The 115,343-nt window shown below is 41.6% G+C and carries 79 protein-coding genes (2 of these 79 cut by a window edge); 33 read left to right on the plus strand and 46 right to left on the minus strand.

Annotated elements, in window-relative coordinates:
• Together C2869_RS03825 and C2869_RS03830 are read right to left on the minus strand one after the other, a co-directional pair.
• Window positions 1-374 carry the 5' end (the start) of a cbb3-type cytochrome c oxidase subunit I gene (locus tag C2869_RS03825; protein WP_108601693.1) on the minus strand. Its footprint begins 1,045 nt before the window's first position, so the window shows 374 of its 1,419 coding nt (coding positions 1-374); its start codon is at window positions 372-374; its stop codon lies off the left edge, out of view.
• A gap of 12 nt (window positions 375-386) precedes the next feature.
• Window positions 387-833 (minus strand): c-type cytochrome, encoded by a 447-nt coding sequence (locus C2869_RS03830; protein WP_108601694.1) that lies wholly within the window; start codon window positions 831-833, stop codon window positions 387-389.
• A gap of 176 nt (window positions 834-1,009) precedes the next feature.
• On the opposite strand from C2869_RS03830, the gene norR reads away from it, so the two are divergent.
• On the plus strand, window positions 1,010-2,608 hold the full coding sequence (gene norR / locus C2869_RS03835) for a nitric oxide reductase transcriptional regulator NorR (RefSeq protein ID WP_108601695.1): 1,599 nt from the start codon (window positions 1,010-1,012) through the stop codon (window positions 2,606-2,608).
• A 68-nt stretch (window positions 2,609-2,676) separates the two neighbouring features.
• On the opposite strand, the gene C2869_RS22750 is transcribed toward norR, so the two are convergent.
• The 11 genes from C2869_RS22750 to kduD all read right to left on the minus strand — a co-directional run bounded on the left by C2869_RS22750 (window position 2,677) and on the right by kduD (window position 19,836).
• The gene (locus C2869_RS22750) at window positions 2,677-4,848 is read right to left on the minus strand and encodes a hypothetical protein (protein WP_228710757.1); all 2,172 of its coding nucleotides are present in this window, start codon (window positions 4,846-4,848) and stop codon (window positions 2,677-2,679) included.
• Window positions 4,849-5,189: 341 nt separating this feature from the next.
• Window positions 5,190-6,428 carry a glycoside hydrolase family 88/105 protein gene (locus C2869_RS03845; RefSeq protein WP_108601696.1) on the minus strand — a complete coding sequence of 413 codons (1,239 nt, stop codon included), beginning with the start codon at window positions 6,426-6,428 and terminating at the stop codon, window positions 5,190-5,192.
• A gap of 103 nt (window positions 6,429-6,531) precedes the next feature.
• Window positions 6,532-7,944 (minus strand): sulfatase-like hydrolase/transferase, encoded by a 1,413-nt coding sequence (locus C2869_RS03850; RefSeq protein ID WP_108601697.1) that lies wholly within the window; start codon window positions 7,942-7,944, stop codon window positions 6,532-6,534.
• A 1,091-nt stretch (window positions 7,945-9,035) separates the two neighbouring features.
• Window positions 9,036-10,112: a class II fructose-bisphosphate aldolase gene (fbaA, locus tag C2869_RS03855; RefSeq protein WP_108601698.1), complete on the minus strand. Its 1,077-nt coding sequence runs from the start codon at window positions 10,110-10,112 to the stop codon at window positions 9,036-9,038.
• 402 nt (window positions 10,113-10,514) lie between these two features.
• Window positions 10,515-11,807 carry an L-rhamnose catabolism isomerase gene (gene rhaI / locus C2869_RS03860; protein ID WP_108601699.1) on the minus strand — a complete coding sequence of 431 codons (1,293 nt, stop codon included), beginning with the start codon at window positions 11,805-11,807 and terminating at the stop codon, window positions 10,515-10,517.
• 129 nt (window positions 11,808-11,936) lie between these two features.
• Window positions 11,937-14,126, minus strand: a complete 2,190-nt coding sequence (locus tag C2869_RS03865) for a bifunctional rhamnulose-1-phosphate aldolase/short-chain dehydrogenase (protein ID WP_108601700.1) — start codon at window positions 14,124-14,126, stop codon at window positions 11,937-11,939.
• A gap of 697 nt (window positions 14,127-14,823) precedes the next feature.
• On the minus strand, window positions 14,824-16,194 hold the full coding sequence (locus tag C2869_RS03870) for an NAD(P)(+) transhydrogenase (Re/Si-specific) subunit beta (protein ID WP_108601701.1): 1,371 nt from the start codon (window positions 16,192-16,194) through the stop codon (window positions 14,824-14,826).
• A gap of 20 nt (window positions 16,195-16,214) precedes the next feature.
• Window positions 16,215-16,490 (minus strand): NAD(P) transhydrogenase subunit alpha, encoded by a 276-nt coding sequence (locus C2869_RS03875; protein WP_108601702.1) that lies wholly within the window; start codon window positions 16,488-16,490, stop codon window positions 16,215-16,217.
• Window positions 16,490-17,728, minus strand: coding sequence for an NAD(P) transhydrogenase subunit alpha (locus C2869_RS03880; protein WP_108601703.1), 1,239 nt, complete (start codon window positions 17,726-17,728; stop codon window positions 16,490-16,492). Before C2869_RS03880 ends, C2869_RS03875 begins: the two co-directional genes overlap by 1 nt.
• A 459-nt stretch (window positions 17,729-18,187) precedes the next feature.
• Window positions 18,188-19,018: a 5-dehydro-4-deoxy-D-glucuronate isomerase gene (gene kduI / locus C2869_RS03885; RefSeq protein ID WP_108601704.1), complete on the minus strand. Its 831-nt coding sequence runs from the start codon at window positions 19,016-19,018 to the stop codon at window positions 18,188-18,190.
• A gap of 44 nt (window positions 19,019-19,062) precedes the next feature.
• Complete coding sequence (kduD, locus tag C2869_RS03890) at window positions 19,063-19,836, minus strand: 2-dehydro-3-deoxy-D-gluconate 5-dehydrogenase KduD (protein WP_108601705.1); 774 nt, start codon at window positions 19,834-19,836, stop codon at window positions 19,063-19,065.
• Window positions 19,837-20,394: 558 nt separating this feature from the next.
• On the opposite strand from kduD, the gene C2869_RS03895 reads away from it, so the two are divergent.
• Window positions 20,395-21,198 (plus strand): DeoR/GlpR family DNA-binding transcription regulator, encoded by an 804-nt coding sequence (locus tag C2869_RS03895; RefSeq protein WP_108604955.1) that lies wholly within the window; start codon window positions 20,395-20,397, stop codon window positions 21,196-21,198.
• A gap of 158 nt (window positions 21,199-21,356) precedes the next feature.
• Here C2869_RS03895 and C2869_RS03900 read toward each other — a convergent pair whose 3' ends face one another.
• Complete coding sequence (locus C2869_RS03900; RefSeq protein WP_108601706.1) at window positions 21,357-22,178, minus strand: FkbM family methyltransferase; 822 nt, start codon at window positions 22,176-22,178, stop codon at window positions 21,357-21,359.
• Window positions 22,179-22,424: 246 nt separating this feature from the next.
• Here C2869_RS03900 and C2869_RS03905 point away from each other — a divergent pair, with 246 nt between their 5' ends.
• Genes C2869_RS03905 through C2869_RS03925 form a run of 5 tightly spaced genes read left to right on the plus strand, consistent with a single transcriptional unit; the run spans window position 22,425 to window position 25,804 of the window.
• Window positions 22,425-23,375, plus strand: coding sequence for a DUF2807 domain-containing protein (locus C2869_RS03905; protein WP_108601707.1), 951 nt, complete (start codon window positions 22,425-22,427; stop codon window positions 23,373-23,375).
• Entirely contained in the window at window positions 23,368-23,763 is a 396-nt protein-coding gene (locus C2869_RS03910) for a GntR family transcriptional regulator (protein ID WP_108601708.1), read from the plus strand. Before C2869_RS03905 ends, C2869_RS03910 begins: the two co-directional genes overlap by 8 nt.
• Window positions 23,756-24,628 (plus strand): ABC transporter ATP-binding protein, encoded by an 873-nt coding sequence (locus C2869_RS03915; protein WP_108601709.1) that lies wholly within the window; start codon window positions 23,756-23,758, stop codon window positions 24,626-24,628. Before C2869_RS03910 ends, C2869_RS03915 begins: the two co-directional genes overlap by 8 nt.
• Window positions 24,621-25,604: a hypothetical protein gene (locus C2869_RS03920; RefSeq protein WP_108601710.1), complete on the plus strand. Its 984-nt coding sequence runs from the start codon at window positions 24,621-24,623 to the stop codon at window positions 25,602-25,604. Before C2869_RS03915 ends, C2869_RS03920 begins: the two co-directional genes overlap by 8 nt.
• Window positions 25,605-25,612: 8 nt before the next feature.
• Window positions 25,613-25,804 (plus strand): hypothetical protein, encoded by a 192-nt coding sequence (locus C2869_RS03925; protein WP_108601711.1) that lies wholly within the window; start codon window positions 25,613-25,615, stop codon window positions 25,802-25,804.
• 193 nt (window positions 25,805-25,997) lie between these two features.
• On the opposite strand, the gene C2869_RS03930 is transcribed toward C2869_RS03925, so the two are convergent.
• Window positions 25,998-27,299, minus strand: coding sequence for a glycoside hydrolase family 117 protein (locus C2869_RS03930; protein ID WP_108604956.1), 1,302 nt, complete (start codon window positions 27,297-27,299; stop codon window positions 25,998-26,000).
• A gap of 853 nt (window positions 27,300-28,152) precedes the next feature.
• Here C2869_RS03930 and C2869_RS03935 point away from each other — a divergent pair.
• The 3 genes from C2869_RS03935 to C2869_RS03945 all read left to right on the plus strand — a co-directional run bounded on the left by C2869_RS03935 (window position 28,153) and on the right by C2869_RS03945 (window position 31,204).
• A complete protein-coding gene (locus tag C2869_RS03935; RefSeq protein ID WP_108601712.1) occupies window positions 28,153-29,310 on the plus strand; it encodes a cytochrome P450 in 1,158 nt (385 codons plus the stop codon).
• An 82-nt stretch (window positions 29,311-29,392) separates the two neighbouring features.
• Window positions 29,393-29,707, plus strand: coding sequence for a 2Fe-2S iron-sulfur cluster-binding protein (locus C2869_RS03940; protein ID WP_108601713.1), 315 nt, complete (start codon window positions 29,393-29,395; stop codon window positions 29,705-29,707).
• 240 nt (window positions 29,708-29,947) lie between these two features.
• The gene (locus C2869_RS03945) at window positions 29,948-31,204 is read left to right on the plus strand and encodes an NAD(P)/FAD-dependent oxidoreductase (RefSeq protein WP_108604957.1); all 1,257 of its coding nucleotides are present in this window, start codon (window positions 29,948-29,950) and stop codon (window positions 31,202-31,204) included.
• A 187-nt stretch (window positions 31,205-31,391) separates the two neighbouring features.
• Here C2869_RS03945 and C2869_RS03950 read toward each other — a convergent pair whose 3' ends face one another.
• The 6 genes from C2869_RS03950 to C2869_RS03970 all read right to left on the minus strand — a co-directional run bounded on the left by C2869_RS03950 (window position 31,392) and on the right by C2869_RS03970 (window position 38,389).
• The gene (locus C2869_RS03950; RefSeq protein ID WP_108601714.1) at window positions 31,392-31,958 is read right to left on the minus strand and encodes a YbhB/YbcL family Raf kinase inhibitor-like protein; all 567 of its coding nucleotides are present in this window, start codon (window positions 31,956-31,958) and stop codon (window positions 31,392-31,394) included.
• Window positions 31,959-32,058: 100 nt separating this feature from the next.
• Window positions 32,059-32,880: a helix-turn-helix transcriptional regulator gene (locus C2869_RS03955; RefSeq protein WP_108601715.1), complete on the minus strand. Its 822-nt coding sequence runs from the start codon at window positions 32,878-32,880 to the stop codon at window positions 32,059-32,061.
• A 124-nt stretch (window positions 32,881-33,004) separates the two neighbouring features.
• The gene (locus tag C2869_RS03960) at window positions 33,005-35,386 is read right to left on the minus strand and encodes a glycoside hydrolase family 2 protein (RefSeq protein ID WP_108601716.1); all 2,382 of its coding nucleotides are present in this window, start codon (window positions 35,384-35,386) and stop codon (window positions 33,005-33,007) included.
• A gap of 271 nt (window positions 35,387-35,657) precedes the next feature.
• On the minus strand, window positions 35,658-35,795 hold the full coding sequence (locus C2869_RS22440; RefSeq protein ID WP_159084020.1) for a hypothetical protein: 138 nt from the start codon (window positions 35,793-35,795) through the stop codon (window positions 35,658-35,660).
• 477 nt (window positions 35,796-36,272) lie between these two features.
• A complete protein-coding gene (locus C2869_RS03965) occupies window positions 36,273-37,199 on the minus strand; it encodes a sensor domain-containing diguanylate cyclase (protein WP_108601717.1) in 927 nt (308 codons plus the stop codon).
• Between the two features lie 182 nt (window positions 37,200-37,381).
• Window positions 37,382-38,389: a LacI family DNA-binding transcriptional regulator gene (locus tag C2869_RS03970; protein ID WP_108601718.1), complete on the minus strand. Its 1,008-nt coding sequence runs from the start codon at window positions 38,387-38,389 to the stop codon at window positions 37,382-37,384.
• Between the two features lie 399 nt (window positions 38,390-38,788).
• Between C2869_RS03970 and C2869_RS03975 the strand changes: the two genes are divergently transcribed.
• From C2869_RS03975 to C2869_RS04000, 6 genes are all read left to right on the plus strand, one after another.
• Window positions 38,789-41,107, plus strand: a complete 2,319-nt coding sequence (locus C2869_RS03975) for a beta-galactosidase (protein ID WP_108601719.1) — start codon at window positions 38,789-38,791, stop codon at window positions 41,105-41,107.
• A 15-nt stretch (window positions 41,108-41,122) separates the two neighbouring features.
• Window positions 41,123-42,193: an L-dopachrome tautomerase-related protein gene (locus C2869_RS03980; RefSeq protein ID WP_108601720.1), complete on the plus strand. Its 1,071-nt coding sequence runs from the start codon at window positions 41,123-41,125 to the stop codon at window positions 42,191-42,193.
• Window positions 42,194-42,480: 287 nt separating this feature from the next.
• On the plus strand, window positions 42,481-43,779 hold the full coding sequence (locus tag C2869_RS03985) for a glycoside hydrolase family 117 protein (RefSeq protein ID WP_228710758.1): 1,299 nt from the start codon (window positions 42,481-42,483) through the stop codon (window positions 43,777-43,779).
• 869 nt (window positions 43,780-44,648) lie between these two features.
• Entirely contained in the window at window positions 44,649-44,930 is a 282-nt protein-coding gene (locus C2869_RS03990; protein ID WP_108601722.1) for a hypothetical protein, read from the plus strand.
• 117 nt (window positions 44,931-45,047) lie between these two features.
• A complete protein-coding gene (locus tag C2869_RS03995; RefSeq protein ID WP_108601723.1) occupies window positions 45,048-45,581 on the plus strand; it encodes a hypothetical protein in 534 nt (177 codons plus the stop codon).
• Window positions 45,582-46,657: 1,076 nt separating this feature from the next.
• Window positions 46,658-48,031: a hypothetical protein gene (locus C2869_RS04000; RefSeq protein ID WP_108601724.1), complete on the plus strand. Its 1,374-nt coding sequence runs from the start codon at window positions 46,658-46,660 to the stop codon at window positions 48,029-48,031.
• Window positions 48,032-48,427: 396 nt separating this feature from the next.
• Here the strand turns inward: C2869_RS04000 and C2869_RS04005 are convergent, their stop codons facing one another.
• The 3 genes from C2869_RS04005 to C2869_RS04015 all read right to left on the minus strand — a co-directional run bounded on the left by C2869_RS04005 (window position 48,428) and on the right by C2869_RS04015 (window position 52,233).
• On the minus strand, window positions 48,428-48,940 hold the full coding sequence (locus tag C2869_RS04005) for a protease complex subunit PrcB family protein (protein WP_108601725.1): 513 nt from the start codon (window positions 48,938-48,940) through the stop codon (window positions 48,428-48,430).
• Between the two features lie 892 nt (window positions 48,941-49,832).
• Window positions 49,833-51,113 carry a M23 family metallopeptidase gene (locus C2869_RS04010; RefSeq protein WP_108601726.1) on the minus strand — a complete coding sequence of 427 codons (1,281 nt, stop codon included), beginning with the start codon at window positions 51,111-51,113 and terminating at the stop codon, window positions 49,833-49,835.
• A 361-nt stretch (window positions 51,114-51,474) separates the two neighbouring features.
• On the minus strand, window positions 51,475-52,233 hold the full coding sequence (locus C2869_RS04015) for a LysR family transcriptional regulator (protein ID WP_159084021.1): 759 nt from the start codon (window positions 52,231-52,233) through the stop codon (window positions 51,475-51,477).
• 166 nt (window positions 52,234-52,399) lie between these two features.
• Here C2869_RS04015 and C2869_RS04020 point away from each other — a divergent pair, with 166 nt between their 5' ends.
• Complete coding sequence (locus tag C2869_RS04020) at window positions 52,400-53,176, plus strand: DODA-type extradiol aromatic ring-opening family dioxygenase (RefSeq protein WP_159084022.1); 777 nt, start codon at window positions 52,400-52,402, stop codon at window positions 53,174-53,176.
• Between the two features lie 17 nt (window positions 53,177-53,193).
• On the plus strand, window positions 53,194-53,631 hold the full coding sequence (locus tag C2869_RS04025) for a GlcG/HbpS family heme-binding protein (protein ID WP_108601729.1): 438 nt from the start codon (window positions 53,194-53,196) through the stop codon (window positions 53,629-53,631).
• A 120-nt stretch (window positions 53,632-53,751) separates the two neighbouring features.
• Here C2869_RS04025 and C2869_RS04030 read toward each other — a convergent pair whose 3' ends face one another.
• Both C2869_RS04030 and C2869_RS04035 read right to left on the minus strand, forming a co-directional pair.
• A complete protein-coding gene (locus tag C2869_RS04030; RefSeq protein ID WP_108601730.1) occupies window positions 53,752-57,039 on the minus strand; it encodes a TonB-dependent receptor in 3,288 nt (1,095 codons plus the stop codon).
• A 364-nt stretch (window positions 57,040-57,403) separates the two neighbouring features.
• The gene (locus C2869_RS04035) at window positions 57,404-58,249 is read right to left on the minus strand and encodes an AraC family transcriptional regulator (RefSeq protein ID WP_108601731.1); all 846 of its coding nucleotides are present in this window, start codon (window positions 58,247-58,249) and stop codon (window positions 57,404-57,406) included.
• A gap of 664 nt (window positions 58,250-58,913) precedes the next feature.
• Between C2869_RS04035 and C2869_RS04040 the strand changes: the two genes are divergently transcribed.
• Window positions 58,914-60,524, plus strand: coding sequence for a right-handed parallel beta-helix repeat-containing protein (locus C2869_RS04040; protein WP_108601732.1), 1,611 nt, complete (start codon window positions 58,914-58,916; stop codon window positions 60,522-60,524).
• A gap of 466 nt (window positions 60,525-60,990) precedes the next feature.
• Here the strand turns inward: C2869_RS04040 and C2869_RS04045 are convergent, their stop codons facing one another.
• Complete coding sequence (locus C2869_RS04045) at window positions 60,991-62,256, minus strand: helix-turn-helix domain-containing protein (protein WP_108601733.1); 1,266 nt, start codon at window positions 62,254-62,256, stop codon at window positions 60,991-60,993.
• Window positions 62,257-62,448: 192 nt separating this feature from the next.
• Here C2869_RS04045 and C2869_RS04050 point away from each other — a divergent pair, with 192 nt between their 5' ends.
• Complete coding sequence (locus C2869_RS04050) at window positions 62,449-63,348, plus strand: hypothetical protein (protein ID WP_108601734.1); 900 nt, start codon at window positions 62,449-62,451, stop codon at window positions 63,346-63,348.
• Window positions 63,349-63,496: 148 nt separating this feature from the next.
• Complete coding sequence (locus C2869_RS04055; protein ID WP_108601735.1) at window positions 63,497-65,614, plus strand: thrombospondin type 3 repeat-containing protein; 2,118 nt, start codon at window positions 63,497-63,499, stop codon at window positions 65,612-65,614.
• A 66-nt stretch (window positions 65,615-65,680) separates the two neighbouring features.
• Here the strand turns inward: C2869_RS04055 and C2869_RS04060 are convergent, their stop codons facing one another.
• Window positions 65,681-66,919 (minus strand): helix-turn-helix domain-containing protein, encoded by a 1,239-nt coding sequence (locus tag C2869_RS04060; protein WP_108601736.1) that lies wholly within the window; start codon window positions 66,917-66,919, stop codon window positions 65,681-65,683.
• 185 nt (window positions 66,920-67,104) lie between these two features.
• Here C2869_RS04060 and C2869_RS22445 point away from each other — a divergent pair, with 185 nt between their 5' ends.
• Complete coding sequence (locus C2869_RS22445) at window positions 67,105-67,260, plus strand: hypothetical protein (RefSeq protein WP_159084023.1); 156 nt, start codon at window positions 67,105-67,107, stop codon at window positions 67,258-67,260.
• Window positions 67,261-67,273: 13 nt separating this feature from the next.
• Here the strand turns inward: C2869_RS22445 and C2869_RS04065 are convergent, their stop codons facing one another.
• Window positions 67,274-68,536, minus strand: a complete 1,263-nt coding sequence (locus C2869_RS04065; protein ID WP_108601737.1) for an IS4 family transposase — start codon at window positions 68,534-68,536, stop codon at window positions 67,274-67,276.
• A 340-nt stretch (window positions 68,537-68,876) separates the two neighbouring features.
• On the opposite strand from C2869_RS04065, the gene C2869_RS04070 reads away from it, so the two are divergent.
• The 3 genes from C2869_RS04070 (at window position 68,877) to C2869_RS04085 (ending at window position 74,417) form a co-directional block, all read left to right on the plus strand.
• The gene (locus tag C2869_RS04070) at window positions 68,877-69,506 is read left to right on the plus strand and encodes a hypothetical protein (RefSeq protein WP_108601738.1); all 630 of its coding nucleotides are present in this window, start codon (window positions 68,877-68,879) and stop codon (window positions 69,504-69,506) included.
• Window positions 69,507-69,695: 189 nt separating this feature from the next.
• On the plus strand, window positions 69,696-71,696 hold the full coding sequence (locus tag C2869_RS04080; RefSeq protein WP_159084024.1) for a malectin domain-containing carbohydrate-binding protein: 2,001 nt from the start codon (window positions 69,696-69,698) through the stop codon (window positions 71,694-71,696).
• Between the two features lie 330 nt (window positions 71,697-72,026).
• On the plus strand, window positions 72,027-74,417 hold the full coding sequence (locus C2869_RS04085) for a right-handed parallel beta-helix repeat-containing protein (RefSeq protein ID WP_108601740.1): 2,391 nt from the start codon (window positions 72,027-72,029) through the stop codon (window positions 74,415-74,417).
• 138 nt (window positions 74,418-74,555) lie between these two features.
• On the opposite strand, the gene C2869_RS04090 is transcribed toward C2869_RS04085, so the two are convergent.
• Window positions 74,556-74,747: a hypothetical protein gene (locus C2869_RS04090; protein ID WP_108601741.1), complete on the minus strand. Its 192-nt coding sequence runs from the start codon at window positions 74,745-74,747 to the stop codon at window positions 74,556-74,558.
• A gap of 178 nt (window positions 74,748-74,925) precedes the next feature.
• Here C2869_RS04090 and C2869_RS04095 point away from each other — a divergent pair, with 178 nt between their 5' ends.
• Entirely contained in the window at window positions 74,926-75,198 is a 273-nt protein-coding gene (locus C2869_RS04095) for a hypothetical protein (RefSeq protein WP_108601742.1), read from the plus strand.
• 3 nt (window positions 75,199-75,201) lie between these two features.
• Here C2869_RS04095 and C2869_RS04100 read toward each other — a convergent pair whose 3' ends face one another.
• From C2869_RS04100 to C2869_RS04125, 5 genes are all read right to left on the minus strand, one after another.
• Entirely contained in the window at window positions 75,202-76,002 is an 801-nt protein-coding gene (locus C2869_RS04100) for a sulfite exporter TauE/SafE family protein (protein ID WP_108601743.1), read from the minus strand.
• A 338-nt stretch (window positions 76,003-76,340) separates the two neighbouring features.
• The gene (locus tag C2869_RS04110; protein WP_228710759.1) at window positions 76,341-77,207 is read right to left on the minus strand and encodes a 3-keto-disaccharide hydrolase; all 867 of its coding nucleotides are present in this window, start codon (window positions 77,205-77,207) and stop codon (window positions 76,341-76,343) included.
• Window positions 77,208-77,401: 194 nt separating this feature from the next.
• On the minus strand, window positions 77,402-78,163 hold the full coding sequence (locus C2869_RS04115) for a 3-keto-disaccharide hydrolase (RefSeq protein WP_108601746.1): 762 nt from the start codon (window positions 78,161-78,163) through the stop codon (window positions 77,402-77,404).
• A 103-nt stretch (window positions 78,164-78,266) separates the two neighbouring features.
• Window positions 78,267-79,799 (minus strand): DUF7133 domain-containing protein, encoded by a 1,533-nt coding sequence (locus C2869_RS04120; protein ID WP_108601747.1) that lies wholly within the window; start codon window positions 79,797-79,799, stop codon window positions 78,267-78,269.
• Entirely contained in the window at window positions 79,799-80,734 is a 936-nt protein-coding gene (locus C2869_RS04125) for a c-type cytochrome (protein WP_108601748.1), read from the minus strand. The genes C2869_RS04120 and C2869_RS04125 overlap by 1 nt, the downstream gene beginning before the upstream one ends.
• A 139-nt stretch (window positions 80,735-80,873) precedes the next feature.
• Between C2869_RS04125 and C2869_RS04130 the strand changes: the two genes are divergently transcribed.
• Window positions 80,874-82,280 (plus strand): helix-turn-helix domain-containing protein, encoded by a 1,407-nt coding sequence (locus C2869_RS04130; protein WP_108601749.1) that lies wholly within the window; start codon window positions 80,874-80,876, stop codon window positions 82,278-82,280.
• Between the two features lie 80 nt (window positions 82,281-82,360).
• Here the strand turns inward: C2869_RS04130 and C2869_RS04135 are convergent, their stop codons facing one another.
• The 3 genes from C2869_RS04135 to C2869_RS04145 all read right to left on the minus strand — a co-directional run bounded on the left by C2869_RS04135 (window position 82,361) and on the right by C2869_RS04145 (window position 89,528).
• A complete protein-coding gene (locus C2869_RS04135; protein ID WP_159084025.1) occupies window positions 82,361-83,824 on the minus strand; it encodes a tryptophan halogenase family protein in 1,464 nt (487 codons plus the stop codon).
• Between the two features lie 107 nt (window positions 83,825-83,931).
• Window positions 83,932-85,773 (minus strand): Ig-like domain-containing protein, encoded by a 1,842-nt coding sequence (locus C2869_RS04140; RefSeq protein ID WP_108601751.1) that lies wholly within the window; start codon window positions 85,771-85,773, stop codon window positions 83,932-83,934.
• The gene (locus C2869_RS04145; RefSeq protein WP_108601752.1) at window positions 85,773-89,528 is read right to left on the minus strand and encodes a TonB-dependent receptor; all 3,756 of its coding nucleotides are present in this window, start codon (window positions 89,526-89,528) and stop codon (window positions 85,773-85,775) included. The genes C2869_RS04140 and C2869_RS04145 overlap by 1 nt, the downstream gene beginning before the upstream one ends.
• A 586-nt stretch (window positions 89,529-90,114) precedes the next feature.
• Between C2869_RS04145 and C2869_RS04150 the strand changes: the two genes are divergently transcribed.
• The 4 genes from C2869_RS04150 to C2869_RS04165 all read left to right on the plus strand — a co-directional run bounded on the left by C2869_RS04150 (window position 90,115) and on the right by C2869_RS04165 (window position 98,383).
• On the plus strand, window positions 90,115-90,720 hold the full coding sequence (locus C2869_RS04150; RefSeq protein WP_199915624.1) for a GntR family transcriptional regulator: 606 nt from the start codon (window positions 90,115-90,117) through the stop codon (window positions 90,718-90,720).
• Between the two features lie 338 nt (window positions 90,721-91,058).
• Entirely contained in the window at window positions 91,059-93,419 is a 2,361-nt protein-coding gene (locus C2869_RS04155) for an alkaline phosphatase D family protein (protein ID WP_108601754.1), read from the plus strand.
• 188 nt (window positions 93,420-93,607) lie between these two features.
• Window positions 93,608-96,040 carry an agarase gene (locus C2869_RS04160; protein ID WP_108601755.1) on the plus strand — a complete coding sequence of 811 codons (2,433 nt, stop codon included), beginning with the start codon at window positions 93,608-93,610 and terminating at the stop codon, window positions 96,038-96,040.
• 273 nt (window positions 96,041-96,313) lie between these two features.
• On the plus strand, window positions 96,314-98,383 hold the full coding sequence (locus C2869_RS04165) for a right-handed parallel beta-helix repeat-containing protein (protein WP_108601756.1): 2,070 nt from the start codon (window positions 96,314-96,316) through the stop codon (window positions 98,381-98,383).
• 57 nt (window positions 98,384-98,440) lie between these two features.
• On the opposite strand, the gene C2869_RS04170 is transcribed toward C2869_RS04165, so the two are convergent.
• Complete coding sequence (locus tag C2869_RS04170; protein WP_159084026.1) at window positions 98,441-98,695, minus strand: hypothetical protein; 255 nt, start codon at window positions 98,693-98,695, stop codon at window positions 98,441-98,443.
• A 172-nt stretch (window positions 98,696-98,867) separates the two neighbouring features.
• Complete coding sequence (locus tag C2869_RS04175; RefSeq protein ID WP_108601758.1) at window positions 98,868-100,730, minus strand: hypothetical protein; 1,863 nt, start codon at window positions 100,728-100,730, stop codon at window positions 98,868-98,870.
• Window positions 100,731-101,142: 412 nt separating this feature from the next.
• Here C2869_RS04175 and C2869_RS04180 point away from each other — a divergent pair, with 412 nt between their 5' ends.
• Together C2869_RS04180 and C2869_RS04185 are read left to right on the plus strand one after the other, a co-directional pair.
• On the plus strand, window positions 101,143-102,816 hold the full coding sequence (locus tag C2869_RS04180) for a sulfatase family protein (RefSeq protein ID WP_108601759.1): 1,674 nt from the start codon (window positions 101,143-101,145) through the stop codon (window positions 102,814-102,816).
• Between the two features lie 234 nt (window positions 102,817-103,050).
• Window positions 103,051-105,807, plus strand: a complete 2,757-nt coding sequence (locus C2869_RS04185) for a WD40/YVTN/BNR-like repeat-containing protein (protein WP_108604958.1) — start codon at window positions 103,051-103,053, stop codon at window positions 105,805-105,807.
• A 714-nt stretch (window positions 105,808-106,521) separates the two neighbouring features.
• Here the strand turns inward: C2869_RS04185 and C2869_RS04190 are convergent.
• From C2869_RS04190 to C2869_RS04215, 6 genes are all read right to left on the minus strand, one after another.
• On the minus strand, window positions 106,522-109,926 hold the full coding sequence (locus tag C2869_RS04190; RefSeq protein ID WP_108601760.1) for a right-handed parallel beta-helix repeat-containing protein: 3,405 nt from the start codon (window positions 109,924-109,926) through the stop codon (window positions 106,522-106,524).
• 159 nt (window positions 109,927-110,085) lie between these two features.
• The gene (locus tag C2869_RS04195) at window positions 110,086-110,436 is read right to left on the minus strand and encodes a hypothetical protein (protein ID WP_108601761.1); all 351 of its coding nucleotides are present in this window, start codon (window positions 110,434-110,436) and stop codon (window positions 110,086-110,088) included.
• Window positions 110,437-110,729: 293 nt separating this feature from the next.
• On the minus strand, window positions 110,730-112,346 hold the full coding sequence (locus C2869_RS04200) for an IS1634 family transposase (RefSeq protein ID WP_159083991.1): 1,617 nt from the start codon (window positions 112,344-112,346) through the stop codon (window positions 110,730-110,732).
• A gap of 346 nt (window positions 112,347-112,692) precedes the next feature.
• On the minus strand, window positions 112,693-113,046 hold the full coding sequence (locus tag C2869_RS04205) for a hypothetical protein (RefSeq protein WP_108601762.1): 354 nt from the start codon (window positions 113,044-113,046) through the stop codon (window positions 112,693-112,695).
• Window positions 113,047-113,154: 108 nt separating this feature from the next.
• Window positions 113,155-114,558 carry a DUF1302 family protein gene (locus C2869_RS04210; protein ID WP_108601763.1) on the minus strand — a complete coding sequence of 468 codons (1,404 nt, stop codon included), beginning with the start codon at window positions 114,556-114,558 and terminating at the stop codon, window positions 113,155-113,157.
• Window positions 114,552-115,343 carry the 3' portion of an ABC transporter permease gene (locus C2869_RS04215; RefSeq protein ID WP_108601764.1) on the minus strand. The gene runs 291 nt beyond the window's last position, so only the last 792 of its 1,083 coding nucleotides appear in the window; its start codon lies beyond the right edge, outside the window; it ends in the stop codon at window positions 114,552-114,554. Before C2869_RS04215 ends, C2869_RS04210 begins: the two co-directional genes overlap by 7 nt.

A 115,343-nucleotide genomic window follows, 5' to 3' on the forward strand; every position in this document is an offset into this window, starting at 1 on the left:
ATGGTGGGCAATAACTCGTTAAAGGTTAAATCGGCCAGCGCAGAATACGGAACCAATAGATAGCCAAGAATAGTAGCAACCCCGGCAGCAGCAAAAACCCAAAAGGTAATTTTGGCCAATAACGGGCTGTATAATTCGGTATCACATTCCTCTGGTACTAGATAAAACGATGCCCCCATAAAGCCAAACAGTAACCAAACAATGAGTAAGTTGGTGTGTACCATTCGCGCCACATTAAATGGAATATATTCTGTTAAAAAGTCACCCGCAACGTATTGCAAACCCATGATCAGACCAAAAACGATCTGACCGGCAAATAGAATAAGGGCGAAAATAAAATAAGGCATCGCCACTTTTTGAGATTCAAATTTCATTACGTACTCCTTTTAACCTTCAATATTTGGTGGCCAATCATTGTCATTAATACGAGATGTCCAAATTAAAAAGTTAGCAATATCATCAACCTCTTCAGGGGCTAAATTGAACTGCGGCATTTTACGTCGTCCCGGTGTTTGTATGGGTTGAATAGACATCCATGCACGTAGATAACTTTTGAATACTTGTTCATTACTGCCACCCCGTCGGTCAAATACATTGGCCAGCTCAGGTGCGTAATAAGCGCCTTCCCCCATTAAGCTGTGACAGCCAACACAGTTGTTCTTTTCCCATAAATGTTTGCCGTTAGCGACGGATGGCGTAATGTTCTCTCTATGATCCCGCTCAGGCAGCTCCAGCATGGTGTCAAACGTCAATCCCAACAGTAGTAAAAAGAAAAAGAAGCTACCGCCGTAATAGATGTTTCTGGCCATGCTTTTGGTAAAGCGCTCAGCCATGGTGTTCTCCGTTATTAGTTAAATGTCGAAATAGACATTTCAACTATCATGCCAATCGTAATCTACTGATTTAATGCGGTTTTCAATGAACTAGATGTCATTTTAACAACCTTAAACAGAAGTCTTTTTGACATCAAATATTGTCATTATGACAACATCAAGTTAAACTAATCATCATGACTACTTCTAATGATTTTTCTCTGGCATTAATAGCGATTGTTGCAGATCTGTCTCAAGATCTATCGGCACAGGTTCGTTACCAGCGTTTACTCAGTGTGATGAAACAGATCTTTCCCTGTGATGCCGCAGCATTGTTAAAGATCGAAGGCCGTGCCTTGCGGCCTATTGCCGTCAATGGTTTAAGCCGCGATACCTTAGGTCGGCGCTTTATGGTTGATGAGCATCCGCGCCTAGCCACTATATTATTATCACGAGAGCCAGTGCGCTTTCCCGCTGACTCGGATCTCGCCGATCCATATGACGGTTTACTCGACAACCATCAACAGAGTTTGCATGTGCATGATTGTATGGGGATCTCTCTTTATCAGGATGATCAACCTTGGGGAGTATTAACCTTAGATGCTGCGGTGCCCGGCACCTTTGATCAAATCGAACAACAGCAATTACGCACCTTTATCGGTTTAACAGAAGCTACCGTAAAAGCTGCGCATCGCATTGAAGCTTTGCAAGCTCGGGTAGACCGAGAGATTGAAGTCGCGCAATCACAATTAGTTGATGAAGGTAAAACTGAGATTATCGGCAACAGCCAGTCACTTAATTTGATGTTAAGCGAAATTGATATTGTCGCCCGCTCTCACCTCACCGTATTGATACTGGGCGAAACCGGGGTGGGTAAAGAATTAGTCGCCCGTAAAATCCATAGTCGTTCGGCGCGACACGACCAACCTCTTGTCTATGTGAATTGCGCGGCTCTGCCAGAAAACCTTGCAGAAAGCGAGTTATTCGGCCACAAAAAGGGCGCATTTACCGGAGCCGAGCATAATCGCTTAGGCAAATTTGAAATAGCCAATGGTGGTACGCTATTTTTAGACGAGATCGGGGAACTATCATTAGCCGTTCAAGCTAAAATTCTACGCGCTTTGCAAAGTGGAGAGATCCAACGTGTTGGCAGTGACCAACATATAGAAGTGGATGTCAGGATCATTGCTGCAACGAATCGCGATCTTAAACATGAAGTCCGTAAAGAGCGCTTTCGTGCCGATCTGTATCATCGTTTATCTGTATATCCGCTAATCGTACCGCCTTTGCGTGAGCGAGGTAATGATGTGTTATTGATTGCTGGCTATTTACTGGAAAAAAACCAACGTCGATTTGGCGTACAAGGTTTACGCCTAAGTGCAGGTGCGCGCCAAGTGATATGCCATTACGCGTGGCCAGGAAATGTGCGAGAGCTAGAACATCTATTAAGCCGAGCTGCTCTAAAAGCAATCAATAGTCATGGTAAAGAAAGCCGAGTCGTTAATATTATGCCGAATCACTTAGATATTAGTGAACAAGACATCTTAGATAACACGCTTGCAGAGCAGTCTCAGTTACCACTAACATCAGGATTAAACCAGTCTAGCATAGCCAATATTGCGCCCGGCGTTACTCTTAAACAAGCTACTGAACAATATCAAAAGCAATTGATCCAGCAGCGTCTACAAGTCCATCAAAACAATCAAGCCGCAGTCGCGCGCGAACTCGGTATTAACCGCAGTAACTTTTACCGATTGTTGAAACGCTTAGCTATTGGCTCAATTGAGGAAAATTAGCTTTATGCCCGGTTTTATTTCCGGGCTTTATATGTCTAATTTTATGGCTTTATATCAGTAGTTAGGAGCTATAGAGTTAACATATCTTTCATGTCTTCGGCTGTTGCATGATTATTACCACCGTTATTAGCGCCGGTTATCCACCAATACACCATGCCGGCATCTGAGCAATCGAATTTGTTAGTTTGAAAATCAACCATACCATCACGCTCGGCATAATCTAGCCAATGCCAAATATAAGTGATGCCAGCTGCAGGGTGATGCTTGGCCCAGTCCCAATGGCTGATAGGTGTTTGTAACCCAACGTTTTGATCGCCAATTTGATGCTCTGTTACACCAAAATCTAAGATTTGCTGCCAAGTGAAAAAGTCACCTGTATTATCGTTGGCTGGGTGATGAGAGATCACGTTTACGTGTTTTCTAACCGCAGGGTTAGCCGCTTGTAATGCATAGCCAATTAAATCCGGTTCACCGGCTTCAATTATCCATAACGGATCGGACGCTGAAGACGCATTGATCGCATCGACTAAATCTTGGGTAGCGGCTTGCTGATCAGTGCGGCAATTATAATAGTTGCGTAAGTTTTTAAATGGCCCAAATAGTTCAATACCTTGACCACTTAACTCATGTAATACCGCCTGACGCCGTAATTCACCTGGCGTGTCTATTTGCTGGCGGCCTTTGTTTTTAAACGGGTCGAGATCACACGAATGCGATAAGTGAACCAGTCGTTCATTTAAACCTGCTTTGCTAAGCAAGCCAAACATAACGGGCGTTGCGCCAATATCGTCAGGATCCGGCGAATTACCATCAATTACCACGGCCAAACGGCCTTTTGGTGGCGCTATTTTATCAACCTCAACATCGGTAACATAACGTTGCCAAAACGCGTGGGCAGAATTGGCTTTGTTCTCCAGTTGCAAGATCCACCACACTTCAACCATGTCAGAAAAATCGATACCACCTTGTGGAATAACTGAGTTAGCGGCATTAAAACCCGACTCAGCTACAAGCTGTTGCGCATGCTGCCATAACTGGCGCGAAAGCTTTTTGTTATTGCTTGCGCTAGTTGCCGCTTTAAGCCATTTAACCCCTTCGGCAACATATTTGGGCGTAACGTCACCGCGGCGATCTTTACGAATGTATTTTCGTTTTAGCTTGTTACCATCACCAATGGCGCGATAATCAGCTTTCGCTTTGACATAAGCCAATGCCGCTGGGCTGGTTTTTTGTTCGTTCCAACCACTGTGCTGCACAATGACAACTTGTTGTTTGATTACTGACTCGGCAACACCAGCCTTGATTAACGCTTTTATCCAGTCTTGACTGAAATCAGACTGCCCTGCTTCTTGAACCCAAACAACACCGCCACGCTCAAGCACTTTTGCAACGCGCTTTTCGACTAACTCCACCGCTGCTTGCCAATCTTTTTTAGCATCAAGCCAATTAACGTTTTCTTCGCCAAAAGCTAGGTTCATCAAGCTATTGGGGGTTCTATACTTGCCACCTTGAATGCCAACTGTTCCTGCTACGGCCAATACATTTAGATTGCGCATGCTAGGATCATCTAATAATGAACCAAGAGCCGCCACCGCATGAAGATCATCGGCATCGGGTTGAAAATCAAACTGCGACAACAGAAGATCGTGTTCAAAATTAAACACTGGGCGCGCATTTGACGCTTGCGCTGATGGGGTTAATTTTAATTGTTGCCAACGACCGCGAGCCCAAGCCGTGCCGCCATGTTCTGGTATTTCGCCATTGGTATTGGGAATTGACTCAATGCCAAGTATGTCGCCTTTGCGTAGCGATACATGCTGCCAAGTAAAGGTCTCAGGTTTAAGATCCTGAGCATGCCCCTTGCCGATATAAGTCGCACGGTAGGTACTCACAACTTTATTGTTAATCAATAGTCGGTAGGTTGGCTCGCCATCTTCTTCGGTCATTGCGGTAATTTCAATGTTGTAATGACCTGAGACGCCGTCGAAGGTACGCGTCGCTCGTGCATATAATCGGCGATATTCATGTACCCGCGCATCAATACCCAACGCTTGGTTATTGGTATCTTTGTAGTAAGGTGCACCGCCGGAGGTTAAGTCGGGAAAATCTTCCAGTGCGTTATACACAATGGCTGTATTTTGACTTGCTGTGTTTTGACTGGCTAGGTCTTTACCGACTTGAGTTTGTTTACATGCCGTTAAAGCCAGGGCTATTAATAATGAGGAGAATAACTTGCTCATAGGTGGATTATTTTCCTTAGACTTTGGATAAAATAAAACCGCGTTTAAATAAACGCGGTTTTATATGATTTTTAGGCTAATGCTGTTTCCAAAAAGAAATGACCAGTTGAATCATTAGTAGAATTTACTATTACTCGTGATTTCTTAACCATATTTAGATTAAAGAAACAACTTCAGGCTGAGCTCGCTTAAGGCGCCTACTTTTGGTGTCGAAGTCTTATTACCTTCTGACTTACCGACACTTCGACTGCTTCGCGCTCAGTGTGAAAGAACCTGTTAACTCAATCCATGGATTTCGTTCAGCAACATTTTCAACTAATCAAAATTAAATTGAAAAGGTATTAGTTAGACCACTTACTCATTTCAGAGGCGGCTAACAATACTGCACCTGTACCGTATAGCTGAGAATCAGTTTCTTTAACAGGATCAGGTGATTTACCGACATGCTGTACCCAGTTAACGCGACCATCTTTAGCAACGGCTTTTTCAAGTGCTGCCCAGCCTTTTTCAACAATTTCTTTTGATTTTGCGTCAGTCAGAATACCGTTGTTAACGCCCCAAGCTAAGCCGAACGTAATAAAGCCAGTACCACTCACTTCAGGTGTTTTGACTTTATCTGGATCCATTAATGACGCAGGCCAGTAACCGTTATCACGTTGTAGCTTCATTAGGCCAGCGGCATTCTTTTTATATAACTCGATATAACGTGGCTTAGATGGATGATCGTCTGGTAACTCGTCAATAATTAACGGAATAGCAGCGAATACCCAGCCATTACCTCGGCCCCAGAAAACCGGCTTACCATTGTCACTTTTCATATCAAAGTAACGGCTATCTCGGAAAAATAATCCGTATTCATCTGAGAACAAATAGTCCGCAGCAGCCCAAAATTCCTTATCAGCATAATCAAAGTATTTTGGATCTCCGGTTACGTTAGACAACTGCAACCAAGCACGAGGTGCCATGTATAAAGCATCTGCCCAACACCAACGTAATTGGCAATTACCTTCGTGATGCACTTCTCCATGTCCTGACGCTGTCGAATCCAGCATTTCTAAGCCGACATTAGGTTTGTTATCTAATATCCAATCGAAATGTTTTTGAGTCGGCGCATAAGCTTCCTTGTTACCCGTTTGTTCTGTTAACCAAATGTAAGTTTGGGCAATAGTATGGTCATCAGCATGGTATGGTCGCTCAGTTAACAAACCGTACTCTTCTTGCTTGGCAACTTTCTCTAAGTGCGCCATAAATGCTTTATCGCCTGAAACTTCGGTCCAACGCGTTAAACCAATGTAAAAAGAGGCTTGGATCCAAAATTTAGCATTTTCTGATTTAGCGCGATGCGATTCAGGAATGTAATGTAAATTACCTAACTGAGATAACTGCCACTCACCTGCGCGTTTGGCAACATCGAATGCCGATTTTTGAATATCTAAGGCGCTGCGTTCAACTGACTCAACTGCAGATTTAGTTTCGGTTTTAGCCGTTTGTACAGGCTCACTAGCATCCTTGCCACAGCCACTTAGCACTAAGCTTAAAGCAAGAGGAAGTGCGGCTAATTTTGTGGTCATTTTATTCATAAAGATTCCTATTATTGATGCTTAATAGTTCAACTGAAAATCAATTTTAAACACTCACAGCAGGCTACTTTTACCTACTGTGAATAGTGCCAAGAAACTTTGCTTACTTGTATTGCTCGAACATAGCTAAGAACTCTTTAGCTAACGCTTTTTCACGTGTCACTAAGTTACGAGTCTCGCCTGGATCTTTTTCAATGTTGTACAGCTCTAGGTCAGCGTCAAAGCCGTAGCGAACCGCTTTCCATTGACCACGACGAGCCGCTTGGTAAGTGTCACCAATAATGCCTGAGTTTGGATCACCTACTTGCTTAGAGAACTCCCAATACAAGGTACGTTCAGCCATAGGCACTGGTGAATCTTGTAGTAAGCCATCAATCGACACACCGTTAGTGCGAACACGTGGGATAATATTTAAGTTAACGCCAGCAATTTCAGCAAACGTCGGCATAACATCAGCGAATGCCCAAGGCGTATTATCGACACGACCCTTTTTAATTTTAGCTGGCCATTGCACTAACATAGGTACGTGAATACCGCCGTCATACAAATCACGCTTTTGGCCTTTATATGGAGCAGAGGCTTTGAAGAACTCAGGATCCGCACCACCTTCATCATGTGGACCATTGTCAGATGTAAAGAAAATAAGGGTGTTATCTAACTGACCTTTTTTCTCAAGTTCAGCCATGATTTGACCAACATAGTCATCAAGCGCAGTAACCATACCAGCTAAAACCGCATTGGGTTTTTCAACAGGTTCAGGGTAGTAAGCGGCGTATTTATCACTTGGGTTACCGGTCGACATACCTGAATATGGGATCTCAGGTAAGTCATATTGCTTGCTGTATTTTTCGGGTACAGCTAACTCAGCATGAGGAGAAGAGAAAGTCAGCATAATAAAGAACGGGTTTTCACGCTCTTGCTTGATATAGTTAATCGCTTCTTCAGTAAATAGCTCTTGGGCGTAAGCGCCTTTGCGGCCACCTTCGTTTTCAGTGATGCGGATTTTCTTGTTATCGCGCCACATAATTTGTGGGTATTGTCTGTGACCCTCTAAAATAGAGTAAAAGCCATACCAAGTATCAAAACCCATAGCATGCGGGTCAGTTACCCCCATTTGTGAACCAATCGAATACTTACCAAATAATGCCGTATCATAGTCAGCGTATTTTAATACGTGCGCTAAAGTAATGTCGGCTTCATGTAATTGCACTGTATTAGCATTGTTGCGCATGTAACGGCCATCGCGACCGGTAAATAAAGAAACGCGCGAAGGAGAGCAAACCGTATTACCAGAATATGCTTGGTCAAAGCGAATACCATTGCTAGCCATCTTGTCTAAATTAGGTGTTTTGATAGGGGTATTGCCATAAGCGCCAATCTGATTAAAACCCAAGTCATCCGTTAAGATGAAAATAATATTCGGTTTTTCTGATGCCATTGCAAAATATGAACTTGCACACAAAGCCACTCCAGCCATTGCTTTGCTCAATGTACGCCCTAAACGACTTATCTTCATTGTTTAACCTCAAACCTCGTTCAACACTCTCTAACCGACTCTTTAAATGAAGTTGTTTAATCAGTTAGAACTTTAAAAATTTGTTAACGCAATATACATGAATAAAACAGAACTAAAAAGAGTTTTAGTGACTTATTTTGATTATTCATGATAAGTATTATCACTACATGAGCGAATTTTTATTCAATAAAAATATAAGCTAATGATTTATTTACTTAAATTTTAAATTTGCTTTTGCACAGTTTAAATCACCCAACATTGACTGATTAAGTCTAGTCTATTCGCAGCATAATCGCGTATATAAATACAATTCAGATAATTTATGTTTTACATAGCGAATAAGAATAATCATTTTCACTCACAACTGTTCACAAACAAACTTTACTCATGCATAATGCGTTTCGTTGTTAAGTACTGTCTCGTGCTAACAACTGTTGTTACGTGTGCTTCAAGAGTACAAATTGTGTGGTTGTACTTCTTGATAGACTTCTAGTGTGTGTGTGGGCACAAGGATGTGCTACTTTTTTCTCCTCTGCTACTTCTACTCTTTCATTTAAAATCGTTGAACAAGGTACATACTTTGTATGGGTGGATTTTATATCCACTAACCCTAACTTATTTTAGATACACTGGGTTTGCCGGTGTAAAACCGGCCCCACAAGGTACGTGTTTTGTAGGTTGAAATTTATTTCAACGAATTTTGTTAGATACGCAAGGTTGGTCGATGCAAAATCCCCCCTACAATTTAGTAAGTAACCTCAATTCTGGATAATAAATCCGTTTCTGGAGGCTCTTTGAACCAATAACTGCGTTAAGTTTACTTGCAATAGGCTAGCTATTGACGCGTAAACTTGCCTTGTTCTTGGCTCAAATTTCTCTCCAGAAATAGGAAGGAAGTTCTGTTGGTTATCGAAACTTGTTAACTAACTGAAATTAATAATAAAAATAATATATTGTCGCAATTCTTAACCAGAGTTGAGGTTACGTAGTGATAAATTCAACCGTTCAAAACTTTTGAGTTAATAGCATTGGGGGGGTAAAGCCACCCGTTTCTGACAGGTGGCTTGAGGATGGATATATAAAATTTATTCTTACTTGTAACGCTCAATACAATTTAACTCTGCAAAAGCCAAATTAAGGCGTTCACTCATCGACATTTCCAGCTTACGTAACCAAACTCGTGGGTCGTAATACTTTTTATTAGGCGCTTCTGGATCGTCTGGATTACCAATTTGTGTTTGCAAATAGCCTTTGTTTTCAAGGTAATATTGATGAACACCTTGCCACGATGCCCATTGCGTATCAGTATCGATATTCATTTTGATCACCCCATAGCCTATCGCTTCTGTGATCTCTTCTGGGCTTGAACCTGATCCACCATGAAAAACAAAATTCAGAGGCTCAGCCGTTAAATTATGTTTTTGTTTAACGTAAGCTTGCGAGTTTTTCAGGATCTCTGGGGTTAATTTCACATTACCTGGTTTATAAACGCCATGCACGTTACCAAACGACGCGGCTATCGTAAAAGCTGGGCTGATTTTCGACAATTGTTCATAAGCAAAGGCAACATCTTCTGGCTGGGTATATAAAAGCGCATTGTCAATGTCAGTGTTATCAACACCATCTTCTTCGCCACCAGTACAGCCGAGTTCGATCTCAATCGACATATCCAATTTAGCCATTCGCGCCAAATATTGCTGACAAGTTTCGATATTCTCTTCTAAACTTTCTTCAGATAAATCCAACATATGCGAGCTAAACAACGGCTTACCCATTTGTTGATAATAAGCTTCACCGGCATCCAACAAACCATCAATCCATGGCAATAGTTTTTTTGCTGCATGGTCGGTATGTAAAATAACCGGAATGCCATAATGCTTAGCCATGGCATGTACATAGTGCGCCGCCGCAATTGCACCCGCTATCGACGGATCGTGCCCGTCAAGGTTGACCCCCTTACCAGCAAAAAAAGCGGCACCACTATAAGATAACTGAATGATAACCGGTGATTGGCATTGACTCGCAGACTCTAACGCCGCATTGACCGAATGGGTACCAACAACATTCACTGCTGGGTAAGCAAACTGGCCTTCGCGTGCCGCTTTATACAAAATATCTAACGACTCACCACTGACTACGCCAGCCGGCACTAATTCAGACAAATTCATTAATAAATACTCCCGAAAATTGACAATACCTCTATTCACATTGTCTTTTGTATTTGTGTGTTAAGAGGTAAAAAAAGAAGCAACGACCAAGGTAGATGCTTCTCTATTAATCTATACCCAATTGCTTTTTAGTGATGACAAGCAAAAACTAAGTTAGGTCAAAGTAACGATCTACAGTGTCAGCGATGTACGGTGTCACAAGGCGGTTGTTATCTAAACTTAGTTGGCTCATCAAGCTTTTAGGTATCATGATGTGTTGCATAGTTGGTTAATATGGCAAATTTAATCTTGTCTGACTTTCATTTAACCCACTTATATAAAACTCGATTGAATTGCGCCGCACTAAAGTCTCAGTCAATAAGGCTTTATGTACGGCGCACAAGATCCTTTTCCCGCTAAATCCTAAACAATACCTGAACCATTACCGCCACTGTTTGGACGTTTTTCAGCAACCGCTTGACGATAACCCGATGCACGGTAAGTCGCGATAGGATCAATCGCCCCACCTTTACGTAAGCGCGCCATGGCTAAAATAGGTGAGACATCGGTAGTGAACGCCTTCTTCAAGGTGTTGCTGGCCATTAGCGCATCGTTATTGGTTTGGTATTCAGTTAACGCGGGACGATCCACTAATAATGCCGCTACATATGAGCGTTGCACACTGGCCGCTGAGTTCATTAAGCTCTCGATCGGATCGGTCACATTGTGTGATTGATCAAGCATGTAATTTGGACCAAATCCTTCTTGATTGCGGTACTCGGCATCAACTAATTCATTAAAAATTAAGAACTGTTGATAAGGATGTAAGCTACCGCTGTCTAAGTCATCATCACCATACTTAGAATCATTAAAATGGAAGCCACCCAATTTCTTAAATTGAATTAAGCGAGACACGATCATTTCAATATTTACGTTAGGCGCATGGTGACCCAAATCGACTAATGACTTAGCTTGTGGGCCAAGTTCCATCGCCGCTAAGATGTTTGAACCCCAGTCTTGAATAATGGTTGAGTAGAATGCTGGCTCAAACATTTTGTGTTCGATATGCAGTTCCCAGTCTTTTGGTAAACCCGCATAGATTTTTTTCATGCTGTCTAAGTAACGCTCAAACGCATGTTGAAAGTGTTGTTGACCTGGATGGTTGGAACCGTCGCCAACCCAAACGGTTAAGGTTTTAGAACCTAACGCTTGCCCCCATTCAATACACTCAAGGTTATGCGCAATAGCTAAATCACGGCTTTCTTGGCTGGTGTTGCTTAAGCTGCCGTATTTAAAACTATGCTCTTGACCCGCTTGGTCTTGGAAGGTATTCGAGTTAATTGAATCCCATTTTAGGCTTAGCTCGTCAGAAAACCCTTTAAGCTCAGTAAAGTCATCCACTTTATCCCAAGGAAAATGCGGAGAAACACGCTCGGTACATTGTGATAAATCATTAATTACGGCACTGTCTTCTAGCTTTTCCCAAATATTACGTGGCTCGCCAATACCTGGAAAACGCGCAAAACGAGTCCCCCCAGTACCTGTACCCCATGATGGCACAGCTATTTGGAACAACTCAGCTTTAGCCGTTATGTCATCTATGTTAATACCTTGACGCGCTAATTGATTACCTAACGCTTCATAGTCTTGTTTCACATAACCTTCAAGCTTGGCGTTTTGCTCGGCAATTAAGGCTTTATCAATACGTTGAGTCATATTCTTTCCTGCTTGGTTTTCTCGGCCTGATTGGTTTTATAGACATAGTGCCAACCTCATCAAGCGATGAGATTGGCTTAACCTAATATTAGTCGCTATTCGCTAACGCGGATAACGACCTAGCGTTTTTTATCGTAAAAACGCTTCGTGTAAACCGCCATCAACACTAATGATTTGGCCAGTGGTTTTGCTTAACTGACCAGACACCATTAAGTATGCCGCTTCTGCTTGGTCAGCCGGCGTAATTGGTGCTTTAGTTAACGTACGTTGTGCGTAGAAGTTAGCTAGCTTGTCACGTAATTCATCATCTGAATCACTCTGTGCAAACGCAACATCGTACTTAGTTAATGACGCAATCACACGGTCACGTGGGAACATGGTGCTACCTTTAACTACTGTCGCTGGCGCTAAACCGTTTACGTTAACTAATGGTGATAATTCTACCGCCAATTCACGAACCAAGTGGTTAGCTGCCGCTTTTGATGTGTCATACGCCAATGAACCTTTTTTCGATACGGCTGCATTAACACTGGTAGTTAATACTAATGCACCTTTTAAGCCTTGTGCTTGCCAGATTTCATTCGCTTCTGTACCCACAATGTAGCCACCTTTAACGTTGACCGCGAAGCTAACATCAAATTGCTGGTCGTTTGACATACCCGCTTGACCTGGTGCTAGGAAGACACCCGCTGTCACGATAACTTTGTCGATACCGCCGTAAGCCAAAATCACTTTGTCGAACATGGCTTTAACGCTGTCACGGTCAGTGATGTTCACTTCAGCCGCAATCGCTGGACCACAACCTGAAATACCCGTACCGGCTACACCAATACCTTGACCATAGATAGCGGTTAGTTCATCAGCCGTCGCTTGTGCCGCTTCTGCACGTAAATCAGCACACACGACATGCGCACCTTCTTTTGCACAGCGGAATGCAGTCTCTTTACCAATACCGTCACCCGCACCAATCACAACCACGATGTCACGCGCTAGTGGCGCTTCTTTTGGCATACGTTGTAGTTTGGCTTCTTCGAGTAACCAGTATTCAATATCAAACGCTTCTTGTTGTGGTAATGCTGCGTATTCATCAATCGCTTCTGCGCCACGCATCACTTCTACTGCACAGTTGTAGAATTCTGCTGTTACACGTGATTCAGATTTGTTTTTACCCCAAGCAACCATACCGACACCTGGAATTAAACATACAGATGGTGATGAAGCACGTTGCGCTGGTGAGTTATCGTGCTTACATTTTTCGTAGTATTCGCTGTAGTCAGCTTTGTACTGTTCTACACCTTCAGCTAATAAAGTTTTAAGCTGGTCGATAGAATCCGTTTCTGGGTTCCAAGCAACGTACAATGGCTTGATTTTGGTACGTAAGAAGTGGTCAGGACATGAAGTACCTAAGTCCGCTAAACGTGGTGCATCAACACTGTTAACAAAACGTAAGATGGTATCGTCGTCTTGTACGGTACCAATCATTTTCTTCTCACCTGAGACTAAACCACGTAGGTAAGGTAACACTTCGGCTAATACGGCGTTACGCTTGTCTTGGTCTAGTTTGGCGTACTTTTGACCACCAAAGGTCATTTCACCTTTGTCGTGCTCTTCAATGTAACGTGCGGCTTTTTCAATAATCTCTAAGCTTAGGTCGTAACATTCTTTGTTGTCATTGGCCCAGTTAATCACACCGTGACCGGCTAAGATAGCACCTTTGGCTTCTGGGTAATCTTTACAGATTGATTGTAGTTTTAAACCTAGGTCAAAACCTGGACGTTGCCATTCAGTCCAAATTAATTCGTCACCGAAGATTTTTTTGGTGAGTTCTTTGCAGTTTTTACTCGCAGCCACGGCAATCACTGAGTTAGGGTGCATATGGTCTACGTGTTTGTATGGCACAAATGCGTGTAATGGTGTATCGATGGATGATGGACGCGGGTTTAGGTTAAACGTCGCATGTGGGTACATGCCAACCATGTCATCTTCGATTTGGGTTTTAACACCGACTTCGTCAGCGCTATAGTAGATATCTTGTAGTGCAACAAGTTTATCCATGTATAACGATGAAAAGTTTTCTGGCTTAGAGGTACGTAAATCACCACCTGAGCCTTTTACCCATAATACTTCTACTTCTTTACCGGTTAATGGGTCAATTTCAATCGCTTTAGCAGAGGTGTTACCTCCACCAGTATTGGTAATGCGTTGGTCATCACCTAAAATATTTGAGCGATAAATAAGCGCTTCAATTGGTGACATACCTTCAACGGCGGCATCATCCCAGCTGTAATCAACATGGATAAAATCTTTCTTACTTGGCATCGGCCTTCTTCTCCAACTCGTGATGTCTAATAACAATCTGTGTTTAAAAAATGTTGAATAGTCAAAGCGGTCGGGTTTTAGACTAAGCCGTCGTGTTTTAAGACCCCACGAGCATATGCTCCATTATGTGATTGAGGCGAAAAACGCTGACAATGCAGTTCTAAAGTCTGAGCGAAAAGACTATTACGATGAATTAATGGGATAATAGTAACGCCCAAACAAACACAGTCAAGCATTTATAATCATATTCAATCACAAGTTATCACAAATTGAGCTATATGATATTGTGTTAATTTTATGACGATTAATTAACTAATTTTTAACATGTTGAATTTAAAAGAAATTTAGTTCGTAAGTTGAGTTGCAATTAATAACGAAAAAGAAGGTTTATAAAAGAAGAGTAAACAAAAAAATTTAAGAAATGATTGAAATTAAGCGCCGAGAATGGAACTCGACGCTTGGATATAGTGAATGGGTAAATAACTAAAAATGATCTGTTCGCTTTTTGCTTTAACGTGTCGAAATTATGTGTCTCGTGATCCTAGTATCTATACACAAATAACTTCAGGCTGATCGCGTCGAAGCCTCGGTATTTTCTGACTTACCGACACTTCGACTGCTCCGCGCTCAGTGTGAAAGAATACCTAAATCTCAACCAACAACGCTTTCAACTAAACGAAATCAAGCCGCAACTGTTCTAATCAGCAAACTGGCGAACCAGATTACCCAAGGTTTCTTTAGCATCACCAAAGATCATGCGCGTGTTTTGCTTAAAGAATAGTGGGTTATCGACACCCGCAAAGCCGGTTGCCATACCACGCTTTAACACAAACACGTTTTTAGCCAAATCTGCATTGATAACCGGCATACCATAAATAGGGCTACCCTTCATTTCTCGCGCGGCTGGATTAACCACATCGTTAGCGCCTATCACAATAGCCACATCATAGTTTTCGATACGCGGGTTAACTTCATCCATTTCAAATAATTGCTCGTAAGACACATCCGCTTCCGCTAACAACACATTCATATGGCCAGGCATACGCCCAGCGACTGGGTGAATGGCGTAAGAAACCTCTGCGCCATTGTCTTCCAGAAGCTCTTGCAGTTCCTTCATTGTATGTTGAGCTTGCGCAACTGCCATACCATAGCCAGGAATAACCAATACCGATTGCGCCGCTTCTAACACATAAAATGCATCTTCTGCTGAAAGCGCTTTGATCTCGCCTTCAATTTTCATATCACTGCTAACAACAGCCTGAAAACCTGAGGTTAAAACATTAACCAATGAGCGGTTCATGGCTTTACACATAATATTGGTCAAAATAATACCGCTGGCACCTACCAAAGCACCGGCAACTATCAGTAAGTTATTTTGTAAAGCAAAACCCGCTGCACATGCAGCTAACCCTGAATAACTATTAAGCAATGAAATAACTACAGGCATATCAGCACCGCCAATTGGCAATACCACCATAATACCCATTACCAAAGCTAAGCCGATGGCTAGATAGTGCCAAGTTGTGATTTCGGGTTGGGTTACAACCAAGTAGCCAGACGTGACAATTGCAGCAATTAACAAAACATTAGCGACGACTTGGCCTTTAAACACTATCGGCCGTCCTATCATGCGTTCGCTAAGCTTGGCCCAAGCAATGACACTGCCTGAAAACGTAACTGCACCAATCAATAAGGCAAGGAAACTGACAATCAATACAAATGTCGAAAGTTGAACTTCGCCAACAATGGCAGCGTAAGCAACGGCTAAACTCGATAAGCCACCTACACCGTTAAATAAAGAAACCAATTCAGGCATTGACGTCATTTCAACTTTCTTGGCGGCAAACACACCAATAGCTGAGCCAATCAATACACTAAGCAAAATGATTTCAAACGAAATAATCTGCTTGTCTAATAAAGTCACCACCACAGCAAAAAACATGGCGAGTGCCGACAACAAATTACCTTTGCGCGCAGTAGACGGATGGCTTAACAATTTTAAACCGAAGATAAATAAAGTCGCCGAAACAACGTAAACTGCATTAATTAGTAATGAAAAATCACTCATACTTTTAACCCTATTAACCTCTAGCGACTTTTAAACATGGCTAACATACGATCAGTCACTAAATAGCCACCAACCACATTAATTGTTGCAAACAAAACCGAAGCTGCACCCAACCAAGTAGACCATTGGCTTTGCTCACCACCAGCTAAACTCAGGGCACCAATAACTGTGATCCCTGAGATCGCATTAGCACCCGACATTAAAGGTGTGTGCAACGTAGCAGGCACTTTACGGATTAATTCAAAGCCAACAAAAATGGCCAACATTAAAATAAATAACAAATAGATAGCGGTCATTATGCGGTCTCCAAGGTTTTTTCGGCTTCTACATTAGATGAGCTTACTTTTTGCTCGGCTGGGTGTTGCGCCTTCTCTTGAGCTAGGTCTTGCTCTGGATCTTCACTTCTATGGATCTCTTTGATGGTGGCATTACTAATACTGCCCGCATGAGTGATCACCGCGCTTTGCTGAATTTCATCATTGAGATCAACAACAAAGACGTTGTCATCTTTGTTCCAAAATTCGCTAACTAAATTAAATAAGTTATTGGCATACATTTGTGAGGCGTTTAATGCCACTTCACTTGCCCAGTTACCCGTGCCAACAATGGTGACACCATTAACAACTGTCGTGTCGCCAGCGACCGAGCCTTCAACATTACCACCGTTTTCAGCCGCCATATCAACGATCACTGAGCCCGGTTTCATCACGCCAATGGTTTGCTTAGTAATTAATACCGGAGGTTTACGGCCAAAGAGTTGTGCCGTGGTGATCACTATATCTGACTCAGCTATGCATTTTTCCTGAGCAGCTTGCTGGATCGCCATCTGCTCTGGCGTTAACGCTTGGGCATAACCTTGCGCTGTTTGGCCGGTATCACCCAAATCGATTTCTAAAAATTTTGCGCCTAACGATTGCACTTGCTCAGCCACAACGCTTCTTGTATCAAATGCAGTAACAGCAGCGCCTAATCGTTTTGCAGTGGCAATAGCTTGTAAACCAGCAACACCCGCGCCGATCACAAAAACCTTACACGGTTTAATGGTGCCAGCTGCAGTCATCATCATAGGAAAAATGCTATGTAATTGATTCATGGCTTTAGCCACCATGACATAACCAGCTAAACTGGCTTGCGAACTTAGCGCATCCATTTTTTGACAGCGGGTAGAACGCGGGATCATTTCCATGCTCAGACTCGTCACCTGTTTTTCGCATAATTGCTTAACGTAATCGCCACCATTGAATGGATCTAAAAAGCTAATAACCACTTTGTTTGTTAATAGGGCTAAGTCTTGTTCAGGTAATTTGTGCACTGACAAGACGACATCTGCTTTCCCTAGCAATTTTTTACGATCCTTAACCACTGTTGCACCAGCCTCGATATATTGCTCATCATTTATATAAAGATGAGCACCAAGGCCAGTCTCAATTTGCACGCTAGCACCAAGCAAAACATAAGCTTTGATATTGCTTGGCAATAATGCACAGCGTTTTTCACCTGCAACTGTTTCTTTGGGAAACGCGATGATTGGCATAACAACTCCTAAATTTAGGGTGTAAAAAGCCTAGGCTTCAAAACGATGCCTAAACTAATAAAAACAGGTTGAGAATTAACTGGCTTGGGTAAACCAGTTAATGGCTACATTTATTTAGTACTTGTTCCAGAAAGAGATGATCGGCTCAATTTATTCGCTCGATGTACAGGGTTTGCTAACAACCGTGATGTTTTTAGCCACCCTAAGATTAAATGAAAAACTTCAGGCTGAGCTCGTCGAAGTCTCGTTACTTTCTAATTTACCGACACTTCGACTGCTTCGCGCTCAGTGTGAAAGAGTTCACTAACCCAACACATGTATCATGATCACCAAGGCTTTCAACTAATCAAAACTAAAATGAAAACAGTACTCGTCGCAAAACATAAACCTAGATATTTGGAAGTTATCCAGGCTTGCTAGGGGGGAATTGGCTTTGCGACTGTATTTTAAAAATACGAACTACTTAAGGTCAGCAACCGTGATGTGGTCCATATCGTCAAACTCTTGGTTTTCACCACCCATAGCCCAAACAAAAGTGTAGTTGGTAGTACCTACACCACTATGAATAGACCAGCTAGGTGAAGCAATAGCGACACCAGGCTCTAACGGCAGTGGACGAACCTCGCTTGGCTCACCCATTAAGTGAAAAACTCTTTCCTCTTCAGGTAAATCGAAATACATGTAAATTTCGGTACGACGGAAATGAGTATGCGGCGGCTTAGTATTCCAAACGCTGCCTGGCTTTAATTCCGTCATGCCCATCACTAATTGGCAGCTATCAACAATACCAGGACGGATAGATTGGAAAATAGTACGCTCGTTTGATGTTTCTTGCGCGCCTAATTCAATGCGCTTGGCATCGCTTTTGGGGACGTGTACCGTTTTGGTTACACGGTGCGCGGGATAGGAAACAAGATAAAACTTAGCTGGGTTTGCAGGATCTTCAGAGGTGAACTGCACTTCTTTGCTTTCTTTGGCAATATATAAGCTGTCTTTGTTAGCCATAGCATACGTTTCGCCATCGACAGTAATTGTGCCATTACCACCAATATTGATAACACCGGCTTCACGGCGTTGACAAAAATAATCAGCGGCTAACTCTTTGTGAGTGGGTAAATCAATAGCTTGTGTTGTCGGCGTGATCCCGGCGATCACACCACGATCAACATCGGTGTAAGTTAATTTAATCTCACCATCAACAAATAACTGCTGAGTCACGAAAGCTTCACGTAACTCACCATTACGCATGTCTTTGTAACTTCTGATATCTGCAGAGAACATGAAGTCCATAAGAATTCCTCAATAAAATTAATAATTAAAAGTGACGCGCTCGATTAGCGCGCCATCCAGCCACCGTCAACAAGCATGACGTGACCATTCATATAATTAGAAGCTGGGCTTGATAAGAATACGGTTGCACCGGCTAAATCTTCCGGCTTACCCCATTCTCCTGCTGGGATCCGAGCACTAATGCTGGCGTAGCGCTCAGCATCGTTGCGTAAATTCTCAGTGTTGTCGGTTGCAAAGTAACCTGGCGCAATTGCATTAACTTGAATACCAGAACTCGCCCACTCATTAGCAAGGGCTTTGGTTATTTGCGCGACACCACCTTTACTAGCGGCATAAGCAGGAACCGTAATACCACCAGAAAAGCTCAGCAATGATGCGATATTAATAATTTTGCCTGAGCCTTGTTTAAGCATATGTTTGCCAGCTTCACGACAGAATTTGAAAACCCCGTTCAAATTGACATTGATAACATCGTTCCAATCTTCATCAGAAAACTCATGTGCAGGCGCTCGTTTAATCGTGCCCGCATTATTAACAAGAATATCAATCCGCCCGAACTTCTCGATTGTGGCAGCAATAACCGCTTTAATTTGCTCACCATCACTTTGATCACAACCCAAGGCTAAATAATCAATGCCCTTTTCTTGTAATAAGCTAACGGTTTTCGTTACGCTTTCAGGTTTTGAACCGACTGCGACTATAGTTGCACCGGCTTCGCCTAACGCTATTGCCATAGCCTGACCAAGACCACGACTTGCACCTGTGACTATGGCGACTTTACCGTTTAAGCCAAACTGTTTAATCAAATACTCTTGCATTCATTGCCTCACTTACTTTAATGGCCCAAGGCTCAAAATTACGCAGTTTAATAATGCGGTCGTTCAAACGGTGCCAAACCATGTTAAAGACAAACTTATTTACTCAATAAGCCTTACTTATTTTCAAAAAATGGGAATTCATTGCCATGACTCTGATGAAAAACTGCAAGTTAAATTAAAAAATTAACCGCAACTAATCTGAAAGACTCATCACACTAGACCTCATTTTGAATATACTGGATCCTAATATGACACATAATGATTGTAAATGATTATTTAATTATCGAATTGATTATTTTAATAACAAATCGTTAACTTATTAATTTACATTGATTTAACGCAATGTATTAATAATTAAGCCTGTTACACTCTGCACCAGTATCAATAAAATGAAATATTATTAATCACTTGTGAATACAAATGACAAAATATGAAAATAAAACTATCATAATTTGTCATACAGTGATAAGATATATGTTGTTTGTATATGAATAAAATTGCCGATAGAATATGACTAAAGTTGAATTGAAAAGTTTGAAAACTGGTAAGGATTTACCAATGCTAGAAAAACATAGACAACAATTAATTAAAGACATACTCGATCAGCAGCAGTTTGCGAGCGTTAAAGATTTAACTGAAAAACTTAACGCATCGGAAGCAACTATCCGCCGTGATATTACGAAAATGAGTAAGCGCGGCGAGATAAATAAAATTCGTGGCGGCGCAGAATCAATGAATACCGAGCCACGTAAAAAACATATCTCTAGTACATCGTTTATGGTCGATGTGGAACAACGCGTTGATACTAAACGTCTAATCGCCAAGCGTGCAGCTGAGCTTTGTAAAGACGGTGATTCAGTTATTATTAACGGTGGTAGTTCAACCTACATGATGGGTGAATACTTGTCGTCTGTACAAATGAATATTTTGACCAACTCATTTGTACTAGCAAACTACTTAACTGAACACACAGATAACCAAGTGACTTTGCCAGGTGGTGAAATTTACCGTGAGCAAGGCATTATTCTTAGCTCGTACGAAAAAGACAGCACGGAAAATTACTTTGGCTCTATGATGTTTATGGGTACACCAGGTATTGGTAAATTCGGCGTCATGGAAAGCGACCCTCTACTTATCCGCTCTGAACAAAAGCTTTATAAACAAGCTGAAAAGCTAGTGATATTGGCTGACAGCACCAAGCTTGGTAAGCGCAGTAACTTTATTTTCTGTCCGTTAAAAGATGTAGATATTTTAATTACTGACTCAGGCGCATCTGACGAGTTAATTCAATATTTTGAAAGCAATGGCATTGAAGTGATTGTTGTTGAAAAAGCTGAAGAAGAAGCTAACGTTACCGCCTAACTCTCATTCAGTCAGTTTATCGCCCAAGCGTAAACTGACTGATTAACTCCCTGACTATCCAGCAAATTCAATTACCCGTTCGACTGTATATTTCCCTGTTACACTCACAATACAAAGCCAGCTATTAGATTTAGGCTTAAATTAGCGGGCTTTAGCAATTATCCGTTTCCTTCTTGCACCCATTCAAACGATACTATTTTATTAATAGGATCTTGGCTATGTACCGCCAGCAGGTTTATACCAACACTGTAGTAACGGTAGCCGAAGGTTTGTAATAATTCGATAATCTTATCGCGGTCTGATTTACAGGCTTCAATATGTAAAACGGGTTGGCAACGATCAATTGTTTTTTTAGCGCCATTGAGTACATCCATTTCCATGCCCTCAACGTCGATTTTAATTAAATCGACCCGTTGCGCGGATAAAGAATCAATGGAGATCAAGGACACTGGTTTACAGTCTTGTTGTTGATAAGACACGCTTTGACCAATATCTTCACCATCTGGCCTTGGTTTTATTTCTAAACTGCCAAAACTAGCGGGTTGTAAATAGTCCAGTTGTGGAACCAATATGGTTCCAACTTGCTCACCCACCGCCGCGTGATTAACACTGGCATTAAAGCAATTATTCAAGGCTATATTGCCCGCTAACGCATAAAAAGTTCGCTCTTGTGCTTCAAACGCAACCACTTCGCCCCAGCCATGCATCAACTTTGCCCATTCCACAGTATGCACACCTATATTAGCGCCGCAATCAATGGCGATAACCCCATCTCCATGAGCATCGCGCCGTGCTTGTAATAACACGCTAATAGCGTCAACCTCGTTTGGATCAAAACAGGAATTGATCATTAATTGATGGCCTACGCCATAAGCCATGTTGTCATCTGTGACACAGTAATCATGACGATTAACAATCAAGCTACCGTGGTGCGTAGCAGTGAGTACAAAAGCGATCGGGCGGGTATTACGAGTATTCATTTGGTGTTAACTGTCCATATTATTTGCCATTACACGCATAAGGCTAGCACACCCAATACGCAGCGCAACCGCACACTAAGTTTTACAAACGAAAAATATTCAACACCTAACAAACTGAAATAAATAAACTTTTTTATTTCCTTAATAATACAGATTAAAAAAACAGCAAAATAACTTGCCGGATAAAATATTCAAAGATATAGTGTTATACATATGTATAACACTATATCTAAAAAGGATGTCAAAATGAAAGCTTGGAAAGTCTGTTGGGTATTGCTAGCAGCTCTATTGATCAATACCAATACACTGGCAGAAAGTGCTCTGTATAAATCAATCCCGCTGCAGGGTATCACTATCTTGGAGGCGGATGGGAATTTGCATGTTGAAGTGATTTACAGCCATGAAGAACGCGCCGAGGTATTTTTGCGTAAAAATGCAATTAACTCAGTCATTATAAGTAAGGAGCCACTATCACTCGAAACTGACGAGCAAGAGGCCACTTTTCGTTTACGTGTTAGAGAGCAGCCTGCATTGCAAAACCCCAAAGACGAAGAGTCCGCACTGGCTATCGTTAAGCTTTACACGTCTATAATTAGCTTTATCGCTGCTAGCGAATTGCAACAATTAGTCGTATCAAATCAGACTGAATCGACCGACAAATGGCTAAGAATTCGTTTAAGTGGTGACAGTAAAGCGCAAGTTAATGGCCACTTTGTGCGATTAACCTTAGACATCAATGAAACCTCTGATGCTCAATTAATGGATAGTAAGACCAAGAAGTTAGTGGTACGCCAGCGCGACCAAAGCCGCTTGAATGTGGCCGACAGTCAATTTAATGAGATAGATATGAATGGCCGCCATACTTCGCTATTTACCGCCAACAGTATCACAGCTGAGCAGCTTAAAGTGACGATGAATCAGAGTGCGCGTATCACATTTGACCAAGACAGCTTAGTTGAGATCGTTGATGTGGAGGCACGTAATCAAAGCCAAATTCATCTGCTTGCGGCACAAACACGTTCAACCAAAGTCAATGTAAAAAATCAGGCTGAGGTACATTTAGGCAATGCCAATCACTTGCATGGTTCGGCGCGACACCAATCTCTTGTCACATACAGAGACACGGATGAATCGCAATTAAATGTAAAAATACGCAACAACGCCAAGCTCAAACGTCAGGAGTTGAGTCATGAATAATGTTTGGCATGACGACCAGCCTATTTATAAGCAATTAGTGGCTAAGCTGAAAACAGCCATTTTAAACAACAATTATCCTGAAGAGTCGGCGCTACCCTCGGTAAGGGCAATTTCAGCAGAACTACAGATCAATCATATTACCGTATCAAAAGCCTATCACGAATTGTTGGATGAAGGCTTAATTGAGAAAAGAAGAGGATTAGGCATGTTTGTTAAAACTGGCGCGATCAACGCATTGTTACTAGCCGAAAAAGCCAAATTTTTATCGGAAGATTTGCCGCATTTTATCGAGAAAATGCAGCAGTTGAATATCGAACAACAAGATGTCATCGACCGCATCCAGCAACTTATGATGAGTACATCGACAAAGGATCTGAACAATGACTAATATCATTCAAGCCAGCAATCTCAACAAACACTATGGTAAAAAACAAGTATTAAGCAATATTAATTTGTCAGTTAATGCCGGTGAAATTGTCGGTGTAGTCGGCAGCAATGGTGCTGGCAAAAGTACCTTGCTTAAAAGCTTACTAGGCTTAACCCGTGTAGACGGCGATCTGACGGTTTGCAAATTAGATCCGCATGCCTCACAACACAAATTAATGGAAAAAGTTAGCTTTATTGCCGACACCGCCACCTTACCCAAATGGATAAATGCTCAGCAGTTATTTGACTACTGTGCTCAGGTTCATCCGAGTTTTCGCCGTGATTTGGCTGAGGCGTTTTTGTCTAAAACCAATATCAAACCCGAACTGCCAGTGAAAAAAATGTCAAAAGGCATGATCACTCAATTGCACTTAGCCATGGTGTTAGCTATTGAGTCTGAACTACTGGTTTTAGACGAACCGACACTTGGTCTTGACGTACTAAGACGTAAAGCCTTTTACAATAATTTGCTCGAAGACTATTTTGACGATAACAATACGATTGTCATCACCAGCCATCAAATAGAAGAAATTGAGCACATTCTGACCCGAGTGGTGTTTATCGATGATGGCAAAATCGCCTTAGATATCAATATTGATGAACTCGAAAATACGTTTTTCCAAGTGACCATTAAACCCGAACAACAGCAGCAAGCCGAGTTGTTAAAGCCAATTTATTGTAGCAACACCATTGAAGGTCGCTCGTATATTTTCCAAAACGCTAATCAGCAAGAGTTACAATGTTTTGGCACCTTAAAAACCCCTAGCCTAACTGACATTTTGGTCGCACTCATGAGCAACAAAACAACGGAGATGGAACATGCTTAATTTATATTTTTCGCAACTCAAACGAGAGTTTTGGGAACATAAAACCAGTTTAGTTAACATTCCGCTTACTTTGTCTAGCGTTGCCATTATTGCTTTACTGGCAGGCTTAATTTATTTTTCGTTGGCTGAGCATAAGCAAATATTTGTTCAATCCGACGGGGATTTGTATGTTTCCGTACCCAATCAACTAAAAGGCGCACCAGTGACCCTAGTTGACAGTCATAACCAAAGTGACTTAGGCAGTTGGCAACAAACAGACGTTAAATTTCCGGCTCGTATAATTAATAAAGAAATGGATCTACCCAAAAGCATCGAGCGCGGCAAAGAAGAAGTGAGATCCTTTTTGTTTGTCGCCACTGTCATATTGGTATTTTTTTCAGTGCTAGGTATTCTTTGTTCAAGCTTGTCGGCAGACAGAAAAGACAGCAGTATTTTGCTGTGGCGCTCGTTACCCGTGCCTGAAAGCCGTAATGTGCTAATTAAGTACGCCAACGCTTTTATCGTTCTGCCCTGCATTTATATCGTGTTTGCAATAGTCACGATGGGCATTATGCTAAGTATGCTGTCGATAACAGAATACATATTCTCACCCGCAGCCGAGCTTATTTTAACCAGTTCGTTTTATCACTTTTACACTAGCTATATAGCGGTTGTGTTTTATTTGTTTTTTGCCTTGTTGTGGTTATCCCCCCTACTCGCGTGGGTTGGTTTGGCCTGCAGTTACCCTAGTAAATTTAGCCCTTTTATTGTCGTTGCGCCCTTTGTATTAATCGCAATTATTGAAGCCTTAGTTTTCCGAACTTCGCACTTTAGCCAAACGGTATTAGACTACATTGACAATGGCATGGACTCGGTAGGTCATTTAGTTCACGGCAAATCTGAACTAATCGATTTTTCACAGCCCGCGATAGGCATCGCCCTGACCGCCTTGTTAATCACAGCTACCATTTACTTACGTAAATGGCGTATCGATTAGGAGGCGTCATGAATACAACTAAAAAGGCTTTATTGATTGTCGTTGTGGCATTTTTGCTACTGGGCTTGTTGATGCTCAAGCCTTATCAAAAACAAAGGATTTTGGATTTTTTCGCACTGCAATCGAGTTATATTTCAAGTTTGCAAAACCTCGATAACCCGCAATCAATGAAATATGTAAACTCGGCGCCGTTATTATAAGCTGCGTAAAAAAAAGCCAGACCTATTTAGGTCTGGCAAACACACCACTATTAGACGAGGCTCTCGTCTTTTAGCACAAAATCAGAAAAACAATACACATCGTTACCGATTTAACTTAAGTCTAGCTTTAGCATGGTATAAGCCAAAGTTGTTTTACCTATCGAAACAATTCTTACCTAATTGTTAACAGTTTTTACTGTTTTTGGCTTTCAGCAAAAGCTTGATTACGCTGTTGAATCGCCTTGCGCTGCTTACTATTTAAACCTTGGCTGAAATACACATCAGGCTTTAAATATACCCCTGAGTTTTTCATGACAGGATCATGTACATCCAAGCTTAAATCACAATCAAACCGCGCTAACATTGAATGACGATTCGGCGGCGTACCCGCATTAATAAAATGACTCATGCCCCAAGTGATCCCTTTAGCATATGGCGCATTAGTAAAAGCATCGGGTGAAAAAGGCGCTGCCGCTGTTGGCGGTAAGCTAATCACTGACTGAATTGTAAAATTAACCCCATCAGGCGCATATTGAATGGTGCTGCGCTCATTACCATCCTTATTAACAATACTGGCAATACCCTCTTTATACGGGAAATAAGTCGCTTCATGCCCAGAGTTAGAGATTGGATTTAGCGGGTGCTTAGTAAAAGGACCTAGTGGATCATCAGCCATGGCAATACCATTGGCGACTGCATATTTAGTACGGTGATCAGGCCATTTGTTGTAGGTAGCTTTGTAATAAAGATAAATTTTTCCGTTGTAAACGATAGGCTGCGGATCATGAGTTTGGTCTTGGTCCCAATCGCCTTTTTGGCCGGAATGTACAACAATTTTATTAACCGGTGTCCAAGGGCCATTCGGTGAATCAGCATAAGAAACTGTAACCGGACAAAAATCACCATTTAAACCACTTGGCTCAACAAAGCCTTGATAATAGAGGTAGTACTTTCCTTTCCATTTTAAAATATCTGGTGTCGCAACAGAACGATGGCCAGGATAGGGTTTTGGTGGGCGCGGCACAGCTACACCCTGCTCTTGCCAAGTAAAGCCATCTTTACTGGTGGCATACCAAATTTCCGCTAAATCCCAATCGGTAGATGGAATAGTATCAGTCGCCTTATGCGCATTACTCCAGCCGATAGGTGGTACTTTTGTATGACGCTTGGTATACCAAATATAATATTGGCCGTTTTCAAAGATCGGCCGAGAAGGATCACGACGTGAAATCGTACCGTCACCACCATTATAATCAAAACCTTTAAGACGGGTATATTTAAACTGCGAGAACAATTCGTTGTCTTGCACGCGCGGTGCTGGATAATCAAACATGCGCTGCATTGCCGCACTCAAAGGCATATCCGGCTTACTCGCTGGCATTTTATGCGGGAATACCTGACGTGCTTGTTCAGCCGCTTGCACGCAGAAGGTCCCAATTGACAACAATCCGAGTAAGCTTATTACCAACCCTCTAGCATTGTTTTTTACAAACATAGTCGCTCTCATAAATTCAAAAAATAACGAATCTATAATAGCATCAAATAAAAGTATAACACCAGTTTATTGTAAACAATGAACCGGTGTTAAGCCTGTCTATTAAATGACGCTTAGCTTGCTACCAAAAGTAGAGGCTTGAAAAAGTCTCGCCTTATATCTCTCAGTGATAGGAGTTTAGCTAGCACTTATCACATCATGAAGTTTATAAAGTATGTGTAACTCGCCTTATTATGTTGTAACGGATAAATGATCATAAGCTCGCTGCTTGAGCTGCTGAATAGTTTTCGTTTTTTGCCAATTTCGCAAAATAGGGTATATAGCAACAGAGATCCGGCCAACATAAATAAAGCATAAATTTGTTATTATCGAACCACCGAATACTTGCAAACAGTATAAAAAATATCGAAATACCATTTCACAGCCATTAACTAAAAAATGAAATATTCGAGCTTATTAAGTTTTAAATTTGTTATAAACAAGCAATGAAAAACAAAACGATGAACAAGCTAAAAAATGTCCACACAGCCTTATAAATAGGCATGTAATGGCACTTTTCATTTGACTCCTTTTGCTTAGCACACCTTTCATTCAAGCCAAAACAACGTCTAAAAACCTTAATTAAATCATGGATTAATCTCAATCTTGTTTTTTAGGTAAGATTTAAAGTTTTCTTCGCTGTTACAGAAAATCAACATATGTGCAAATTATTGATATTTTTAGGTGGGATAGCGGCTATTTTAACCAATCAAGTTTAAATAATATGACGACATATTGTTAACCAAGCTTAATTTAGCTTAGGTAAAAAGTTTGCAGCGTGACGCGAAAATCGCGGATAAGAGAGGTTCCCCCAATGAAGAAAAGTGCATTGCCCGATCCATTTGAACAAGCCCGTTTGGAAAAAGGTGTTGGTCACATGGACGATCAAAATGATCCTGTCACTATGGTACTGGGTCTTAAAGACGTACGCAAATGTGCTCATAAATGGCAAACATTCCAATCTGGCGCTAAACCCGGTCGTATTGTTGTGCCTTCTGAAGTGGCTATCCGTGAAACACGCCAAATTCCATTTGAAGTGGATCCACCTGAGCATAAAGGTTTCCGCGATTTACTGGACCCATGGTTTAAGCGCCCACTAGAGCCAGAATACCAAGACAAGTTAGCCACTATCATCCACGCCGTAGTTGAAGAAGCGCTAAACGCTGACGAAGTGGAAGTGGTTGAGGAATTTTCTTTGCGCTTACAATCACGCGCTTTGACCTTGTTGCTTAATATTCCTTACGAAGAAGCACAAACTTGGATCAGTTGGGGTACACACGTATTCCGCAGTGAAGGTGAATCATTAGATGGCGATAAAGCCGCAATCCTTTACGATTACATTGACGCGCAAATCGACAAAGCGGCCGAAAACCCAGGTGACGATTTATATTCTGTACTACTTAACTCTGAGGTAAACGGCAAAAAGCTAAGCAAAGAAGAAGTAAAAGGCGTGATGATTTTAACCTTTGCTGGTGGTCGCGATACAGTTATCAATGCTGTGACTAACTCAGTGGCTTATTTTGCTGAACACCCTGAATCATTGCAGCGTATTCACGACGAACCGGAAATTGTTAATACCGCAGTTGAAGAGCTTATCCGCTACTTTGCGCCTCTTACACACATGGGGCGAGTTGCGACAGAAGATACCGCAGTATGTGAGCATGCGGTTAAGGCCGACACACGTATCTCGTTATGTTGGGCATCGGCGAACCGCGACGAAAAGACGTTCCCGAACCCAAATGAAGTGGTGTTAGATCGTAAAGTAAACCCACACGTGAGCTTTGGTTTTGGTACGCATAATTGTTTAGGTGCTACGCATGCGCGACAAATTATGCATACCTTAGTGAAAACATTGGCTGAAAAAGTGAAATCGATTGAAATCGTGGATCACCAAGACAATGTGGAAGTATTAGGTGAGTTTAATCGTAAAGTGGGCTTCCATGCCCTTAACGTAAAATTTACTGCTAAATAAAATTTAATGCTTGGCTGTTGCACGGGGGCGTAAAACAGCTAGGTAAACATTCCAGTTTAAAAATGACTAGTTGAGGTTTCTCATGGCGAAGATTACTTTTATCACAATTGAAAACGAAGAAATTACTGTAGAAGGCGACTCAGGTAACGTAATGGAATTGGCAGTAGCCAACAACGTTGCAGGTATCGACGGCGACTGTGGTGGCGTATGTTCTTGCGCAACTTGCCACGTACACGTTGACCCTGCTCACGTTGCAAAAACAGGTGAAGCCAGTGAAATTGAACAAGACATGCTTGAGCTTGATGACAATGCTAACGAATACAGCCGCTTATGTTGTCAAATTCAAGTATCTGAGCAATTAGACGGCGTTATCTTACGCGTAGCAGGCGACGAATAGTCTGCTAAAAAACCTGTGTAGGCGAGCATTTATGCTTGCGACTCATTGGCGTTGTTTCCAAGCAACGATCAGTTGAAACCCTGTAGGTTAACCTTTACCTAAATTAATTTGGCTCAACAAAAACAAAGATTGTGTTGGGCTTCATTCTTCAGCCCAACTGGTGCAGGCGAGCATTTATGCTTGCTGCTCATTGGCATTTGGCCTAAAGACCGACCTACCATTCTTCCAAGAGTAATCCTTATGTCTGAAATCCAATCTGAAAATCAAACTTGTGTGGTTATTGGCGCAAGCCACGGCGGCGTTAACTTAGCCTTTTCATTACGTAAAGAAGGCTGGCAAGGTGACATCATTTTATTTGATGTTGATCCAACCATGCCCTATCACAGACCACCACTGTCGAAAGCGTATTTAACTAGCGACGATGCTATTGATAAAAACCTATTAAAATCGCCAGACGCTTATGAGAAAAACAATATTCAATTGAAACTGGGGGTATTGGTTGAGTCTATCGATCGCCAAGCGCAAACTATCACCTTGCAAGATGGCAGCACCCAAGCTTACGACAAGCTGGTATTTTCAGCTGGTGCACGACCGATTATTCCGCCGATTCCCGGTATCAAGGATGCGGCCAACTTATACCCATTGCGCACTGCGGCCGACGTTAATAATATTCGCCAAGCGTTAAACGCCAGCGCAAGCAAACGCGCGGTGGTGATCGGCGGTGGTTATATCGGTTTAGAAACCGCAGCGTCAATGAAAAAACTCGGCGCAACAGTCACCGTATTAGAGCGAGAAGAGCGCATATTGGCACGTGTCACTGCACCACATATGTCGAATTTTTTCCAACAACTGCATGCCGATAATGACGTTGATGTATTCACTGGCAAAAACGTTGTTGAGATCAAAACCCAAGATGGTGTTAACCAAGTCATTTGCGGCGACGGAACAAGCTTTACCGCTGACTTAATTGTGGTCGGCGTGGGTATTCGCGTGAATACTGAACTTGCCGCTGCAGCCGGTTTAGAAATAGACAACGGCGTGAAAGTGGATGAAACTGCACGTACCAATGACGAAAACATCTATGCCATTGGCGATTGTTCTTTCCACCATAACCCGCGCTACGACCGCTACATTCGGTTAGAGTCAGTGCAAAATGCGGTCGACCAAGCCAAAACAGCGGCCGCGGCCATTTGTGGTAAACAACCTAAATACGACACTATTCCTTGGTTCTGGTCTGATCAATACGACATTAAATTACAAATGGTCGGATTATCGACAGGCTATACAGACACCATAGTGCGTGAAGAAATTGGCGATGAAACCAAATTTTCGGTTTGGTATTTTAAAAACGACGAGTTACTGGCCGTTGATGCTGTCAATAATGCCAAAGCGTACGTGTTAGGCACTAAGTTTATCAAAGGTGTCACTGCGCTTGATAAAGCCAAAATAGCTGATCCTAGCGTTGAGTTAAAGCCCGCAAATTTATTAGCGAGCTAAACGTTACGCTATCACTGTCAAACACTCAGCTGGGTATATAAGACGCTTATATACCCTACTCAAACCCAGGCACTTGTATTTCAAATAGCACTGTTGTGTTTAATTGTTGCTTACAATTAAATTCCAATGAAAACAGTATCTTTTTGTCGAAATTTATTTCGACAAAAAGACTCGCATAATTTCAAACTTACCTTTGATACAAGGCTTCTAACGTAGCACTCGCGATAGCATTAGCGTTAATCATATAACCGGTCAATGCACCACTGGCGTTTGCAGGTAACTCTAACTTTTCTACCTTTAACGCATGTACGGTAAATTGGTATCGATGCAAACCATGACCTTTTGGTGGGCAAGCACCGCCAAACGCTTTACTACCATAATCATTAGTGATTTGCTGACTACCCTGCGGCATTGAGTCGCTTTTTACTTCACCAACACCTTGAGCCAGTTCATGCACATCATTCGGAATATTAACCACTTGCCAATGCCACCAGCCACTGCCCGTTGGTGCATCTGGATCATACACAGTAATCGCAAAACTTTTGGTGCCTTTCGGCGCATTTTTCCATGCTAAATGCGGTGACAAATCTTGCCCAGAACAGCCAAATCCATTGAATTCAAATAACTGGCTCATTTGTTGGTCCGCTTTAATATCTTGGCTTGTTAAAACAAAATCAGCGGCTAAAGTCGGTAATGTGATAAAACTAAAAGTTAGAAAGCTAAGCGTGGTCAACACGCGTTGATAAATAGACATAAGGATCCTCAATCAATAATAAAGTCGAGGCTTTATGCTATGTGAAAGTGAAAAACTAATTTAGCCGCTAATCACTCAATCTTTCGCCTTTTTCGGTCAATCATTCAGTTATACGCGTTTTGCGTAAATCCGATGGGGTTAAACCAAAGCGACTTTTAAATCTGTCGGTAAAACGAGATTGCGAACTATAGCCACATTGCTCAGCCACTAAGCCTATGGCTAAGTCCGTGGTTTGCAGTAAGTGCAGCGCTTGTCCTAGCCGTGCTTGGTCTTTAACTGCTTGCAAACCTGTCCCTTCAGCTTTGAGTTTGCGCCTTAGGGTTGATTCACTCATCGCCAGTTGCTGACAAATATCATTAATATGCACATCACTAAACTGGCTTTGACTGTATATCGTCTGCAATTTAGAACTTAGCTTAGTATTAACAAATAAGTTTAAAACAGCATCATGACCTAAATGGCACAACAGGGTTAATAATTCGATACGCCTTGCTGGCCACATGCTTTGTGGTGCCCATAACGCGCTTTCAATAAATTGTTGTAAACAAGCTGCCAGCGCATCACATACATCCGCGATATAATAATTTTGCGCAAGTCGCGTGGAAGGGTTCAACGCTTTAGCTTGCGTTAAATCGTTAATGTCTTGTGAGTCGAACTCAATCAGTAACGCAAAATAGTCATCAGCCAAAGGGATATTGCGCATATCAAGTGCTGGGCTATCGGCTAAAAAAACAAACTGCTCTTGGCTACAGGTAAACGTTGTACTCCGCCCTAACTGCTTTGTCCCATTCAGCACCACTACCATTAACGGCTTGGCAATAGGCACGTTCAATAAACGCTGCTCAAAAGTAGATTGGTAAACCGAGAAAGGTAAGTGCGTTTGTTGCGCTTGAACTTGTTGGATAACAGAAATTAAGTTCATTGTAAGCCGCTTATGAAGCAATTTTCCCTATAAATATAGGGATATGATTGCCAAACTCTATCAGAGATGCAAGTAGCAAAAAAATAAATGAGCCACACAATATTAACTGTGCGGCTCATATTGATTACTCCATCTCTTGGTACATCTCTGGCCAGTAGCGATAAATACTATGGCCATACTTTTCAATGCGCTCAGTGGCTTCAGCTAAATATTTTAAGCTTTGCTCTTTGGCGGCTTGTTGATTACCGATCAACAGAGTGTAAGCATTACTTGATAACACTTTACCTTCACCATTACGCAGCGCAACTGCTATGGTAAAATCACCGCTTGCATCTGTAGGAATATCCCATTTTATTTCAGCGAATTCACGAGCACTATCCAGTTCAACATTAAGTGCTTGTTGACCAACAACGCCGGTAGATTGACCTTGATATAATACCTGCCATTCTAACGTTAAATTTTCAAAACCATATTGGTAGTCATTAACAACCCATAACTCACCTTTAAATGCTGAACCTGCATCCCAACGACGTTTACTAAAAGCTAAGCTCGGCAGCAATGGTTGGTAGGTACGTTTTAACCAATCAAAGGCTTGTTTCTTTTTGCCATAGTAATCAATGATGCCCCATTTAATGTCGGGTACATGAGTCATAAAGTGACACAAAGACACACCACTCACTTTTGGTTTACGGCGACGGTAGGTTTCCAGCGCGAATTGAATGACTGTGCCTTGGGCTACTTGAGTGGCTTCGACAAACTCCTCTAACGAACCCATTTTGTAGTCATTAAAAACTTCAAAGTTTAAGTTCTTTAAAATATCAATATCTGCCCAGTGATACGCCCAACTTGGTCCCATCGGCCACAATTCATCCTCAGGAATAAACTTTTTCAAGCTTTCAATATCAGGTGCAGACGCAGCAGTGAGCTCAGGAATAATTGCACAATCAAGCGCAGGGTAGTATTCCTCCATAAACTCTTTACCACCTTGGTAGTAATGCTCGTTTGCATGCATGGATTCATGCGGCTTAAAGCCAATATTTTGCGCTGATTCTGAGCTTAATGGTGATGCCAAGCCATATGGAATATTGGTTTGCTGGTTAACTGCTTTGCCAATCACTTCCATCAATTGTTTGTTGCCGCTTCGTTCATGCGCGCCAGAGAAAAAGACTTCTTCGCCGCCCATCCAAAAAATTTGCGAAGCATGATTACGACGCTCTTTAACCGTGGCAACACATTCGTGTAAAACACCATCAATAAATTCTTGGTCGCTCGGGTAAGCTTGTGTGGCTAAGGTGAAGTTAGTCCATACCGTGATCCCTAACTCATCACACAGGCGATAGAAGTCTGGAATTTCAGGCGGATGCCAGCCAAAAATACGCAAGTTATTAATATTGGCTTCACGCACCATGGCGACACGGTCTTCGTATTTTTTCAGGCTATTACGGCCGTATAAGAATGACGGTTGACCACCCCAACAGGTTGAACGTAAGAAGTGACGTTTGCCGTTGATCTTAAATGTCCATGGGAATTCATTGTCGTCACGCGTATAACCGGGGTTAAAGTCCATGGTAACTTGACGTAAACCGATCACTTCTTGGCTGTTGTCTAATTCGACATCGCCTTGAACCAGTTTTACATCAATTTGATACAGGTTTTGTTCCCCCATATCCCACGGCCACCAAAGTTTAGCATTAGCGACTTTTATGCTTGTGCTAAATTCATGTTCGCCCGGTGGTACATCCACATTAATAGTTTGATTAAACTCGTGGGTATCGCAGTTTTTACCCTGTAGGCTAGTTTCTATATTCACCACTTGTGTTTCGTCACTATCGTTAACCAAGGTATAAGTGGCTGCAATTTGGGCTTTTTCTTGCCCCTGCTCTGCATTTTGCACGGTTACGTCGGTGCGAATATTGTCAATGCGCACTTGCTCAGTGGCTTCAATTCGAACTGGACGCCAAATACCAAATGGTACTAAGCCAGAGAAGTAATCACCTGAGAAATTAACTTTTTTACCGCCGCAATTACGGTAGTTTTTCGGTGGTGGATCGAGTTTCACCATCAGCATATTGGAACCATCGCGCCAATCTTCAAAGCTAACCACGTCACTAATATCAAACTCAAACGCTGAGAACATACCTTCATGACGACCTAAGTAATGGCCGTTTAGCCAAACGCTACAACTGTAATCTACCCCTTCAAAAATCAAGCGAATGCGCTTACCTTGCATATCATCTGGCACCGTAAAACGACGGCTATACCACCACTCGTATTCCGCAACCCATTTGGCACGATGCATATTGCGGCCAAAATAAGGATCAGCAATTTCATTGGCACGATGTAAATCGGTATACACATCGCCTGGGATAGTAGCGAAGTTCCAGCTGAAGTGCGTACCTTGGTACTCGGCAGGTAATAGATGTAAACCTTCTATTTCGCCCTGTCCCGGACGCATACGTTCCATTTGCCAGCGGGCACCACTTAAATCTAAATTGATACGAGACATGATGTTCTCCTGTGTTGAGTCTGGACAGTTACCAGTGTTTTAATGTTTAAATTCAAGTTTTAGGCACAAAGCAGCCTATAGCGCTGGCCGTGACCAGCACTTTGGTTTTTGGGTTGTATTGTAGGTGAGGCTTTGCCTGCACGGATGCAGGTACTTAGGATTCGTCGGGAACGAAATCCTGTAGCCTTACTCTTTTGGGTAGGTTTTATTGGCATTGCAGGCATACAAAGCGTTCATGCAAGCATAAATGCTCGCCTACAAAGCCAACGAACTACCCATAATTAAAATACACTGCGCGTTTTTGCAGGTAGTTCTCGATACCATAAGTACCGTCTTCACCACCTGTACCACTGCGCTTAATCGTTGTGCTACCGCAACTGCTGAAACAAAACCACGAGTGTGGTTCCAAGTAATGCCCTTTAGAGTACTCATTTTTGTGCGCTCTACTTTTAATATTAAGTGTTCAATGTTCAATTCTCAGCACTCAACCAATCCAATTATTTCTATTTGAATGTTATATTTCTATATGAATAATCATGCGACAAGACTGGTTGCTTTGTCAACAATAAATGATTAATAAAATTTAAAAGTTGTTTTCAGTAGTTCAGCTAAGATTTACAGCTAAAAAAACGATTACTTTTCCCAAAAAAGGATCAGTTAAAAACACCGAGGCTGTAAAAAAACATAATTAAAGAGGTCGACGTATATTGTCCCAGACACGTAACGGCATTCCCTACATCCATGTAGGCCGAAATTTATTTCGACACTAGCAGCTTACATGCATGTAAACAAAGTCGAGAGTAGGCGCTGACAATAAACTATAAAATTTGAGCAAGAAAACTATAGTTAGCAGACTGAGGTTCGAGAGTTCAGATCGGTGTAATGTTTATCTGGGACGTTTATTGCCATACATACGTTGGTCTGCATGATGTAACAGGCTGTCTATTTGCATACCGTCATCTGGAAATACGCTATATCCAACGGCACAACTGACACTGAGTTCGTTGTCGTTAAAAACCATTGGCAGCTTAATAGCGCTCTGTATTTTTTCTATAAATTGGCAAATATCTTTTTCGTTTTGAATTCGGTTTAAAATCACGACAAATTCATCCCCACCAAACCTAGCACAGATATCAGAGCTTCTGATTAATTGCTTCAAGCGTTGTGCTATGGTTTGCAATACATAATCGCCAGCCGCGTGGCCGTATGTGTCATTTATGGGTTTAAAATGATTAAGGTCTAAATAGCAAATTCCAACTTGGTACTTACCTCTTTTGGCTAAACCAAAGCATAAGTTAGCGCTTTCAACAAAATACCCGCGGTTAAATAAACCGGTTAACGGGTCGGTTTGCGCAAGTTCAGTGATTTTAGCCTGATTCTGCAAGCGCTCAGTCACGTCAACATTCGCGCCCATCATGCCTATCGGTGTTAAACCATCATCGTCATATATCACTTGACCATGTGCTTCAATAAACCTAATTTTGCCACTAGGCGTAACGATCCTAAAATTAATATCTCGATAGTGTCGCTCGCCTTTTAACGCTTTGTATATTGCATCTTCAACTTTCAGTCTGTCTTCAACATGAATAAACTCAAGCCAATTCTCTAAGTTAGGCTTAAAGCTGGTCTTAGATACTCCATAATGGCGATACATTTCTTCATCCCAAAAACATACGCCGTTGTGTAAATACGCTTGCCAAATACCCAAACGAGAATTTTTAGCAGCCGCCGCCACAACATTGAGTATTTTTTCTAATTTTTTGACTTTAACTAAGAGCTGTTTTTCATTTAACTCTTCCAAATTGAGTTCCATATTCCTCAAATAACCTTATATTCACCCCAATGCCTTGCCATTCTAAAACATTTATTTAAAGGGTATAAGTACTAAAAGACAAAGCGGCGATTAAAATATGATAAGCAAGTCGCCCCTCTTTATCCCGAATTGATAACCGTTTTTACTATTTATGGCTCCCCTTTCACCGCTTCTGGGCACATTCATAACCAATCACAACAAACCGATCCGCGACTCACCAAACTTGGAACAAACAGATGTCTTTTATGTTTAACATCGCCGCGCCGATTAACTAAATCAAATGATAACTTGGCGGCATAGGCTGCCATTTCTTTTATAGGGTAGTGCATAGTCGTTAACCCTGGACGACAAGTGGATGCAAAAAATAGATCATCAAATCCAGTGACTGCGATGTCTTTTGGTACTTGATAGCCTTTGTCGAGTAAAGCATTCATCGCGCCTAACGCCATATTGTCATTGTAGGCCAACACGGCATCAAACACTTGCTGGCTATTCAACAACAACTCTATAGCCTGCTTACCGCCTTCAATACTAGGCTCGGTATAAGCCACTGCATTGGCTGCAAGCTCAACCCCGTGTGCCTCGCAGCTTTGTTGAATACCTCGCAAACGCTCGACAGGATCGGCCAGTGGACTACTACTATTAATAACCGCTATTTGTCGGCGGCCTTGTTCTAAAACATGCTGAGCAATTAAACGTCCACCGGTAACGTTATCTAAACTAACGCAGTGTTCAGCTAAACTGGGAATAAATCGATTAAGAATGACCAACCCAGGAATGCGCTGACACAATTCAGTTAAAACGGATTCATCACCATATAAACTGTGTAATAAAATGTGTTGGCAACCCTGCTCTTGTAAATCGGCAATGGCATCGAGCTCGGCTTCTGGCTCACGAAACGAGTTATTGACGATCACCTTGTAACCTTTGCTTTTACAAGTTTGTAGTACGCCAGCCGCTAAGGTTCCATAAAACGATAAGGATAAATCTGGCACTATGAGTCCAAGCAAACTGGTACGCTGATTGACCAATGCTCGCGCAGTTTGATTAGGCCGATAACCGGTTTTTTTAAGCGCCTTTTCAACTTTATTTTTCAGTCCGGGTGTGACCATGTCTTTACCACACACCACTCGAGAAACAGTCGCTGTCGATACTCCGGCTTCTCGCGCTACATCTTTAAGGGTTGCCACATTTATTTCCTAATTATAGTCTTCTCGCTCAGGCTTTATGGTTCATTGTCAGCGCTTACTCACCCCAATCACATAATAGAGCATATGCTCATGAGGATTCGAAGCTTGACGGCTTCCCCTAAAACCTGATCGCTTTGACTATATTATTGCTTTTCGCTTACTCGCATCAATCAACTGACTTAAAGTCCAACACTAACAGCATAATCGCACAAAAATTAATCTGCAAGCGTTTACAGAACCTAAACAATCATGTAATAATAAATTTAGTTTATTGTTAACGATTTACACATATGGGTGTATTTTACCATTTCATTGCATATACACCATAGCAACAGCAATAAACAAAACAAACACAAAAAGATAAAGAGCACTGACATTAACACTTAAATAGGCTTTTCTATGAAAAATCTGCAAACGCTTACAGGACTTATGCTAATGACAGGCTTAACCGCTTGCTCGTTACAACAAACCACAGGCTCTAGCGCCGAATCAACAAACAGCAATACGCTGTTAACCTTGGTCGATTTTGAATCCGACCACTATAAAACCATGCTAACAGTCACTAATGGTAGTAGCCAGCTAGTCACAGATAACGGCCAAGGTGTTAGCCAAGGTAAGCAAGCCCTACAATTAGATATGGCAGCTAAGCAAAATTATTTAACTGCATTCACCCTAGCGCCACAAGACAATAGCACTTGGGATTGGAGCCAGTATCAAAACTTCAGCCTCGCGATTGATATTACCAACCCACTTGATGAATCAACTCATATGTATTTAGAGGTTGCAGACAGTGATGGTAAATTGCACCGCCGTAGTGTCAATGTCGGCAAAAACTCGAGTCAAACCTATCATGTTGAACTATCAGGTTATGATTTAGGTATCGAGTCAGGCATGCGAGCCAATCCTGACGCTTTTGAGACCAATGCTAAACCCTTTTTATATCGTTGGGGCGCCACTAAAGAAATTGATTTGAGTGCGGTAAAACACATTCAATTTTCAGCAGAAAGCTTGTTATCTGATCGTCGTTTTATCATCGACAATATTCGTCTAGTGCAAAACCCTAAGTACGATCAAGCCTATTTAAAAGGATTGGTCGATGAATATGGCCAAGCCATAACGGCAAAATTTCCGCAAAAAGTCAGTAATGATCAAGACTTAGCGGCGCGCACAAAACGCGAACTCAGCCATTTAAGTGACAAATTGTTTAGCGACCGCTCACAATATGGCGGTTGGGCACAAGGCCCTAAACTTGAAGCAACCGGTTATTTCCGAACCACTAAATATAAAGGTAAATGGGCGCTAGTTGACCCAGAAGGCTATTTGTTTTTCTCAAACGGTATTGCTAATGTCCGCATGGCCAACACCTCAACCATGACAGGTATCGACTTTGATAAAGCGTTAATTCCTCAACGCAGCAAAGACGATTTAACCCCAGAAGACTCGGTTGGATTAAACCGCATTACGGGTAAAGCCTTATCGACTCGCCATGTTAACTCTGAAATGCGCAATAACATGTTCTCATGGTTACCAGACTATCACGAGCCGCTGGCGAAGCATTATGGTTATCGCCGAGAAGCTCACATAGGTGCGGTAGAAAGTGGCGAAACTTATAGTTTTTACCAAGCCAACTTAGAGCGTAAATATGGTGATAATTTTATGCAAACATGGAAAGACATCACCTTAAAACGCATGCGCAATTGGGGATTCACCTCTTTTGGTAACTGGATAGATCCCATGTTTTACCATGAGAACCAACTACCCTATTTTGCCAATGGTTGGATCATTGGTAACTTTAAAAAGGTCAGCAGTGGCGCCGATTACTGGGCTCCTATGCCAGATCCATTTGATCCATTATTCGCCGAGCGCGTGCGCGCAACCGTAAAACAGGTTGCTAGTGAAGTACAAAACAGCCCATGGTGTATTGGTGTTTTTGTGGATAACGAAAAAAGCTGGGGGCGCATGGGTAGCATCGAAACCCAATACGGCATAGTGATCAACACGTTAGGCCGTGCAACGACAGATAGCCCAACCAAGGCGCACTACAGTCAGTTACTGCGCCAACAATATCAAACCATTGATAAACTTAATGCCAGTTGGAATAGCCAAATTGCATCATGGCAAGCGTTTGATCAAGGGGTAAAAGTAAAAGACTTTACCGACAGCCAAGTTAAAGACTTTTCTACCCTGTTAAGCGCCTATGCAGACCAATATTTTAAAATTGTTCGCCAAGAAACCAAGCAGCAAATGCCAAACCATTTATACATGGGCGCGCGTTTTGCACCTTGGGGCATGACACCAGAAGTATTAAACGCCGCAGTTAAATATACCGATGTGATGAGCTTTAACTATTACCGCGAAGGTTTACACCCAGAACAATGGGCATTCTTAGAAGAAATCGACATGCCAAGCGTGATTGGTGAATTCCACTTTGGTGCTGACGACACAGGTTTATATCACCCTGGTGCCGTGCTGGCGCAAGATCAACAAGATCGCGCCCAAAAATATCAAGGCTACTTAAACTCAGTTATCGACAACCCATACATGGTCGGTGCACATTGGTTCCAATATGTCGACTCACCGACAACAGGGCGAGCGCACGACGGTGAAAACTACAATGTTGGCTTTGTCACCAGCGCAGACATTCCTTATCAACCTTTAGTTGATAAAGTTAAAGAAGTTAACGGCTACTTGTATCAACGTAAGTTTGGCAACCAATAAAGTGAGTTTGCAAACATGTTGAGATTAAGCAGTTTAGTCTTCAGCTTAACTTTGGTTTTGCTTAGCCCGCTATTAGCGGCTAAGCAAGGCGATTTTAAGGTATGGCGCAAATTAGACCGAGAACTTCCCCCCGCGAATATCGCGGTTAGCGAGTCTGGCCGCGTATTTATGAGTACGCATTTGGCCTACGGCGCAGAGCATAAAGTGGTTGAGCTGCTGCAAGATGGCAGCTATCAACCCTACCCCAATACCGAGTTTTACCCACCGCTGAATGGCGTGCTCGGGGCAATTGTTGATAACAAGGATATTTTTTGGTTTTTAGACACTATATGGGGTAAAGACGCCATGGGACGCGTGATTGGTTGGGACATCAACAAAAACCAATTGCACAAGATATTTTATATCGCCCGCCCAATAGTCAATGACGCCTATATTCTTAACGACATGGCTGTCGATAGAACCAACAACGCGATTTACATAACCGAAACCGCCGATGCCAATACTTCCGCTTTGTTAGTGTTGGATATTGAAACCGGTTTGGTGCGTCGCGTATTATCGGGTTCATTTGCCACTGTACCGCAAAATAAAGTCATGAAAATTGATGGCTTAACCGTTCAAATGCAAGGTAAACCGGCTAAAATCGGAGTTAATCCGATCACCATTGATACGCAAAATGAGTGGGTTTATTTTGCGCCCATGACAAGTGACACATTGTATCGAGTGCAAACCAAAGACTTGTTAAATACAGCACTCAGTGAGGCACAATTAACCACGAAAGTAGAAAAATACGCAAACAAACCTTTCGGTGATGGTATTACCATGGATGCCCAAAATAATATTTATGTATCAGATTTAGAAAATAATGCGATTGGCGTGATCACGCCTGACAGAAAATACCGCATTCTTCATCAAGATAATAAAATATTAAGTTGGGTTGAAGGGTTTGCCACAGCAGGTAAGCAAGGCATTTACGCCACGGCCAACAAATTACATCACTCACCGGCGTTTAATAAAACGCAACCCACACCGAGTGATTTTTATATTGTGCAATTTGAGGCGTTAGCTTACGCGACACCGGGGCGCTAAACCCTGATCGCGTTAACTATAGTCTTGTCGCTCAAGCATTGACTATATATTAAGTGCGGCATGGATGTCGCACTTCAGTCCTTTGTTTTATCTTACTCTTTTTTCACTTCCCCACTTTTCTGTTTTCCACTTCCCTCTTTAAGGCACACATAGCGTTACGCTCAGCTATTTGAGCCAAGCGTTAATCATTTACATATAAAAACACTACTTAACTTTCTGATTTTGTAACAAACCATTACAATTATTGTTTACAATCAATAATCACCAATTTGTAGTAATGATACCTAATGGCAAAATTTAATATGAAAACATTAGTTAAGTATTCGCTTGTATTAACAGCAAGCTTAACGTGCAACATAGCCACGGCAGCAAACACGCAAGATTTTCCGTTTGATTTGCCAGACACCAAACCAGATATGCCACTTAGTGCATCAACTGCGCGTAATTATGATGCTTACTTAGCCCCACGTCAGGAAGACAACGAGCTATACACCCAGTTTAAATACACCAAATTAAAAGGCTTTGATTACAATGACGGAGACGGCACCATTTCACGCCGCGATCCTTCAAAAATCATTTTTGAGAATGGCCAATACTATGTGTGGTATACCAAACGCCATACCAAAACCCCGCCAATTGGTGGTGGAAACGCCCATTTAGCCACAGACGAACTAGCGACAGCAGACTGGGACTTATCCGACATTTGGTACGCCACATCCAAAGACGGCTTTACATGGCAAGAGCAAGGCGTGGCCGTACCACGACCACCTAAGCCTAATGTGGGGTGGCGCTCAGTTACCACCACTGATATTTTAAAATGGCAGGGTAAATATTACTTGTACTATCAAGGTTTTATGGAAGCCAGTGGTAAACGCGGTGACGATTGCCCAGTTGCCGTATCCTATGCCGACTCTCCTGATGGGCCTTGGACGCCGCATAATGAAATCGTGATCCCTAACGGCAAACCAGGTGCTTGGGACCAATACTCTATTCACGACCCTTACCCATTGGTGCACAAGGGTAAAATTTACATTTACTACAAATCCGATTTTGGCAATACAACCAAAGGCGGCAAAAAGAAACAGCTAGTGCGCATGCATGGTTTAGCCATAGGCGATAACCCATTAGGGCCATTTAAAAAACATCCGTTAAACCCAATTTTAGCGGCTGGGCATGAAACTACCCTATTCCCATTTAAAGAGGGTGTCGCCGCATTAGCGATCCGCGACGGTAACGAGCGTAACACCATCCAATACGCCAAAGATTGGGTTAATTTTGAAATTGCATCACATGTAGAAATGATGCCAGTTGCCGCAGGCCCATACGTGCCAGATGCCTTCACCGATACCAAATATGGTCGCGGTATTACATGGGGCTTATCACACTTTACCGCCGTTAATGGTTGGGAAATCAACTACTCAGAGCTAGCAAGATTTGACGTAGATTTAAGTTTAGATGTGCATGATCCGGCCATGAAAAAACACAGCATTAAATTTACCGCTGAACAACATTATCAGTACGGGTTAAACGCCAATCAGCGCAAACGCATTGCCGCCGAAAACAAAAAATTGATGGAACAAAAATAAATTTCGGCCAAATTATTGTATGTGATTGTTGCTATAGAGTTATAGGCCTTTGGTGGGAAATCAAAGGCTTTTGCACTTAATGGCATTCCCTACGTCCGTGTAGGTCGCCATGCGCTGTTCCCGACGCTTAATGGCATACCCTACATCCGTGTAGGTCGCCATGCGCTGTTCCCGACGCTTATTGGCATTCCCTACGTCCGTGTAGGTCGAAATTTATTTCGACATTAGCAGTACGGCTGCTACAGACTTGGTTTCCAAATGCAATATAGCCTCTGATTATCAGCCAATTTTTACTCAATCCGAACTAATGCAAAACACAGGGTTAAGCCGTAATTTACTCAGGGTATTTTAAAGGGTTGATTGCGGGGTTTATTTTCAGTAGCCTAGAGCGATGTTTTAAAAATTAAAGTTGTGATAGACGGATGGAATAGTTAGGGTTCGTCCGTCTACTAAACTGTTAGCTAGAAGTTTCGTTAGTTAAAAGTAGTTAAACTGGTGGTGTTGGTTTCGTGGTGCTGGCATTTATTTGCCTGTTCCGTTAACTTGTTTGTCGTCACGCACCAGTTGTTTTGAGGTTGGTTTTTCCAACTCGGTTTACCGTTGAGCGGCATTTGTATTGTTTGCTTGTCGCTTCAAGTTAGTTTATAAAAATGGACTTTTGTGTCGCCACGCTTGTGCGTTTCTCAAGTTCATTTTTCTAAATTTATTTACGGTATTTGTATTGTGCTAAATTCAAGCTTCGGTTAGCTTCTAGCCAACAATGCAATTATGAAGGGACGCAAAAAGCTTGGCTCGCGTCACTTCGTTCCTAATTTTAGCCAAGCTTTTGTGCGCCCCATATTGCGGCGTTATATGCCATGGAGAATTAGGTGGTAAAGTCTAAATATCAGCTGATAATTGAGGCGTTTTGCATCAAAGAAAACGTAACCATCCCATCTGGATTCTATCGTCATTCTGCCGGACATCTAGCAATCATAAAATCTACTGATCTTAATAAGCAATTAGTGGCTAGAACTTGGATTAAAAATGCAGACGTAATCAATTATCTAGCTAATTACGGTAGCAACGAATGCCAAGTTTTTGATTTCAAAAAAGGTGTAGAATTAGCTTGGAATGGTGCTAAATTGTTAACCGTGAAGTCAGAATTGTAGTTGGCATATAACAATGCAATTATGAGGGGACGCAAAAAGCTTGGCTGCGTCACTTCGTTCCTATTTTAGCCAAGCTTTTATGCGCCCCATATTGCGGCGTTAGGCATCAAGGATAGTATGGACGAAAACATCAAGATCGGAGACTGGGTTAGAAGCTACGGTGCAGGAATATGGAGAGTTCATCGAATTCTAGAACTCAAAGAGTTCGATATTCCAAGTCAAAGCTATAAATCTAGAACAGTTGTTTTCTCTTCGCGCTTTGTAAACGATTCTTACAAGCGCTCCTTTTCAACAGAAAGTTGTGATTCATCATTCGTATATCACTTGGAATCTAATGAACAATGTAAGTTAAATTCGTTCATAGAGAACAATCCTGAATTAGCTGCAAAATTTGATGCTTATAAACCTAAGAATATTGATGCAATTTATAACGCAAACGTAAATATACCAGCTTCAAAAAGCCAAACAGAATTAGAAGAAATATTGTCCACTTTCCAAAAGTTAAACTTAGAACAGTTATACAACCTGCTACTTGAATCAAAAATTGGCTCAAGCGGTACAAAGGGGTGGTCAGCTCAATTTATCTCAAAAGATCACGAGTGTTCTGAAGGTAAATTGGTATATAGCTTTTCAAAGATACTGGTATTTTGATGCCTAACAAATAAGGATATGTGGCGCGAAGCCGACACATCATCCCAGTGTTGGACAAGCCCGGAGTGCAGACTCACAAAAGGTGGGGTGTAATAATAGAACCGCATCCCTGCTTTATATAGTCAATATCGGCCAGCAACTACGGGGTCAGGTCTTTCATCTTGACCTCATTAAAAATCAATAACTTAAAGCCCTGTTAACATTGTTATCAGGGCTTTTTATTTAGCGGTAAAATAATGGGTGTTTGTTTAAAATTGTTACTGAACACATTGTGGTATGAGCAGAATTGAATTAATAAACCGTAGGTCGTCTTGAGCGCAGCGAACCACGACACGACCATGTTGCAGAGTTAAACCCAACAAATAGAAAGTATACTATTACCGTACTATATGAATGATCAGCTTAGTTAAACCTACACCGCTCATGAAGAAAACTACAGGGTCAGGTCTTTCATCTTGATCTCATTAAAAATCAATAACTTAAAGCCCTGCTGACATTGTTATCAGGGCTTTTTATTTAGCGGTAAAATAATGGGTGTTTGTTTAAAATTGTTACTGAACACATTGTGGTATGAGCAGAATTGAATTAATAAACCGTAGGTCGTCTTGAGCGCAGCGAACCACGACACGACCATGTTGCAGAGTTAAACCCAACAAATAGAAAGTATACTATTACCGTACTATATGAATGATCAGCTTAGTTAAACCTACACCGCTCATGAATAACAAGGTAAATAATGTGATAAAGACTTTCATAATAAATTCAAATAACGATTAATTATCGTTAATCAATAGTTTTTTAACGTTTTACTTGTCAAGAAATTTATACTTCAAAAAAGGAAGCAACTAAGTTTAAGCTCCCATCGGCACTATATTGCTGTTGCAAAACACACCGTTCATTAAATTTGGTCAGACCGATAATCACAAAATATTCCTGCCAATTGTGTTTATCCCCGCAAATTAAGTAATTTAGACTGAGTAAATCATCAGGCCAGGCAGCATAGTTTTGGCATCGCTACCCGCATTCATTTTTTAAATCAATCGCTAAACAAATTTCACTCAGTTTAAGAGGTCAATATGAAAAACAAAATTAATAGCATCATCCCCAGTAGTCTGAGCAACCCTACCCAGCCAACAGATTTTAGGGCAGTAGTGGAAATACCAAGCAATAAAACCTTTGGGACATTTAATGCCGATAATATGAACCGTATTCACTTTATGATCATTACTGCATCTATCCGTGAAGCCGTTTCCAGTATTGAGACATGGTTGTATAACGCCGATCCAGCGATCCTTAACAGCAACTTGAAATACATCTTTCATATTGGCATGAATCAGGTTTCGTATTTTGAGCGAACAGGAACCGATAAAAAATGGGAGGACTATATGTTCTGGCTCTGTCAGGAATACAACATAGTAATTAACCTAAGCTACTTTGTCTGGGGGACTCATGGAGAATCCCGGGTAAATGTTATAAAAGCACTCACGCAGGATACCGATGAGGATAACGAAGGCACCATTAACGAATGGAAAAGAACGAATCTGGCAGACCGAAATAAACGGGGCAAAAGCATTCCGTATGGCCTATTAAGAAACTTTGTTTTGCACAAAGCGCTGGTACTGGTAAAAAGAAAAAATTATCAGGAAGGCAGGGATATTTTTATCACGCTGGATGCTGAACCTTTAGGCTTAATTGAACCTTTGGAAGATGTTTCCACCGTTATAAAGCACAATCAAGGCTTAAAAATTAACAACGAACCTGAGAATAATCATTCAAGACTTATCAAGGCTACCCTTAGCAGTTTCTCAGAAAACAAAACCAATTACACTATTGCCAAACTTAAGTGGTGTGTGAATGACGTCGTCGATCTGGCTCAAAAAATAAGAGAAAAAAGAGGTGAACAAGCCCCCTGGCCGGAGCCACTTAAAGATTCACTGGCGCTCGCACTAAAGGAATCTTGCGTATACCTGAATAAATGCCAAGCAAAGAGCTATCCCTGTGAACCTTTTTTTGCATTTACCATTAACAAAGACAAAATGACGACATGGGAAGGTCAACTTAATCAGCACATAATGACCGGGTTAACCGACTTATCGGATGGGTGGACAGCTAATTGCGTCGAAACAACACTGGCAGGGAAAACAATTGCGGTAACCAAAGGTGTTAAAACTTATTATGTCACTATTTTAAATAAATTGTGCGGCTTCACTACCGGCGAAGGAAAATCATTAGAAACACAACTTAAGAAAGACACCGACTATGAGATTAAGAGTTTTATTAACAAAGACTATGCCATTCCCACCAGTTTTAGTGGTGTTTTTGGTGACTATCTGCTGTCTCGTTGTACCAACAATCATATCCAAATCAAAGGCTCAGACCTGGAAAATATCAGAAATGTTGCCTGGCCGGAAGTTGCTGAAGATGACGTTATTTTTGACTTAACAATATAAAAATTTACCTAATCTTATTGGTGCTCATCATAAATGGGTGGGCATCCATGTCATGATGCCTCAACTTAGGCGTTAGCTAACGGTATTCAAAATTACTTTGGGTTACCTGATAACAGTCGCAGTTTAGGCAAGCTTTATCACTTTGTACTGCACTCTTTATATAAATGGTTAAATCAGCGTAGAATAAATAGCGTAGAATAAATAGGACATCCATAAATATTACACTAAGTCACTTTGCTAAAAATCGAGCATCATTGAAAGGGGCAATTAGGCATGACTTGGGTGTTACATACTTAAAAAATAACAAGAAAAAATAACAAGACACCCACTTAAAAATTCCCAATATCAGCAAGTAATAATAAATAATGGGGGTCTGTTTAAAATTGTTTTTTTACATTAATTAAAGCATATTTCCATTTCAGTTTTTGTAAACGTAATGTCTGAAAAACTATTATCCACAGCAATCAAACAATAGGGGTTAGGCGTATTCAGTTCAACTTGACAGCCATTAGGTGGTGAAATTGATACATAAGTAATATTGAGTAAACTGTCTTTAATTTCAAATTTTTCAAAATCTATATGGTGTCCTGAGGATTCTTTTTCACCAAGGTGTATTGCAACAACAACTTTCTCAGCAAAGTTTATGTCTGGAGGAGGTTCGTTGGAATTTAAATCACTTATCGAATATACGTGCATAAAATTATTAGGGTCACTTATAATCTCTTCTGATTCTGTTGATATAGAAGAATATGTTGATACCGCAGGGCATTTAATTATTTCAACAACTCCTTCTTCTATAGCAGTATCTAACGCTTCCCCTAATTTCGCCTCTTTGTTAGCATCCTCATTATTTGAACTACAGGCACACAACAAAAAAAGTAATAAAGTAGATAAATATTTATTTTTCATAACGTTAATCTTCCTACCAATTTATTGATAATCCGCCGATAAATCTTGAATCAGTATCATAATTTCCGAATCGCTCGATTTTTATCTTATAGGTTCCTGTAATTGTTGGATCAAAATTTATAATTTCATATGGGTTATGAAAGCTTAGAGAGGATTTTATGTACTTACCATTAGGATCATATAAGTGAATGTCAAAATCCATTCCAATATCGTATAAAGCATTTTGATTATTTGCAATATACAAACCTCGGTTTAACCACGTAAATACAATCCTAACAATGATGTAACACGAATAAAAAAGGGGTAAATGAAAATATAAAAATCATAGAGAGATTTTTTAATATATGTCTATTAACAACAATTTTAATTTTATAATTCAAAACACTTTAACAATTGTTTCCAGTTTTTTTTGATTATGTCCACCAGATAGGAATTATCTTCACTAGAAGGTAAGCGCCTAATGAACTGACGTACTTACTTTCGAGAACTTAGAACCGCATAATTTCCTCATGCATTAACAAGACACCCACCTAAAAATTAATATAGGCACATTAAAATAAGAATAGGTTGTCAAAGTGGTGGGAGTCGTTCGACTCCAGCCACCCTACATGAATAGATATATCAAAACGCTAATCAAATACCAATTAGACTGAGTTATTGGATCTCGGCGAGTAACGCTTGCTGATGGGTTTTAAATTTAGCTAAATCTTCACCTTGCAATTGCACACTGCTCGCGCGTTTGATTGAACGCATTAACAAGACACCCACCTAAAAATTAATATGGGCACATTAAAATAAGAATAGGTTGTCAAAATGGTGAGAGTCGTTCGACTCCAGCCACCCTACATGAATAGAACCCTCAAAACGCTAATCAAATACCAATTAGCCTGAGTTATTGGATCTCGGCGAGTAGCGCTTGCTGATGGGTTTTAAATTTCGCTAAATCTTCACCTTGCAATTGCACACTGCTAGCGCGTTTGATCGAAAGTGGATTGATTGAGCGTGAGCCTTTTAACACTTCGTAATGTAAATGCGGTGCTTGGCTTAGTCCCGTATTACCTACAAAACCAATAATGTCGCCTTGGCTAACCCTATCACCCACTTTTAACTTATCGGCAAAGCCGTTTAAATGTGCGTACAAAGTGCGGTATCCATCTTGATGTTGCAAGATTATGTGATTACCAAATGATCTGTCTTTTTTAATTTTGCTGACCACGCCATGACCCGCAGCAAACACCTTAGTGCCAATAGGCGCACCAAAATCAATGCCTTTATGCATGCGGCTGTAGCCTAAAATAGGATGCTTACGCTTACCAAAAAACGACGATAAACGCCCGGTTTCGACTGGCGTTTTCATCAAGAACGCATCTGCCAATTTGCCATTCTCATCGTAATAGGCCTTATGACCTTGCGCGTTAGTATAATGAAATAAGCTTAATTGGGTGTCCTGTTGTACTAGCTCTAAATAACGAAGTTGTTTAATTTTACGCTGACTAGGATCATCAGGCATAAACTCTTCTTCAAATAAAATTTTATAGCTATCGCCTGGGTTGATCTCACGCTGAAAGTCGACCAAATGTGAGAATGTCGTCATGTATAGGTTTAATAAGTCGTGAGACACGCCATGCGGTACAAATGCATCGTATAAACTGGTGGTAACAACACCTTGAATAAAACGGCTTTCCGTTTTGGTCGGCAGGTCGACAACTTCAATTTGCCATTTAGCGGGGGTGTCGCGATATAAATGTAATTGTTTAGCAAACTGCCAATCGAATAAAATTGACTCAACTTTTTTCTCACCCAAACCTAGGCTAAAAATTTGCCCAGCTTTTATTTTATTCGCCGGAATATAAGGTTTGATTAGTTTACTAATTTGGTGAATGTCTTGATGGCTGGTGCCAAACGGTTTAAGCATACGAGCCAACGATTGGCCGCGCTGCAACACCACTTGCTGGGGTTGGTAGTTAGCTTGCGGTTTAACTGGCTCTGGTTCATTAATCACTAATGGTGCAGGCGGTTTAAGCAAGTCTTCAACCATTTCAGGTAAAGGCGCTGGTTTAGGATCCGGTTTAATATTGAGCAGCGACAAATACACAGTGGCTGAAGCAACTAAGCTCAGTAACATCCAGTGCTCTTTGGGCAACTGAGTTAATACACGCTGTAACATTCTCATACCTATTACCTTTCCCAATTAGTCATTAAACTTTTCATACTCTAATTGGGTATAAAAACCGCGGTCACTATAACCTGACACAATAATAAACACCAGACCAACCAGTCAGTCTGCATACGTAACCGTTCACAAAATGCGAAATATTCACAAAGTTTAGCGCGAGAATAAGGCGATAGCGGGGTAGAACCTAGCAATAAAATGATAAAATATGGCTTATTTCGGCAGGCACCTATCTGGCGTTCTAATGTAAATGTTCTTGCAGAAAAGCCACGAGCAACCTTACCTTTGGGGTCAAAAATTGCCTATGAGGATACACAGCATGTACACCAAATGACTCAAATTCAGTTTCTGGTAAAATCTGTTATAAGTCGCCTTTATTCAGGGCAGCTTGCACGGCAAAGTCAGGTAATAACGCCACCCCGCTACCTAACATGGCGGCTTGCGCTGCCGCATGCGCGCTGTTAACGCGAATACTGGCTTTGATTTTTAACGACTTTTGTTGGCCATTGTCAATATAATGCCAAGTCGTACCTGTGCGACGGTTCGAATCTGAAATACAAGGCAATGAAGCAATTTGTTCTATAGATAATATGGGTGAGTGATGCGCGATAAACTCTGGGCTAGCCACCAGTAATGGTTTAACCCTAGCAAGTTGTCGAGCAATCAAATTAGAATCGGCTAATTGTCCGATGCGAATACCCAAATCAAATCCCTGCTCGACAATATCCACAAATTGATCAGAAACCTGTATATCCATGTGTAAATTGGGGTGTAGCGCTTTAAACTGACAAAAACAGCGCATAAGCACTTGCTCTGTATAGGTTTGCGGCGCACAAATGCGAATACGCCCCGTTAGACAATCATCACCTTTATTTAACGATTCAAGTCGCTCCACTTGATTAATAATAAATAAACACTGTTCGTAAACCGCATGTCCTTCATCCGTGATCGAAAAACTGCGTGTCGAGCGGTTAATCAACTTACTGTTCAGTACAGATTCTAACTGATTCACTTGACGACTAACTATAGCTTTAGTTTTACCTAAATAGCGACCCGCCGCGGTATAACTGCCCTCTTGCACCACTGCGACAAAGTTTTGCATTAATCCAAGCTTATCCAAACCCTTACCCTTTGCTTACAACCATCAAAAGTATACTTTTAGTTAACACTGATACTACTAAAAGCCACATTTAAATACTCATTGTATACACGCATAATTAGTTTTGCAGCTACGTTTTAGCCGTAACAAACAAAATTTCGAATTAACGTGTCTAATGAGTTATCCTATGTCTATTAACAAAAATGCGAGCGCGCCCGTGCTTTTCTTGTCGCATGGTTCACCTATGCGTCTCATCGAGCCATCTGCCGCAACTGAGTTTTTAAGCGAATTGCCGCAACAACTACCCGAAATCAAGGGAATTGTGGTTATTTCACCGCATTGGCAAACAGCAAAGCTAAGTTACACATCGAGCGAGCAACTCAACCCCATTTACGATTTTTACGGATTTCCCCCGCAGTTGAGTAAAATACCCTACTCGGTCAAAAATCCACGTTGGCTACAACAAACACTGATCAATCAGCTTGGTCAGCAAGGGTTAGCACAAGATAAGCGAGGTCTGGATCACGGTGCTTGGTCGTTACTTTATTTTATGTACCCCAAAGCCGATATTCCCACTATTGGCCTTAGCTTGCCGCGTGACTATACGCCGTTAGATCTATATCAACTTGGTCAGCAATTGGCACCTCTGCGCCAACAAGGCATACTGATATTAGCCTCAGGCATGGCAACCCATAACTTAAGCCGCCTAAATCAGTCAGGCATTCGCCAAACGTGGGCCGATGAATTTGTTTTATGGTTACAAGAAAAAGTAGCCACTCAGGATATTGATAGTTTAATTAACTACCGCACTTTAGCCCCTAATGCCGCAACAGCACACCCGACGGATGAACATTTATTACCTTTGTTTATCGCCTTAGGCGCTGCCCAACACGAAACATCAACCTTGCTGCATGACTCTTGGGAATTTGGCACAGCCAACAATAGTTGTTGGGGCTGGAGTTAAGGATGAGGTTATAAAGCATGAATACTCGTGGTATCACTTTACTGCAAGCGCAATCGATTTTAGATTCGGCGTTAGCGCTGGCAATTACATATCAAACACCACCACTGGCTATTGTGATTTTAGACAATGGCGGCCACGTAAAAGTAGCAAGTTGTCAAGATGGTGTTGGCACAGCCAGGTTTGAAATAGCCCAACACAAGGCCAACGCGGCACTAGCAATGGGGTTTGATTCCGGTCAATTTTATCAATTGGTTAATAACCAAGTTTTACCCGAAATGTTTGCAACTTGTATAAATGGTGCCACTCAAGGAAAATTTATTCCCTTACCCGGTGGCGTATTGATCAATCACAACAAACAAACGTTAGGCGCCATTGGCATTTCTGGCGCATCGTCCGGTATGGATGAAAAAATCGCCTTGCAAGCCATTAACTCAATACATAACGTTGAAAGTTAGTACCTTTTCCAATTTAGTTAAGACAAGGCTAATGCTGTTTCAATAAAGAAGCGCTAGCCAATCGCATTTCCCCCAAACTAACATTAGCTTTAACGTTAGCTTGGGGGGATTTGGCCTTACTTAAAATGTGGCTCGCAAACCTAAACGGTAAACGGTTCCAGAGGTCCATTCACGAATAGTTCGCGATTTATTGGCTTCCCCTTCCATGGCATTACCTTCAATATTCACCTTTTCTTCAGTTAAATTGGTGTAATACTGGCGACTTTTACGGTTATTTAAATTAACTGCATTAAACGTTAACGTAAAGTGATCGTTAATTTGATAGTTGGCTGATAAATCGAGCTGACCGCCTCCTTCATTCCATAAAGCCCCAGACTCAAACGAACGTCTGGCTAAAGAGTCACTTCTATAGTTATAGGCTAAGCGAACTAAGTTGCCATCTTGCTCCCAGAATGTAGAAACATTGTAAGTATGCTTAGAGATATTCTCCATGGGTAAAGCGGCTAACTCAGTATTTAACAGCCCAGTTTCGGCATCCGTTTTCGAATCAGAATAAGTATAGTTTATCGCTGTACCTAAACCTGCCATCCAACCATTTAAGAAGTCATAGTTTTGGTTATAGCCAATTTCAATACCTTTGTTAGTCCCACCAGCGCCATTACGGATAACTTCAGCAATTATGGTGTCGCACTCTTCTGATGAACTCAACGCATTCGTTTGCCATTTATGGCGACGATCAATCATACAGTTAATGCCTTGCGCTTGCGCATCGTCGTATTTTAATGCTTTACCGCCTGGTTTCTCGATCAATATTTCTGAGGTTGGGTCTAATTGTTTTAACTCTTCTGAGGTGACACCGCGTAAATCTTGCCAATGACCATTGATTGAAGCATCTTCTTCAAAATTACTCATATCCTTATGGAAAAGAGCAACCGTCAATGCTCCCCCTTCATTGAAATACCACTCATAAGATAAGTCGAGATTTTCTGATTCAAGAGGTTCAAGATAAGGATTGCTTAGTTTCATTGTAGAGTTTCCAGCACCCCAGACAAATTCACGCATTTCCATACTCGGTTTTAATGAATCAATGCGCGGCCTTGCCATGGTTTTAGATGCGGCAAAACGTACTATCATATCGTCAGACAAATTGTAATTTAACGTCATACTCGGTAACCACATATCTACGTCATTACTCGCTGTAGAACTAAATTCCTCAGGATCTTCTGGTACACTGCCATCTGCATATCGGCTACGTTGTGCAGGGCCTAAATCATAATCTACGTCATAACAACTTTGCTCAGCAATCGGCCCCCAATTACCATTGGCATCAAAACCACCAGCCAATTTATAACCATCTTCATCATCAACGCCGTTATTATAAAGTTGTGTAGGTGTACAAGCGGCAAGTGATGTGTCTGTCGCAATTTTAATCAAGTTACGATCAGATACAGCATTATTTTGCCAATCTAAAGACGAATAGCCCAAACTTGCCACTTCAGATTCTACGTATCGTAAACCAATATTACCGGTCAGCGTGTCGTCTAAAAATGCAAAACTGGCTTTGGCATAAGCCGCAAAATTGTCGAGTTCAATTTGACGGTCATTCGACAACTTTGGTTTTGTCCTAACGTTATCGTTTTCAAACAATAACGCAAACGCTTTTCTCGCATTTAACGTCCACCAGCCATCTGTATTGTTTGTACGCGCATAACCCAGATCAGCCAAGAAATTATCACCAAAAGGCGTTTGGCCATCTGTCACCTGACTCAAACGAATAGAATCAATACCTATGCCTAATGCATCTTGGCCAAGAGGCTGTGGTACACCTTCAAACCAATATTGTTGATTAAACACATCCTTTTCACGTTTTTGAAATTTAGTCCCAAATTCAATTTTACGAATAGGCCCTAAATCGAGATCCCAGTCAAAATCAACATACAAAGACTTTTGTTTGTCAGTCATTATACGGTCGCGCGACACGGCTTGTTGCAAATGAATCGCATTTAAATCATCAGGGTTGTAGGCTGTGGTAATCACATTATCTTTGTTACTTTCTCCGGCGGCTCCGGTTTGGCCGGGGCCAAAGTCAACCAAGCCCGTGCCGGTAACGATATAGCATTGTCCCGAGGTACAGTCATAACCCGTGGGTTCAATAACACTGGCGTCAACTGCACGTAAAGCGTCGTCACTGACATGCGCATAGTTATTGGAGTTTAAATAACTATAGTAATCATCATCGGCTTTGGTTTTTGAATAACCGCCACGAATGTCCATGCGCAATGTGTCGGTAAAATAATGACTAAACTCTAAGCTGTATACGCTATTTTCAGTTTCAACCCCAGATTGTAATCGTGCAGTGCGCCCCCGTGCTTGGCGATCTAACTTTTTGGTAAACATTTGGTTTTCACTGTTGTATACCAACCAAGGATCTTGAGGATCCAAGATCCGCGCTAAATCTTCATCCTGATACGGCTCAAGCGAACCTAACGAACCAATTGTATTGTCGTCAGTTTCCATTAATTGATCCGCTTGAGTTACCCCTAACACCAACTCTGAATTGTCTGAAATCGCCCACTGCAACGAAGTTGTAAACCCTTGGCGATCCATATTATTTTGGAAAAGTTTAAAGCCATTTTGTCCATTAATATAACCCGTAACCGGACCGGTTAATTGTCCGGTATGTTGGTCAATGGCATTGTCTGCGCTAAACAATTTAAGTTGGTCGGTATAAAACATATCGCGTCGAGAAGATTGGGTTTCTTTAAACGCTGTGACATACACGCCTAAAGTCTCATCTAAAAATTTCTCTGAAAACGAGCCAGAAATTTTATAATCATTTTCTTCAGCGTAATCGTCATATCGCCCTTGTAATTCGACAACGCGACGATTTTTCGATGCATCCAACGGGCGGAATGTTTTTAATTCGATATTAGCACCCAAGCTGCCTTCATCTTGATCAGCTGATGCAGTCTTAATAACTTCAATTGAATTTAGAATGTCAGCTGAATATGCGCTTAAATCTACGGCTTGGTTTTCCGTATTACTGGTTAACACTATGCCATTAAGCGAAATATTATTTAAATTTGGGCCAGCTCCTCGAACCGTTACTGTCGTACCTTCTGTTTCTCCTGCACCTTGACCACGTTGAATCGATACCCCTGTAACCCGTTGCAACGCTTCACCAATGTCTTGGTCAGCGGATTTACCAATATCTTCGGCAAAAATAGAATCACTTACCGTATCCGTATTGCGCTTATTATTGAGCGATTTTAATAAACTGGCTTTAAACCCCGTCACTTCAATGACTTCAGTGTCGTTGTCTTTTTCCTGCGCTTGAATGCTTGTTGTGTTTAAAAGGGCGAATGAAATCGCGGCAGCAACTGAACTGATTTTAAATTTTACGGACATGAGTAATCCTTTATTACTTAGTTTTATATTATTTTTATGTTCTTATACAAAAACCACACTTTGTATACGATTTAGAATATAGAATTTACCCGAGGTGAACTAAATGTAATATTTTGTTAATTTAATGTTTAATTTTGACTATTTAATATTAAGTGGATAGCAAATTGAAATTTTATGCCTACTAGTTGAGTTTATATATTGAATTGAGATTTTATAAGTTAAGTCTGTTTAATCAGGTGAATAGGCACTTGATTGGCTACAGGTACACAGCAAAAGGTGAATTAGCAATACTAAATTAATAGATACAACAAGATGATAGGTTGTCCGTTATTGATTGTTGGCAAAAGCTAAATTTGTGTATTTGTTATTTTTTCTTTCGATAATGATTAGGTGACACACCTACGTATTTTTTGAACATTTTAGAAAAGTGGTATGGGTCAGTAAAGCCACATAATGCCCCCACTTTTTTCACAGGGAATTGGGTGTCTTGCAACAAGGCTTGCGATTTTTGAATACGTTTTTTAGTCACGTAAGCAATAGGAGGAATGCCAAATACTTGTTTAAATTTACGATTGAAATGTTCCGGCGACGCTTTATTGATCGCCGCTAATTGCTCCAAGGTGATCGCTTGATCAAGATGCTCGTTAATAAAGCGGATCACTAAAAAATAATCCACTTTGCTATCTAACATATCTGTTTCAACTGCTGTTTTAAAAAACGGAGCAAGTAAATTTAATAAACAGGCTGACCTCTGCAATATTCGCCAAGTCGCACTATCACTATTTAGCTCAACTAGGCGCTGCATAAGCTGTTCGTCGGTATTTGGCTCTTGTGTTTTACATCTTATTGGTAATTCAAGAATATCAAACAAGTCCAAACCATAACCGGATTCAACTTGAAAATGACACCAATAAAAATGAATTTCGCTATCACAACTATGACTGTGCTGAGTATTTGAAGGAATAAGATAAAGGTAACCTGGCTCTAACGTTATCTCTTTATCCTGTATCAATAAGTGGCCTCGACCTTTACTGACCAAGTACAAACGACAGTAGGGATCATTGATTTGTTCGCGGCACCACTTTTTATCCAGCTCACTATAATAGGTGCAATGGACATGTCCACGCATACTCGACAATATCGGGTCAACTTTAATATTCTCCCAGTAGGTATGCGCGTTAATCTTTTCTACTGGCTTCAATTGTTGCATGACATAAACGTGACTAATCAACCCATCATATTCACATTTTAAACATTTAATTCACTTTTATTCAATAAATGAATTTATTTATATTTGATTTCTGTATTACCGGTATTTTGTACAAATAAAATCAATCACAATAAAAGATTACTAATTTAGTACTATTTCAATTTAGTTTTGATTAGTTGAAAGAAGGCTAGCTATTTTTTGTAGGTTCGACGCTCGCTTAAAGCGCCTACTTTTGGTGCCTGCAGGATAGCAGATACTTAGGATTTTTCGGGAACAAAATCCAGTGCGTCGTATTGAAAGCCCTAACAAGGCTGCAGCTTCTGCTGCTATTGTCGAAATAAATTTCGACCTACATGGATACTAAGAATGCCGTTACACGTCTGGAACTGCGCACGACGACCTACAATACAAACGGTAATTAAAGCAGCAAATGAAAACCTAACCTAAATGCCTTAATCACAACACGCATTTTTAAAAATCACATTTTACCAACAATTTGTTACAAAATATCAACAATAGCCATTATAAAGACAAATCCTTCCATTTTTTTATCATATTGCGATATTTACAATTGTTCATATTCGCAAGCTTAGTAAGCTCGCGATTTAAATGTCCGACAAATCAAAATAACAAAAATAATAAAAACAACATACAAAGGTAACCTATGAAAATATCGATTAAACAAGCTTTATTGGTTTTAGCCTGTACAACACTAACAACCACTGGCGTACAAGCGGCTATATTTACTCAAGGGGGGACTTGGTATTGGGATGATGCCGATCGTCACGATACCAATGGCAACTACCCAAATGATGATGGTGTAGTAAGAACGCAACAAGCACCAACAATCGGTAACGATAACGAACGTAATACAGTGCGTAATCAATTTGATGCTGCAGGCGTACCTTGGAATGAAGTCATCAACACCAAATACTTTTTAGGCAATGACTCTCCCTTTAGAAATCAAATAGCTAATATGGACGCAGTTAAAAATACCGCAGCGGCATTGGCTAATCGTCCGGCAACAGGTCCAAACGAATGGATCCGCGCAGAAAATCCTATCGTTGTGCTTTGGGGGCCTGTGCAATTAGACAATGCCCGCGCTGATCTCGCCGATGATATAGAGCGCACATTTGTTTTTCGTGGTAACTGGAATATCACGTCACCTATATTTGTCGGTAGTAATAAAACAATCTGGATCGATGGCGAACTCACTTATACCGGTAACGATACCGCGCATGTCGGAGGAGCAGCTTTTACGCCTAAAGGGTCCAAGATGCACGGCGTATTTACGGTAAGACGCCAAGCCAGTGCTTGGGTTGAAGGCCGAGGTCAAATTGGCGAAGACGATTGGACCTCACTTGGGCAAAATTACTCAGTGCCGAACAATATCGTTGAGTTAAATCAACCGCTGCACGACTCCATAAAAAACCAACCTATCGTGCAAAACGTGACCTTTTTAGGTTCGCAGCGCGGCAAAATCAAAGTTGAATTAAGTACTGCGTCATCTAACCCATTAGGTAATTGGGCACGTTGGGATCCGAATCTAAAACCAAGAAATGCCGATGGTACATTAGCCAATACAGGACAAGTTATTCCAAGAACCAATGGTATACACTTTGATCATGCTCGAAGCGTGGTGGTTGATGGGGTCACAATTAGTGGCGCACTAAACTCTATTTACGTTTCAGGTACTTTTCAAGTTGATATTAAAAACAACTTTATTGATAAATCCGTGTTTAGAGGCGTTCACTTGCACGGCAGTGGCCATACTGCAGAAAATGTCGCATTGGTGCGTAACAATTTAATATCGCGCAACCATTGGGACGGCATAGATATTGATTCCCACTCAGCTCGCTATACCGTCGAAGAGAATGTGATTATTGGTGCCGATAATCGCTTTTTGATTTGGACTGAAATCGAAGCACACCATAATACGATCAATAACAATGTCGGTATTATTAATCTTATCCAATCTTCACCGACTGGTGCGGGCGGCTTTCAAGAGAACGGCACTGAACAAAACATTGGCGCCCAAGGCACAAGATGGAATGTTTGGACTAACAACAATATCTTTAATGTACTTGAAGAAAAACAAGGATTTTTAATGCGTGGTACGGAATCGGGTCGCGTTGTGCAACAAGACACCATTACTTGGACCAACAATTACGTTTGGCAAACCCATCGCAGTTTCACCACAAGTAACCCACACTTAAACGGCATAGTTGATGATGTTATGTTTCTGTGGTTAAACAATGATGGTGCGGGTAATTAAATTATCCTTTTTATTGTAGGCGAGCTTTTAAGCTTGCTGACAGCTAACAAGAAATAGAAAATCTTAACAGCCCAATTCAGTTTTAAGTGAGTTGGGCTGTTTTTATTAGGCGTTAGTATTCAGCGTTATTGGTTTTACAGGCCATGTTTTTGCTATTTACCCTCGTCTTTGCCGTGCCTACAGGACGTAGGTACTTAGGTTTCGTCAGGAACAAGAAACCTGCAAATGCGGTAATCTAGCGACTTTGTACTGTACACAGAGTTGAATTTACTTTAACAAAGGCGCTGGATACCTGATTTCTCAGGTATGACGGTAATTTTTTATACCTGTGGTAAAAATTTAGCTCTATTTACAAACACGCTGAATAGTTACGATAAAATGAACCCTTCGACTGCCTTGGTTTATGGTTAGCTAGACGAACTACGCTCAGGGTGAAACACCAATAACCCTTTCTCGTTACTAGCAGTTAAAACGACTCGCTAAGATCCCAAATAGCATGATTATCGACTGTCGATGTTGAAACCAATTCATAACCTATATCGGTGCCATCCATACTGGGTATGCGAAAAAATAACTCAACATTATCATTGGCAGGTAAATCATATTCGGTTAAATACTTACCATGTCCTAGCTTATTAACGTCCAGCTCTGATGTAGCAAACCAAGTTAACCAGAGTAAAGCCGAGTCAGTAAACCCCGAAAAAATATAGACTTTTCCCTTACTCGGCCCATCGAATTTGGCAAATACACCATAATCAATATATTGCGAATGTGTTCGCTCTGGTTGCGGGTACACTTTATTGTGCTTAACGTCGGTTAATGTTTTTTCGACTTCATCGTAAGCTAATCCTGAACCTTTAAAGTAATTTTTTAAAATACCCATCTCGGCAAATTGACCAATATAAATAATATTAAACAGCTTGGTGTCTCTGGCTGTTAATTCATTGGCTTGAATAATGCGCGTATTTCTAAAATTTTCAGATAAAGTTAAAACACTTTTTAACGCCATCACTTGGCTTTTACTATGCACATTAACTTGCTCTTTTGTATAGACGCGCTCTTTTGCAGCGACTGAATTGAATAGTTGTGCGGGTTTTGCACCTAACACAATCAAGTTACGGGTTTTGGGGTGTAAATAATCTTGCCAAAGTGGATGAAGCCAATTTTGCTCAACACTAAGCGATTGCGGTGGCTGTTTGGTAATCAGCATTATATTCACCGCCAATGATATTAGCGCAATGGCTAACACAAGTTTGCAAAACACAGCAGAGGAAAAACGCAAATCAACAAAATAATTTAACAGTGAAACAGCCGATTGCGACGGTTTAGTCGTAGCGGCAATATCAGTATTCTCGTTTAAAGACGGATTGGGTTTACGCTTATCAATAAATACCAAGCGATACTCACCAACAGGGATGGATATGGCGAATGTTTCATTGATCCCTTCGTTAGTATAATACTCTTCTAGCTTTTTTCTGAGGCGTGATATATGTACTCTAACAGAGGCATCTTCCGCTACATTAAAGTCGGCGGTTTTTGCAAACACGTCAATCGCGATTTCTAGCTCTTTTGGGGGAACAACGGACTCTGACTCCTGGTCAATTCTTTCTATCTCTTTGTTAACCAAATATTCAAGTAACTTTTTATGATTAGTAGAGCGACCTATCGCACTGTTTTCATTAATTTTTTTAATGTGACGCTGCAATTCTTGCTTGCTTGGCATAAAACACATATCAATATCCAAAAAGTTAACTTTAAAAAGCCGTTACAAGAGTATTTGTTACTGTAACCTTGTATAAATAATGTAAACAATTTACCAAAATGACACATGTTACCGCAATTTTCTACTTAGCAGCAGCGGTTGTTATCTTTATATTGCTAACGCAGCTAACATTACTCTCGTTTTTACAAGGTCATTTTTTATATGCGAGCTTTATTATTTTCTCTTGTCGCCATTATTTTGTCAGGCCAAGCTTTAGCAACCGGCTGGCAATACAATAACAACCGTTTTGCCATCAGTGCCGATGGTAACAACCAAGCTGATTTTCAGCACAAATGGCCACGCGCAGATCCTGACGATTGGGGCGGCACGCCGGTCGCGTTAGCGATTATTGCCAAAAAGCAAGCCCACAAAAACCTAGTGCATTACTCTTACAACAATTTTATCGATGCACCACCTCACACCACTGAAACGAATGAAATGGCGATAGGGGTAAACGGTGCAATTAAGCATTGGGGATTTAATCCCGATAAATTTTTTGATGTTAGCCACAACAGCGAAACCGCGCTTGAACATTTAAAAGCTGAAATTGCTAAATCAACAAAACAGGATCCTTTATATTTTATTCATATGGGACCAACTGAATTTTTTTACCGTGCCGTGCAACGCGTAATAAAAGCCGGTAAAGCCGACAGCCTTTCTCATGTGTATGTGATTTCACACAGCGGTTACAACAACCAACATTTACGACGCGGCGATCCCAAGTTTGATAAATCCCCCGTTGCCCCACAAGACAAACACCACAAAATGAGTGAGCTGATCGAACTGACTGGCTACCGCATTAATTTCAAACAAATTCAAGACCAAAATGCCCAGTGGGATCCCAATAAATTATGGAGCTCTGAACATGACTGGTCGGTATGGGCATGGATGAAGGATCACAAAGATCCCAGTGTTCAATGGTTGTACGAGCGCATGCTAGTCAATGCGAAAGGGGTTGCTGATTGCTCAGATGCCGGCATGGTTTACTACCTGCTCACGGGCGATGACAATGGCAGCCCAGCTAAGCTACAAGCTTTTATTGGTGAGGGCATTAAAGCCTAAAGGGCAAGACAGCTCAATGCCGTTAAGTTAGCGGCATTGAGGTTCGACTCCCTAAAGCCACTCTCTACAGAGTGAAAACTCAACTTAACAAGAATAACTACACCTCAACTGTCAACGGCAACTTCAAACAAGCACTAATGGAAATAAAATGACAATAAAATCAAACAACAAGCAAACTCGGATTTCACCCCAAATCCCCTTAGTAAAAACCATACTACTAGGTAGCATGCTTATCTTAACCGCCTGTGGCGGAGGCGGCAGTAATGATGCCACCAGTGAAAAAGACGATCCCAAGGTTATCGTCGACCAGGATAAAGATGGCATAGCAGATGATAAAGACTTGTGCCAAACAACACCCGCCCAGTTAGCAAGTGATGTTGACACAAATGGTTGTCACGCGGACGAGAAAAACGACAGCGACGGCGACCAATTGGTTGACGCTGTCGATCAATGCCCTAACACACCAACTGCTTACAAAGATAAGGTTGATGCCACAGGCTGTCATACTGACACAACCCCAACGGTAGACGCCGATGGTGACGGAGTTGCCGATGCCATGGATCATTGTCCTGTCACGCCGCAAGCAAATAAAGACAATGTTGATGCACAAGGTTGCCATAGTGCAGAAGTAGCAGATAAAGACAGAGATGGCGTTGCCGATACAATTGATAAATGTACCAATACCCACAAAGATGCCGTCAATATCGACGCCGACGGCTGCGATGATGGTGAATATTACATCACGTTAAGCGCTATTAACTCAGGACGACTCGAATTTATCGCTGACGATGGACAATTTTTCAGCCGTGATCACAGTTACTATATCGGCCGTAATCGCGACCGAGAAGGGGCAACTTACATTGAAAAAGAAAATGGCGTAGACGTAACAAAATATCGTGATGTGTTAAATACCAATGATGATTATATGTACCGCCACCACAAATATGGCCCTAAATTTGAATATCGCTTACCTGTTGCAAACGGCAGCTATTTTGCCAAATTGCACTTAGTCGAAACCTTGTGGAATAGCGAAGTGGGCAGCCGTGTATTCGATGTAGCAGCAGAAACAGAAAATAATAAAGTGCTAACGGCAATCGACGTACATCAAGCAACCGCAGGCCGCAATATAGCCTATCAAGCTATCACTAATGAAATCTCTGTCGACGACGGCCAACTTAACTTGTACTTTATCGCCAGCACAGGTGATGCCATGCTGTCCGGTTTAGAGATCGTAAAAAAAGTCCATCAAGATCACGACGAGGACAACGACGGCGTAAAAAATATTAATGACATGTGCATATTCACACCAAGCGACTATATCGCTCACATTAATGACAACGGTTGCGCCCCTGACGAATTAGATGACGATAACGATGGCGTTATTAACGCAATGGATAACTGCGCAAATACTGAAAATATTGCGAATTTTCCAACAACAAACCGCCTTGTCGATGCGAATGGCTGTTCGCTTGACCAACTCGACAATGATAACGACGGCAAAGCCGATCACATTGACCAATGTGACAATACCCCAGCAGGCGAAGCCAATGTGGTTAATGCCAAAGGCTGTAGCGCATCCGAACTATCGCTGCTGACACAGGCGTTTAAAGAAAAAGACGGCTTGCTCGTAGTCGAAATGGAATCAACTAATTACCCTGCCGGTTGGCATTTAAAAACCGGCGACTTCGCAACAGGTAACCAATACCTAGAATGGAATGGCGGTAATTTCTTCGCGACACCTCACACTAATCCAACAACTGCCGGTTACATTGATGTTGATATCAAGATTACTAATCCTGGAACCTATCGCTTTATTTGGCGCTCGGTGATTGGCCACGGCACAAACTTTACCGAACACAACGACGGCTGGATCCGGATTGAAGCCAATAATTTTTTTGGATACAAGCAAAAGGACAACAGCACAGTCTGTCCACGTGAACAATTAGCATCTAATGCCTGTGTAGAAACAATCCCCGTGCATGGTGGCTCAGGCCAAGGTTTTATTAAACTATACCGTGGAGGCGGACCAGCGGATTATTGGACATGGATATCCAACGTAAGTGACAACAATGCCCACTCTCTATACGCAACATTCGATAACCCAGGCGAATACAAACTCACAATTGCTGGGCGTTCTAAATACTATGGTATCGACCGCTTTGTATTATTCCGTGATTCAGCCTTTGCCGCTAATAATAATGCCGGACCAACCCGAACTTTTTGGAATGCAAACTTGGTTAGCCACCCTGAATCATCAAGAGAGTAAAAGTCGCTAATAAAGCCTCACATTATTGAACCCATTTCACTAATGTGAGGTATAACTGTATCAAAACTATTGCTGCATTTTATGCCACACCGCGTGACTATCGACCTTTGACTGGGCAACAATTTCATAGCCCATGTCGGTGCCTTGCAAACTGGGTATTTTAAATAACAACTCAAAATTATCGCCATTATCTAATTCATAGTCACCGATATAATGACCAAACTCTTTTTGAGCATCGGCTTTATTACTGGTCGCAAACCAACTTAACCAGAGCAATGCTGAGTCAGTAAAACCAGAAATAATATAAAGTTTACTATGACGCGGGCCATCCAGCTTAGCAAATAAACCATAATCGACGTATTGTTCACTGTCTGTATTAGGTGCAACATATTGCTCCTGACTGGCTTTAGAAACTAAAGCCGTTTGCTCAACTCGATACGAAAAATGCGAACCATTAAAATAGTTCTGTAAAATCCCCATATTGGCAAAATGACCAATGTAAACCACATTCTTTTGTTTTAAATCGTTCGGGGTTAAATCTTCGGCATAAACAATTGGCGTGTATCTAAAATCGTCTGTCAGCGATAGTAAGCTTTTTAACGCTAATATTTGATTCTTGCTTATATTAAGCTGGTGATCAGGTTTAACCCATGTTGCCACCTCGTCTCTATTAGGTTCAGACAAGCTTGGCGCCCCCAATACAATCAATGTACGGCGCGGAAATTGAATAAAGTCTTGCCATAAAAAATGCGGGGCGGGCTTAACCTTGTTACTGACATGAGCTGGTGAACTCGCTAGCGACTGATTAGGTGTTTGATAATAAAAAAAGCCATGGAGTGACACACTCAATAAACACAGCACCGCCATTAGTATTAGGGTTTTGCGGTTTATTAAGGCATGACTGTTTAAGGTTTTTTCAGAACCATCCAATGCGCGCGTTTGCGCTAGACTATTTTCAGCAAAAGCTAATCGATATTCTCCCACCGGGATTGAAATAATAAAAGCTTCGTTTTTACCTTCGCTTTGATAGTACTCTTCGAGCTTCTTCCTTAATCGAGAAATATGAACTCGAACCGACGAATCCTCTGCAGTGTTAAATTCAGTGGTTTTGCCAAATACCTCAATTGCTATTTCAGTCTCTTTCGGGTTGTGTTCAACTTGTGACTTACGGTCATTTTTAGATAGTTGTTTATCAACCAAATAATCCAGTAATTTATTTAAATTAGATGAACGCCCCACCACATTGCTTTTATGGATCCGCTCAAGTTGCGCCAACAGCGCTTGTTTACTGGGGGTATAGCTCATTAGTACATCGCTTGTTTAATCTGGCACCCATTCAAAAGTAACCGTTACATATTCTGTTACACAAATAGATGTCACCGTTTTATAACCAGTACACCCTTATTGCAACCTAGACAATCTTAGTAAGTAGATTGTAAATTTTTTGTTATTGAATTTACAGATAAAATATAACTTTTACTAAGTCATTTATGAACAAACTACTCATTTCTTTAGGGACGCTTGCTATGGCGTGCCATTTTAATCTAGCCTTGGCTGCCGGTTGGCATTACGACAATAACCGTATTGCCATTAGTGCCGACGGTAACAACCAACCTGATAACCACCATTTCTGGCAATGTCATTAAGTTAAGCCTTTGCCTAGTTAGGCCGCTTATAATTCATATGATGCTTGGCTCCCAATTTAACGTTTCTAACAAAAGAGCGGCCTGGTCTGATAGCGTTGGTATGCCGGAGCATTTTAGATATTAGTTTGTTTATCTTCAACGTGATGTCTTTTAGTTGAAGTAGCACAATTATGTTTTGCTTCATTACACTAAGGGCCGCTGTGAAGTTGATTTGATAGCGCCGCTTGCGATGCGCTAACGTTTCATCAATCGTACTCTGCGCTTCGTTGACGAAAAGGCTGGTGATATTTTTACTTAAGACTTTTGCATAGAAATCTTGCTCGATAGCGACCTGTGACTTCCCAGAGAATTGCTCGATTTGAAGTCGACTTTTCATGATTTTGTAATCTTCTTCAACACCCCAACGCTTGTGATATAAGGGTTGAAATTCTTCATAAGGCAATCTGTCTTCATCGACTGACGTCATTAACACCTCCGTTTCACCACTTGATAGTGGCACTCTGACTAATCTCACCTTGAGCGGTGCTATTGATACCCCCAGCTCCTTACAACGCTGGATGGCAAACCGATTCGGGTGCAATTCAACCATTTCTTCTTTCTCATCAGATTGAATGAAGTTTTGAACTTGAGTGTTATAGTTGGAAAGCGTCCGCATGCAGAAATCGACACCGATATGACGATGATAAGCAAACATATAGAACGCTGGGTAACCTCTATCATAGATAACCAAATCACCTTGCTGAGTATGCGGTAAATGTGACAGCGCCATCGTGCGTTCATCTGTGTGATGTCCCTCAATACACGCGTCAATCGTCATTCGATGACTGATATCGTAGAGCTGAGACAGGCGGGCTAAGGGTCTCTTTCGACTTTCATCTGTTGGATTGTAATGGGCTTTCAGTTCCTTTGTTGCAGGGAGATTGACAGTTGAACCATCAACAGCGAGTAAGCGAAACCCATGCCACCGTTGACGGCAATGTTGACTATATTGGTTAACTAACACGCGGTTTAATTCAACGAACACCGAGGGGTCGAGCTTTTTTCTTGCTTGCGTGAAAGCCGAAGCGGTTACGTGAGAATAAGTACCATTGATTTGCTCAATGATATCAAAAAAGTTATCGAGCTCTTGTGCAGCAGAGCCTTTTACAAAATTCAGCAGAAAAGAGACAAGGTGACTGAAGGTTAACGAACGATTACGAGTAAAATCTTTAGGAGAAGACTTATAACGAGCAATAAACTCAGGGTTGTTTATCAGATTGGCTATATTTTGAACAATTTTCTTGCGGGATAAGTGTCATTAGATCAACCGTTTTTTTCAAAAAAATCATCGAATTATTAAGCACTTATTTTACCATATTTTTGCCCCCAGCATTCACCTTTTCTTAAATTAACGTTGGTTAGCGCTGAGCTTGCGAAGCCCAATCGACTAAAAATCCGACTAAAAATCGTTAACTTAATGGCATTGCCATTTCTGGCCCAAAGCCGATCCTGATGACTGGGGTGCTACACCTGCAACACTCGCTATCATAGCTAAAGCCAAAAAGCAGGATAAATTAGTCCATTTTTCCTATAACAATTTTATTGAATCACCGCCGCACACGACAGCCACTAATGAAATGGCAATTGGCGCTAACGGCGCAATTAAGCATTGGCAGTTTGATGCATCACGATTTTTTGATGTCAGCGCTAATTACCAAAAAGCGTTAAATCATTTGGCCGATACAATCGCCATTTCAACACAGGCTAACCCACTTTACTTTATTCATATGGGGCCGCCAGAATTCTTTTATCGGGTTGTCGAAAAAGTCGTACAGGCAGGCAAAACAGAAAGTTTAAATCACGTTTATATTATTTCACACAGTGGCTACAACGATACGCACTTGCGAAGGGGTGATCCTAAATACGATAAAAACCCAGTAGCAGATAATCAAAAACACCACACGCTTCAACAAGCCATTGCACTTAGCGGCAACCGCTTAAAATACAAACGCATTCGCGATCAAAACGGCGAATGGGATCCTAACTTACTGTGGAACTCGAAACACAATTGGCAAGTTTGGCAGTGGATGAAAAGCCATGAGGATCAAACCATAGGTTGGATCTATGAGCGCATGAAACGTCACCCTGACAACGTCGCCGACTGTTCAGATGCCGGTATGTTGTATTACCTGTTTACCGGTGACGAATACGGCAGCCCAGAAAAATTCAAACAGTTTCTTGGCAAAGGTGTAATGGCTAAAGGATAAGCCAATTTGGATGTCATAAATTTAGCCAGCTTTGCTCCTTTAAAGCTTATGGCATCCGCAATTTTTTTCCCATGTATAAACACCTTTTATCTTTATTTTAATTACCCAAAAGCAAGCATAAATAATGCTCGCCAATAAAAACAAGAGTTCAAACACAACACCAACCATAGCACTAAAATAAGGAAAACTATGAGCACGAATAAATTAACCCAACCGGCTCGTTGGCTCGGGCTAGCGATCTTACTCGCTACGCTCACCGCCTGTGGTGGCAGCAGTGATTCACCCACTAAAATGGATTCAGATCCCATTGCTAATCCTGATCCAAAACCGGATCCTGATCCAACGCCAGATCCTGACCCAACACCTACGCCAGATCCTGATCCAGCGCCTACGCCGGATCCTGATCCAACGCCTGCACCAGATCCTGACCCAACACCTACACCAGATCCTGATCCAACGCCTACACCAGATCCTGATCCAGCACCTACGCCAGATCCTGATCCAGCACCTACGCCAGCTCCTGAACCAACGCCTACACCGGATCCTGATCCAACGCCTACGCCAGATCCTGATCCAACGCCTACGCCAGATCCTGATCCTGCTGTCACCATCGACAATGTATACCAAGAAAAGGATGGCCTTATCGTAATTGAAATGGAAAATACCGATTATCCAACTGGCTGGGAGCTCGTCACAGGCAATGGCGCAACGGGTGACAGCTATATTCAATGGACACCTTGGCAAGCATTCCAAACACCTGAAGCAGGTTTGATTAGTATTCATGTCGAAATACACAACCCTGGGGTTTACCGTATGCAGTGGCGTAACTCTATTCGCCATGGCACATCACCGAGTGATCACAACGACACTTGGATTAAAATTTTAGCGCAAAATTTTTATGGCAAAAAACCAGACGGACATACAGTTTGCCCTCGTCAACAAGAACATTCCAATACCTGTGAAGGTGAAGCACCTGAAGGCAGCAGCGCAAAAGGGGCTTTTAAGGTCTATCGTTTTGGTACGCCAGCAGATGCTTGGGTATGGCACGCTTATACCAGTGATAATAACGCCCACCCAATTTATGCAGATTTTGCTGAAGCGGGGGTATACGAGATCCAAGTATCAGCGCGCTCAACCTACCACGCATTAGATCGCATGGTGTTATATAAAACCAACCAAGTCAGTGAAATAAGCGCCACCACTATCACAAATGCTGAATCGACTATCATGTCGACCACCACAGCGAAGTGGAACCCACCAGCACCTGAGCCAGAACCAGATACAGGCGACAATGGCGGTCCAAAACCTTCAGCCTTTGATGTGGCCGTAACCCCAATTGACGACAGCCTAGTTGAGCCAGCCGATTTAATTGTCACTGCACAAGCCGTGGACGCCACTGCGACAATGGTCAAAGCCACCTTATACATTAATGGTTTAGCAGTAAACTCGATTGAAGGTGCTGGCCCATACCAATGGACAGCCAACGAGGTAGGTGCCTTTGCCAAATTAACCGGTGGCAGACCAAATATAAAAGTTGCACTTGAAAATGACAGCGGTGAAATTGGATATCAAAAAACCAATGTGCGCATCAATGGCTTAATGGTAGGTACCTATGTCCATGCATATAATCTTGGCGGCTCTGACTATACAGCTAAAGATGGTCAGCTATTCACCGGCATTGGCTGGGCAGGCTTAACCACTAGCGAAGATATAATAGGCACTGAAGATGATGAGCTGTATCAAAAACAGCAAACCAGCGCAGGTTGGATGGCATTACATGGTGCAAGTTTAATCGGTGATATTGCATTAAACCCTGGTTCAACCTATCAAATTGACTATTACTTTGCCGAAATTGAGCACACTAAATCAGGTCAGCGAGCTGTGGATATTCATAATCAACATGCAAAAATCGCTAATGCACTGGATATCTTCGCGGCTGCAGGCGCCAATACCGCGTATAAACATGCCATTGTATTCACAGCGGTAGAAGATGTATACAAAACAGGCATGCAGACCAATGCGGTGGCCAGTTTTGATACACACGCAGCGATTGCCGCATTCTCGGTACGTTACCTAGATAGACAGGCATGGGATGATGACGACAGCGACGGTGTTTTTAACTTTGATGACAAGTGCGCGAGTACCGCAGTTGACGCAAATGTTGACGATAAAGGATGTGAACTTCCTTAACTAACAGGGAAATTATTAGTACCCCTAGCTAAGCCATTCTCACGTTGGGAATGGCTTTTATCTTTATTCCAGCAAACATCAAACCTTAAAAACAACATTTTACATTTGATTGATAATTTTTACATTTATAAAATTATTTTGATTGGTAATCTAAAACAATAACTTTAATTAAGCTCATATCAGTAACGATTCAGGGCGTAGAAAAATCGTTAAAGTTCAAGAAAAAAGCGCGGAGTTTATGAACATAAATGAGCACTTTCGACGCAGAAATTGGGCGATTTTGCAAGATACTGAATTGTTACAAAATATAATTATAATTGGACACTTCATATGCACTATTCCACTTCTAACAAGGTAATAGCTAGCGTGATATTGCTTTCATTAGCGCCGCTAACTTATGCCAAAGAAATTTATGTTAGCAAATCCGGCAACGACAGTAATAGTGGTGAACAGTCATCACCCTATTTAACCCTAAATAAAGCGGCTAACGAAGCGGTTGCTGGCGACACTGTATTCATAGGTTCAGGCACCTACGAAGAAACACTGCGTCCTGCCAATTCCGGTAGCCAAGATAATCCTATTATCTTCACCGCCGTTGACGGCGAAAAAGTGATTATCACCGCCATGCAAGCGCTTAACGGATGGCAAAAAGATAGCGGCGATATCTATAAAACAACAGTTGATTGGGATCTCGGCCAACAAAACTTTGTCATGCAGGGCGCAACCGCGATGGATTTAGCCCGCTGGCCTAACAACACCGATGGTGACCCCTTTACCCAAAACTCGTTACGCAATTCTGGCGGTAGCCAACCAGAAACCATCAATGATGCGTATTTAGATTACAATCAAGGGATCCCCGACATCGATTGGAAAAACGGGGGTTCACTGTATTTTTATGGCGACAAACCTGGCTCTGGTTGGACTACTTGGCGAGCTTTTATCACCGACAGCTCAGCAACGCGAGTCTATTTTGATTTAGATAAAAACCCAGCTTGGATCCGCACATTTCATGCGCCAGGCGATAAAGGTGACTTCTTTTTACAAGGCGTAAAAGGCGCGCTTGATTATCAAAACGAATGGTACTTTGACCCCAACAGCAAAGAGTTATTTGTCCAGCTACCCAATGGCGCTAAACCGAATGACGGCCAAGTAAAAATGCGTAAGCGGGTAAAAGCAATTGATTTAGCGGGTCGTAATCATATTCATATCAAAAATCTCGCGGTATTTGGTGGTTCAATAGAACTGACTGGCGGCGCTTCAAACAACCTAATCTATGGTGTTACTAGCTTGTACGGCAACTATACGTTAGGGGTTGTTAGAGGATTTAACTCGGGCAATCAAAGCATAAAAGTAGCTGGTGCCAATAATATAATCGAGCGCAGTGAAATCGGTTTTGGCTCTGGTTCGGGTATTTATGATTCTGGTACAAACACGCAAATCTTAGACAACTACCTTCACGATTTTAACTATTTAGGCGATTACGATTCTATTATTAACGCTCGCGGCGGTAATGGCACCATTGCTAAATACAACACCATTACTCGTGGTGGACGTGATGCTATTCAAACCGTGAATAACAATGCCGAATATGCCTACAACGATGTTTCGTTTAGCAACCTTATTGCCGATGATTGCGGCCTACTCTACACCTTAGGTGGCCCGCGCAATATGACCATTCACCATAATTGGTTTCATGATGCCTATTCAAGCGGAACCAAGAAAAAAGCCACTGGTATCTACTTAGACAACGACACCTCCGACGTTGATGTGCATCATAACGTGGTTTGGAATACGGAGTGGTCAAATATCCAAATCAACTGGGACGGAACGGATCTCAATATTTTCAACAATACCTTTATCAACGGCGAAAAGGTCATGGGGGCATGGCACAAAGAAGGCACCCAGTTTAGTAATGTAAAAGTTTGGAATAACCTATCAGACGATAGCAACTGGGAACCACAATCAGATAAGCAAAATAACCTTAGCTACCCAGCCAATAACTCACCGTTTATTGATGCGGCAAACGGTGATTTTAGATTAAAAGCAGGATCATCTCCGGTTGACGCAGGACGGGCGATTACTGGCTTTACTGACGATGTGACCGACAACAAACCAGATGTTGGCGCTTACGAACTCGGCGGCAACATGGCCAATTGGCAGGCTGGTATAACTTGGGAACGCAAATTTGGGCCAACAGGGCTAGGTTGTTATGGTTTACCCGGTGAAGATTGCCAAGATCCTATCACGCAAGATCCTGATGTTAGTCTAAGCCCAACGCAAACGGTTGACGAAGGCAAAGCTGTGTCGGTTACCATTGAGCTCAGTACACTAGCCATGACCTACCCTGTTACCATTCCTTATACGTTAAGTGGTACAGCTAATGCGGATGATCATACTTTATCAGCAGGCGATATTGTGATCACACAAGGACAAAGCGCTAACTTAGCTTTCGAGATTAAAACAGATACTAAAGTCGAAAATAATGAAACTTTGATCATTACGCTTGGCCAAGCGACTAACGCTAATACGACTGGCAATGTAACTCATACGATTACGATTAAGGATAAAACGCCAGTACCTGAGCCAACGCCGGAACCACAACCTGACGATAAGGCCGGCAACACAGAGAGTTCAGCAGGTGGCAGCCTTAGCGCAATATTTTTGTTAATGTTAGGTTGGTTGTATTGCAGACGATTGCAACGATTTGTTCAAGACACTTAAGGTAAACTTATAGGAAGCGGGAAATGCCGTGGCCGTCTGGAACAGACCACGGTAAACCGACCAGAAATCATTGCCTTATTCGCGTTACCTTAATCGCATTAGAGCAAGGCGCGCCGATAGTGTGCATACGACCTACAATTATCTAATTTTAGTCACATACTCATAGTAAGTACCGGCTAACACTTGTTGGTTTTTATCCAACATTAACCCCTTTATTTCGCTTGTGCCGGCTTTTACCTCAACTTCAAACACAACGGATTTGTCCTGTTTATTAACGGCCTGTTTAAACATTTGCTGGTCGACTTGTAAGCTGACTTGGCTGATCGGCAACGCTCACTAGCTTCATGTAGAGTGCATCGATTTATCTAATAATTTCTGCTAATAAACTTAGAAAGCCTGTCCTTCAACCCAATTCGATTTTAAAGTGTTAAATACTAATCTATACATTTCAACACAGCGCGCTTGTAGAAAGCGTAAGTTTCACACTCCAAAATTCAAAGGAAAATATATGAATAAAATTGTATTGCTACTGTTAACCCTTAGCCTAGTTGCGTGCAGCACAACGGATAATGAGCCGCCTCAAGTCACAGATACTGCAGCTAAAGTGCCTATTATTGAAGTTGTACCAGTTGGGCAAGAAAATAATGATGTTGAAGCCGCCACTGTTCATGTCGCGATTGCCCTGACTGCAGGCGCAATGCAAAAAGATAATTTTAAGTGCCAGCAAACCTGTCAAGACGAACTAAAAAAATCGATCGAGAACAGAACAAAAGGTAAATAATCTTTAAATCACTGACCACAACATCTTTAAACTCAGGACTGTCAGTAATAACGCGAATACTTTTTTAAGTGCTGGCACAGGCAGTTTGTGAGCAAGCTTAGCGCCAATAGGCGCCATAAAATAGCTAATACTGGAAATTAACAATACTGCCGGTAAATAGACAAACCCCGCAGTCCAGCTGGTATCTAGGGATTTAGACCAACCATTAACTACAAAACCAAGCGTACCTGCCAACGCGATAGGCAAGCCAACGGCAGCAGACGTACCTATGGCTTTTTTAATATCAATGTTACGCGACACTAGGTAAGGCACGGTCAAGCTACCGCCACCAATCGACACCAAAGCAGATATACCACCGATACCAACACCAACCGCGAGTAAACCTTTACTGCTCTCAAGCTGACGGCTAGCTTTTGGTTTAATATCGCAAAACATGCGCACGGCCGTAAACCCCATAAACAGAGAAAAGAAGACCGCCAAATAGAGTGAAGGGGCATGGGCTGCAATAAACGTGGCGGCAAAAGTACCCAGTACAATGCCAGGCGCCATACTTTTAACTGCTGGCCATAAAACAGCGCCACTTTTATGATGCGCTTGTAAGCTAGATAAGGAAGTCACCACAATGGATGCCATTGATGTGCCCAAAGCTAAATGCACGACTTGGCTGGCATCAATCCCTTGTGCTAAAAAGAGGCTGGTTAACATGGGAACCATAATACCGCCCCCGCCAATACCTAATAACCCAGCCATAAAACCAACAAAAGCACCAAGCGCTAAATAAGCCAATATCCATTCATATGCCATATTGCAGCAATGTCCAAGTGAAAACCTAATGGTGGCGTGGATTATAGCGGTAATTTGTTACTGTTAGCTATTGAGGTGAAATTTTAACTACTAGGGATAGTGATGAGCTGTTTACTGGTTAGCAAGCGAAGCTTAGTTTGCAAGCTCGCAAACATAAATGTTCGCCCACAAAAGATAGTGATGAGCTGTTTACTGGTTAGCAGGCGAAGCTTAGTTTGCAAGCTCGCAAACATAAATGTTCGCCCACAAAAGATAGTGATGAGCTGTTTACTGGCTAGCAGGCGAAGCTTAGTTTGCAGGTTCGCAAACATAAATGTTCGCCCACAAGGTTTCGATATCTAAGGGCGTGTTAAGTCCAATTCTCGCACCCAAATATTACGAAAGGAAACCGGTGAACCGTGATCTTGGATCACTAAAGGCTCTTTGGCTTTATGTGCTTTATACGGAGTTGTTTTTTTATGGCGAGTGGGGCCAAGTATCGGTGTGCGTAATTGCACTAAAACACCGTTATGAAAAACCGTAACATGGGCTTTTTTAAGCACGTTTCCCTCTTTATCAAACTCGGGCGCTTCAAACACAATATCGTACGAATTCCATTCGTCTGCTGGACGTGAGGCATTGACCAATGGCGGGGTTTGGCCGTATACAGCGGCGGCTTGTCCATCTGGGTAATTTTTATTGTTGTGTGACTGCATAATTTGTAGCTCGTAGCGCCCCATTAAAAAAAGTCCACTATTACCTCTGGCTGGCGGATGTTTTTCTAATTGCGCTGGTGATCGCCACTCAACATGCAATTGCATATCACCAAAACTTTGCTTGGTTCGAATAGATTGGTTTTTGCCCGTTTTAGGATCTTTTTGAATAGTGACAACGCCATCTTTAATCAACCATTCAACCGGGTTTTTATTACCCCATGAGCGCGCAAACGCATCCATAGATTGCCCGTCAAATAATACAATCGCATCTGATGGCGGCGGCTGAGAGATTGGCCCAGCGGTGGTAACAATTTTCGGTTGTGGCCGATTAGGATCATGTACGTGCCATTTAGTACCAGGGACAAGCGGAGTGTTGGTATAACCTGGAATTTTATCTTGGCTAGCGGCCTGCACTGGTCCAGTCATTAAAGAAACAATAGCAAGCAAGCCCGACAGTGAGGCTATCTGTAATGTTTTTGTGGCGCGATATTTCGCATTATTCATTTTCATAAGAGTTACTCTATTAATACCTTATAGGGCGGGTTTTACACCCGCCAACCCAGAGTTACATAACAACATCGCGTTTGCAGGGATAAACCCTGCCCTACAAAAATACCTTGTGGGGCGGGTTTTACACCCGCCAACCTAGGGTCACATAACTACATCGCGTTTGCAGGGATAAAACCTGCCCTACACTCTCGGCTTTATAACTTACGCACCCAGATGTTTCTAAAACTGATTTCACCATTATGGTCTTGCAATAAAATGGGTTCACAACCATGGGCATTAAAATATTCAGCCTTACCGCGGTACATAGTAGTGCCGGTAATTTGGTAATGATCTTGAACCAAAACGCCGTTGTGTAAAACAGTAATGGTTGCCGCTTTAGTTAACGTACCTGCATCATCAAATTTTGGCGCTTTAAATATAATATCGTAAGTATTCCACTCGCCACTTGGAGATAAAGCATCTACTAATGGCACACTTTGCTTGTAAATTGACGCAGCTTGACCATTAACATAGATAGGTGTGTTGTAAGTATCTAAAATTTGTACTTCGTAGCGCCGCTGGATCTTAATGCCACTATTAGCATGGCGTGGTGCATTTTTGCGGCGTTCAGACTTTTTCGGTGATCGCCATTCCAAGTGCATCTGCATATCACAAAATTTCTGCTTACTGATAATAGACCCAGATTTAGGTTTCACTGTCAGTTCGTCATTGTCATAGATCCATTGCACTTTTTTGCCATTAGGATGTTGCCAATGTTTGTCGACATCCGCTGCCGTTTGCAATAGCGGAATAGCGTCAGACGGAATAGGATTAGTCGCGACCTTAACTGGAATAGGCTGCCACACTTCGGTTAATTTGGGAGACGGTTTATCATCTTTTGCCAAACTCACCGTTGCCGAAGCCATTAAAGTTAAACCGATAACCAAACGCGTTTTGATTTTTTGTGCTGTATTCATAGTTTTTCGCTTTAGTATTTTCTTTTTGATATTTTCACTGTGATAAAGGAACGTCAGGCGCAGCACTTAAAGCACGCCTGAATATTTGCAACAGTTAACTTGCTTACTTAAGCGCATTAACCGTATAGCGCAGCACGTTGCCCATTAAAGGTCGACCGGCTGTATCGCTAAACTTGCCTAAATCTAAAGTATAAAGTCGGTCGGTCTCTAAGGTTTTAGCACTAATTTTTATCGTATTGCGCTTACCTTTAACCTTTTGAACCTCAACATCCACCGCTTTTAAATCAACCTTAGGCGACCCATAGGCTTTATGGTAATGATAAGTATGGCTCGTAACCGCCACGTTAGACGGCAAGCTAGCTATCGGCTGGTTAAAACTAATTTCAAAACCATCTTTAACCAAGCTAACCTGATCAACGATAAACATAGGCTTATTAGTACGGGTGATTTTTAATAAGCCTTCATCGCCCGCCCAACCTAAGTGAATTTTACCTATCCATAAGTTGCTATTTTTATCAAAGTCGAGTCTAAAATTGCCTATACCTAAGTCTTCACCAGCAATAAAGGGGATCAAAGTACCTTGGGTATTGCCCCCGACGTCATCAGGAATAAAACGGAGCAAATGATCGGTATTCATATCGCCAATCAACAACTCTCCTTCAGGCAAGCCAAATGCTTGATGACCCGATGTTGTTAAAGGTTGGGTCGGTGAATTAGCCAATTCACCTTGCGGGAACAAGCCTGCCGGAGATTTACGTTTGGCTTTAATATCATCCGGTTTAATATCTTTATGCGCCTTTTTATAGCCAGCTAGCCAGTTTAACCCTGCTGGGTGGCCACCAAAATCGCCTTGATTGACCTGAATTAGCGGGCTGGTTGCTATCCAGTCGCCTTGATTATCTGTCGTCCATAATTTGTCATTCGCATCCACATGTAATCCTGCTGGTGAACGATAACCCGCTGAATATGGCGTAGCTTGGCCATCTGGTGTAACTTTAATAATCCAGCCACGATAAGGCGCACAAGAGAACATACGCGTGACTTGTTTACGATAACCTTTAATCCACTTTTGTTTGTCGTGATACTTTTGCATTTCCGATTTAGGGTTACATTTATCACTGTAATCACCGCGAATATGCTCAAATACACCAGCAAAATTAGAAGCAACATTTAACGAAATATAGTAATTACCTTTGCTATCCACCGCTGGACCAAAAGCAAATTCATGGTAGTTACCTGTCATGCCAAAGTCATCATATAGAACACGATAACTATCCGCTTTACCGTCGCCATTGGTATCGCTAATTCGAGTTAATTCGGGCTTTTGCATAACGACAAAAGTATTTTCACTTTCCTGAACTATGCCTAGCGGCTCATGCAGGCCAACCGCAAATGTCGACCAAGTATTGTTTTTAGGATCGAAAATCACAATTTCACCACTGTGGATAGCCAATGCGATACGGCCATCCTGCATAGCGGCGACGCCACCAATTTGCGGATCAATTTCAGTTGGATAATCCACTCGTTCGATTTGATAATAATCTGACCAAGCCTGTTGATCAGCATAAGCACTAACACTTAAAAAAGAACAGCAAATTGAGCAAGACACAGCTAACATTTTGATTATATTTTTCATTATAAACTCACCTCTACTGTAAATTGCTTGGCTTGCTGTGGGCTCAAAGTCAGGATGTTATTAGTCAGTGAGCCTTTACTTACCTTAATTTTTGCTTTCTTATTTACTGCGTAAGAGCTGCCTTGATTAGAGCTAACTGCGTTAGCTGGCTGTTGAAAGTTAAGCGAAATACTTTGCTTAACCCCACTCATTTGATAATGACGCACAAAACTCTTACTGCTATCACCAAGGCTGAGCCGCTCTCGAATTTGCACAGAACCAATTTGATAGATAAATTCAGGTTGTTGCCCCACCATGTCGTAACCCAAAAATTCAACGGCATCATCCTGCTGAAATGAAAAGAAGTCAGTCGCTGCTTCCCAATACATGACTTTGTCACGATTAGACTCTAAATCTTTTTCACCATGAAAAGGGGCATACGTCGGGTAAGCATAACGCACACGGCCAATGGTTGTGTCCCAAGCCAGCGTGATGTCTTTACTCAAGCTAATAGCAATCGAAGCCGGAGAGGTAAATGGCAGATACTTACGTTTAAAATAAGGAAACTTTTTAGCCGGTGCACGATAAGGTTTAAACCTAGGTTTAGGCTGACGTTCTTTTAAATGTCGAGTAATAAATAAAATATGCTCATGAATATCAGTTAAAGTTTGATCACCTAAATGGGCCATTGGCGGCATTTGGATGGTATCCGGATTTTTCTTACCTGGATTTTTCGCCCAAGCCAAAAACGCATCGCGTTTTGCTAATGGGTAATGATCACGCATATAAACCATAGAAGGTCCAGTGCCAAATCGGTCGACCATATGACAGGCTTGGCAATTCGCTTTAAATGCCTTTTGGCCATTAGCATTGGCAAACGTTAAAAACGAAAACAAGCTAAGGCAGGTCAATAAAATAACGCGATAGCCAAATCGTATTTCGTTATTAAAATTCATAATTCACCTTTACTACTTTCTGCATCGGCAGAAGTTATATAAACTAGTTACTGTAGATTAGCGGCTGCGCTGTCAGCAAAAAAGTTACATCCTAATAACAAACTGTAATCAGCCACGTTAAATTAACTGTTATAAATTGATGAATACACGACCCGAAACAGCCCTAAAACCCAATAAAAATGCGCTTATTGAACATTTAACGCGTATAGAAGCAAGTGATACTTTAGGGCGTTCCAAAGTAAACTGTAAACTCATAAACTATTTAGTAAACCACTACATCAAACTAAATGAACAAGGGTCAGAATATAAATCACCGAAAGAAGTCGAGTTAGCGATAGAGGTGTTTGGCAGAGCCAGTGACTTTAATCCTGCTGAAGATGCCTTTGTGCGCGTTTACATTTCTAACCTAAGAAAAAAGCTAGAAACTTATTATCAAACAGAAGGCAAACACGAAGCGTTTTGCATTTGTATTCCCCCTGGTGGTTACGGCTTAAGTTTTCAACACTTGCCAAATACGCAACTCAAGGCCACAACAACAGAAATAGCAACAGAAATAGCAACACACACTAAACTAGAGGCAGATCACCTCGCTCCACTCGCTGATAAAAACAACCTAGGTGATCAATCAGATTTACCTACAAAAAAACAAAACTCAAATATATTTAACTGGCGCACTGGCTTTATTGCACTAGGCGTGATCTTACTGGCTTCTATAACAACAAACTTGTGGTTATGGCAACAAGTTGAGCCAGTCAAAGTTGACTCTTATCAACCTATCCGTCAACACACCTTATGGCGTGACTTATTTAGCAATGCGAAACCCACATTAATCGTGGTCGGCGACTTATTTATGCTCAACGAGCGTGATCCTGATACAAACCGCCCACGTGGTATTAGAGACTACGGCATCAATAGTTATGCTGATCTTGAAGATTATTTTGCACAATACCCACATAAGCGAGCCTCTGTGACTGTCGCGCAAAGTGCCTTTTTACTAAAAAATAGTGTATTTGCGGTCAAACATATTCTGCCGTTATTTGCTGATCCAACGCGAGTCTCAATTCGCTTAGTGTCTGATTTAACGCCTGATGATCTACGTGATTATAATTTAATATATCTAGGATTATTTAAGTCGCTTGGCGCAATAGACGCTTACATTCAAGGCTCAAACTTTACCCTAGGTCGACATGGCACCGCCTTGACCGACAAAACCACTAATCAAGTTTATAAAGTTACCGGCAACTTACAGCAGGAATACACGGATTATGGGGTGTTTACTAAGTTTGTAGGGCCAAGCGGCAATATCATATACAGCTTAGCGGGATTTTCAGATGCGTCAGTGATCCAAATGGCGAAGTATTTAACTAACCCTAATAAACTTAACTCTGATGAGTTCACTGAACATTATCAAATGTATGCGAGCCAAGCCTATCAAAATTTTGAATTGATGTTTTCCACCTCTAGCTTTGACCGCACCGATCTCGGTTCACAAGTCATTAGTAGCGGTAAATTGAATGTTAAAGCCATATGGGCAATGCCACATTAGCCTGTTTACGTTGGGCGAGTTTTACACCCGCTAACCCAGAGTTACATAACTACACCGCGTTTGCAGGGATAAACCCTGCCCTACAAGTTTTTAAACAACTTGGCTAATTCATCACGCCGATGTTGGATCTGCTGTATTTCATTGGCAAAGGTTTCTGTTTTACTGGGATCAGGCTCAGGAAAAGTACCAACTCCGGCCAACAACGCATGCCAAGATGCACTTGGGTAATACTGGCTAATTTGCTGCAAATCTAATTCTTCGGCTACGTCCATACCATTAAACCAAGCATATAAAATACGTTGCAATGAATCTGAAACTGGAATTTTACGGCAGTCTTGCCAATAAGGCGTATCGTTACGCGAATTAGAAATATAATGAGTGACAATATAATCGCGCACGCGCTCAAACGCGTAGTTAATTTTATCGTTAAAGTAGTCTTGCTTAGCGGTAGTACCTTTACCTTCTTCAATAGCCGCTATAAAGCTTTCTATCGTGTCCTGAACAAGATGCAACGCCGTTGCTTCCAAAGGTTCAATAAAGCCCTGCGATAAACCAACTGCTAAACAATTTTTGTTCCAATGTTTTTCCGAACGGCCGACGCGCATTTTGATATGGCGCGCTTCAACATCTTTCACTCGATCCTGACCAATAAAATGACGTAATTCTTGTTCAGCACTATCTGCAGTTTGGTATTTAGCGCTATAAACATAGCCATTGCCCACACGGTTTTGTAACGGAATATGCCAAGCCCAACCATTACTTAAGGCCGTAGACACCGTTTGTGGTGAGTAGTTATCTATTTTAGGTGAGGCTATCGCGACTGCGGAATCATTAAATAAGTTGTCACTGTAACTAACAAATGGCGTATTTAAGGTTTTTTGCATTAACAAGGCTTTAAAGCCGGTACAATCAACAAAAATATCTGCACTTAGCTCACCCTGTTCATCACTTACAACACTGGCAATATCACCATTTTCCGCTTGTTTAACTTGGCTAATATTGCCTAGCAAATGGTTTACGCCTAACGCCAGTGACTTTTCTTTAAGTAACAACCCGAGCTTTTCAGCATCAAAATGATAGGCATATAGAGTCTCTACAGGGTTGGAGCTGTCCTGCAATTGACAACTTTTACGTTGATTAGTGAGCTCTTTAGTTAGGTAGTAATTGTCTGGATGGCAAGTGATGGGATAACCATGGCGGCGCAAGCGAGTATGTTGGGCAAATAGTGGCGTTACATCATCATCATATTGGCTTAGAAATGGGTGAAAATAACTTTCAAAGCCTTTGCGGATCGACCAATGCTTAAAGGTAATACCATTTTTAAAAGTAGCATTACATTTAGACATCCATTGTGCTTCAGAAATATCGAGGGTTTTGAATAAATGACGAATATAAGGTGTGGATCCTTCACCTACACCAACAGTAGGAATATTAGGCGATTCAATCAAAGTAATGTCGGCTTGTGGCCACTGTTTAGCCAATAACGACGCTGTCATCCACCCCGCTGTACCGCCTCCGATAATTAGAATTTGTTTATTGAACACTACCCAAACCAAAGGTTAACAATTTACATATTAACGTTTTACAAAAAAAAAGCTGGCAATGCCAGCTTTTTACATAATTAAACTTAACTTGTTACCAATTAATAGTATTAGTCACAGTTTTTAATGCAAGTCATTTTGATATTATCATAGTATGCATCAATATCACCGACGGTACCGGCAAATTGTAAAACCAGTCGAACGTCAGCTAGCCCAACCCAATTATCTGGCTCTACAAATTCATGCACATATGTTTGCCAATCACCAGACGTCACAGGGCCAGTTTTATTACCACCCTTCCATATCTGCCAGTTTGAACCATTTGGGAAAAATATAGCCGTATGTGCTTGATTTTCACCTGCCACAAAGTTGTTAACTTTCATATCCCAAGTCAGTTGGAATGTTCGAGCCTTATCCCCAGTACGAGAACCATCAGCGAAATCATTAGGTAACATTGGGTCTAGGAAATTTTCTTTTAATAACAAACCTCCTGTAGTGGTACCGTTATCTTTAGCTTGTAAATGTAACCCATAGTTACCATCTCGAGCAGCATCAGCCGATACTGTGATAATAGGGTCTAAAGTTCCCCATTTATGAATCCAAGGCGTTTTTTCACCAGACTCAAAATCACCATTTAACTCATAAATATAATTGGGGTTTGCTTTAGGGTTAATTTTGATAACACTGATTCTATTATCAACCAAGGTTTTAACTTGAATTTCAACTGGTCCCAAATAGCGATTAACTATAGTCACTAAGCCCGTATTTTGATCAACAGTTGCAATATCAGTATTCAAAGACTCCCACATTACAGTACGATCAATTCCAGAATTAGGATCTTCTGGTAGTACCTTTGCTGTAAGCTGGAAAGGTATGCCAAGTGCTACTGGTATTGCGGCTTTAGTTTGCCCTCCGGCTTGAATTTCAACTCCAACAGGACCACTTGGAAATTCAGACACAACAACATCAAACTCTTTGTATACGGAGCCTTTGTTGATACCATCTTTTAAACTCGCAGTCACTTTTACAACAGCATCTATAGCGCCATTAGAAGCAATACCTTTAACAACTTGAGCTAGACTTTCATTTTGCGGAGTATCAGGGTCATCAGGAACCGAAGTCACTGTAGCAATACTCTCATCAGCAGAAGTCCAAACCAATTCAGGTAATGATGCAAAATCAGGAAAGACCTGAGCTGTAACAGCTGTATCATATCCTTGTGGTACTTTTATCGTGTCGCCTTCGACTATCTCAATATCAGTAACAGGGTCTTCAGCACCAGTAACTTTTACAATTACCGTACGTTTTAAATAATCATCTTCAAAATCAAAGTCTCCATCGTTATAAGTGTTCGATAAAAAGTAATCGTATTTGTACTCTTTTTCTTCACCATACTTCAATTCATCAGTCCACGTAAAAGGCTGTACAACCAACTCTAGGCCATCTTGAAGTATTCCAGCCTCATAACGATCTAGTACTGTATATCCAGGTTGGCCATATTGTCTGATCGAGCGAATATAAGGAGGAGCTTCCTGCACAGCGTCTTCCATTAGCACTTCACCAGTTGCAGGATCAGTTTTAACCGAACCATCTCCATTAGTTTGTGGGCGCTTATCTACTTCTCCATCTCCGTCCTCATCTATAATTGCTAAGTCTAGATTGATAATAGAAACAGTTCTCCCTGAACTATTGTTGATATTTTGAGCAAGGTCAACTCGAGTGATGTCGTCATTTTCAGATATTTCAACAACAATGGTAGGCTGCTCAGTTGTAAGTGGTTCAAAGTCAGCATTAGTAAAGTCACGATCTATGTCGTCTCCACTACAGGCCGCAAGTATCGCTGCCATAGTTGCTGTTAATAAAGTTTGTTTAAAACAACTCATGTTTTTTCTCCAAAATTCAGTCTTCTCAGGCATTCGCATATGCGGTTTTTTATTACATAAATTACGCATTAAAAATTCACCCTGATACCTAAACGGAATTGACGGCCGGTTTTGTAATTACTAACTGTACGCTTAGTAGTTACATTGCTATCTTCCATTGGATTACCTTCATTGAATAATACTGGTACCAGTTTACCTTTAAGATCATTTGAACTCTGAATTTGGTCCCAAGTAGCAGGTGTTGCATCGTCTTCAGATACACTGATAACTTGCCCTTCTGAGTCTAAGTAATTGCCATCGGCATTCTGTAACTTATCACCCAAATCAAATTCTGTGCTAGTAAAGAAAATTCTATTATCAACATTTGTTAGGTTTAATGCATTAAAACTCAAGCTGATACGATTGTTAACTTTATAATTGAACGCAAAATCTAATTGTGACTTTTCATCTAACCATAAGCGGCCTGCTTCGAGGCGGTCTACAAACTGTATACCACTATAGCGGTGCGTTAAACGCATAGAATTACCGGCTTTTTGCCAATATAAAGATGTATTTGCAGAATGTTTAGGGGTAAACTTCTGAGGTACACCATCTAAATAACTATCTGTGATTTCTAAATAAGTTGGGTCAGACTCTGTTTTTGCATAGGTGTAGTTAAAGTCCATTCCAAGACCACTTAACACACCAGGTAAGAAATCATAAGTCTGACGATAACCAAACTCTAAACCTTTAGAGCGGGTTGAAGCGCCATTGACTTTAAACTCTACTACGACTTCATCACAACCTAAGTGCATTGGACTAGTGATTTGACCTTTAACATAACGATTAGGCATACAGTAGACATTGTCTTCAGCTGAGTACTTGTCGTTTACGATAGGTGCGTCCGCGCTTAAAGTTTCATCATGAGAAATCAGTAAATCTTCATAAGTTAGCTCTGTTGTATCATAAGCAGTTCGCATATCGCGGTAATAAAACAACTCTCGAACATTTTCAGGAAAATCTGACATATCTTTTTTAAAGAATGCTAAAGATAGCTGACCTTCTTTATTGAAATACCATTCAAAAGATAAATCTAAGTTTTTAGATTGCAGAGGCTTAAGTTTCGGGTTTGGAGCAGTCATATTTGATTGAGATAGTCCCCAAACATTCTCATTTAAGCGAAATCCTGGACGTAAATCATCAAAGACTGGTCTAGACATAGTTTTGGATGCAGCAAAACGAGTAATCAAGTTATCAGTTAATTGATAATTTAAGTTTAAGCTAGGCAACCAAATATCGCTCTCGCCTTCACCTTCACTGTCGTAAGTGCGTAAATATTTTTCCTTATCCAAAGCAGTGGAGTTATCAGCATGCCTAAAGCCCCACCACCAGCCACGATTGCTATTGGCTTGATCGTAATTTATGTACTCAATTTGATTTTGGCCATTAACATTGACACTACGCTCACCAACGCGGGGATCATAGCAAGGGTACTGGTTTGGTACCGTTTGACCAGCTGAGTAAATTTCACCTGTCCTAATATCAGTAATAGTATGTTCATCTGGAACAATACCAGTACCATCAATCAGCATAGACTGAGTCTGTACATCATATACGTTAGGGCACTCAGGCATATTAGGATCGATGTCAGGATTAGTAAATAAGCCACGTTCTACCATAGAAACTGGATCAAAGATTCCATCACCACTATAGAAGTTTATTGCTGATTTACCTTTTTTAGCTTGGATCTCAGTATGAACAAAACGAGTACCTAGATCACCAGTTAGACGCCCATCAAGAAATTCAAAATTGAGTTTGGCATATAATGAATAGTTATCTTGAATAGTTTGACGGCTTTGAGAATCGTCTGTTACAAGCCTATAGTCCGGTAACGAGAAAACAGCCGAAAATGCTTTACGAGCATCAATCAATGGCCACCCGTTTTCTACAAAACCAAGACTATACTTTGAATCTTTAGCTACTAAACCATCCATCCAATCGTCATATGGAAATGACTGATTGACATCCATTACTTCATTTATTGTAAACGTCGATAGTTTAGTACTAGTTATCGGACGCTGAGTAACTGGATCAAAGACTGTAGCCGTTTTATCGTCAAAGCGACCATTTTGACGGTGTACATCTTTATCACGTTGTGAAATTTTAAAACCTGTTTCAAACTTGGTAATTCCAGCAAAGTCTACATCCCAGTCCAAGTCAACATATAGACTTTTGTTAGTATCTAACGTATAGCCATCATTAAGGCTTAATCCACCTAAATGCTGCGCATAAGGGTCGGTAGGAATGAATGTCGTAGTCGGGCGACCTCGCTGGCTACCGCCTGGAGTTCTAACAAATGACCCTTCACCTACTACCATTTGGCAATCACCGGTAGTACAGTCTATACCAACTGGTTGCAATTCATCCAACGGTACATCTTTTAGCTCATCGCGATGAAGCATTTGCCATGTAGCAGAGCTAACACTTGAATTATCGATAACATCAAATTCTGTTTGTGAGTAACCCGCTTTTACTTCCAAATACAAACTATCAGTAAGCCATTGCTCAAGTGTTAATGTAGCAACTTTGTTGGTTGTTTCGTTTTGTTCTTGCGAGCGATTTAACTGACCTTGTTGAAAACGATTTAATGACTTAACCAAAGTACGCATTTCAGTGTCAACAGTCCACCAATCTTCTTGAGGATCAGCTTGAGTTGGGAAATAAATAACTTCTCCATTTTCATCTAATTGAGGTGGTCGATTTTGTCCCCAGCCAGGTACAGGTACAACCGTAACAACATCATCCTTGTTAAAAATTTGCCCCTGAGTCAAATTAATTTCATCGACCTTACCATTAAATATATTCGGCATATTCGTACGTATTCTGTGATCGTCACGAATGATCTGTTGATAAGAATAACTCAAATCTAGCTGAATATTAGTCGAATCGTTAGGCGCGAATTGAAAACCAGAAGTTAGAGTATGTCTATCTCGCTGATTTTGCTTAAGACTATAGGTTAAATCATTTTTAACCAATACTCGGTCGCCACCATAAATTAAATTACCGTCCATATCACGAGCTACAGGTTCTTCTGAACCATCAACATTCCAACGCTGATACAAATCTAAAACTTGATAAGGACTATTTCTGCTACTTCCGACTTCATCACGACGAATAGCTTGTGTCTCATTCGCAGCTGTGAAAATAACGCCGAAAGTTTCATCAAAGAATTTTTTAGAAAATGAGCCGCTGATTTTATTATCATATTTATCAGCATATTCGTTATATCGTCCTTGGACAGTAATGTTAGCTCGATCATTTTTTAAATCTAACGGTCTAGCTGTTTTTAGTACGACGTTTGCGCCTAATGACCCCTCGTCATGATCAGCACTGGACGTTTTATACACATTGATTTGAGATAACACATCAGCTGAAAATGCACTCAAATCGACCGAGTTGTTTTCATCTGAGCTGGTCAGTGACACACCATTTAAAGATATGTTGTTAAAATCCGACTGAGCACCTCGAACTGAGATTTTTGTTCCCTCGCCGTCATCAGTTTGAATCGATACACCAGTCACACGCGATAATGCGTCAGCGATGTTCTGGTCGGTAGTTTTACCTATATCTTCAGCAAAAATTGAATCAACAATTGTTGCCGAGTTACGTTTTTCGTTAATTGATTTTAAAATACTGCCGCGGAAGCCCGTGACTTCGATCACTTCAGTATCTTCTTCTTTATCTTTTTTGTCGTCTTCTGCAGCATAAGCCACCATACTCGCGCTACTGGCTAGTATCGCTAGAGATAGTGCACTTAGCTTAAATCGTTCTCTAGTGTTGGACATCTGTACCTTTCCTCAAAGAATTTTTTATTTGTTGAACCACATTGTGTTGTTCATCGAGTCTTTGTTTTTATTTTTATAAAACTGTTAAGTCCTTCTTAACCTCAACTGTTCCATTTGATGTAACCATTATCAAAAAGCTGCTAACCACCAATCAATAAAGACCAAACAAAGGACTCACCAATGATCAACAAATAAATCAAATTACATCAACATCAAGTTTACATAGAATTGTTTACAATACACAACCCCAAATCCAAAATTTTTGATTAAAATATGATTCTTATTTTTTATAAATAATTATAAATTGTTAACAATAATGCATATAAAACGGCTTTATTCCACATAAATCACTTTAAATACAATGAGTTAACTTTTTTACGGTTAAACGCTAACAACGAAACTTAACTTTTGTTACCTGTTGACAATGAGTTTTTATGAGGCAATATGATGCACAAGACGAGCGGTATACTTCATTAATTTATTGCTAGTCGCATTATTTAACCGAATTAACACATACAAAAAACAATAGAATTGAATACAAGTGTAGTCGCTTTTGTTGTAGATACACTGAAACGAGGTAATTATTTTGAACGTTCGCAGAATTAGCTCTATTCAAAGCCAAATTGCTGACATTTTACGAGCTGAGATTATTTCCGGTGAATTACCCGTTGGTGAAAAACTGAATGAGTTGGAACTAGCTAAACGTTTTGGTGTATCGCGCGGCCCTATTCGTGACGTTTTACTGTTACTAGGTAAAGAGGGTTTAACTTTGACCAAAGGTAGTGCGGGTACCTGTGTTGCCCAGCCTATGGACAGTAAAGTTGAAAAAGTATTAAACGACGTACGCTTAAAAATTGAAGAATTTGCCATTAAGCAGTTAAAGCAAGATGCAACCCATGATGATATTGCTAACTTAGAATCGATTCTTAACCGCATGAGCTTGCATTGCGACCGAGCCGAAAGCATGGACTTTATTAATGCCGATATTGATTTTCACAAATACTGTGTTGAGCAAGCCGGTGGCACAGATTTAGTGAATGTTTGGTATCCGATTGTGTTGCGTATGCATATGAATAAAGGCTTAGCCGAGATCAATGCGCATGATGTTGAAGAGCATGCGGCCATTATTAATGCATTAAAAGAAAAAGACAGCAAAGCTGCGATAACTGCGCTACGACAGAATATTAAGTAAAGAATTACCTGTGCTTACGAACACTTAATAAGTGTTCGAGGTGATCTAACGTACATATGCGTTAGCCTAGGCGCTTCTCTCGGGAGTAATCCCAACATTTTGTGTTATGTTGTGTGTTCGCCGCTTCAATTTGAGGCGGCTTTTTTTTAATTGTACGAATAGGTTGGCTTATTCCGCTTAACTCTTATTTAGCAACTTTTTATAAAACTTTACCTTGATTAAATTGATAACAATTCACAAAGATTGTTAACTATATTATATTTACATTAATCAAATTAACTCATTTAGCACAAATTAGGCTATGAGTTTTAAGCGCACATATTTAGTAAGGTTTATATATGAGTAATAACATTTCGCGCCGCAGTGCATTAAAGCTAGCCGTTGCTGGCCTCGCGACAAGTGCTATCGGCTGTTCGAGTACAACCTCATCCAACACTCAACCTGTAGCAAATCAAGTATTAGATAAACCCGTTACTGATGCATGGGGCAATACATTTGATCGCATGTGGATAGGTGGAGAGTATTGGGCCAACCCTATGGAGAATTGGCGCATTATTGATGGCGGCGCAGAATGTACCGTAACGGGCGGTAATCGCAGTATTCATTCTTTAACTCATCAATTAGTTAATCCAGATGCGGCATTTTCCATCTCAGTTAACATCAAAAAAGCTGAAATTGGCAAAAATGATGGTGGCGCCGCGATACGTGTTGGTGTGCAAAGCGATATTAACGACCATCGCAGCAATGTATTTGTGCAAACCGGTTTAGATGCCGGTATTGTTAATGGGCAGTTGGTTTTAGGGAAATTACGCGCAAAGCTCAGCCATGCCATCAACCATCAACAAATCAACTTAACTTTAACTGGTGAACCGCGTTTAGGTGTTATTGCTGTCAAAGTAGTGGCGACCGATACAGCTACTGGTAAACAACTAGGGATGTTGGAAGATTTTATCGCAGAAGATAAAGTCATGGGTAACGTCGCTGTTGTTAGTAACTTCACCTCATCTGCCAGCAAAGCTCATATACCGAATGGTACTCGCTACCGTTTCACCGATTGGCAAATGGCTGGTGCGGCATTTAATAACAAACCAGAGCAAAAATTTGGTCCAATTTTATGGACCATGTATACCTTAAGCGATACGCGCACCAGCGAAGGCTTTGTAATGAAGCTAAGCGCATTAACCGGTCCTATGGGTAAGCAAGACAGCCAAGAAGTCGAGCTACAAATTAAGAAAGACGGTATTTGGCAATCGTTAGGTACAGAACGACTAGACACAGACGCTTGGGTTGCCACGTTCCGTATTGCCAATTGGCAAGAAGCAAGCGATACGCCGTACCGCGTGGTTTATAAAGAAAAACAACGCGATGGCAGTATTAAGCCTGATATTTACGAAGGTAAAGTCCGCGCTAACCCAGTTGGTCGACAAATGCGCATGGCGGGTTTAACTTGTCAAAACGATTACGCCTTCCCTTATGCACCTGTCGCTGAAAATGTCGTCAAAATGGATCCCGATTTAGTTTATTTCTCGGGTGATCAGCTATATGAAAACCATGGTGGTTACGGCGTAAAATACGGGCCAGCTAAAGATTCCATCAACAATTACTTACGTAAGTATTATCAATTTGGTTGGGCATTTCGCGAGGCTATGCGTAATGCGCCGACTGTCGTTTTGCCAGATGACCATGACATTTTACAAGGTAATTTGTGGGGTGAAGGCGGAATCAAAATGGCCGATGAGTCAATTGCCTCTGGCCGCACCGATAATGCCGGTGGTTACATTGCGCCTATCCGTGTTGTTAACGCCGTGCATAAAACCCATACTGCTCATCATCCTGATCCGATTGACCCAACGCCATCAGCGCGAGGGATGAGTGTGTATTATACCGATATGGTGTATGGCGACGTCAGCTTTGCCATTATTGGTGACAGGCAATGGAAAAGTGGCCCAGAACACTTAGGTATTGAAGTGGGAATAACCGGTGAAGGTGAAGATCCGCATTTTATTAACCCTGCATTCGATCGCCAAGACATGGAGCTACTGGGCAAACGCCAAGAAGACTTTTTAGAAAAATGGGGCAAAGACTGGCGTGGGCACAAGCTTAAAGCGGTACTTAGCCAAACCGTGTTCGCGGCAATTTGTACCCATCAACCTCGCCCTAACAAGTTTTTGAAATACGATTTTGATAGTAGTGGTTGGCCAGCCGGCGCACGTAACCGCGCAATTGAAATTATGCGCGAGTCCAAAGCATTACATATCTGTGGCGATACGCATTTAGGCAGCTTAACTCAATATGGCGTTAAGCAACAACGCGACAGTAACTGGGCGTTCTGTACTCCGGCGATTGCCGCAGGTTGGCCACGTTGGTGGAATCCAGATACGCTGAACTTTCCAGTGAATAATCGTCCGTCACACGGCATTGCCCATACTGGTGAATACCTAGATGCCTTTGGCAACAACATGTACGTCTATGCGGTAGGTAACCCTATCGTTGGTAAATCGGGTAATCGTTATATTAAGGCGCACGAAAAAGGCAGTGGTTTTGGCTTTATCTTGTTTGATACCGAGGCTAAAACTTACACCACCCAAGCTTATCGTTTTTTAGTTGATGTGACCGATGGCAAAGCTAGCAATCAATTCCCTGGCTGGCCTGTCACCATTCATCAGGAAGAAAATATAGGTAAAAACCGTATTAGTTAATAGTCAGTCGAGTCTTCCCAAAATAAGTATTTTGGGGAACACGACTTACAAAACTAATTATCTTTAAAACATAGAGCGACTTCAGGCTGAGCTCGTCGAAGCCAGTGTACGAATTTAAGTACCAACACTTCGACTGCTTCGCGCTCAGTGTGAGGTTGAATCTCAATTTAATGTTTTGAGTATATAAAATGACCACAAACACTATTAGTAAAATCGCTTTAATCTCTGCTGCCTGTGCGATGACAATCGCATGCTCAGGTGATAAAGCTGAATCAGCAAAAACAGCTGAACAACCCACACCACAACAAGAGTCAGCAAAGCAAGAATCATCAACGCCAAAAACCTTGGTACAACTTTATGATTTTGAAAGTGGTGAGATCCCAGCCACGATCCAACTCGGTAATGCCACAGCGGAACTTGTCACTGGTCAAGGTGTCACGCAAGGTAAACAGGCGTTAAGAGTGAAATTCAATTCGGCGAAAAACAAATATGCCTCTATCTCGTTTACGCCAAAACAGCCATGGGATTGGAGCCAATACGAAAGTTTTAGCATTGCCTTAGATATTGCCAACCAAGGTGAAGTGTCGACCAACTTCAAATTTATGGTTGCTGATGTGTCTGGCAGCAACTATACACGTGCCACATCAGTACCGGTTGGTGAGTCAAAAACTTACTACTCAAAAATGCATGGTCATGATTTAGGTAGCCCTGATTCTAAACTAGGTGATCAAGTTGAACTAAATCTAAGCTCAGGTTTACGTTCTAACCCTGCTACTTGGCAATCCGATGATGTGCAATTTACTTGGATGTGGGGTAACAAAAACCTTAACACCAAAGGCATTAAAAAATTCAGCATCAACTTAGAACAAGTATTACGCGATAAAGAAATCACCATAGATAACATTCGCTTGATCGCTAACCCGAAAATGAACCCAGACTTTTTAGCCAATATTGTTGACAAGTTTGGTCAATCATCAAAACAAGAGTTTGAAGAAAAGGTTCATTCAGAAGCTGAGCTATTAGCAACGCGTGATAAAGAACTAGCACGCTTAAACAATGGTGAAAAGTTAGATGGCCGCTCTAAATACAGCGGTTGGAAAGATGGCCCTAAACTTAAAGGTACGGGTTATTTCCGCACGGAAAAGGTCGGTGAAAAATGGGCGTTAGTCGATCCTGAAGGTTATCTATTTTTTACCTCAGGTATTGCCAATGTGCGTATGTCTAACACCACCACAGTGACCGGTTATGATTTTGCAAAAGATGCTATCGCGCAACGTTCTGCCGATAACGTAACGCCTGAAGATTCCGAAGGCTTAAACCCACCACCAGCTTCGGCTTATCCAACCCGTCATGTTGTTTCTGAAACGCGCAAAAACATGTTTGAGTGGTTGCCAGATTATGATCATCCATTAGCGAGCAGCTATGGTTATCGCCGCGAGGTGCATTCAGGCCCAGTTAAACACGGAGAAGTATTTAGCTTTTATATGGCTAACTTAGAGCGTAAATACGGTGAAACTACGCCATATTCCTATATTGAAGATTGGGGCAAAGTAACAGTTGATCGCATGTTAAGTTGGGGATTCACGTCTTTTGGTAACTGGATCGATCCTATTCTGTACGACAATAACCGCTTCCCTTATTTTGCTAATGGTTGGATTATTGGTGACTTTAAACAAGTCTCTTCTGGTAATGACTTCTGGGGCGGTTTACCAGACGTGTTCGATCCTAAATTTGCTGAACGCGCCGATGTCACCTTAAAAGTCGTCGCCGACGAAGTTAAAGGTAGCCCTTGGTGTGTGGGTGTATTCGTTGATAACGAAAAGAGTTGGGGTCGCCCTGGCAGTCCTAAATCTGAGTTAGGTATTGTGGTGCACACGCTAAAACGCGATGGTGCCGATACACCAACCAAGAATATGTTCACCGAACAAATGCAGGCCAAATACGGCACGATTGCTAAGTTAAACCAAGCTTGGCAGCTATCATTAGGTTCTTGGGATGAGTTCCAAAAAGGTGGCTTTAATACCGACCCATCTAATAAAGCTCGTATTGCCGATTACGAACACCTACTTTATTTATATGCCAAAGAGTACTTCCGCATTGTCGATGGCGCGTTAGCTAAATACTTACCAAACCATATGTATATGGGAGTACGTTTTGCTAGCTGGGGTATGCCTAAGCCAGTGGTTAAAGCCGCTTCTGAATATGTTGATGTACTTAGCATGAACGTATACAAAGAAGGCTTAAAACCGCAAACCACCAAGTTTTTAGAAGAACTAGACATGCCAACAGTGATTGGTGAGTTCCATATCGGTACTACTTCGTCAGGCTTCTTCCACCCTGGTTTAATTGCCGCGGCCGACCAAAAAGATCGAGCGCGTATGTACAAAGAATATATGCATTCAGTTATCGACAACAACTATGCGGTAGGTGCGCATTGGTTCCAATATATCGATTCACCAATTACCGGTCGTGCTTACGACGGTGAAAACTACAACATAGGTTTTGTCTCGGTAACGGATACACCATATAACGCCATGGTAGATGCTGCACGTGAAATGCATGGCAATTTATATCAACGCCGCTTTGGTGATTTAGATAAGGATAAATTAGCTAAGCAGTAAAACGTCATATTCGTAGGTTGCCTTGAGCGCAGCGAAACGCAACATGGTTAATTCCAATTGGTGCGGTTCGTGATACTCACGGCACCCTACAAAAAACCAAAATAATAATATAACTCGTAAGGCGGCTTACGCTCATACTTCGCTAAACCGCCCTACAAACAATAACAATAAAAACCTCACCACATATAACAACACACTGGGCTAAGTACGCTAGTGGTTACTCACTCACGCCTGCTTTGCCTTAACTCAGCACTAAAATATTAAAAAACAACAATGAAATATACACTACTATCAAGCGCTATCGCGCTCGCCTTTAGCTCAACCGCTTTGGCAAAAACGGTATATGTTGCGCCTAATGGCGATGACAGCAACGACGGTTCACAAAATGCGCCATTTGCGACATTTGCGCAAGCCAACTCAGTGTTAACTGCTGGCGATACTTTAATGATCGCCGGTGGTGAATACCGTCAAACTTTAAAAATCAGCCAATCTGGCAATGCCGATAATCCGATTAAAGTTCGTGCGTTAAATGATGCTGATGTACTAATCACAGCAACCGAGTCGTTAAGCGGCTGGAGTCAGCATTCTGGCAATATCTACTCGGCTAGCGTCAATATGACCATAGACCGCGAGTTTCGTCAGGTGTATCACAAAGATAAACTAATGCAGATCGCCCGTTGGCCAAATGACAGTGACAATGATGTCTTTACTATCGATGCTCACGAGCTCCATGCCAAAGGCTCAGATTCCAGCATTGCAGTTAGCGGCATTCCGAATTTAGATTTAACCGGCGGCTATATGTGGTACTTGGGCGAGCATTCAGGTACAAGCTGGACACGCACGATTACGTCAAACAGCCAAAGCCAAATCAACTTTACCAAAGTTGATATTACTAAATGGCCATTTAGTAACCATAACCCAAGTAAGAAAATTGATGGTGGTTATGGCCGGTTTTTTGTATTTGGCACCTTAGAGCTGTTAGATAACGCCAAAGAGTGGTTTTACGACAGCGCAGCACAAACCTTATATTTTCAACCTGCTGATGGCCAACAACCGAGTGATGGCGAGGTTGAGTACACTGCGCGTCAACACACTGTCGAGTTAAACGGCAATTTTATCGATGTTGAAGGCATAGATGTTTGGGGCGGTAACGTTCGACTTGTCGGTAATAATAATCGATTTGCCGCTGCCAAAATTACACATGGCCGCGAACGCTTAGATGCGCTCAATAACAGCAGTGCACAAATTGGTGATGGCTCAATATATGTTCAAGGCCAAAATGCCCTAATTGAAAACAATGTACTGCATCACGGTTCAATCAGCGGCATTTTCATTGCCGGCTGGCAAGACAAAGGGAACGGCAGTCAAATAATCGGTAACGAGATCCGTTACTTCGATACATTAGGCATTCACGCTAGTCCAATCCGCTCTGGCGCTGATAATGTCAAAATATTAAAAAACACTATCTCAGATACAGGCCGTGATGGCATGTACGTTTCTGGCACCGACAGTGAAATTGCTTACAACGATGTCTCTCGTAATGCATTAATTAATAATGACGGCGGGCTGTTTTACACCGTTGGTAATAAAGAGCCGAGGAATATTGAAATTCACCACAACTGGTGGCACGACGCCGTGGTACGCGACTACAACGACAACCGCATTGCCGGTATCTATTTAGATAACAACAGTAAAGGCTTCTTAGTTCATCACAATGTGGTGTGGAATGTACCTTGGAGCGCCCTGCAACTGAATTGGGACAACTGGGACAACCATATTTATCACAACACCTTTATTGACGCTGAAAAAGCCATGGGCGAATGGATAAATGGTCACAACCCACGAGATAACCGCGTTTGGAACAATTTCAGTAATAAACTCGACTGGATCCAAAGTGCCGCTTACGACTTAGACAGCAACCTCATAGATGAAAATGTTCAACAGTTAGTCGACCCAAGTAAATTGAGCTTTATGCCAAAGCAAGGCTCAGATTTATTAGACAAAGCTCGCACTATAGATGACTTTACCAAACCGTTTACCGGCCCAGCTCCAGATATTGGTGCTTATGAAGCAGGCGGTATTGCATGGACAGCTGGAGTTAATGCGATTGAAGATAAGTGTGTAGAGTGTAAATCAGATCCCACTAGCGAGCCGGTATTTGGTGCTGTAGAACCCACGCCTGATCCTGATCCTGACCCGACACCAGAACCCGATCCTACGCCAGCCCCAACGCCGGATCCAAAACCTGATCCGGAACCAGAAACATCGTCTAGCTCGGGCGGCGGTAGCTTAGGTTTTACAGCCCTGTTATTAGCTTGGATTGGCTTACGTCGTAGAGGTTAATTGAAGTACTTTTAAAACGTTGCCGGACAAGCGCGTCCGGCATTTAAGAGTTTATGATTAAATACCAAAAATAAAATCGAACAAAGAGTCCATCAATGAATCGGTATGCCGTTGGATATGTTTTGCTTTTCGCTGCTTGGTCTTTTGAGCCATGCAACGTTTATAATCCTCACGCGCGGTTACATTGAGCTTATCTTTTTTATAAGCCATTTGACGGCAAGTATCAATATCTTCAGCGTTACCATAAAGGCTGGTACAGGATACCAAACTAGTAAAAACCGCCGCCGTTAATATGCCTTTAACCACTTTCAACATATATCCTTAACAATGCGAATTTCGATTGCTTTAGTATTGATTAATTTGGCTTGAGTTATTGTATCCGAGTGTAACTGAAAGTAAGTATATTCAAACCGCTTTATTGGCGGGCATTTATGCTGGCAGAGCCCAAAAGAGCAAGACTGAAGTCTTGCTCTACAAGTTTACCCTATCGGGTAACATTACGACTCTGTTCAAATACCTGTATCGCCACACTACTTACGGTTCCGCCGGTTTGTGCATAACGCAATTGCACTGTGTTGTTGGCAGCTTGTAAATCTGCGTAGTTAATAGGCACTTCAATCAAACCAAAGAACTGATTCCAAGTAGACTGATCGTAACCTTTCCAGTCACTAGGTAATACGTTGACCTCTTTACCATTGATAAATACGCGATCTGGCACCACTGGTTTGCCGTGTTCACGGTTAACCCCGATACGTAATACCGCTTCACCATTATTGGTAGCTAAATTTAAGTTTTTAACTGGAAAGCTAATATTGGTATTAGCGGCAGCAATCGGCTGTAAATACTTGGTTGAGTAATATTTTGTTTCTTTTGATGTATGGTTCAAATTAAGATTTTGGCTAAAGGTGTATTCCAAAATCATGGTGCCGTTAGCTGGAATATTCTTGCTAGTATTTGCGCCAACCGGAATATCTTCTTGGTATAAAGGCTCATTATTAGCGTTGGAATATAAACGACGCATTTTCACGTTGCTAACCGGCTTACCATTAAACAAGTTGACATCAACTGTCACTAACTCATTTTCTAGGTTATTAACAATAACGTAAGCTTTGTTATTTTTAACATAGGCATCAACTTGCACATCAGGATCGGCAGACCAAGTATCAACTCGTGTACCTTCAACTTTTTTCCACAACTTGTAAAAATCAAGCTTACGGGTAAAGGTGCCATCATCATTCAACAAACGCGTTTGGTCATAATGCAGAATGAAAGGTGTCGCGGCTAAAATTTTGTTCGGGCGTTCTAATAGTTGCAGCAACATACCGTTAAAAGCCGCCATATTCTCCCAATCGGCTTCTAACTGACTCTTGAATAGGTGATCTTTACCCAAAGTACCATATTCAGATACCAAAAATGGCTTCTCGGTTTGCCAACCAGCGACACCTGGGTTTTCCAGTTTTTTGATATGGGTATACGCTTCAATTAAATCTAAGATAGCTTCATTTTGACTACCACGTAAAAACTGATCATCTTCACGGCTGGTTAAGTCATATAAATGCAGCGAGAAGAAATCCATATCGGCACCCGCGGTGTCCATAAAGGCCTTCATGTTCAAATCCCAATCTGCGAAATCGTTACGCCACCAACGCGGCAAGGCCGTGGTATAACCGCCAACTTTGACATCAGGATGGGAAGCTTGCAGTTTTTGCGCAACTTTAGCATGACCTTCCCAGATTTTTTCCCGAGTTAAGCCCGGCAAATAATCCGCGTTATTCGGATCCAACATAAACAAAGGTTCGTTTACCACTTCTAAAAAGGTGGGTTTATTAACATTGTTATCGAAAAACTTAGTTAAATAATGCTGATAGTATTTAGCTAACGCATCATAATTGTTGAGCCCCATGTTCCAGCCATTTAACTGATTCCCCGGAAAACGTTTTTTCTGGATCCCTACGGTTTGATAAGTCGCTCGATGCTTGTTGGCATGCGACCAACTATTAAAGTTGGCTTTAAAACCAGCCGCATAACTGTCTAAATCATTTGGGTCGACATAGCCGGGAAAAGATGGGTTTTCATCTACATTGGCAGCTACGTACGACAAACTACCCGTCGCCCGCCCAACATGAATATCTTGATCTTCAAAAAAGGCATCACGCTGATTAATCGTTGGCCATTGTTGTGATGAAAGCGAACCATGAAAACGAATATATTTTTCACGCGAAAAATCCTGTTCACCACCCACAGAATGAACCATATCTAAATTGACATCGACATCAATATTCGCTGCGTTTACCGCGTTAGCAGACAATAGTGATGCAATAGTTAGTGCTAATGTTTTTATCTTCATTGCTAGTGCTCTCGTTTTGAAATTGTTGTTTTTAAGCCGTTGAATCTTTTGTAACTATCCTTGTAGCTCATATCCAATAAGACTTAATGAGACATTTTGTTGACACATTGCGATCTTTAATTGACTCTTTTTGATGCCAACAAGCTGATGATAACAACAATTTGTTAACAATCAACTATTATTATCGCAAAAAGCTAATTTTTAATATAAGCAAAGCATAGTAATGGATAATTAATTACAGAGCGCTAATAGATTAAATATAAAGGGTTTAGCAGAGGCAATACAAAAACACACATTTGAAATTAGAAATTTATTTTTGATTTAAGCTTTACATACTGTTAACAATATCGTGTATAGTAAACTTCATAATAACTCAATTAAAAATCATAATAACTCAACGTGGAAGATAAGTATGCGATACTCAAGTAAACAATTTAAACGACAGCTAGCCCGAGCCTGCACTTGCTTAAGCCTGTTAACTATAGTCGCCGCCTGCGGCAATCAACAGCCTAGCGCAACTAACACAACATCTCCTGTCGCTCAGAGCAAACCAACACAATATAATATTTTGTATATTATGTCGGATGACCATACCGCGTCAGCGATTGGTGCCTATCAATCACGTTTAGCCCGTCTTAACCCAACACCAAACATAGATCAGCTAGCCAGTGAAGGGACATTGTTCGAGAATGTATTCGCCACTAACTCTATATGTACGCCTAGCCGAGCATCGGTATTAACCGGTCAATATCCACAAACTAACGGTGTTTTAGACTTAAACGGCACTATCCCTACCGAAAAACAGCATTTAGCCCGATTAATGGGTGAAGCTGGCTATGAAACGGCGATGATAGGTAAATGGCATTTACGTGAAGAACCAGGCGCATTTGATTATTACAAAGTATTGCCAGAACAAGGCTTGTATTTTGACCCAGTATTGCGAGATAAAAACCAAGGTAAATGGCCACATAACGAGGTTACCATTAAAGGACATTCTTCAGATGTGGTTACCGATATTTCAATAAATTGGCTTAAAAACCGTAAAACCGATAAGCCATTTTTCTTGATGCATCACTTTAAAGCGCCGCATGATATGTTTGAGTACGCGCCGCGTTATGAAGATTTTTTAAAAGGTGTGCATATTCCTGAGCCCTCTAGTTTATATGCGCAAACCCGCTTTGGTTCAAAAGCAACCCGTGGTGAGAACGACAGTATGCTTCACGAGTTGGGTACGTCAATTTCAAAACGTAATCCGCGCCGCAACATGGGCATTCATATGGAGATCGACGCCAATTTAAGTGACGACGAATACACCCATCAAGCATATCAAGAATACTTACGCCGTTATTTACGCACTGTTAAAGGTGTCGACGACAACTTTGGCCGCCTTATTGACCATCTTAAGCAAACCGGTCAATACGACAATACCATTATCATTTACACCAGTGACCAAGGCATGATGCTGGGTGAACATGATTATATCGACAAGCGCTGGATGTATGACGAATCCATGCGTATGCCATTTATTGTCCGCCACCCTGGTAAGAGTCATGCGCCGAAAAAAGCCGATGTCATCGCTAACAACACTGACTTTGCGCCATTTATGTTAGAACTGGCTGGCAGCAAGGCACCTGAATTTATGCAAGGAATGAGTTTTGCGCCAGTGTTAGATAACCAACCATTACAAAACTGGCGTAAAGGCACCTACTACCGCTATTGGATGCACCGCGCGCATCACGATGTGCCTGCGCATTTTGGTATTCGCACTAAGCAATACAAGCTGATCTTCTTCTATGCGGTAAACAATGATCTAAACTTCCAACAAACCGACAAAGTTTACTACGGTATGGATTGGAGCCGTAAAGATGGGGTGATCCCAGCCAAAACACCGACGCCCGTCGCCTGGGAGCTATACGATATGCTAAATGACCCAGACGAAATGGTAAATTTGTATAACGATCCGCAATACAAAGACATCATTAAAGAATTAAAAGCAGAGTTAAAACACCAACGCGAATCACTTAACGAAACTGATGCAAAGTACCCGCATATTCAACAAGTTATCGCTAAACACTGGGATGATTAGAACTGGTTAATACTCGCTCTTTTGTGGGCGAGCATTCATGCTTGCAGAGCTCGCAAACTGCTCTCTTGTAGGCGAGCATTCATGCTTGCAGAGCCTGCAAACTGCTCTCTCTCACTTTACAATATTTACACTACTTTTCGCCACTCTGCTTGTGATAATAGATCTATCTATTTATTGTTAACAATCTATAATTGTCAAAATTTAAATATAAAAATCGCCGCGAGAACTATGTTTATGAATCAAACATTAATTGGCTTATGCAGTGCTGTATGTATTGCTTCTGCAAGTTTAATCGGTTGTGGCATCTCGCCGACAACCACCTCTGCCGTTACACCCGAAAATCAGCAAGCGTATTTTGACCGCCTGCGCACAGAAAAAGTCACATCCAACCCTAACATACAGTGGCAAAACATTGGTCCTGGAATGTCGGGCTATAACGAAGAGTTATGGACTCATCCCACTAATCCTAACGTGATGTTTATTGGCCCCGACATGCATGTTTCCTATGGTACTTGGGACGGGGCTAATTCATGGCATAGTTTGCAAGATCACGACGAGTTAGGCCAATTAATGAAGCGCGTATTGGACATTGAGTTTTCACGCCAAGACCCAAATTACGCCATGGCTATCGATTGGAATGGCTGGGTTTATGAATCAAGCAATCAAGGACGTAACTGGCAAAAAACCGCTGAACTCGCCGGCGACCACCGAGACTTTGGTGTCGACCCATATGATCCTTTAGCCTTTAAAAAAGGTTGGTACGATGAACAAATCGGCAAGCGTTTAGGTGATCTAGCAGTTGACCCTAACAACGATAACATTTGGTATATCGGAGCGGGTGACTTCTGGAACGTAAAAGAAAATCACAGAAGTATTAATAAACTTGGCGGCGATAAACTTAACTATGCTGATTATGGCTATATTTTAAAAACCAGCAACAAGGGTAAAACTTGGCAAAAGATCAGCAAAGGCTTACCGAGTGATCTTGATGTCGGTAAAATTATCGTCAACCCAACTCGTTCACAACACTTACTAGCCGCCACCAATAAAGGCTTAATGCAAAGTACAGATGGTGGCATGTCGTGGCAGTTTGGCGCACAAGGGCTACCACATAATTTGCCACGTGATTTAACAGAGCACTATGATCCCGTTACCGGCGAATACACGCTTTACCTTATCGAGCAAACCCATTACCAAGCCCAAGGCAAATCCGTATCGGCCTCAGGTGGCATTTACACCAGTACTGATCAAGGTAAAACTTGGCATAACATTACCGGTAATTTGTGGCTCGATTTAACGCAAATCAACTACCCTGCAGAGCATAATCGCTACTACCGAACATTGGCCAACTGGTTTGAAATTAGCCCCAAACAAGCCAGAAAAAAATACAGCCAATTACCTAAGCAAATACTGCCGGTATTTAACCGCATTGTGGTTAACCCTAAAAACAAACAAGAAATCTACGTGACTTACAACAAAAAACACGACCGAACATTCGGCCCAGGTGAAGTCTGGCGTACATTAGATGGCGGCAAACATTGGACAGTAGTCGCGCGACATGGCAAGTATTGGATCAATAACCCCGACCAAGATTATTGGGCAAAGCGCAATAACCCGACTCATGCCAACGTAGAATTTGCCCACGTTCAATACGAAATGGACACTCACACCGAAGACCAAGGTAATCGCTTACTGTCAATTAATTCGGCGGGCGAAGTGTTTATTAGTATCTCGCAACAAACCCACAAATCGTCTGACCAAGGCAAAACTTGGCAACAAATCGACGATTTTGAAGTTGAGAAAGGCAGCAATATTTGGATTGGCCGTGGCGGCAGTGATTTACCTGGGCGCTTTATGTTATTAGAAACCGGCATTCCTGAACGTCGTTTAATGGCCAGTGGCGAACATGGCGTTTGGCAAACCGAAGTGGTGGAAAACTTAGCCAACAAAGCTGATGTACCCATGCGTCAAATAGAAGGCCAAGTTAATGATAAAGGCATGGTATCTATCTCGACACTAGCCGTGCACCCACATAATCCCAATATCATCTATATTCTGGCTTGGCGTCAGTATCACAGTGGTAAATTGCGCCGTTCAACCGATGGCGGTAAAACATGGCAAAACATCGCCAGTGTGCTCGAAGTGTCTAGCAAACCTAGCGACAGTAACGTGGCTGGCGCGAAAAAAATAGCGAAAAAGATCCAAGGTCCAAAAGGCATGAAGCCAGCGCAAAACTCTTTGCTGATCGATCCTAATCAACCCAACAATATGTTTTTTGTTGCTGAATTGGATGCCTTTTCTGAAATCTATCGTGCTCCACGCCGTGAACCAACCAAAGGCGGTTATGGCTTTATGAAATCAACCGACGGCGGTTATAACTGGAAAGTCAGCAACAAAGGGTTCCATCAAGATGCGAGCTTACGCCGTATTATTCTCGACCCCGACAATTCCAATATTATTTATGCGGCAGCAGCAGATAAAAACGGCGGACTATACAAGTCTGTCGACCAAGGCGAAAGCTGGCAGCGCATGACTATTCCAGCCAATATCAAAAGCGTTAACAACGTATTTATTGATCGCAATAACAAACACATGTTTATAAGCGCTGGCGGGTTTTACGATGGTAAATACGAAGAAGGCGGCGCATGGCGAAGTACCGATAACGGTAAAACTTGGCAACAAATATTTAAAGCGCCGGTCGTTTTACAAGTCGAGTCATCACCAGTCGACGCAAACATCTTGTTACTGACAGTTGGCAACCAGATGCGTTTGGATAGACAATTTTTAAATCCTGGACTTTATTTGTCACAAGATGGCGGGCAAAGCTGGAACAAAATCAATAACAACTTATCGAATTACGACAAAATTATTGATGCCAAGCCAGATCCCTACAACCCCAATGTATTGTGGGCTGCCGGTTGGGGCAGCGGCTGGAATGTTGCGTATATTAACAAAACCAAAGACTCGACTTGGTTGCCAGTTAAACGATAGCAACCCGTAACAACGCACCGGTATTAGAGTTTATCGGCAATATAATCTTAGCGTTATGCTTGGTTTGCGGGTTCAGCAAATCAAGCATAAATGCCAATGCCTTTAATATTATGTTGGTCTTGCCTTTAAGCTACTCTCTTATCCGATAAATAAGCAAAACGACCCAGCTCAAATACACCTTTTCGGGCATAGCTAAACGCTCACGCAAACACCGAAATCAACACAAAGAAAAAAACCAAAAACAGCCAGCATCAAATTCAAACCTCGGCTGGCGGTGGTTCAGTCCGCATTAGCGGAAACTTAGGTGTTATGCAGATAAATCTGCACTTACATGGATGTAAGAAGTGCCGAGCGTTCGGGAATAAGCATCGGTGCACTTACATGGATGTAAGAAGTGCCGAGCGTTCGGGAATAAGCATCGGTGCACCTACAAGGATGTAGGAAGTGCCGCGCGTTCGGGAATAAGCATCGGTGCACCTACAGGGATGGTGGAAGTGCCACGCGTCGGGAATAAGCATCGGTTCACCTACAGGGATGGTGGAAGTGCCACGCGTCGGGAATAAGCATCGGTGTACCTACAGGAAGAATATACAAATACCTATCCTTGTAAATGACTCGTAAATTATGACACCTATAAAAAACAAAAACGGCAGATGGAAATTCCATCTGCCGTTTTTATTGGATAGCTATTTTGCAATAAAAACCATACAAAGGTTATTTATTTTTAGCCACTACACTCTGTAAATAGCCTTTTTCTGAACCTGAAATATCTCCTTGAGCTTTTAACGCATTAAGCTCTTTCGACATACAGCTATTATATTGACCCGCATTTTTACTACCTGCTAGGCAATCAGTATCAGCATTTGCTACCTGTACTGCTAGCGGCATGCCTAATGCGTTTACGCGGTTAGTAATGCCAGAATCAACACCGGTAATAACAACATTGCCTGACACTAATCCAAGGTGGACATCTGCACTGTCTTCAACACCATCATTATCGTCATCGTTATCAGCATTATCGCCGATTGAATCATCATCAAAATCCGCTGATTCGCTGGCGTCTAATGGGAATAAGTCTTCGCTATCGACAACAGAATCGCCATCGTCGTCGTTATCCGCATTGTTACCAATACCATCGTCATCAGTATCGATTGACTCAGTTGCGTCTAACGGGAAGGCATCTAATACGTCATCCACACCATCGTTGTCATCATCGGCATCTGCGTTATTGCCAATACCATCGCCATCTGTATCAACTGACTCACTGGCGTCATAAGGGAAGGCATCTACCGTATCTGCCACACCATCATTGTCATCATCCGTATCTGTGTTGTTACCTATACCATCACCGTCAGTATCGACAGACTCATTCGCGTCATATGGGAAAACATCAAGGCCATCTAATATTCCGTCGTTGTCGTCATCGTTATCCATTGCATCGCCGATTAAGTCACCATCAAAATCACTATCTATAATGATAGGCGACGCTGTTGCGGCATGCACTTTGCCATCACTTGATTTAAAGCGGGCAAACAAGAAGTAAAAGTTACCATTGGGTAATTGCGCCGTTGGTGTTAAACCATGCAAAGGCAAGGACAAAGTGACTGTGCCGCTTTGCTCGCCAACTAAACTAGCATCGGTTATTTCAGTGTCGCTAACGACAGTCCAGTTTGAACGTAATTCGCGCAGTAATATTTTAACCCCGCTTAAATCAGATGTGACCTCTTGGCCCGTTCCGGCTTCAACATTAACCGTGATATCCATAAAACCTGTATTTAAGAATGGCGTATTGCGGTAGTTATTAATGTTGTCCCAGCTAATTGACCCAGGCGCTGGTTCTACAAGCGTTAGCGGCTGCGCACCCACTGCTTTTTTAACCCCGTTTGATGATTCAAACTGCACAAATAAGAAGTAAAAATGGTCAGCTGGTAAATCCACTGTCGCTGGTAAACCCGTTAATGGGATAGTCGCAGTTGCGGCACCGGCTCGCTTACCAATAGCTGATGCGTCATCAATTCTGATATCGCTTACAACTTGCCAAGCACCGGTTGATTTATCAACTGTGCGTAAGAAAAATCTAACGCCACCTAAGGTGTCAGTCACTGTATTACCTGTACCGGCATCAAAGTTAACCGTTGCGTTAATCTGACCACCTACCACATATTCAGTCGATAGATATTTGCTTCTATCATCAAACATGACTGAAGGGTTAATCGGTGGGTGTACCGGAGCGGCATTAGGATCCGATGCACAGTTGTCGCAAGTATCTTCAATCGCATTGATACCGGCAGTCCAACGTGTTCCACCCGCTTCATATGCACCTACATCAGGCGCAGGACCAGCAAACGGTACCACTAAATCATCAATATCGCGTCCAGAATCTAGCAAGCTTGACGCTGCGTTTGGCATAAAGTTTTGATTGGCCGGATCAACTAATTGGTTGATGCCCTCAATGATTAAGTTGCTGTCGAGATCGTAAGCATCACTGCGGATCCAGTCGGCATGGGTACTGAAGTTGTTCCAAACGCGGTTATCGCGAGGATTACGACCATTGATCCACTCACCCATCGCTTGTTCAACATCAATAAAAGTATTGTGGTAGATATGGTTATCCCAGTTGTCCCAGTTTAACTGCACACCACTCCAAGGTACATTCCACACCACGTTGTGATGGACTAAAAAGCCTTTACTGTCGTTATCTAAGTAGATACCAGCAGTGCGGTGATCGTGATAGTCACGGCGCATAGCGTCATGCCACCAGTTATGATGAATTTCGATGTTGCGGTTTTCGGTATTACCTACCGTATAGAATAAGCCGCCATCGTTATTGATCATCGCTGCGTATGAAACATCGTTATAGGCAATTTCAGAGCCAGTTCCCACGACATACATGGCATCACGACCGGTATGCGAAATGGTATTCTTTAAAATTTTAACGTTATCGGCATTAGAGCGGATCGGGCTGGTATGATTACCTAAGGTATCGAAATAGCGAATTTCATTACGTTGAATAACCGCGTTGTCACCACTTTGCCCCCAGCCAGCGATTTGAATACCACTAATTGAGCCATGCAAAATAACGTTATCTTCGATGGTATTATTGCGACCAATCACATTGATTGACGCATCACCAATGGTTGCACCCGAAGCCGCGTCAGGGTTACCTAAACGCTGTTTACCGTGAAGAACCTCAGCTTTAGCATAACGGTTAAAGTGACCATCTAACTTAACGTTAGCGCCCCAAACATTGATACCTTCAAGGTCAACATAACTGCCGTCGATTTCAATAGCCCGTTCACGCACCGCGATCTCAACATCGCCGTCAGCCGGCTGTTGGCCATCGGCAGGTTTAAAATAAAGTGTTTGCGAGGCAGCGTCGTAATGCCATTCGCGATCATGATCAAGTAAATCTAATTTACCGTAAACAAAGAAACGTCCAAAACCACCATCATACCGTTTAACTGGGTTATGGTTACTGTATGGCCATTTGGTAATATCGACCGCTGGGTAGTTGATTTCAGTTAAGGTATTGGATGTTATTTGCTTAGTCCAGCTAGTGCCTGAATGCTGGCCTAAATACCAAAGATAACCATCGGTTAAGTCAACATCAGGAATACCCGCAACCGTTAAACTGCTCTCGGTACCGGCTTCGGTAACTTCATGGGCATCGATAGTGAAAATATCATTGTCGCTGTCATTTGGCCAACGGGCGATCTGCATTAACTCATCGTTGTGATAAACCTGACGCGAGTGCTCAACTATCGTCATATTGACCTGAGTAGAATAGATACCGTCAGCATAAGGAGTCCAGCCAGTTACCGGTTCGGTTCCCTTAATCACCACGCGTTCGCCATCTTTAGCTCGCACTAAAATAGGTTCAGCAGCGGTACCTGATTTATTAATGGTTAAGGTTTGACGGTACTCACCGCCAGCGATAATTAAGGTATCACCCGCAGCAAGCACACTGTTGGCTTTCCAAAAGGAAGCAAACGGAGCCGCTTCGCTGCCGTCATTATTGTTGTTACCGTCTGGCGCAACATAAACCGTTTTGGCGGCCAAGCCCATGCTTAATAGCAAAGACGCCGCCCCAACAGAATAGTTAAAAATTTGTTTGGACATTTATAAAGAGCCTCTATTGTAGTGTGTTGTCGCATTTGATTTACATACGAACAAATAAGTTACAATATGAAACACTTTACATACAATGCATTTTCAATTGTTTACAATTTACTATTTTTAGTTATAAGGATATTATTTTTATAACAGTTTATAGATTGGCTAACCAACCAAAAATAATATATACATAACTACTGAGCACTGTAAGCAAGCTGAAAAGCACAAGATATTTTTAATAAATTTGTTTACATTATTTAATGTAATAAATGTTGCGGAAAAAACTGACACCATAAAAATTGAAGCTGTAAAAAATGACATAACACCAAAATATCCATTTAGCGTTTGTTCATTACCAAGAACCTTTGTATTTTTCGCTACAAACATAATCGCGATCATCGTTAAACTAGTTGTGGCTGTAAATTTAGAAAACTCAAAGTATTTAGCACTTTCAGCATGTTTTAATTTCACAGCTTTTTCTGCTTTTAACTTTAATCGTTCTTTTATATGTTTCATTGCTCCTCCGAATCAAGCGAAAATTAATTACATTACTGTATTAACTAACAAAACACCTTATGTAAAAATCAAAATCACTTTCCTTTAGCTGGCGTGACTCCCTCAATATAAACCTACTATGAATATACAGATGCCTGTAAACCCGATCTTCCGCACTTAATTATAGATACAGGATATTTTGTGTGGTTGCGGCCCTAAATTTTTAAGTAGATCTGTTTGTTCGATAAGCTTATCCTGTTTTACGCGCACGACAAATGCCACCGCATAGCAGTGTATTTTTCTTCAAGTGATGGCTAGCTCAGTTGATATATATCTAAAGCTTCTTTGCCAAATAAGCGAATGATTTTCTCTTCTCTTTCACTGATATTCGCGACCCCAATGCCTTGTGTTCCTAAATCAACATAACTTATCCCTCGCAGCATTTGAAAGACCCAGCGTAATGTAGGCGATTGCGTGGGGTGCCCTAACTGATTGGGCAAGGTTTCGTCTTCTTTTGTTAATCTCGCTCTCAATTCGTATTGACCTAAGTTGTAAACCAGCAACGATAAACTCATGACCATCAGTAATGCGTCTATCCGTTGTGGGTTTTGCAGGTAAATGCGATTGCTTTGAAAGGATTTGTCTTTCATGAACCTGAAACCATTTTCAACTTGAGATTGTTGCTTGTATTCCTTAAGCATTTGCGCGGGTGTTAAACTCGTTTTATTTGTGGCTAAGACGAATCGACCAAGTGGGTGCTTCGCTTGGGCTATGGCTTCTGCGTTTTCTACAATGTCTGCTATGACCCGGTAACCTTTGAGTTTTTTATCTTCTGGCTTCGGTCTTCCTCGTTTTTCGTATCCCCATTGAGCCTCTATTTCGCGTTCAACAACTTGGTGATACTTCGCTTTTTTAGCGGTATTTTTAAGTGCCTGTCTCGCGTCATGCTCACACGCATACAATGTCCCTGATACTTTTTTCAATGCGCGAGTTAATGCTTGATGTGCGTTATCGATTTTCTTTTCCAATGTTTTCAGTTGGCGAGCTTTACCTTGCTCAGAGCTGTATAGCACCCAGTTTTCATTCGGGCTGTCTTTGTCTTCATCGTTAATTTTGGCGTAACGATAACCGTTATCTAATTCGCACCATTCAAAAGCATCATCGCTTTTCGCACTATTTTGCTTAACTATGTTTAAGGTGGCTGGCACGCGTGTCAGCCAATTCACGTTGGCATTTTGAAGCTTATTCGTGTTGTACAGCGCTGAATCAGCTACCCATAACATGTCTTCGCTATTATTGAGTTCTTCAATGAAGTTACGCATATAAGCAATGCTGTCATGAAATATCGTTTTGTCTGCTGCATTACCGTCATAACTTTCATAATAAATCGGAAGTCCTGCTGGGCCGTTGGTAATGAGATTAACAACCACTTGTTTCAAGTCGGGGCGATGGTCTTTGGAATACCCTTGTTTAGGTATTGGGGCATGCTTCCAATCACCATTGTATTCACCGAATAAGGCTAAGCTGGTGCTATCTAAATGATGGCTGGTGCTTAATAAGCCATGCTCTTGAATAATTTCAAAAGCTAACTGACTAAATAAACGTGTCGTCCCGTGTTGATTCAGTTTATCAAGACATCGACCCAGCGCATCCTCATTCATATCATCGGCACAAAGCCCTGGCGCTATCAATGCCTCTATCGGTTTGTCTTTAAAAAAGTCTGGGGTCATATACAAAGTCGCATTGGTGAACCCAAGACCATTCAGGATTAGCGCGCAGATCCGCTGCCCATACGTAGACTTGGTTCGTTTATCCAATTTAATCGGCAGCATCAGGTCAATTCGCTGTGCAATTTTGTACTTTTTCAATAACGCAGCGACTAAACCAAGGTGATCCATAGATTGAATAGAGACTTGTTTGATTTGGGGCATTAATGGATCTGATAAATATAATGACAAGGATATTGTTATCTTAGCGAAGCTGTTTGAAATACTGTGTGATCTGTAGCGTGAATAAGGGTGATCTTTTACTTCAATGCTTGTGATCTATTTCGCACAATAAAGTGACTTGCTAAATTTTCAACATTTGAGATTAAAGTACGGAAGATGGGGTAAACGTAAATTATTTTATCTTATCACTTGGTTTGCTGGCGTGGCTTAGCTTCCTACTGCCTGATTTTGCTAGCTATACATCAGAGGTGGTGTTAGTTGGTACTGAACTATAAACGGACATATGAGATAAGAATATGCGCCAATGATACGACGCATACATCAGTTATTATTTAACTTGAACCATTCTAGCTAAACAGATAGAACTGCCAATTTTTGGTACTGCTGTATCAGCACCAAAAACAACTGTTTTTTGATTGATATATGCGAGGTTAACTAAATCCAATAAATGAGTATCTGATTTTCTGATGACAACATAGTTGCTATTACAACCGCCTGCAGACCAACTCAATGCGCCATTTACCGCTACCTGAGTATAAGATTTCCACTCCGGAAAAACACTTTCTTCAACAGAATATGCTGAGATCTCTGAGATTGTATTCCCTACAGTATAGGTATTAGCTGCATAAACATTTGTAACCGCTAACACAGCAGCCAATAATATAGTTAATTTAGCTTTCATGATTTTCTCCTTTGTATAAATTGAATCTTCATGATACAAAAAAAACACAACCCCTCAAATATATTCATTAAATAAAATCCAACTTATCACGCTAATATCAAACCAAAGCTAAAAATTATACTCCGCTCTTAAAATCACACTGTCTTGGTCAAAAAAGGAAAATACTTCCTTATCGTCGGCGCTCAACAGGTATAACTCAGCATTGAGAAAGAAATTGTCACTCACTGAATAACGACTGCTTAGGGTATGGATGGTATTTTTATCTTGGAATTGATATTGATAGTTGTAGCTTATCGTTAATTGCTGATACAAAAACTGTCCTGTCCAACCAAACGATAGATCATTAATATCTTGATAGGGATCTTCCAGCTCAGTCACGTTACCGGCAATATGCTGATTTGAAGCGCCGATAAATACGGTCTGCTCTGTCATGATTTCCCATGAATAAGAAGCAGCCACTTCCACGGTATTTCGCTCGGTAACCCCTATTTCTTGATCAGTAGACTGTAAATCTAAGCCTTTTTTATAGGCCAGCTCTAGTGCCAATGAGCCTTCACCCACAGCCAAGTTCGCCGCCCCACCGATAAATTGATAGCGCGGATAACGTTGAATGCGGTTTTCTCCTTCTTCACTGCTTTCACTAATGGTGGAATTAGCATCAATAAAATACAGCACTTCGTTACTAGCCAAATCAGCGAGCATCAATGAAAAGTCACCAATACCGACCGCTTTTTTCCAACGAAAGCCGAATTCAGTTGTTAGGTCTGACTCGTCTCGTTGAAAATTAAACTGACTAATATCTAAGCCATCTATGTCGTAATTTGAATCCAGCACAGGATCAACATCGGTTTTTGGGTTAGGAATAGCTAGCAAGGTAAAATGACCATAATCATGGTAATAATCAAGGCTAGCCAAGGTTTGCCCTAAACGCGATTCATCAAGGCTAGTAAAGTAAAAATCGATAACATTACGTGGGCTGATCACGTCCGTCACCGCCGCTATTTCCGACTCGCCCCAAATCACCACCTGACGCCCAAACGTGAAGCTGACATCTTGCCAGCTAGCTTGCAGGTATAACTCACGTAAAGGGAATCGGTAATAAATTTCTTCGTCTTGTGCTTCGGCTTGTCTGTCATTGATCCAATGACTGACGACTTTGCCGTCAAACTTAACAAAAAAATGATCGAAATACAGATTGCTCCATTCCAAACGCAACCACGAGCGATTAGTTTGTACGCCTTGGCTTGTCGCATCTTGTTGATAGGAAAAATCTTGTTGCAAAGTAAACTTATTATCGCCTAACAGCCACTTTTCAAGTGGCGTCTGTGGCTTGGTGATCGCAATATCTAAAGATTCAATTTCTAGCTCATCTTCATCAATAAAGAGATCATCCGATGCTAAATTTGCAAACGCCTGAGTCGGCAAGCAACAGACAAGCCCTAGCACTGTCCAACGTCTTAAAACACTCAATTGCGCTTTGTGCTTTTGAGTATTACTTGTAAGCATTACCATTTGAAGCGTTTCCAACCGATATATAAAGACGCTAAACACCAGAAACTCAGCACCGCCAGCTCTTTTCCTATCTCGGCTACATTAGTCATGTTAACGCCATCAAACATAACCGCATGCAAGGCGATATTCATGTGAGTTAATGGGATCAGTTGAGTTACCCATTGCAGCCAATCAGGAAAAGCACTAATCGAGAAAAACACCCCACTAAACACCACAAACGGCAACTGCACAAAATTAACTATGCCATTAAAACCGTTCACTGACGGGCTTAACACCGCAATAATCAGACCGATACCCAAAAATGCACAACTGCCGAGTAAAACAATTAATAGCCACAGGAATAAATCAAACTGCCAAGATAGATTGAACATAAAAATGCCAATCATAAATAGCGACAAAGCTATCGAAAAACACACCACTAAGCGTGAAAACAACAAACCAGATAAAAAGGGTAAAGGTGACGCATCTATCGTTTTAATATTACGGAACAAGCCTTCATGGCCTTCCTCAATTAACACGCCGCCGAAACCATTTAAACCTATTATCAGCAAAGTCATGCCGATTAACCCCGGCAATAAAATAGTGATATAGGACGTGACCGAGCCGGCTGAAATCGTCTTTTGCGCGACGTGTTGTGATTGGCTTGTAAAGTAAGCATTCACCACATTGTTCAACGCTTGGTTTTCAATCACATTTTGTGCTTCGTCATTGGTGACCAACTCCAAAGCCAACTCTGTCTTGGTGCCGGTGCTAGTATTGGTATTGTCTGCCGGCTTAATTAACAA

Source organism: Saccharobesus litoralis, assembly GCF_003063625.1.
GTDB lineage: Bacteria > Pseudomonadota > Gammaproteobacteria > Enterobacterales > Alteromonadaceae > Saccharobesus > Saccharobesus litoralis.

Bases quoted from the DNA above. Each gene is read 5' to 3' on its own strand.
- C2869_RS03920 (WP_108601710.1), top strand. From the start codon at position 24,621: ATGCTTAATTTATATTTTTCGCAACTCAAACGAGAGTTTTGGGAACAT.
- C2869_RS04120 (WP_108601747.1), bottom strand. From the start codon at position 79,799: ATGAAAAATATAATCAAAATGTTAGCTGTGTCTTGCTCAATTTGCTGT.
- C2869_RS04025 (WP_108601729.1), top strand. From the start codon at position 53,194: ATGAATACTCGTGGTATCACTTTACTGCAAGCGCAATCGATTTTAGAT.
- C2869_RS04060 (WP_108601736.1), bottom strand. From the start codon at position 66,919: ATGAGCTATACCCCCAGTAAACAAGCGCTGTTGGCGCAACTTGAGCGG.
- C2869_RS04045 (WP_108601733.1), bottom strand. From the start codon at position 62,256: ATGTGTTTTATGCCAAGCAAGCAAGAATTGCAGCGTCACATTAAAAAA.
- C2869_RS03940 (WP_108601713.1), top strand. From the start codon at position 29,393: ATGGCGAAGATTACTTTTATCACAATTGAAAACGAAGAAATTACTGTA.
- C2869_RS04070 (WP_108601738.1), top strand. From the start codon at position 68,877: ATGGCAATTGGCGCTAACGGCGCAATTAAGCATTGGCAGTTTGATGCA.
- C2869_RS03875 (WP_108601702.1), bottom strand. From the start codon at position 16,490: ATGACCGCTATCTATTTGTTATTTATTTTAATGTTGGCCATTTTTGTT.
- C2869_RS04130 (WP_108601749.1), top strand. From the start codon at position 80,874: ATGAATACACGACCCGAAACAGCCCTAAAACCCAATAAAAATGCGCTT.
- C2869_RS03985 (WP_228710758.1), top strand. From the start codon at position 42,481: ATGGCAAAATTTAATATGAAAACATTAGTTAAGTATTCGCTTGTATTA.
- C2869_RS04155 (WP_108601754.1), top strand. From the start codon at position 91,059: ATGAGTAATAACATTTCGCGCCGCAGTGCATTAAAGCTAGCCGTTGCT.
- norR (WP_108601695.1), top strand. From the start codon at position 1,010: ATGACTACTTCTAATGATTTTTCTCTGGCATTAATAGCGATTGTTGCA.
- C2869_RS04180 (WP_108601759.1), top strand. From the start codon at position 101,143: ATGCGATACTCAAGTAAACAATTTAAACGACAGCTAGCCCGAGCCTGC.
- C2869_RS03945 (WP_108604957.1), top strand. From the start codon at position 29,948: ATGTCTGAAATCCAATCTGAAAATCAAACTTGTGTGGTTATTGGCGCA.
- C2869_RS03975 (WP_108601719.1), top strand. From the start codon at position 38,789: ATGAAAAATCTGCAAACGCTTACAGGACTTATGCTAATGACAGGCTTA.
- C2869_RS04210 (WP_108601763.1), bottom strand. From the start codon at position 114,558: ATGGTAATGCTTACAAGTAATACTCAAAAGCACAAAGCGCAATTGAGT.
- C2869_RS03950 (WP_108601714.1), bottom strand. From the start codon at position 31,958: ATGTCTATTTATCAACGCGTGTTGACCACGCTTAGCTTTCTAACTTTT.
- C2869_RS04100 (WP_108601743.1), bottom strand. From the start codon at position 76,002: ATGGCATATGAATGGATATTGGCTTATTTAGCGCTTGGTGCTTTTGTT.
- C2869_RS04020 (WP_159084022.1), top strand. From the start codon at position 52,400: ATGTCTATTAACAAAAATGCGAGCGCGCCCGTGCTTTTCTTGTCGCAT.
- C2869_RS03935 (WP_108601712.1), top strand. From the start codon at position 28,153: ATGAAGAAAAGTGCATTGCCCGATCCATTTGAACAAGCCCGTTTGGAA.
- C2869_RS03865 (WP_108601700.1), bottom strand. From the start codon at position 14,126: ATGCCAAGTAAGAAAGATTTTATCCATGTTGATTACAGCTGGGATGAT.
- C2869_RS04035 (WP_108601731.1), bottom strand. From the start codon at position 58,249: ATGCAACAATTGAAGCCAGTAGAAAAGATTAACGCGCATACCTACTGG.
- C2869_RS03880 (WP_108601703.1), bottom strand. From the start codon at position 17,728: ATGCCAATCATCGCGTTTCCCAAAGAAACAGTTGCAGGTGAAAAACGC.
- C2869_RS03830 (WP_108601694.1), bottom strand. From the start codon at position 833: ATGGCTGAGCGCTTTACCAAAAGCATGGCCAGAAACATCTATTACGGC.
- C2869_RS03995 (WP_108601723.1), top strand. From the start codon at position 45,048: ATGGACGAAAACATCAAGATCGGAGACTGGGTTAGAAGCTACGGTGCA.
- C2869_RS03925 (WP_108601711.1), top strand. From the start codon at position 25,613: ATGAATACAACTAAAAAGGCTTTATTGATTGTCGTTGTGGCATTTTTG.
- C2869_RS04055 (WP_108601735.1), top strand. From the start codon at position 63,497: ATGACAATAAAATCAAACAACAAGCAAACTCGGATTTCACCCCAAATC.
- C2869_RS03845 (WP_108601696.1), bottom strand. From the start codon at position 6,428: ATGAATAAAATGACCACAAAATTAGCCGCACTTCCTCTTGCTTTAAGC.
- C2869_RS03960 (WP_108601716.1), bottom strand. From the start codon at position 35,386: ATGTCTCGTATCAATTTAGATTTAAGTGGTGCCCGCTGGCAAATGGAA.
- C2869_RS04040 (WP_108601732.1), top strand. From the start codon at position 58,914: ATGAAAATATCGATTAAACAAGCTTTATTGGTTTTAGCCTGTACAACA.
- C2869_RS04085 (WP_108601740.1), top strand. From the start codon at position 72,027: ATGCACTATTCCACTTCTAACAAGGTAATAGCTAGCGTGATATTGCTT.
- C2869_RS04190 (WP_108601760.1), bottom strand. From the start codon at position 109,926: ATGTCCAAACAAATTTTTAACTATTCTGTTGGGGCGGCGTCTTTGCTA.
- C2869_RS04185 (WP_108604958.1), top strand. From the start codon at position 103,051: ATGAATCAAACATTAATTGGCTTATGCAGTGCTGTATGTATTGCTTCT.
- C2869_RS03870 (WP_108601701.1), bottom strand. From the start codon at position 16,194: ATGAGTGATTTTTCATTACTAATTAATGCAGTTTACGTTGTTTCGGCG.
- C2869_RS04195 (WP_108601761.1), bottom strand. From the start codon at position 110,436: ATGAAACATATAAAAGAACGATTAAAGTTAAAAGCAGAAAAAGCTGTG.
- rhaI (WP_108601699.1), bottom strand. From the start codon at position 11,807: ATGACTCAACGTATTGATAAAGCCTTAATTGCCGAGCAAAACGCCAAG.
- fbaA (WP_108601698.1), bottom strand. From the start codon at position 10,112: ATGAATTTGTCTGAATTAGTGCCGGCTGGCGTAGTCAGTGGTGAGTCG.
- C2869_RS04115 (WP_108601746.1), bottom strand. From the start codon at position 78,163: ATGAATACAGCACAAAAAATCAAAACGCGTTTGGTTATCGGTTTAACT.
- C2869_RS03980 (WP_108601720.1), top strand. From the start codon at position 41,123: ATGTTGAGATTAAGCAGTTTAGTCTTCAGCTTAACTTTGGTTTTGCTT.
- C2869_RS04050 (WP_108601734.1), top strand. From the start codon at position 62,449: ATGCGAGCTTTATTATTTTCTCTTGTCGCCATTATTTTGTCAGGCCAA.
- C2869_RS04030 (WP_108601730.1), bottom strand. From the start codon at position 57,039: ATGTCCGTAAAATTTAAAATCAGTTCAGTTGCTGCCGCGATTTCATTC.
- C2869_RS04140 (WP_108601751.1), bottom strand. From the start codon at position 85,773: ATGCGTAATTTATGTAATAAAAAACCGCATATGCGAATGCCTGAGAAG.
- C2869_RS04110 (WP_228710759.1), bottom strand. From the start codon at position 77,207: ATGAAAATGAATAATGCGAAATATCGCGCCACAAAAACATTACAGATA.
- C2869_RS04010 (WP_108601726.1), bottom strand. From the start codon at position 51,113: ATGAGAATGTTACAGCGTGTATTAACTCAGTTGCCCAAAGAGCACTGG.
- kduD (WP_108601705.1), bottom strand. From the start codon at position 19,836: ATGCAAGAGTATTTGATTAAACAGTTTGGCTTAAACGGTAAAGTCGCC.
- kduI (WP_108601704.1), bottom strand. From the start codon at position 19,018: ATGGACTTCATGTTCTCTGCAGATATCAGAAGTTACAAAGACATGCGT.
- C2869_RS04165 (WP_108601756.1), top strand. From the start codon at position 96,314: ATGAAATATACACTACTATCAAGCGCTATCGCGCTCGCCTTTAGCTCA.
- C2869_RS22445 (WP_159084023.1), top strand. From the start codon at position 67,105: ATGAACAAACTACTCATTTCTTTAGGGACGCTTGCTATGGCGTGCCAT.
- C2869_RS04005 (WP_108601725.1), bottom strand. From the start codon at position 48,940: ATGAAAAATAAATATTTATCTACTTTATTACTTTTTTTGTTGTGTGCC.
- C2869_RS04205 (WP_108601762.1), bottom strand. From the start codon at position 113,046: ATGAAAGCTAAATTAACTATATTATTGGCTGCTGTGTTAGCGGTTACA.
- C2869_RS03905 (WP_108601707.1), top strand. From the start codon at position 22,425: ATGAAAGCTTGGAAAGTCTGTTGGGTATTGCTAGCAGCTCTATTGATC.
- C2869_RS03915 (WP_108601709.1), top strand. From the start codon at position 23,756: ATGACTAATATCATTCAAGCCAGCAATCTCAACAAACACTATGGTAAA.
- C2869_RS03910 (WP_108601708.1), top strand. From the start codon at position 23,368: ATGAATAATGTTTGGCATGACGACCAGCCTATTTATAAGCAATTAGTG.
- C2869_RS03895 (WP_108604955.1), top strand. From the start codon at position 20,395: ATGCTAGAAAAACATAGACAACAATTAATTAAAGACATACTCGATCAG.
- C2869_RS03930 (WP_108604956.1), bottom strand. From the start codon at position 27,299: ATGTTTGTAAAAAACAATGCTAGAGGGTTGGTAATAAGCTTACTCGGA.
- C2869_RS04080 (WP_159084024.1), top strand. From the start codon at position 69,696: ATGAGCACGAATAAATTAACCCAACCGGCTCGTTGGCTCGGGCTAGCG.
- C2869_RS04175 (WP_108601758.1), bottom strand. From the start codon at position 100,730: ATGAAGATAAAAACATTAGCACTAACTATTGCATCACTATTGTCTGCT.
- C2869_RS04000 (WP_108601724.1), top strand. From the start codon at position 46,658: ATGAAAAACAAAATTAATAGCATCATCCCCAGTAGTCTGAGCAACCCT.
- C2869_RS03900 (WP_108601706.1), bottom strand. From the start codon at position 22,178: ATGAATACTCGTAATACCCGCCCGATCGCTTTTGTACTCACTGCTACG.
- C2869_RS04145 (WP_108601752.1), bottom strand. From the start codon at position 89,528: ATGTCCAACACTAGAGAACGATTTAAGCTAAGTGCACTATCTCTAGCG.
- C2869_RS03965 (WP_108601717.1), bottom strand. From the start codon at position 37,199: ATGGAACTCAATTTGGAAGAGTTAAATGAAAAACAGCTCTTAGTTAAA.
- C2869_RS22750 (WP_228710757.1), bottom strand. From the start codon at position 4,848: ATGAGCAAGTTATTCTCCTCATTATTAATAGCCCTGGCTTTAACGGCA.
- C2869_RS03955 (WP_108601715.1), bottom strand. From the start codon at position 32,880: ATGAACTTAATTTCTGTTATCCAACAAGTTCAAGCGCAACAAACGCAC.
- C2869_RS03850 (WP_108601697.1), bottom strand. From the start codon at position 7,944: ATGAAGATAAGTCGTTTAGGGCGTACATTGAGCAAAGCAATGGCTGGA.
- C2869_RS04160 (WP_108601755.1), top strand. From the start codon at position 93,608: ATGACCACAAACACTATTAGTAAAATCGCTTTAATCTCTGCTGCCTGT.
- C2869_RS04125 (WP_108601748.1), bottom strand. From the start codon at position 80,734: ATGAATTTTAATAACGAAATACGATTTGGCTATCGCGTTATTTTATTG.
- C2869_RS04200 (WP_159083991.1), bottom strand. From the start codon at position 112,346: ATGCCCCAAATCAAACAAGTCTCTATTCAATCTATGGATCACCTTGGT.
- C2869_RS04095 (WP_108601742.1), top strand. From the start codon at position 74,926: ATGAATAAAATTGTATTGCTACTGTTAACCCTTAGCCTAGTTGCGTGC.